The sequence below is a fragment of the Streptomyces hiroshimensis genome (assembly GCF_014650335.1).
Classification (GTDB): Bacteria; Actinomycetota; Actinomycetes; order Streptomycetales; family Streptomycetaceae; genus Streptomyces; species Streptomyces hiroshimensis.
Map to the genome: position 1 here is coordinate 233191 of NZ_BMUT01000008.1, position 114886 is coordinate 348076.

At 72.4% G+C, this 114886-nt stretch carries 99 protein-coding genes, 2 tRNA genes and 1 riboswitch; of the genes, 60 read left to right on the forward strand and 41 right to left on the reverse strand.

What is annotated here, in order from left to right:
- Positions 1-101 precede the first annotated feature (101 nt).
- The 5 genes from IE241_RS19740 (at position 102) to moeZ (ending at position 5852) form a co-directional block, all read left to right on the forward strand.
- Positions 102-1670, forward strand: coding sequence for a DUF3492 domain-containing protein (locus tag IE241_RS19740; protein WP_190023108.1), 1569 nt, complete (start codon positions 102-104; stop codon positions 1668-1670).
- Positions 1667-2770, forward strand: a complete 1104-nt coding sequence (locus IE241_RS19745) for a hypothetical protein (RefSeq protein ID WP_190023109.1) — start codon at positions 1667-1669, stop codon at positions 2768-2770. Before IE241_RS19740 ends, IE241_RS19745 begins: the two co-directional genes overlap by 4 nt.
- A gap of 131 nt (positions 2771-2901) precedes the next feature.
- Positions 2902-3816, forward strand: a complete 915-nt coding sequence (locus IE241_RS19750) for an NAD-dependent epimerase/dehydratase family protein (protein ID WP_190023110.1) — start codon at positions 2902-2904, stop codon at positions 3814-3816.
- Positions 3813-4586, forward strand: a complete 774-nt coding sequence (locus tag IE241_RS19755; RefSeq protein WP_229899548.1) for a spherulation-specific family 4 protein — start codon at positions 3813-3815, stop codon at positions 4584-4586. Before IE241_RS19750 ends, IE241_RS19755 begins: the two co-directional genes overlap by 4 nt.
- A gap of 87 nt (positions 4587-4673) precedes the next feature.
- Positions 4674-5852: an adenylyltransferase/sulfurtransferase MoeZ gene (gene moeZ, locus IE241_RS19760; protein WP_190023112.1), complete on the forward strand. Its 1179-nt coding sequence runs from the start codon at positions 4674-4676 to the stop codon at positions 5850-5852.
- Positions 5853-5909: 57 nt separating this feature from the next.
- On the opposite strand, the gene IE241_RS19765 is transcribed toward moeZ, so the two are convergent.
- The 7 genes from IE241_RS19765 to IE241_RS19795 form a co-directional block, all read right to left on the reverse strand.
- Positions 5910-7490, reverse strand: coding sequence for an alpha/beta hydrolase (locus tag IE241_RS19765; RefSeq protein ID WP_190023113.1), 1581 nt, complete (start codon positions 7488-7490; stop codon positions 5910-5912).
- 52 nt (positions 7491-7542) lie between these two features.
- Complete coding sequence (locus IE241_RS19770; RefSeq protein WP_190023114.1) at positions 7543-8700, reverse strand: hypothetical protein; 1158 nt, start codon at positions 8698-8700, stop codon at positions 7543-7545.
- 137 nt (positions 8701-8837) lie between these two features.
- Positions 8838-10415, reverse strand: coding sequence for an alpha/beta hydrolase (locus tag IE241_RS19775; protein WP_190023224.1), 1578 nt, complete (start codon positions 10413-10415; stop codon positions 8838-8840).
- A 145-nt stretch (positions 10416-10560) separates the two neighbouring features.
- On the reverse strand, positions 10561-12522 hold the full coding sequence (locus IE241_RS19780; protein WP_190023115.1) for an ABC transporter permease: 1962 nt from the start codon (positions 12520-12522) through the stop codon (positions 10561-10563).
- Positions 12519-13277 (reverse strand): molybdate ABC transporter substrate-binding protein, encoded by a 759-nt coding sequence (gene modA, locus IE241_RS19785; RefSeq protein WP_190023116.1) that lies wholly within the window; start codon positions 13275-13277, stop codon positions 12519-12521. Before modA ends, IE241_RS19780 begins: the two co-directional genes overlap by 4 nt.
- Positions 13278-13291: 14 nt before the next feature.
- Complete coding sequence (locus IE241_RS19790; protein ID WP_190023117.1) at positions 13292-13684, reverse strand: TOBE domain-containing protein; 393 nt, start codon at positions 13682-13684, stop codon at positions 13292-13294.
- Between the two features lie 50 nt (positions 13685-13734).
- Positions 13735-16431 carry a lysylphosphatidylglycerol synthase transmembrane domain-containing protein gene (locus IE241_RS19795; RefSeq protein WP_190023118.1) on the reverse strand — a complete coding sequence of 899 codons (2697 nt, stop codon included), beginning with the start codon at positions 16429-16431 and terminating at the stop codon, positions 13735-13737.
- 164 nt (positions 16432-16595) lie between these two features.
- Here IE241_RS19795 and IE241_RS19800 point away from each other — a divergent pair, with 164 nt between their 5' ends.
- The 5 genes from IE241_RS19800 (at position 16596) to nudC (ending at position 26848) form a co-directional block, all read left to right on the forward strand.
- On the forward strand, positions 16596-16964 hold the full coding sequence (locus IE241_RS19800) for an MGMT family protein (RefSeq protein ID WP_229899518.1): 369 nt from the start codon (positions 16596-16598) through the stop codon (positions 16962-16964).
- Between the two features lie 224 nt (positions 16965-17188).
- Positions 17189-20656 (forward strand): ATP-dependent helicase, encoded by a 3468-nt coding sequence (locus tag IE241_RS19805; RefSeq protein ID WP_190023120.1) that lies wholly within the window; start codon positions 17189-17191, stop codon positions 20654-20656.
- A gap of 69 nt (positions 20657-20725) precedes the next feature.
- Complete coding sequence (locus IE241_RS19810) at positions 20726-24340, forward strand: ATP-dependent helicase (RefSeq protein WP_190023121.1); 3615 nt, start codon at positions 20726-20728, stop codon at positions 24338-24340.
- A gap of 82 nt (positions 24341-24422) precedes the next feature.
- Positions 24423-25850, forward strand: a complete 1428-nt coding sequence (locus IE241_RS19815; protein WP_190023122.1) for a dipeptidase — start codon at positions 24423-24425, stop codon at positions 25848-25850.
- Positions 25851-25906: 56 nt separating this feature from the next.
- The gene (gene nudC / locus IE241_RS19820) at positions 25907-26848 is read left to right on the forward strand and encodes an NAD(+) diphosphatase (protein ID WP_190023123.1); all 942 of its coding nucleotides are present in this window, start codon (positions 25907-25909) and stop codon (positions 26846-26848) included.
- A gap of 75 nt (positions 26849-26923) precedes the next feature.
- Here nudC and IE241_RS19825 read toward each other — a convergent pair whose 3' ends face one another.
- A complete protein-coding gene (locus tag IE241_RS19825) occupies positions 26924-27181 on the reverse strand; it encodes a mycoredoxin (protein ID WP_179082537.1) in 258 nt (85 codons plus the stop codon).
- A gap of 191 nt (positions 27182-27372) precedes the next feature.
- Between IE241_RS19825 and IE241_RS19830 the strand changes: the two genes are divergently transcribed.
- The 5 genes from IE241_RS19830 to IE241_RS19850 all read left to right on the forward strand — a co-directional run bounded on the left by IE241_RS19830 (position 27373) and on the right by IE241_RS19850 (position 31207).
- A complete protein-coding gene (locus IE241_RS19830; protein WP_190023124.1) occupies positions 27373-29577 on the forward strand; it encodes an ATP-dependent DNA helicase UvrD2 in 2205 nt (734 codons plus the stop codon).
- A gap of 160 nt (positions 29578-29737) precedes the next feature.
- A complete protein-coding gene (locus IE241_RS19835) occupies positions 29738-30064 on the forward strand; it encodes a hypothetical protein (RefSeq protein WP_190023125.1) in 327 nt (108 codons plus the stop codon).
- Between the two features lie 135 nt (positions 30065-30199).
- Positions 30200-30562, forward strand: a complete 363-nt coding sequence (locus IE241_RS19840; RefSeq protein WP_030366211.1) for a WhiB family transcriptional regulator — start codon at positions 30200-30202, stop codon at positions 30560-30562.
- On the forward strand, positions 30559-30885 hold the full coding sequence (locus IE241_RS19845) for a putative WhiB-interacting protein (RefSeq protein ID WP_190023126.1): 327 nt from the start codon (positions 30559-30561) through the stop codon (positions 30883-30885). The genes IE241_RS19840 and IE241_RS19845 overlap by 4 nt, the downstream gene beginning before the upstream one ends.
- Before the next feature lie 139 nt (positions 30886-31024).
- On the forward strand, positions 31025-31207 hold the full coding sequence (locus IE241_RS19850) for a hypothetical protein (RefSeq protein ID WP_190023234.1): 183 nt from the start codon (positions 31025-31027) through the stop codon (positions 31205-31207).
- An 18-nt stretch (positions 31208-31225) separates the two neighbouring features.
- Here IE241_RS19850 and IE241_RS19855 read toward each other — a convergent pair whose 3' ends face one another.
- Both IE241_RS19855 and IE241_RS19860 read right to left on the reverse strand, forming a co-directional pair.
- Entirely contained in the window at positions 31226-32605 is a 1380-nt protein-coding gene (locus IE241_RS19855; protein WP_190023127.1) for an ABC1 kinase family protein, read from the reverse strand.
- A 42-nt stretch (positions 32606-32647) separates the two neighbouring features.
- Positions 32648-33832 carry a ThiF family adenylyltransferase gene (locus IE241_RS19860; RefSeq protein ID WP_229899520.1) on the reverse strand — a complete coding sequence of 395 codons (1185 nt, stop codon included), beginning with the start codon at positions 33830-33832 and terminating at the stop codon, positions 32648-32650.
- Positions 33833-34061: 229 nt separating this feature from the next.
- Here IE241_RS19860 and IE241_RS19865 point away from each other — a divergent pair, with 229 nt between their 5' ends.
- The 4 genes from IE241_RS19865 (at position 34062) to IE241_RS19880 (ending at position 38038) form a co-directional block, all read left to right on the forward strand.
- Complete coding sequence (locus tag IE241_RS19865) at positions 34062-34658, forward strand: M48 metallopeptidase family protein (protein ID WP_190023129.1); 597 nt, start codon at positions 34062-34064, stop codon at positions 34656-34658.
- 140 nt (positions 34659-34798) lie between these two features.
- Complete coding sequence (locus IE241_RS19870; RefSeq protein ID WP_190023130.1) at positions 34799-36562, forward strand: TerD family protein; 1764 nt, start codon at positions 34799-34801, stop codon at positions 36560-36562.
- A gap of 16 nt (positions 36563-36578) precedes the next feature.
- A complete protein-coding gene (locus tag IE241_RS19875; protein WP_190023131.1) occupies positions 36579-37262 on the forward strand; it encodes an AIM24 family protein in 684 nt (227 codons plus the stop codon).
- A gap of 17 nt (positions 37263-37279) precedes the next feature.
- Positions 37280-38038, forward strand: a complete 759-nt coding sequence (locus tag IE241_RS19880) for an AIM24 family protein (RefSeq protein WP_190023132.1) — start codon at positions 37280-37282, stop codon at positions 38036-38038.
- A 74-nt stretch (positions 38039-38112) separates the two neighbouring features.
- Here IE241_RS19880 and IE241_RS19885 read toward each other — a convergent pair whose 3' ends face one another.
- Together IE241_RS19885 and IE241_RS19890 are read right to left on the reverse strand one after the other, a co-directional pair.
- Positions 38113-38634: an NUDIX hydrolase gene (locus IE241_RS19885; RefSeq protein WP_190023133.1), complete on the reverse strand. Its 522-nt coding sequence runs from the start codon at positions 38632-38634 to the stop codon at positions 38113-38115.
- A complete protein-coding gene (locus IE241_RS19890; protein ID WP_190023134.1) occupies positions 38631-40034 on the reverse strand; it encodes a zinc-dependent metalloprotease in 1404 nt (467 codons plus the stop codon). The genes IE241_RS19885 and IE241_RS19890 overlap by 4 nt, the downstream gene beginning before the upstream one ends.
- Before the next feature lie 191 nt (positions 40035-40225).
- Between IE241_RS19890 and IE241_RS19895 the strand changes: the two genes are divergently transcribed.
- The 4 genes from IE241_RS19895 to IE241_RS19910 all read left to right on the forward strand — a co-directional run bounded on the left by IE241_RS19895 (position 40226) and on the right by IE241_RS19910 (position 43568).
- Positions 40226-41353, forward strand: coding sequence for an SDR family oxidoreductase (locus IE241_RS19895; RefSeq protein WP_030366222.1), 1128 nt, complete (start codon positions 40226-40228; stop codon positions 41351-41353).
- A 99-nt stretch (positions 41354-41452) separates the two neighbouring features.
- Positions 41453-41920 carry a molybdenum cofactor biosynthesis protein MoaE gene (locus IE241_RS19900; protein ID WP_190023135.1) on the forward strand — a complete coding sequence of 156 codons (468 nt, stop codon included), beginning with the start codon at positions 41453-41455 and terminating at the stop codon, positions 41918-41920.
- 221 nt (positions 41921-42141) lie between these two features.
- The gene (locus IE241_RS19905; RefSeq protein ID WP_190023235.1) at positions 42142-42366 is read left to right on the forward strand and encodes a hypothetical protein; all 225 of its coding nucleotides are present in this window, start codon (positions 42142-42144) and stop codon (positions 42364-42366) included.
- Positions 42367-42479: 113 nt separating this feature from the next.
- Positions 42480-43568 carry a YlbL family protein gene (locus IE241_RS19910; RefSeq protein WP_190023136.1) on the forward strand — a complete coding sequence of 363 codons (1089 nt, stop codon included), beginning with the start codon at positions 42480-42482 and terminating at the stop codon, positions 43566-43568.
- Between the two features lie 21 nt (positions 43569-43589).
- Here IE241_RS19910 and IE241_RS19915 read toward each other — a convergent pair whose 3' ends face one another.
- On the reverse strand, positions 43590-44189 hold the full coding sequence (locus IE241_RS19915) for a PPA1309 family protein (protein ID WP_229899522.1): 600 nt from the start codon (positions 44187-44189) through the stop codon (positions 43590-43592).
- Positions 44190-44312: 123 nt separating this feature from the next.
- On the opposite strand from IE241_RS19915, the gene IE241_RS19920 reads away from it, so the two are divergent.
- The 4 genes from IE241_RS19920 to IE241_RS19935 all read left to right on the forward strand — a co-directional run bounded on the left by IE241_RS19920 (position 44313) and on the right by IE241_RS19935 (position 49700).
- On the forward strand, positions 44313-47285 hold the full coding sequence (locus tag IE241_RS19920; RefSeq protein ID WP_229899549.1) for a UPF0182 family membrane protein: 2973 nt from the start codon (positions 44313-44315) through the stop codon (positions 47283-47285).
- Positions 47286-47327: 42 nt separating this feature from the next.
- Positions 47328-47401, forward strand: a tRNA-Met gene (locus IE241_RS19925).
- A gap of 236 nt (positions 47402-47637) precedes the next feature.
- A complete protein-coding gene (locus tag IE241_RS19930; protein ID WP_190023137.1) occupies positions 47638-49515 on the forward strand; it encodes a tetratricopeptide repeat protein in 1878 nt (625 codons plus the stop codon).
- Between the two features lie 111 nt (positions 49516-49626).
- Positions 49627-49700: transfer RNA gene (locus tag IE241_RS19935), tRNA-Met, on the forward strand.
- 122 nt (positions 49701-49822) lie between these two features.
- On the opposite strand, the gene IE241_RS19940 is transcribed toward IE241_RS19935, so the two are convergent.
- A complete protein-coding gene (locus tag IE241_RS19940) occupies positions 49823-50239 on the reverse strand; it encodes a Fur family transcriptional regulator (protein ID WP_190023138.1) in 417 nt (138 codons plus the stop codon).
- 179 nt (positions 50240-50418) lie between these two features.
- Between IE241_RS19940 and IE241_RS19945 the strand changes: the two genes are divergently transcribed.
- Positions 50419-51909 (forward strand): catalase, encoded by a 1491-nt coding sequence (locus tag IE241_RS19945; protein ID WP_190023139.1) that lies wholly within the window; start codon positions 50419-50421, stop codon positions 51907-51909.
- 75 nt (positions 51910-51984) lie between these two features.
- Here the strand turns inward: IE241_RS19945 and IE241_RS19950 are convergent, their stop codons facing one another.
- Both IE241_RS19950 and hisN read right to left on the reverse strand, forming a co-directional pair.
- Entirely contained in the window at positions 51985-52401 is a 417-nt protein-coding gene (locus IE241_RS19950; protein WP_190023140.1) for a CBS domain-containing protein, read from the reverse strand.
- Positions 52402-52559: 158 nt separating this feature from the next.
- A complete protein-coding gene (hisN, locus tag IE241_RS19955) occupies positions 52560-53366 on the reverse strand; it encodes a histidinol-phosphatase (protein WP_190023141.1) in 807 nt (268 codons plus the stop codon).
- Between the two features lie 126 nt (positions 53367-53492).
- On the opposite strand from hisN, the gene IE241_RS19960 reads away from it, so the two are divergent.
- Complete coding sequence (locus IE241_RS19960; RefSeq protein WP_190023142.1) at positions 53493-54161, forward strand: TetR/AcrR family transcriptional regulator; 669 nt, start codon at positions 53493-53495, stop codon at positions 54159-54161.
- A 52-nt stretch (positions 54162-54213) separates the two neighbouring features.
- Here the strand turns inward: IE241_RS19960 and IE241_RS19965 are convergent, their stop codons facing one another.
- Entirely contained in the window at positions 54214-55911 is a 1698-nt protein-coding gene (locus IE241_RS19965; protein WP_190023143.1) for an ABC transporter family substrate-binding protein, read from the reverse strand.
- Positions 55912-56077: 166 nt separating this feature from the next.
- On the opposite strand from IE241_RS19965, the gene IE241_RS19970 reads away from it, so the two are divergent.
- From IE241_RS19970 to IE241_RS19980, 3 genes are read left to right on the forward strand one after another with little or no spacing between them, the layout of a single operon-like run.
- A complete protein-coding gene (locus IE241_RS19970; RefSeq protein ID WP_190023227.1) occupies positions 56078-57061 on the forward strand; it encodes an ABC transporter permease in 984 nt (327 codons plus the stop codon).
- A gap of 15 nt (positions 57062-57076) precedes the next feature.
- Positions 57077-58036 (forward strand): ABC transporter permease, encoded by a 960-nt coding sequence (locus IE241_RS19975; RefSeq protein WP_190023144.1) that lies wholly within the window; start codon positions 57077-57079, stop codon positions 58034-58036.
- On the forward strand, positions 58017-60077 hold the full coding sequence (locus IE241_RS19980) for an ABC transporter ATP-binding protein (RefSeq protein WP_190023145.1): 2061 nt from the start codon (positions 58017-58019) through the stop codon (positions 60075-60077). Before IE241_RS19975 ends, IE241_RS19980 begins: the two co-directional genes overlap by 20 nt.
- Positions 60078-60333: 256 nt before the next feature.
- On the opposite strand, the gene IE241_RS19985 is transcribed toward IE241_RS19980, so the two are convergent.
- The 4 genes from IE241_RS19985 to IE241_RS20000 form a co-directional block, all read right to left on the reverse strand.
- Positions 60334-60657, reverse strand: a complete 324-nt coding sequence (locus tag IE241_RS19985; protein WP_030366234.1) for a DMT family transporter — start codon at positions 60655-60657, stop codon at positions 60334-60336.
- 88 nt (positions 60658-60745) lie between these two features.
- The gene (rsgA, locus tag IE241_RS19990) at positions 60746-61750 is read right to left on the reverse strand and encodes a ribosome small subunit-dependent GTPase A (protein ID WP_190023146.1); all 1005 of its coding nucleotides are present in this window, start codon (positions 61748-61750) and stop codon (positions 60746-60748) included.
- 29 nt (positions 61751-61779) lie between these two features.
- Positions 61780-63150: a 3-phosphoshikimate 1-carboxyvinyltransferase gene (gene aroA / locus IE241_RS19995; RefSeq protein WP_190023147.1), complete on the reverse strand. Its 1371-nt coding sequence runs from the start codon at positions 63148-63150 to the stop codon at positions 61780-61782.
- Positions 63151-63188: 38 nt separating this feature from the next.
- Complete coding sequence (locus tag IE241_RS20000; RefSeq protein WP_190023148.1) at positions 63189-63902, reverse strand: M50 family metallopeptidase; 714 nt, start codon at positions 63900-63902, stop codon at positions 63189-63191.
- A 42-nt stretch (positions 63903-63944) separates the two neighbouring features.
- Here IE241_RS20000 and IE241_RS20005 point away from each other — a divergent pair, with 42 nt between their 5' ends.
- The 8 genes from IE241_RS20005 (at position 63945) to def (ending at position 71879) form a co-directional block, all read left to right on the forward strand.
- Positions 63945-64778 (forward strand): SOS response-associated peptidase, encoded by an 834-nt coding sequence (locus IE241_RS20005; protein WP_190023149.1) that lies wholly within the window; start codon positions 63945-63947, stop codon positions 64776-64778.
- Between the two features lie 84 nt (positions 64779-64862).
- Positions 64863-65489, forward strand: a complete 627-nt coding sequence (locus tag IE241_RS20010) for an alpha/beta hydrolase family protein (RefSeq protein WP_190023150.1) — start codon at positions 64863-64865, stop codon at positions 65487-65489.
- A gap of 367 nt (positions 65490-65856) precedes the next feature.
- On the forward strand, positions 65857-66603 hold the full coding sequence (locus IE241_RS20015) for a sigma-70 family RNA polymerase sigma factor (RefSeq protein ID WP_373300724.1): 747 nt from the start codon (positions 65857-65859) through the stop codon (positions 66601-66603).
- Positions 66600-67013 carry a mycothiol system anti-sigma-R factor gene (gene rsrA, locus IE241_RS20020; protein WP_229899524.1) on the forward strand — a complete coding sequence of 138 codons (414 nt, stop codon included), beginning with the start codon at positions 66600-66602 and terminating at the stop codon, positions 67011-67013. The genes IE241_RS20015 and rsrA overlap by 4 nt, the downstream gene beginning before the upstream one ends.
- 277 nt (positions 67014-67290) lie before the next feature.
- Positions 67291-68655 (forward strand): HD-GYP domain-containing protein, encoded by a 1365-nt coding sequence (locus tag IE241_RS20025; protein ID WP_190023152.1) that lies wholly within the window; start codon positions 67291-67293, stop codon positions 68653-68655.
- Complete coding sequence (locus IE241_RS20030; protein ID WP_229899526.1) at positions 68652-69911, forward strand: HD-GYP domain-containing protein; 1260 nt, start codon at positions 68652-68654, stop codon at positions 69909-69911. The genes IE241_RS20025 and IE241_RS20030 overlap by 4 nt, the downstream gene beginning before the upstream one ends.
- 275 nt (positions 69912-70186) lie before the next feature.
- Positions 70187-71173, forward strand: coding sequence for a tetratricopeptide repeat protein (locus IE241_RS20035; RefSeq protein ID WP_058047142.1), 987 nt, complete (start codon positions 70187-70189; stop codon positions 71171-71173).
- Positions 71174-71240: 67 nt separating this feature from the next.
- Positions 71241-71879, forward strand: a complete 639-nt coding sequence (gene def / locus IE241_RS20040; protein WP_190023153.1) for a peptide deformylase — start codon at positions 71241-71243, stop codon at positions 71877-71879.
- A gap of 63 nt (positions 71880-71942) precedes the next feature.
- Here def and IE241_RS20045 read toward each other — a convergent pair whose 3' ends face one another.
- From IE241_RS20045 to IE241_RS20065, 5 genes are all read right to left on the reverse strand, one after another.
- On the reverse strand, positions 71943-72308 hold the full coding sequence (locus IE241_RS20045) for a YciI family protein (protein ID WP_190023154.1): 366 nt from the start codon (positions 72306-72308) through the stop codon (positions 71943-71945).
- A gap of 86 nt (positions 72309-72394) precedes the next feature.
- Positions 72395-73417, reverse strand: a complete 1023-nt coding sequence (locus IE241_RS20050) for a ribonucleotide-diphosphate reductase subunit beta (protein WP_190023155.1) — start codon at positions 73415-73417, stop codon at positions 72395-72397.
- On the reverse strand, positions 73417-75801 hold the full coding sequence (locus IE241_RS20055) for a ribonucleoside-diphosphate reductase subunit alpha (RefSeq protein WP_190023156.1): 2385 nt from the start codon (positions 75799-75801) through the stop codon (positions 73417-73419). The genes IE241_RS20050 and IE241_RS20055 overlap by 1 nt, the downstream gene beginning before the upstream one ends.
- Before the next feature lie 172 nt (positions 75802-75973).
- A riboswitch (adenosylcobalamin-variant (AdoCbl-variant) riboswitch) is annotated at positions 75974-76074 on the reverse strand.
- A 227-nt stretch (positions 76075-76301) separates the two neighbouring features.
- A complete protein-coding gene (gene mctP / locus IE241_RS20060; protein WP_190023157.1) occupies positions 76302-77927 on the reverse strand; it encodes a monocarboxylate uptake permease MctP in 1626 nt (541 codons plus the stop codon).
- Positions 77924-78181 (reverse strand): DUF3311 domain-containing protein, encoded by a 258-nt coding sequence (locus IE241_RS20065; protein ID WP_190023158.1) that lies wholly within the window; start codon positions 78179-78181, stop codon positions 77924-77926. The genes mctP and IE241_RS20065 overlap by 4 nt, the downstream gene beginning before the upstream one ends.
- Positions 78182-78352: 171 nt before the next feature.
- Here IE241_RS20065 and IE241_RS20070 point away from each other — a divergent pair, with 171 nt between their 5' ends.
- The 4 genes from IE241_RS20070 (at position 78353) to IE241_RS20085 (ending at position 82789) form a co-directional block, all read left to right on the forward strand.
- Complete coding sequence (locus IE241_RS20070; protein ID WP_190023159.1) at positions 78353-79255, forward strand: Gfo/Idh/MocA family protein; 903 nt, start codon at positions 78353-78355, stop codon at positions 79253-79255.
- 202 nt (positions 79256-79457) lie between these two features.
- A complete protein-coding gene (locus tag IE241_RS20075; RefSeq protein ID WP_229899528.1) occupies positions 79458-80216 on the forward strand; it encodes a DJ-1/PfpI family protein in 759 nt (252 codons plus the stop codon).
- A 420-nt stretch (positions 80217-80636) separates the two neighbouring features.
- On the forward strand, positions 80637-81254 hold the full coding sequence (locus IE241_RS20080) for a carbonic anhydrase (protein WP_190023161.1): 618 nt from the start codon (positions 80637-80639) through the stop codon (positions 81252-81254).
- Positions 81255-81301: 47 nt separating this feature from the next.
- Positions 81302-82789, forward strand: coding sequence for a SulP family inorganic anion transporter (locus tag IE241_RS20085; protein ID WP_190023162.1), 1488 nt, complete (start codon positions 81302-81304; stop codon positions 82787-82789).
- 230 nt (positions 82790-83019) lie between these two features.
- On the opposite strand, the gene IE241_RS20090 is transcribed toward IE241_RS20085, so the two are convergent.
- The gene (locus IE241_RS20090) at positions 83020-83790 is read right to left on the reverse strand and encodes a GntR family transcriptional regulator (RefSeq protein ID WP_190023163.1); all 771 of its coding nucleotides are present in this window, start codon (positions 83788-83790) and stop codon (positions 83020-83022) included.
- A gap of 241 nt (positions 83791-84031) precedes the next feature.
- Here IE241_RS20090 and IE241_RS20095 point away from each other — a divergent pair, with 241 nt between their 5' ends.
- The 4 genes from IE241_RS20095 to IE241_RS20110 all read left to right on the forward strand — a co-directional run bounded on the left by IE241_RS20095 (position 84032) and on the right by IE241_RS20110 (position 88712).
- Positions 84032-85300, forward strand: coding sequence for an extracellular solute-binding protein (locus IE241_RS20095; RefSeq protein WP_190023164.1), 1269 nt, complete (start codon positions 84032-84034; stop codon positions 85298-85300).
- Between the two features lie 92 nt (positions 85301-85392).
- Positions 85393-86373, forward strand: coding sequence for a carbohydrate ABC transporter permease (locus tag IE241_RS20100; RefSeq protein ID WP_190023165.1), 981 nt, complete (start codon positions 85393-85395; stop codon positions 86371-86373).
- A complete protein-coding gene (locus IE241_RS20105; protein WP_190023166.1) occupies positions 86370-87200 on the forward strand; it encodes a carbohydrate ABC transporter permease in 831 nt (276 codons plus the stop codon). The genes IE241_RS20100 and IE241_RS20105 overlap by 4 nt, the downstream gene beginning before the upstream one ends.
- A gap of 27 nt (positions 87201-87227) precedes the next feature.
- Positions 87228-88712, forward strand: a complete 1485-nt coding sequence (locus IE241_RS20110; protein WP_190023167.1) for a glycoside hydrolase family 3 protein — start codon at positions 87228-87230, stop codon at positions 88710-88712.
- Between the two features lie 123 nt (positions 88713-88835).
- Here IE241_RS20110 and nagB read toward each other — a convergent pair whose 3' ends face one another.
- On the reverse strand, positions 88836-89621 hold the full coding sequence (gene nagB / locus IE241_RS20115) for a glucosamine-6-phosphate deaminase (RefSeq protein ID WP_190023168.1): 786 nt from the start codon (positions 89619-89621) through the stop codon (positions 88836-88838).
- A 250-nt stretch (positions 89622-89871) separates the two neighbouring features.
- On the opposite strand from nagB, the gene IE241_RS20120 reads away from it, so the two are divergent.
- Complete coding sequence (locus IE241_RS20120; protein WP_190023169.1) at positions 89872-90951, forward strand: SIS domain-containing protein; 1080 nt, start codon at positions 89872-89874, stop codon at positions 90949-90951.
- Between the two features lie 90 nt (positions 90952-91041).
- Here the strand turns inward: IE241_RS20120 and IE241_RS20125 are convergent, their stop codons facing one another.
- A complete protein-coding gene (locus IE241_RS20125) occupies positions 91042-91797 on the reverse strand; it encodes an SDR family oxidoreductase (protein ID WP_190023170.1) in 756 nt (251 codons plus the stop codon).
- Between the two features lie 82 nt (positions 91798-91879).
- Between IE241_RS20125 and IE241_RS20130 the strand changes: the two genes are divergently transcribed.
- The gene (locus tag IE241_RS20130) at positions 91880-92542 is read left to right on the forward strand and encodes a TetR/AcrR family transcriptional regulator (protein WP_190023171.1); all 663 of its coding nucleotides are present in this window, start codon (positions 91880-91882) and stop codon (positions 92540-92542) included.
- Positions 92543-92925: 383 nt separating this feature from the next.
- Positions 92926-94395: a sensor histidine kinase gene (locus IE241_RS20135; protein WP_190023172.1), complete on the forward strand. Its 1470-nt coding sequence runs from the start codon at positions 92926-92928 to the stop codon at positions 94393-94395.
- A gap of 193 nt (positions 94396-94588) precedes the next feature.
- On the opposite strand, the gene IE241_RS20140 is transcribed toward IE241_RS20135, so the two are convergent.
- Both IE241_RS20140 and IE241_RS20145 read right to left on the reverse strand, forming a co-directional pair.
- Entirely contained in the window at positions 94589-94846 is a 258-nt protein-coding gene (locus IE241_RS20140) for a WhiB family transcriptional regulator (RefSeq protein WP_004937597.1), read from the reverse strand.
- Between the two features lie 322 nt (positions 94847-95168).
- Entirely contained in the window at positions 95169-96137 is a 969-nt protein-coding gene (locus IE241_RS20145) for a diacylglycerol/lipid kinase family protein (protein WP_190023173.1), read from the reverse strand.
- Between the two features lie 92 nt (positions 96138-96229).
- Between IE241_RS20145 and IE241_RS20150 the strand changes: the two genes are divergently transcribed.
- A complete protein-coding gene (locus tag IE241_RS20150) occupies positions 96230-96676 on the forward strand; it encodes a hypothetical protein (RefSeq protein ID WP_190023174.1) in 447 nt (148 codons plus the stop codon).
- A gap of 88 nt (positions 96677-96764) precedes the next feature.
- Here IE241_RS20150 and IE241_RS20155 read toward each other — a convergent pair whose 3' ends face one another.
- The 4 genes from IE241_RS20155 to IE241_RS20170 all read right to left on the reverse strand — a co-directional run bounded on the left by IE241_RS20155 (position 96765) and on the right by IE241_RS20170 (position 99147).
- Positions 96765-97655, reverse strand: a complete 891-nt coding sequence (locus IE241_RS20155) for an RNA polymerase sigma factor SigF (protein WP_058046202.1) — start codon at positions 97653-97655, stop codon at positions 96765-96767.
- A 40-nt stretch (positions 97656-97695) separates the two neighbouring features.
- Entirely contained in the window at positions 97696-98109 is a 414-nt protein-coding gene (locus IE241_RS20160) for an ATP-binding protein (protein ID WP_030366270.1), read from the reverse strand.
- 230 nt (positions 98110-98339) lie between these two features.
- Positions 98340-98864, reverse strand: coding sequence for a GNAT family N-acetyltransferase (locus tag IE241_RS20165; protein ID WP_190023175.1), 525 nt, complete (start codon positions 98862-98864; stop codon positions 98340-98342).
- Between the two features lie 22 nt (positions 98865-98886).
- Positions 98887-99147 (reverse strand): UBP-type zinc finger domain-containing protein, encoded by a 261-nt coding sequence (locus tag IE241_RS20170; RefSeq protein WP_190023176.1) that lies wholly within the window; start codon positions 99145-99147, stop codon positions 98887-98889.
- 116 nt (positions 99148-99263) lie between these two features.
- Between IE241_RS20170 and IE241_RS20175 the strand changes: the two genes are divergently transcribed.
- Positions 99264-100865 carry a Na+/H+ antiporter gene (locus tag IE241_RS20175; RefSeq protein WP_190023177.1) on the forward strand — a complete coding sequence of 534 codons (1602 nt, stop codon included), beginning with the start codon at positions 99264-99266 and terminating at the stop codon, positions 100863-100865.
- An 80-nt stretch (positions 100866-100945) separates the two neighbouring features.
- Here IE241_RS20175 and IE241_RS20180 read toward each other — a convergent pair whose 3' ends face one another.
- Positions 100946-101866 carry a 1-aminocyclopropane-1-carboxylate deaminase/D-cysteine desulfhydrase gene (locus IE241_RS20180; RefSeq protein WP_190023178.1) on the reverse strand — a complete coding sequence of 307 codons (921 nt, stop codon included), beginning with the start codon at positions 101864-101866 and terminating at the stop codon, positions 100946-100948.
- Between the two features lie 43 nt (positions 101867-101909).
- Positions 101910-102500: an N-acetylmuramoyl-L-alanine amidase gene (locus IE241_RS20185; RefSeq protein WP_190023179.1), complete on the reverse strand. Its 591-nt coding sequence runs from the start codon at positions 102498-102500 to the stop codon at positions 101910-101912.
- A gap of 186 nt (positions 102501-102686) precedes the next feature.
- Between IE241_RS20185 and IE241_RS20190 the strand changes: the two genes are divergently transcribed.
- Complete coding sequence (locus IE241_RS20190) at positions 102687-103598, forward strand: glutaminase (protein ID WP_190023229.1); 912 nt, start codon at positions 102687-102689, stop codon at positions 103596-103598.
- 108 nt (positions 103599-103706) lie between these two features.
- On the opposite strand, the gene IE241_RS20195 is transcribed toward IE241_RS20190, so the two are convergent.
- From IE241_RS20195 to tatA, 3 genes are all read right to left on the reverse strand, one after another.
- Positions 103707-104645, reverse strand: coding sequence for a beta-ketoacyl-ACP synthase III (locus tag IE241_RS20195; protein WP_190023180.1), 939 nt, complete (start codon positions 104643-104645; stop codon positions 103707-103709).
- A gap of 286 nt (positions 104646-104931) precedes the next feature.
- Entirely contained in the window at positions 104932-106308 is a 1377-nt protein-coding gene (locus IE241_RS20200) for an alkaline phosphatase (RefSeq protein WP_190023181.1), read from the reverse strand.
- A 94-nt stretch (positions 106309-106402) separates the two neighbouring features.
- A complete protein-coding gene (gene tatA, locus IE241_RS20205) occupies positions 106403-106645 on the reverse strand; it encodes a Sec-independent protein translocase subunit TatA (RefSeq protein ID WP_190023182.1) in 243 nt (80 codons plus the stop codon).
- Between the two features lie 158 nt (positions 106646-106803).
- Here tatA and IE241_RS20210 point away from each other — a divergent pair, with 158 nt between their 5' ends.
- The 6 genes from IE241_RS20210 to IE241_RS20235 all read left to right on the forward strand — a co-directional run bounded on the left by IE241_RS20210 (position 106804) and on the right by IE241_RS20235 (position 113692).
- Complete coding sequence (locus IE241_RS20210; protein WP_190023183.1) at positions 106804-108402, forward strand: LCP family protein; 1599 nt, start codon at positions 106804-106806, stop codon at positions 108400-108402.
- A gap of 123 nt (positions 108403-108525) precedes the next feature.
- Positions 108526-109878 (forward strand): hypothetical protein, encoded by a 1353-nt coding sequence (locus IE241_RS20215; RefSeq protein ID WP_190023184.1) that lies wholly within the window; start codon positions 108526-108528, stop codon positions 109876-109878.
- 436 nt (positions 109879-110314) lie between these two features.
- Complete coding sequence (locus IE241_RS20220) at positions 110315-110998, forward strand: response regulator transcription factor (RefSeq protein ID WP_190023185.1); 684 nt, start codon at positions 110315-110317, stop codon at positions 110996-110998.
- The gene (locus IE241_RS20225) at positions 110995-112410 is read left to right on the forward strand and encodes a sensor histidine kinase (protein ID WP_229899532.1); all 1416 of its coding nucleotides are present in this window, start codon (positions 110995-110997) and stop codon (positions 112408-112410) included. The genes IE241_RS20220 and IE241_RS20225 overlap by 4 nt, the downstream gene beginning before the upstream one ends.
- 130 nt (positions 112411-112540) lie before the next feature.
- Positions 112541-113179, forward strand: coding sequence for a DUF3592 domain-containing protein (locus IE241_RS20230; protein WP_190023236.1), 639 nt, complete (start codon positions 112541-112543; stop codon positions 113177-113179).
- A 105-nt stretch (positions 113180-113284) separates the two neighbouring features.
- Complete coding sequence (locus IE241_RS20235) at positions 113285-113692, forward strand: ATP-binding protein (protein ID WP_190023186.1); 408 nt, start codon at positions 113285-113287, stop codon at positions 113690-113692.
- Positions 113693-113797: 105 nt separating this feature from the next.
- Here IE241_RS20235 and IE241_RS20240 read toward each other — a convergent pair whose 3' ends face one another.
- Entirely contained in the window at positions 113798-114670 is an 873-nt protein-coding gene (locus IE241_RS20240) for an RNA polymerase sigma factor SigF (RefSeq protein ID WP_229899550.1), read from the reverse strand.
- Positions 114671-114886 lie beyond the last annotated feature (216 nt).

Sequence of the window (114886 nt, forward strand, 5' to 3'; positions counted from 1 at the left end):
TCCCCCCCGCCACGGGCGAGCCCGCATAGCGTGCTTCCGCTGCCGTTCGGCGGCCACAGGCCACAAGAGGGCGACCACAAGGGACAGACGGGGGTGCGTGCGTGCGCGTGGGACTCCTTACGGAGGGTGGGTATCCGTATGCCTCGGGTGAGGGCGGCCAGTGGTGCGACCGGCTCGTGCGGGGCCTGCCGGGGCACGACTTCGAGATCTGTGCCCTGAGCCGCCGCGCCCGGCAGGACGCCGGCGGCTGGTGCGATCTGCCGGAGCACGTCCGGCGCGTGCGGACGGCTCCCCTGTGGGGGGATCCGGCCGGGGCCGTGGGGCGCGCGCACCGCTCGTACGGGCGCCGGGAGCGGCGTCGTTTCGGCGCCTATTTCGCCGGGCTCGCCGAGGCGCTCACCGCCACCGTCGAGCCGGGCCCCGACGACCGTAAAGATCAGGCGTACCGTTTCGCCGACGCCCTGCACGGCCTCGCCGACCTCGCCCGCGACGCCGGCGGCCTCGGCTCGGCCCTCCGCTCCGAACAAGCCCTGCGCATCCTGGAGACCGCCTGCCGCACCCCCGGGTCCCACCCCGCCGCCTACGGCATCCGCGTCGCCGACCTCCTCGCCGTCACCGCCCTCCTGGAGCGGGCGCTGCGCCCCCTGTCCCTCGACTGGTACGGCACCGACGCCGACCGCGGGCTCGCCGGCGTCGATCTGTGCCACGCCACCACCGCAGGCCCCGCCGCCCTGCCGGGACTGCTGGCCAAACGCTTCTTCGGCACCCCCTTCCTCGTCACCGAGTACGAGGTGCGCCTGCGCGCCTACTACCTCAACAGCGCCGCCAGCGCCGCCGGCCTCTCCCTGCCCGTACGGACCCTGCTGTCCGCCTTCCACCGGCAGCTGACCGCCGAGATCTACGCCTGCGCCGACATCGTCACCCCCGGCGACGCCCAGGTGCGGCGTTGGCAGGAGCGCTGCGGCGCCGACCCCGCCCGGCTGCGCACCGTGCACCCCGGCCTCGACCCCGGCCCGTACGAGGCCGTGGGAGAGCGCTCCGACGCCGGCGACGGCACGGACGACGGCCTGACCGTCCTGTGGACCGGCGGCAACGCCGACCCCTTCCTGTGGGAGGCCCTCGCAGCCCTGCGCCGGACCGAGCCCGAGGCCCGGCTGCGGATCGCCGGCCCCCCGCTGCCCGGCGTCCAGCCCGCCTTCGGCGTCTCCTACGCCCCCGAGGGGCTCCCCGACACCTACGCCTCGGGCACCGTCGTCGTCCTCGCCGGGGGCGTGGAGACCTTCCCGCTGCCCCTCGTCGAGGCCATGCTCTGCGGGCGCGCCACCGTCTCGCCGGACTGCGCCGCCGTGCGCGAAGTCGTCGGCGGTACGGGCCTCGTCGTCCCGCCGCGCGACCCCGGGGCCCTCGCCGAGGGCTGCCTGGAGCTGCTGCACGACCCCGGCCGAAGAGCCAGACTCGGCGCCGCGGCCCGCGCCCGCGCCCTCGAACTCTTCACCACCGAACGGCATGTGACGGACTTCCACGGCATCTACCTCGAACTCATCTCCCGCACCCCCGTGCGCGAGAGCGCCGCCGACCCCTCCGTCCCCTTCTCCCACGCCGCGGAGGCCCGCCCTCCGATCGACCTGACACCCCGCCAGTCCTCTCCGACCTGGGCAGGGCGCCCATGACCACACCCCTGAGGGACGGCAGCGCACCGGCCGCAGCCGGCATAGCCGCCCCGCGCACCGACCCGGTGAAGGCCCTCCTCCACCGCCACCACGGCCTGTGCGCCCGCGCCGTGGACCCCTTGGAGATCGCCGCCGTCCTGGAGGACGGGGGCCTCACGGACCGCGCCGCGGCGGAGTGCCGGCACCGCGACGTCTTCTCCCTCGCCGACGAGCTCTACGCCCGCGCCGAGCGCGAGGAGCCCGCGCGGCCCGCGCCCGGCGCGCCCTGCGACCAGGCGGCGCTCGCGCATTCCGTGCGCGCCCCGTGGCGCCTCGCCGGCCTGCTCGCCGGCGCCTGGCTCGTCGCGTACGCCCTCCTCGGCGGCCCCGCCCTCGCCGCGCTGTTCTCCGGCCACCTCCCCGGACTTCTCTCCGGCGGTGCTTCCGGGGGCGTACCAGGCGCATCAGGTGTATCCGGGGTATCCGGCCACGCGAGCGGCCCGGCCCTGGTGGACGTCCTACGCGCCGCCGTCCCCGTCGCCGCCGCCCTCACCTGCGGCCTCGTCCCGGCGCTGTGGTGCGCGCGGTGGTTCACCGGGCGCGTGCGGCACGCCCTCGTCGCCAGCCGCTCCCGCGCCGAGTTCCGGGCCCGCGCCTGGCCCGTACTCCTCACGGCCGTAGGGCTGTTCACGGCCACCCTGGCCGCGCTCCTGTGGGCCGCGCGGGCAGGCCTGGGAGCCCCCGCCGCCCCGCCCGCCGAGCTCGTCGCCGTCACCGCGCTCGGCGGGCTGCTCTTCCTGGCCCGGCTGCTCACCGCCCGCGGCTTCGGGCGGAGCGCCGCCGTCGCCGTGCTGACCGCCTGCGGCGTGGAAGCGGCCGCACTCGGCGCGGCGGCGCTGGGCGCGGGGCCCCGGGGCGCGCAGCCGTTCGCCGCACCCGCCGTCGCCTGGGCGTCCGGAGCCTACGGCCCCGCCGCCATACCCCTCGTGGCCTGCGCGCTCCCCGCGCTCGCCCTCCTCGCCCACGCCCTGAGCGCGCTCTCCCGGGCCTCCGCCCACCGCTGCGGGGCGCTCGCCCCGGCCCCCGCCGACCCCGGAGAAGCCGCCGTCCGGGCCCGGTGACTGCCCGCGCGCCGCTGCCCGACCGCATCCGTCCCAGCCGCACACTCCCGCCGCACACCCCCCGTCAGAGGAGCAAGGAAGATGACCGTTCACCCCATCCGCACCGCCGGGCGAGAGCGAGGGCGCGACCGATGAGGGTTCTGTTGCTCGGTGCCAACGGATACCTCGGCCGCTACGTGGCCGACCGGCTGCTCGCCGACCCCGCCGTCCAGCTCACCGCCCTCGGCCGCGGCGACGACGCGGACGTCCGCTTCGACCTCGCCACCGGCAGCCCCGGCGCGCTCACCCGCTTCCTGAACGCCGTCCACCCCGGCGTCGTGATCAACTGCGCGGGCGCCACCCGCGGCGGCGCCCGCGACCTCACCCGCCACAACACCGTCGCCGTCGCCACCGTCTGCGAGTCGCTGCGCCGCAGCGGCTGCGGCGCCCGCCTCGTCCAGCTCGGCTGCTCCTCCGAGTACGGGCCCTCCCAGCCCGGCTCGTCCACCGCCGAGGATGCCGTCCCCCGCCCCGGAGGCCCGTACGGGGTGAGCAAGCTCGCCGCCACCGAGCTCGTCCTCGGTTCCGGCCTCGACGCCATCGTCCTGCGCGTCTTCTCGCCCGTCGGCCCCGGCACCCCCGCCGGCTCCCCCCTCGGCAGACTCGCCGACGCCCTGCGGCGCGCCATGCAGAACGGCGACAACGAGCTCAAGCTCAGCGGCCTCGGCGTCCAGCGCGACTTCGTCGACGTCCGCGACGTCGCCCGCGCCGTCCACGCCGCTTCCCTCTCCGCCGCCCAGGGCGCCGTCAACATCGGCACCGGCCGGGCGGTCCGGCTGCGCGAGGCCGCGGCCACCCTCGCCCGCGTCGCCGGCTACGGCGGATCCCTCCACGAGCTGGACGACCCCCACCTGGGCACCCCGCCCGCCTACCCCTACCCCGACGGCTGCGGCAGCTGGCAGCAGGCCGACGTCCGCACCGCCCGCGACCGGCTCGGCTGGCGCCCCCGCATCGGCCTGGAGGAGTCGCTGGCCGACATCTGGATGGAGGCCGCGTGTCGCATCTGAGCCCGCCCGGGCAGCGCCGCTCCCGCGCCGTCCGCGAGGCCCCGCTGCGCTTCGGGGTCCCGGGCTTCGCGCACCCCCTGCTCGCCCCCGCCGAATGGGGCGAACTCCTGCGCACCGACGTCCCCGTGGAGTGGGTCGTGCTCGGCAGCGGCGCCATGGCCGCCCCGGGCGGCGCCACGTCCGGGGGCCCCGGCGACCGCCCGGATCCCTATCGCGTCGCCGCCGCCGCCCGGTTGCGCGAGGCGGGCATCCGGGTCCTCGGCCACCTGGACCTGCGGTTCGGCGAGCGCCCCCTCGGCGAGGTGCTCTCCGAGGCCCAGCGCTATCTGAACTGGTACAAGGCCGACGGGTTCGCCCTCGACGCCACCCCCGCCGACCCCGCCGCCCTGCCCGGCACCCGCCGCACCGTCGCCTCCCTGCGGACGATGCTCGACCGGGCGTACGTGGTGCTCGTCCACGGGACGTACCCCTCGCCCGGCTACGCCGACCTCGCCGACCAGCTCGTCACCTTCTACGGGCCCTGGTCGGCCTACCGCTGGTCGCAGGTCGCCGAGTGGACCGCCGACTTCCCGGCGGCCCGCTTCTGCCACCTCGTGCACGGCGTCCCCCGCGCCCACCTGGACGAGGCGCTGCGCCTCGCCCGCTGGCAGGGCGCCGGCACGATCTACTTCACCGACCGGACGGACCGGGACGAAGCGGACCCCTGGGAGGTGATGCCCGGCTACTGGGACGAGATCGTCTCGCGCATCGGACCGGGTGTCTCGGAATGAGACGGCGCGTGGCAGGGTTACAGGGGAAGAACCGAACGCCGCCTGTATGTTCCCCGCGCGAGCGGGGACGCCTCCCCTGGAGACCCCGTGTCGCTGCCACCCCTGGTCGAGCCGGCTGCCGAGCTCACCGTTGACGAGGTTCGCCGGTACTCCCGCCACCTGATCATCCCCGATGTCGGTATGGACGGGCAGAAGCGCCTGAAGAACGCGAAGGTGCTCTGCGTGGGTGCCGGCGGTCTCGGTTCGCCCGCACTGATGTACCTGGCCGCCGCCGGCGTGGGCACGCTCGGCATCGTGGAGTTCGACGAGGTCGACGAGTCGAACCTGCAGCGCCAGATCATCCACAGCCAGGCGGACATCGGCCGCCCGAAGGCCGAGTCCGCGCGGGATTCGGTGCAGGGCATCAACCCGTACGTGAACGTCGTCCTGCACGAGGGCCGGCTCGAAGCCGACAACGTGATGGAGATCTTCTCCCAGTACGACCTGATCGTCGACGGTACGGACAACTTCGCCACGCGTTACCTCGTCAACGACGCCTGCGTGCTGCTGAACAAGCCGTACGTGTGGGGCTCGATCTACCGCTTCGACGGCCAGGCGTCCGTCTTCTGGAGCGAGCACGGCCCCTGCTACCGCTGCCTGTACCCCGAGCCCCCGCCGCCGGGCATGGTGCCCTCCTGCGCCGAGGGCGGCGTGCTGGGCGTGCTGTGCGCCTCGATCGGCTCCATCCAGGTCAACGAGGCGATCAAGCTGCTCGCGGGCATCGGCGAGCCGCTGGTCGGCCGTCTGATGATCTACGACGCCCTGGAGATGACCTACCGCCAGGTCAAGGTCCGCAAGGACCCCGAGTGCGCGGTCTGCGGCGAGAACCCGACCGTCACGGAGCTCATCGACTACGAGGCGTTCTGCGGCGTCGTCTCGGAGGAGGCCCAGGAGGCCGCGGCCGGCTCCACGATCACTCCCAAGCAGCTCAAGGAGTGGCTCGACGACGGCGAGAACATCGACGTCATCGACGTCCGCGAGCCGAACGAGTACGAGATCGTCTCGATCCCCGGCGCCCGGCTGATCCCGAAGAACGAGTTCCTGATGGGCACGGCCCTGCAGGACCTGCCGCAGGACAAGCGGATCGTCCTGCACTGCAAGACGGGTGTCCGGTCGGCGGAGGTGCTGGCGGTGCTCAAGGCGGCCGGGTTCGCGGACGCGGTGCACGTGGGCGGCGGTGTGATCGGCTGGGTCCACCAGGTCGAGCCGGACAAGCCGGTCTACTGAGCACACCTTCTTGTTTCTTGACAGGGGGCGACCCGCGGCAGCGGGTCGCCCCCTGCTTTACGAACAGGTCGTGCCCTGAGCCGGGGCCTTGCCGTCCAGCAGGTACGCATCGACGGTGCGGACCATGCACGCATTGCCGCTGTTGTACGCCCCGTGCCCCTCACCCTTGTACGTGACCTCCACGGCGACGTCCTTGCCCAGGCCCTCCGCCATGCGGTGCGCGCCCGCGTAAGGCGTCGCGGGGTCGCCCGTGTTGCCGATGACGACGATCGGCGCCGAACCCTGCGCGCTCACGTCGATCGTCTTCCACTTGCCCTCGACGGGCCAGCCCGTGCAGCCGAGGAGCGACCAGGCAGAGGCCTCCCCGAAGACCGGTGAGGCCGCCCGGAACTCCGCCAGGCGGCTCTTCACGTCGTCGGCCGTGTAGCGCTGCCGGGAGTCGGCGCACGAGATCGCCCGGTTGGCGGGCCCGAGGTTGCTGTAGCGGCCGTCGGAGCCGCGGCCGCTGAGGAGGTCGAAGAGCAGCAGCAGAGTGTCGCCGGTGCCCCTGTTCGTGGCCTCCTGCAGCCCCTGCGTCAGGAACTTCCAGGTGTCCTTGGAGTACAGCGCGGACGCGATGCCGTTGACGGCCTCGTCCTGCGTCAGCTTGCGGCCCTGGCGCGTCGGCAGCGGCCGTGCGTCGAGCTTCTTGAGCAGGGAGACGATCCCGTCCCGGGTGGGGCAGCGGGCGGCCTGGGCCGAGGCGGCACAGTCCTTGAGGTAGTCGTCCAGGGCGAGCTGGAAGCCCTTGGCCTGGCCGAGGTTGCCCTGCACGGGATCCTGCGTGGGATCGACCACCGCGTCGAGCACCGCGCGCCCCACGTTCCCGGGGAACGCGTGGGCGTAGACGCCGCCGAGCTCGGTGCCGTAGGAGATGCCGAAGTAGTTGAGCTTGTCGTCGCCCAGGGCGGCCCGCAGCCGGTCCATGTCGCGGGCGGCGCTCAGGGTGTCGACGTAGGGCAGGAGCTTGGCGGAGTTCTTCGCGCAGGCGTCCACGTACGCCTTGTTCGCCGCGAGGGCCGCCCGCTCCTCGTCCGCGTCGTCGGGCGTGCCGTCGATCTGGTTCGCGGCGTCGGTCTCCTTGTCGCTCAGACAGCGCACGCCCGCGCTCTCGCCCACGCCCCGCGGGTCGAAGCTGACCAGGTCGTAGCGGTCGCGCAGCTTGTCGTAGCTGGTGGCCAGGCCGGGCAGGGTGGCCACGCCGGATCCCCCGGGGCCGCCGAAGTTGAAGACGAGCGAGCCGAGGCGCCGGTCCTTGTCGCGGGCCTTGGTACGGATCAGGGCGAGCTCGATCTTCTCGCCGTCGGGCTTGGCGTAGTCCAGCGGGACGGGGAGCTTCGCGCACTCCCACGCCTTGCCGGGTGCCTTGCCGTCGCTGCCCTGCGCGGCGGTGGGTGCGGAGCACGCCGTCCAGCGCAGCGGGGCTGTGGGAGCGCTGCCGGCGCGGTCGCCCCCGGCGGCGCTCTTGGCGTCCCCGGCGGCCTGGGAGCCGCCGCTGCCGCAGCCGGTGGCGGCGAGGGCCGTCACGAGCGCGACGCCGGCGCCGAGGAGGGCGGTGGTGGCCCGAGGGGTGGTGGCCCGAGGCCGTAGGGAACTCATTCCACCGACTGTACGGAGGTGAAGGCCGCGGAGCAGCCGCCGCGTGGAGGCGTCACCCGGCGCGCAGGGGCGCACAGCCCATTTGCGCGGCGACGGCGTCCACATAGCGGGGGAAGGCCTCGCGCGGGTCGTCCAGGCGGGTGTGGGTGCGGCCGGGGCCGCTGCGCATGGTGAAGACCGTGGGCCTGCCATCGCAGTCGGCCCGGACCAGGGCTCCGGATGCGTCGATGCTGCCGTGGGCCCGCCAGCCGGGGGCCGGCGGGCGGTCGCCGGTGAGGCCGTCGAAGAGGGCCACCAGGCGGGGCCTGGCGGTGGTGGCGAAGCGGGCGGCCCAGCCCTTGGCGCCTGCTATGGCGCAGCTGTGGAAGTCGCTGTCCTCGGCGGGCCCGGTGCCGGGCCCGGTGCCGGGCCCGGACCCGGAGGCCGGGGCCGTCTTCTTGCCCAGGCCCGGGATACCGCAGTGGTCCCGTGCTGTGTCTGTGCCCGGGGCCGTGTCCGTGCCCGTTTCCGTGCTCGTGCCTGGGGCCGTGGGGGACGGCGGCTCTTTGTGCAGGCGGATCGGGGGGAGGGTCGTGCAACTCGTCGCTCTGGTCGCCTTGTTTGCTGCCCTGATCAGCAACTCTCCTGTGATGTCGGGGGAGAGGGCCATGACGCTCTTCAGCGTCACCACCGACGGGCGGCCGTCCACGTCACAGCCCTCCGGGAGCACCAGGGCTCCCGTGCCGGAGGCGGCGGCGAAACCCGGCAGGCCGTCGGGCAGGGGGACGTCGCCGCCCCCGAATAACTCGCCCAGCCACGAGCGGCGTTCGGCCGCCTCCCGCGGCCCCGTGCCCAGGCGGAGGTCCACCCGCTGCTCGTACGCGCCGGGGCCTTGGCCGCCGCGCCAGCGGAGCGAGCAGTGGCCGGTGGTCCGCCCGGGCGCGGGCGCGCTCTCGTCCGAGGTGCGGTCGTGGTCGCCGCGGCGGAACGGGGCCTCGTCCTCGGGCCAGGCGCCCCAGCAGTACGAGCGCCCGCCGAGCGGTGCGGACTGCGTCTGCCAGAGCGCGACGAGGGCGGCCACCAGCGCGGCGATGGCCAGGGCGCCGGTGACGGCCCTGGCTCTGCGGTCGGCCTGGCCGTGCCCGTGGCCGTGGTCGCCGGTGGCGTGCGGCGCCCTGAACGGCGCCTTCGGCGTCTCGTACGGCCCCTTGCGCGGCCTCTTGTCCGGCACTGTCGTCCCCCCGAACTGCGTTCGTCGTCCGCGGAACTGCTGTGCGGGCGATCGTAGTGCGAGCCACTGACATTCGACCCCGAATCCGGATCGATCATGCCTTGGGCCCGCGCAACCGGTGATATGTGCTATGTGTGCTATGAGCAGATCTTGTCTGTTTCCGGCACCGTACCGTCCAGCAGGTAGGCGTTGACTGCCCCCTTGACACAGGCATTGCCACTGTCGTAGGCGCCGTGGCCCTCGCCGCGGAAGGTCAGCACGGCGGCCACGCCCGGCCCCAGCTCCTGCGCCATCCGCTTCGCTCCCTCGTAAGGGGTCGCAGGGTCACCGGTATTGCCGACGACGAGGATCGGAGCCGAGCCCTTCGCGCTCACGTCGGGCGTCTGCCACGCGCCCTTCACCGGCCAGCCCGTGCACTGGGTGAGGCTCCAGGCCATGAAGTCCCCGAAGACGGAGGACGCCTTGCGGAACGCGGGCACGTGCTGCTCGATCTCCGCCGCGGTGTAGCGCTGGGCGAAGTCGGCGCAGGTGATGGCGTTGAGGGACGACTGCAGCGTGCTGTAACGGCCGTCCTGGCCACGGCCGTTCATGGCATCGCCGAGGGAGAGCAGGAGCCGTCCGTCGCCGTTCTCGGCGTCCTCGATGCCCTCGGTCAGGTAGTCCCAGAAGTCCTTCGAGTAGAGGGACTGGGCGATGCCGCCCGTGGCCAGGGAACGGGTCAGGTCGCGGCCCGCCGCTCCCGGGATCGGCTTCTCGGCCAGGCGCCGGAGGAGGGAGCCGATCTGGCCCTCGGTCGGGCAGTTGTCCGCCGTCTTCGTGCAGGCCTCCATGTAGTTGGTGAGCGCCAGCTGGAAGCCCTGGGCCTGGGCGAGGGCGCTCTGGACGGGGTCCGCGCCGGGGTCCACCACGCCGTCGAAGAGCGCGCGGCCCACTTTGTCCGGGAACAAGTGGGCGTAGACGCCGCCCAGTTCCGTGCCGTACGACACCCCGAAGTAGTGCAGCTTGGCGTCGCCCAGGACCTGGCGCATCAGGTCCATGTCGCGGGCGGCGTTCTCCGTGCCCACGTGGGGGAGGACCCTGCCGGATCTGCGCTCGCACGCGGCGGCGTAGGCCGTCACCCGGTCCACCAGGGCCTTCTCCTCCTGAGCGGTGGCCGGGGCGGCGTCCGCCGCGTAGTACGCGTCGAGTTGCCGGTCGTCCAGGCAGACGACACCGCTGCTGCGGCCCACGCCCCGCGGGTCGAAGCTGACCAGGTCGTAGCGGGTGCGCAGCTCCTTGTAGTCGTCGGCGAAGGCCGGGAGCGTGGTGATGCCGGAGCCGCCGGGGCCGCCGAAGTTGAAGACCAGCGAACCGATGCGGCGGGCCTGGTCCGTGGCCTTCGCCCTGATCAGGGCGATGTCGATCGTGTTGCTGTTGCTCATGGGCCTGGCGTAGTCGAGGGGTGCGTGGAGGGTCGCGCACTCCCAGTCCGGGCCCGGGGCCCTGCCCGACGACGATCCGCTCTCCGCGGTGGTGGGGGGTGGGCAGGCTTTCCAGGTCAGTTGCTGGCGGGCGGCGGCCTCTGCGTTGCCCTGCGCGTTGGCCTGCGCGCTTGCCGGTGTGGGCGCCTGTGCGTGGGTTGTCTCGCCCGGGTTCGGATTGCTTGCGCTGCCGCTGCCGCCGCTGCTTCCTGTGCAGCCTGCTGTTGTGACCGCCAGGAGTACGGCGGTGAGCATGCGCCTTGCCCGTGCGGATCTGGTCACCTGCTCATCGTCCGGGCGGGGCGGTGGGGGTGCGCGCGGGGTGGGGCGTACGGGTTACGTGGGTGGGCGGGGGTGTGGGGGTGGGCAGGGGGTGCGTGGGTGGGTGGCTACAAACCCTCTACAGGGGGACGAATGTGATCTCTGTGGCCTTGACGCTCACCCACACCGGTGTGCCTTCCGCGAGATTCAGCTCGGCTGCGGCGGCCGGGGTGATCTCCGCTACGACGTCCGGTTCGCCCGTGACGAGGATGCGCAGGCGTCCGCCGTGGGCGGTGATTTCGCGGATCGTGCCTTGCCAGACGTTGCGGGGGCTGCCTGCGGTGGGGGGCGCGGTGTGGAGGGAGACCGCCTCCGGGGCGACTACGGCCAGGCCGGTTGTCGGTTCGTGGGCGTCGGCCGTGACCAGGCTCGCTCCTTCGTCGAGGAGCAGGGTGTTCTCTGCGGTCGATTTGCCCGGCCACGCGTTGCGGCCCAGCATGCGCGCCACCCACGGGGAGCGCGGGTGGCGGGTCAGCTCCGTCGGCGTCGCGTACTGGACGGTTGCGCCGTCCTCCAGGACGAGGACGTGGTCGGCCAGGGACACCGCCTCCACGGGGTCGTGGGTGACGATGAGGCAGACGCCGGGGAAGTCCGCCAGGTGGGTGCGGAGCGTGTGGCGGACGGCGGAGCGGGCCGACTGGTCCAGAGCCGCCAGGGGCTCGTCGAGGAGCAGCAGGCGGGGGCGGGCGGCCAGGGCTCTGGCCAGGGCCACGCGCTGGGCCTGGCCGCCGCTGAGGCTCGCCGGTTTGCGGTGGGCCAGGGCGCCTACGTCCAGGCGGTCCAGCCAGTGCCGGGCCCGGCGGTGGGCCTCGGCCTTGGGGACGCCTTGGGCGCGGAGGCCGTAGGCGGTGTTGGAGAGGGCCGTGAGGTGGGGGAAGAGGGAGGTGTCCTGGGGGACCCAGGAGATGTGCCTCTTGTGCGGGGGGCGTGTGGATACGTCCGTGTTGCCGAGGGTGAGGGGGGTCGCCTCGGCTCGGTTCGTCAGGCCCAGGAGGGATCTGAGGAGCGTGGTTTTTCCCGCGCCGTTCGGGCCCACCACGGCGATGGTCGTGCCCGGGGGTGCGTTGAGGGTTGCGTTGGTCGCACCCACGACCGTGGTGCGCAGCGGGTGCGGCGTGGGGGCGGGGCCGGGGTGGTCCGGGGCCTCCGGGGCTGCATGATTTACGGCCCCCGTCAGACGTGTTGAGTCCCCCGGAACTCGCCGCAAATCACGCGTCACGCCCCTTGCCGGCCCCGGACCACCCCGTCCCCTCCCGTTCGATCGCGTCTGCAGCCAGTGGCCTCTGAGCGCTAGGAGCACTGCGGTGGCGATGAGGAGGAGTAGCAGCGATACCGCTGTCGCTCCCTGTGGGTCGTCCTGGAGGAGGAGATATACCTGCAGGGGGAGTGTTTGGGTTTCGCCTGGGAGGTTGCCCGCGAAGGTGATCGTTGCGCCGAATTCCCCCAGCGCTCTGGCCCAGCTGAGGGCCGCGCCGGCGATCAGGCCCGGGGCCACCATCGGCAGGGTGATCGTGCGGAAGACGCGCAGCGGTGCCGCTCCGAGGGATGTCGCCGTCTCCTCGTAGCGGGGGTGGAGGCCCGCCAGGGCTCCCTCCAGGCTGATCACCAGGAACGGCATCGCCACGAATGCCGATGCCACGACTGCTCCCGCCGTGGAGAAGGGCAGGGTGATGCCCATGGATTCCAGAGCGGGGCCCAGGATGCCGCGGCGGCCGTAGCCCTGCAGGAGGGCAACGCCGGCGACCGTGGGCGGCAGCACCATCGGCAGCATCACCAGGCAGCGCACCAGGGACTTGCCGCGGAACTCCACGCGTGCCAGCAGCCATGCGAGGGGCACGCCCAGGGTCAGGGAGAGCAGGAGCGCCCAGGCCGAGACCAGGAGGGACAGTCCCAGGGCCTCGGTGACCGGCTGAGAGGTGAGGCGGGACGGGAGTGTCTTCCAGGGAGTGCGGGCGAGGATGCCCGCCAGTGGCAGGAACAGGAACGCCACCGCGAGGGCGGCGGGCAGCCCGAGCGCCAGAGGCGTGCGGGCCCTGGTCACGGCTGCTGGAAGCCCGCGGTGCGCAGGAGCTTCTGGGCCTCGTCCGTGCTCAGCCACTTCACGAAGTCACCGGCCTGCTGCGCGTGCTTGGAGCCCTTGAGCGTCGCCGCGGGGTACGACGCCACCGCGTTCTGCTCGTCCGGCACCGCCACGGTGGCGACCTTGTCCTTGGTCGCGTCGGTCACGTAGACGATGCCGGCGTCGGCCTCGCCGAGGGAGACCTTGCTCAGGACGGCGCGCACGTTGGGCTCCTGGGAGACCGGCTTCACCGTGACGTGCTGCTGGTCCAGGACCTTCTTGCTGTAGCGGCCCACCGGCACCTCGGGCGCCGCCAGGACCACCTTGAGGTCGCTGCGGGAGAGGTCCGACAGGGCCTTGATGTTCTTGGGGTTGTCCTTCGCCGTGGCGATCGTCAGACGGTTCTTTGCGATGACCGTCGAGGTGTTCGTCTCGCTCTTCAGGTCCTGCATCGTCTTCGTGTCTGCCGTGACCAGTGCGTCCGCCGGTGCTCCCTGGCGTACCTGCGCTGCGAGTTCCTGCGAGCCGGCGAAGGAGAACTTGACCTTGGTGCCCGGGTGTTCCTTCTCGTAGGCCTGTCCCGCCTGCTTGAAGACGTCCGTCAGGGATGCGGCCGCCAGGACGGTGAGGGTTGTTGGGTTTTTGGCTTCGTCCGGCTTGTCGTTGCTGCCGCAGGCGGCCAGGAACGGGATGAGCAGGGTGCCTGCCAGGAGCGGCAGCGCGCGGCGAGGGTGCATCGGTCTCTCCGTGGTCAGGTGCGGTCGATGTGCACGTTGGTGGCCTTCACCCGGGCCACCGCTTCCATCCCCACCGTCAGGCCGAGCTCCTCGACCGCCTCGCGCGTGAGCAGGGAGACCAGCCGGTGCGGGCCGGCCTGGATCTCCACCTGTGCTGCGACGTCGCCGAGCTTGACGGCCGTGATGATGCCCGGGAAGGCATTGCGGGCGCTGGTGTACGCGTCCTCGCCGTCCGCCGCCTCCGCCGCGAGCGACACCGAGAACGCGGCCAGGTCGGCCCCGTCGATGTGCCGCTTGCCCGCCTCGTCGCGGCGCGTCGGTATCCGGCCCGCGTCGGCCCACCGCCGGACGGTGTCGGCGCTGACACCCAGCAGCTTGGCGGCACGGCCGATCGTGTAGGAACGCATATGCGGCACGTTATGGCTGTAGGGCTCGCATATGCAAGGTGGATGGCGGTTTAGATCGCGCCCTTGCGGGTCAGGTGCGTGAAGCTCAGCCAGCCGGGCAGTACCGGCAGCCACAGCGTCATCAGGCGGAAGAGGAGCACCGCGGGCGTGCCCTGCTCGGCCGGGAGGCCCGCCACCGTCAGCGCCGCGGTCAGTGCGAGCTCCACCGCGCCGACGCCGCCCGGCGTCGGCGCCGCCGAGCCGAGGGCGTTCGCGGTGAGATAGACCACCGCGATGCTCGCGTAGCTCAGCTCGCCGCCGAACGCGCGGATCGCGGCGTCCAGGCACAGGACGTTCGCCGCGGTCAGCAGCAGCATGCCGCCGATGCCCGAGAGCAGCTTCTGCGGGCGCTGCATGACGTCCAGCATGCGCGGGACCACGCCTGCGAACAGCGAGCGGACGCGCGTCGAGACGAACTTCCGCAGGACGGGGATCGCCGCCACGACGAGCACCAGCACCGCGGCCGTCAGCAGGCCGCCGATGACCGTGCGGGAGGGGCCGAGCGACGAGCTGCGCTCGGTGCCGGTGACGTAGCCGAAGGACAGCAGCAGCATGATGTGGCAGGCGAGGCCGAAGAGCTGTGACGCGCCGACGCTGGCCACCGCCAGGCCGGGGCGGACGCCCGAGCGCTGCAGGAAACGGGTGTTCAGCGCCACGCCGCCGACGGCCGCGGGGGCGACCAGCTTGACGAACGAGCCGGCCACCTGGGCCAGCACGGTGCGGGCGAAGCCCACCTTCTCGGGCACGAAGCCCAGCAGGCTCAGCGCCGCGGCGACGTACGTCAGCGCCTGGAAGGCCACCGCGACCGCGACCCACGCCCAGTTCGCCTTGTCGACGAGGTCGCCGAACTGCACGTGCGTGAGCTGTGACAGCAGGAAGTACGCGGCGAAGGCGCCCGCGACGAAGCTGATCAGGGTGCGCGGCTTGATGCGCTCCAGGCGTACGGGCTCTATCGGGGCCTGGGGGCGGATGAGGAGTACCTGGCGGCGGATCTGGGTCAGCAGGTCCTCTTCGCGGGCCTCTTCCAGGGCCTCGTCGATGGCCCGCTTCTCGGCCTGGCGCTCGGCCTTGAGCGCCTTGCGGCCGCTGACCTCCTCCTCGGCCGCGGCCGCCTTGGCCTCCTTGGCGGCGCTCGCCGCCTCCAGGACCTTCTCGCGCTCCCGCTGGGCCCGCTCGCGGGCGATCTGGCGCAGGGTGGCCCGGCTGGTGCGGGTGAGGGCGATGGGCTGCAGGAGCGGGAGGCTGTCGGCGACGGCGTCGGGGCCGAGGACGGCCACGCCGGTGGCCACGGCGCGCTCGGCGCCGACCCGCAGGCCGAGCGTGACGAGCAGCTGGGCGATGTCCATGCGCAGGACGAGGTCGCCGGCCGCGATCTCGCCGCCGCGCAGGTCGGTCAGCACCACGTTGCCGGAACGATCCACCAGCAGGGCGTCGCCGTCGAGCCTGCGGTGCGCGATGCGGCGCGACTGCAGGGCGTGCACCTGGCGCCACGCGCCCGCCATGAGTTCGTCGGTGATCTCCTCGGTGGGGACCTGGCCGAGGGGGCGGCCGCCGATGTGCTCGTAGACGAGCATCACGGCGTCCGGTCCCAGCTCGGAGGTGGCGATCAGCTTGGGTGCGTTGGCGCCGGCGGCGATGGCCGCGTAGGCGAGCAGGGCCTCTTGCTCCAGTGCCTGGCGCAGGGACTGCAGGCTGCGGCGCTGGGTGATGCCGCGCAGGGCCAGGCGCTGCCACACGCGATAGAAGAAGCCCTGTGCCTGTTGTTCGCGGTCGACGACCGTGACGTCCAGGGGCGGGCCGTCCTCCAGGGTGACGATGTAGCGGCGGCCCCGCTCGTGCGGCTCGGTGTCGTCGGCGCCGTCTTCGGCGCGCAGCGCGGTCACCGGCTTGAAGCCGACACGGCGCAGGCCGGACAGCAGGTGGCGGCCGGTGGGGCGAACGTTGGGGGAACCAACGGCGTAGAGCGTGCCGTAGGCGACCGTCCAGCCGATCAGGACCGTGGTGACGATCGAGAACGGTGTGGTGTAGCCGTTGACCAGGACCGCGAAGGCGTCCAGGAGGAGGACGGCCCACATGGCGACGCGCCAGCGGGGGCGGCGGGACATCCCCACGGCCGTCATATAGGCGATGACCGGTGCCAGGTAGCCGTGGACGGGGTCGGTGAAGCCGCCGGTGGGTGCGGGCTGGGTGAGGGCCGCGCGGATCGCCTCGGGGGCCGTACGGGCGACCCACAGGTCGGTGGCCAGGGAGACGCCGTGCGCGAGCACGGCGGCCAGCACGCCGTCGGCGATGCGCAGCCCGTCCCGCTTGATCAGCCGCTCGACGGCGAAGGCCACGGGCACGATGAAGATGGCGATGTTGGCCGCGAGGCCCGCGAAGCTCGCCAGCAGCTGCGGGGCGCGGCCCGTGCTCTCGCTGATGTCCCGCGCGAGACCCGTGGTGGTGCCGTGCGCGAAGGCCGCGAGGGCGAGGACGAGCGCGATGCCGACGATGCCGAGGAGGAGCCGGACCAGGTCGGCCGGGCGGTGCACGCGGGCGGGCAGCAGCGGCTCGTCACCGGCGACCCGGTCGATGTGCACACCGCCGTCCGCACAGTCGTACGCACCCGGGCGCTCCCCGGAAGCGGGCAGCGCTCGGGGGGCGCGGTCCTCCTCAGGAGGCTCCGCGCCCTGCTGCCGGTCCTTCTCGTCTTCTTGGTCTCGTATCACCTGTCACCGCCCGGAAGATGGTGGCATGGCCCCGCCGGGCGAGGGGGCATCAGGGTGCAATTCGGGGGCGCGGACTCCGGATCGTACGCCCTGTAGTGCGGTTCCGCACTCTGCGTGATCGGCGGTGTGATCGCCGGACGGGGCTGTCGGCGGGGTGCGGCACCATGGACCGGGTGAGCGAGGACGAGGAGCTTCCCGAGTACGCGGAACGTGTGCTGGCGGTCGCCGAGCAGATCCCACCCGGGCGGGTGATGACCTACGGGGACGTCGCCGAGTGGCTGGGCGAGGGCGGGCCCCGGCAGGTGGGGCGCGTCATGGCGCTCTACGGCGGCCCCGTTCCGTGGTGGCGCGTCGTCCGTGCGGACGGCGTCCTGCTGCCCGGTCACGAGCTGCGGGCCCTCGCCCGCTACCGCGAGGAGGGCACGCCCTTGCGCGAGGCGGGGCGGTCGGCCGAGGGGCACGTCCCCCGGATCGCCATGGCCCGCGCCCGCTGGGACGGCCGCAGCCCGGGGAGTGTGACTCCGCACACCTGACGGGATCCGTACACCTGACGGCATCCACCGCCCACGGCCGCCCGGCCGGGCCTGACCCGGTCTCATCCGAACGGGTGAGACCGTGGAAGCCGTGCGCCGACTCCCGCGACGCCCTGCGCCCCGGACGCCGCCTGGCGTAGCGTCGGGAACCGCCGTCACTCCCCGGCCTCCCGCCCCGCACGGCCGCACGACTCCCCGCACCCCCACCAGGACCGGCAACCCACGTGAGCTCCTCCCCGCCTTCCGGCTCGACCCGGCCGCAGCACCAGCAGGCACGGCAGCCCTCCCCGGGCGCCTACCGCCTCGTGCGCACCCGGCCGGGCTCCACGGCCCTTCCTGAGCTGGACGCACGCCAGCGCGCCGTGGTTGAGCACGCCGGAGGGCCGCTGCTCGTCCTCGCGGGCCCCGGCACGGGGAAGACGACGACGCTGGTCGAGGCCGTCGCCGAGCGGGCGCGCCGGGGCACCCCGCCGGAGCGGATCCTCGTCCTCACCTTCAGCCGCAAGGCCGCCGTCGAGCTCCGCGACCGGATGGCCGCCCGGCTCGGCGCGGGCGCCGCCGCGCCCCAGGCCACGACCTTCCACTCGTACTGCTACGCCCTCGTCCGCGCCCACCAGGACGCCGACCTGTTCATCGACCCCCTGAGGCTGCTGTCCGGCCCCGAGCAGGACGCCGTCGTGCGCGAGCTGCTGGCCGGCCAGGCCGAGCTGGAGCGGGCCGGCCGCGCGCGGGTGCGCTGGCCCGACGAACTGCGCGCCTGCCTGACCACCCGCGGCTTCGCCGACGAGGTGCGCGCCGTCCTCGCCCGCAGCCGCGAGCTGGGCCTGGGGCCCGGCGCCCTCGGCGACTTCGCCGCCCGCACCGGGCGGCCCGACTGGGCGGCGGCCGCCTCCTTCCTCGCCGAGTACCTGGACCTGCTCGACCTGCGCGGCGTCCTCGACTACGCCGAGCTCGTCCACCGCGCGGTCCTCCTCGCCGAACGGCCCGAGGCCGCCGCCGAGCTAGGCGGCCGCTACGACGCCGTCTTCGTCGACGAGTACCAGGACACCGACGCCGCCCAGGTGCGGCTGCTGCAGGCGCTCGCCGGGAACGGCCGCACCCTCGTCGCCTTCGGCGACCCCGACCAGTCGATCTACGCCTTCCGGGGCGCCGACGTCAACGGCATCCTCGACTTCCCGCACGCCTTCCCCCGCCGGGACGGCGCGCCCGCCCCCGTCGAGGTCCTCACCACCTCGCGGCGCTCCGCCGCGGACCTCCTCGCGGCCACCCGGCTGCTCACCCGCCGGATGCCCCTCACCCGCCTCCCCGCGGACGCCGTCCGCGCCCACCGGGACCTCGCGGCCGTCCGCGAGGGCGGGCGCGTGGAGGCCTTCACCTACCCGACGGCCGGCGCGGAGACCGACAACATCGCCGACATCCTGCGCCGCGCGCACCTGGAGGACGGCATCCCCTGGCACGAGATGTCCGTCCTCGTCCGCGCCGGATCCCGCTCCATACCGGCCCTGCGCCGCGCCCTGACCTCGGCAGGCGTCCCGGTGGAGGTCGACGGCGACGACATCCCCCTGCGGCAGGAGCCGGCGGTCACACCGCTGCTGACGGCGCTGCGGGTGGTTGCGGAGCACATCGCGGAGGACGCCGCGGCGCCCGCGGGGGCGCCTGCCGCTCCCGCCGTCATGGGCGACGGCGGCCCGGCCGGGCCTACGGTTCCGGCTGCCATGGAGGCCCCCGACGACAGCGGGTCCTCTGATGGGGTTCCTGCCACTCCAACCGTCATGGGCGGGCGGGTGGAAGAAGACCCCGCGCCGCAGGCGCGCACCCCCCGTATCGACCCCGAGACGGCCCTCACCCTCCTCACGTCCCCCCTCGGCGGCATGGACGCCGCAGACCTCCGCCGCCTCGGCCGCGCCCTCAGAGACGAAGAGCGCGCCGCAGGCGAAGCCGTACCGCGGTCCTCCGGCACCCTCATCGCCGAAGCCCTCGCCGAGCCCGAGCGCCTGGCCGTCCACGACCCCTCCTACGCCCGCGGCGCCCAGCGCCTCGGCTCCCTCCTGCGTGAGGCACGCCGGCTGCTCGCGGCCGGAGGCACCGCCGAAGAGGCCCTCTGGGCCCTCTGGGACGGCACCCCCTGGCCCGCCCGCCTGCAGCGCGCAGCCCACCGCGGCGGTGCCGCCGGCCGCAACGCCGACCGCGACCTGGACGCCGTGTGCGCCCTGTTCGAGACCGCCGCCCGCGCCGAGGAGCGCACCGGCGGCCGCGGCGCCCTGAACTTCCTCGACGAGCTCGAGGCGCAGGACATCGCGGCCGACACCCTCACCCGCCGGGCCGTCCGCCCCGACGCCGTGCGCCTGATGACCGCCCACCGCTCCAAGGGCCTCGAATGGCGGCTCGTGGTCGTCGCGGGCGTCCAGGAGGGCCTCTGGCCCGACCTGCGGCGCCGCGGCTCGCTCCTGGAGGCCGACCGGATCGGCCGCGACGGCATCGCCGAACCGCTCAGCCCGGGCGCGCTGCTCGCCGAGGAGCGCCGCCTGTTCTACGTAGCGGCCACGCGTGCGCGCGAGCGCGTGGTCGTCACCGCGGTCAAGGCCGCGGCCGAGGACGGCGACCAGCCCTCCCGGTTCCTGGCCGAGCTGGGCGCCGAGCCCGTCGACGTCACCCAGCGCCCGCGCCGCCCCCTGGCCGTCTCCGCGCTCGTGGCGGAGCTGCGCGCCACCACCGTCGACCCCGCCGCCTCGGACGCCCTGCGCGCCGCCGCCGCGCAGCGGCTCGCCCGGCTCGCGGCGCTGCGCGACGAGGAGGGCCAGCCGCTCGTCCCGGCCGCGCACCCGTACCGCTGGTGGGGCCTGTACGAGCCGACGCACAGCGAGGTGCCGCTGCGCGACCGCACCCGGCCGGTCGCCCTGTCCGGTTCGGCGCTCGGCCAGCTGGGCACCTGCTCGCTGCAGTGGTACCTCGGCCGCGAGGTGAAGGCCGACGCCCCCGCCACCGCCGCCCAGGGCTTCGGCAACGTCGTGCACGTCCTCGCCGACGAGGTGGCCTCCGGCCGCACCCCCGCCGACCTCGCCGTGCTCATGGAGCGTCTCGACTCCGTCTGGGACGCGCTCGCCTTCGACGCCCCCTGGAAGTCGGCGCAGGAGAAGGAGAACGCCCGCGCGGCCCTGGAGCGCTTCCTGCGCTGGCACGTCATGGAGCGCGGCGGCCGGGCCCCCGTCGCGACCGAGCACGCCTTCGACGTCACCCTGAAGGCCGACGACTACCTCGTGCGCATCCGCGGCTCCATGGACCGCGTCGAGGCGGACGACCACGGCCACGCCTACGTCGTCGACTTCAAGACCGGCAAGGGCACCGTCTCCGCCAAGGAGGTCGAGCGCCACCCCCAGCTCGCCGTCTACCAGCTCGCCGTCGAGCACGGCGCCGTCGACGAGGTCTTCGACGGCGCCCGGCCCCGGGCCGGCGGCGCCGAGCTCGTCCAGCTGCGCCAGGGCGCGGCGAAGCGGGACGGCGGCGACGCCGTGCCGAAGGTGCAGGCGCAGGAGCCGCTGGGCGAGGGCGAGTGGGTCGGCGGGCTGCTCGCCGAGGCGGCTGGCCGGGTCCTGGAGGAGCGGTTCGCCCCCCGCCCCGGCCAGCACTGCTCGCACTGCTCCTTCCGGGCGTCCTGCACGGCCCGCCCCGAGGGCCGGCAGATCGTCGAATAGGACCCGGGTATCCGGCTCTGACCTGCGGCGATGCCGGTATGTCAGTGGGGGCCGTTAGCGTGGTGTGCCGTGACCCCGCGCCTGACCGACCCCGAGCAGCTCAAGGAGCTCCTCGGCATCCCGTTCACCCCGGAGCAGACGGCCTGCATCACCGCGCCGCCCGCCCCGCAGGTCATCGTGGCCGGCGCCGGGTCCGGCAAGACCACGGTGATGGCGGCGCGCGTGGTCTGGCTGGTCGGCACCGGGCAGGTGGCCCCCGAGCAGGTCCTCGGCCTCACCTTCACCAACAAGGCCGCCGGCGAGCTGTCCGAGCGCGTCCGCAAGGCGCTCGTCGCGGCCGGCGTCACCGACCCCGACCCCGGCCCCGTGGCCGCCGATCCCGACCAGGCCTCCGGCGAGCCGCAGATCTCCACGTACCACGCCTTCGCCGGCCGGCTCCTGAAGGAGCACGGCCTGCGCATCGGCCTGGAGCCCGGCGCCCGCCTCCTCGCCGACGCCACCCGCTTCCAGCTCGCCGCCCGCGTCCTGCGCGGCTCCCCGGGCCCCTTCCCGGCGCTCACCCGCTCCTTCGGCGACCTCGTCGCCGACCTCCTGGCGCTCGACGGCGAGCTCGCCGAGCACCTCGTGCCGGCCGAGCGCCTGCGCGCCCACGACCGCGAGCTGCTGGCCGCCCTGGAAGGCGCCCGGCTCACCAACGCCGACCTGCGCAAGGTTCCCGAGACCGCCCGCGCCCGGCTGGAGCTCCTGGAGCTCGTCGGCGGCTATCGCGAGGAGAAGCGCAAGCGCGATCTCCTCGACTTCGGCGATCAGATCGCCCTCTCCGCCGAGCTCGCCCGCAGCCGCCCCGAAGTCGGCCGGATCCTGCGCGAGCAGTTCGCGGTCGTCCTCCTCGACGAGTACCAGGACACCTCCGTCGCCCAGCGCCTCCTGCTCTCCGGCCTCTTCGGCGGCGGCACCGGCCACGCCGTCACCGCCGTCGGCGACCCCTGCCAGGCCATCTACGGCTGGCGCGGCGCCTCCGTAGCCAACCTGGACGACTTCCCGCAGCACTTCCCCTTCGCCGACGGCAGCCCCGCCCGGCGCTTCGCGCTCAGCGAGAACCGCCGCAGCGGCGGCCGCCTCCTCGACCTCGCCAACGACCTCGCCGCCGAGCTGCGCGAGCGCCACGAGGGCGTCGAGGCCCTGCGCCCCGCCCCCGGCGCCGAGCGGGACGGCGTGGTGCGCTGCGCCCTGCTGTCCACCCACGCCGAGGAGCTGGAGTGGCTCGCCGACTCCCTCTCCCACCTCGTGCGCACCGGCACCCGCCCCGGCGACATCGCCGTCCTGTGCCGCACCGCCGCCGACTTCGCCCAGATCCAGGGCGCGCTCGTCCGGCGGGACCTCCCCGTCGAGGTCGTCGGCCTGTCCGGGCTGCTGCACCTGCCCGAGATCGCCGACCTCGTCGCCGTCTGCGAGGTCCTCCAGGACCCCGCGGCCAACGCCTCCCTGGTCCGGCTGCTGGTCGGCCCCCGCTGGCGCATCGGCCCCCGCGACCTCGCACTCCTCGGCCGCCGCGCCCGCACGCTCGTGCCCTACGGCAGCGCGGGCGAAGACCTCGAGCGCCGCCTCGCCGAAGCCGTCGAGGGCACCGACCCCGCCGAGACGGTCTCCCTCGCCGACGCGCTCGACACCTTCCTCGCCGCCGACGCCCCCGGCACCCCTCAGGACGGACTGCCCTTCTCGGCCGAGGCCCGCGTCCGCTTCGCCCGCCTCGCCGCCGAACTGCGCGACCTGCGCCGCTCCCTGGCCGACCCCCTCATGGACGTCCTCCACCGCGTCCTGGCCGTCACCGGCCTGGAGGTCGAGCTGTCCGCCTCGCCGCACGCCCTGGCCGCCCGCCGCCGCGAGACCCTCTCGCACTTCATGGACATCGCCGCGGGTTTCGCCGCCCTCGACGGCGAGACCACCGTGCTCGCCTTCCTCGGCTTCCTGCGCACCGCCGCGCAGTACGAGAAGGGCCTCGACAGCTCCCTCCCCGGCGGGGAGGACACCGTCAAGGTCCTCACCGCGCACAAGTCCAAGGGCCTGGAGTGGGACGTCGTCGCCGTCCCCGGCCTCGTCGAGCGCACCTTCCCCAGCGAGCAGGCCCGCGACTCCTGGACCGCCCAGGCCAAGGTCCTCCCGCACGCCCTGCGCGGAGACGCCGACACCCTGCCCGACATCGCCGCCTGGGACGGCAAGGGCATGGCCGCCTTCAAGGCCGCCATGAAGGAGCACCAGCGCATCGAGGAACTCCGCCTCGGCTACGTCACCTTCACCCGCCCCCGCTCCCTGCTCCTCGGCTCCGGCCACTGGTGGGGCCCCAGCCAGAAGAAGCCCCGCGGTCCGTCCGCCTTCCTCGAAGCCCTCCGCGCGCACTGCGAGGCCGGCCACGGCGAGATCGAGGCCTGGGCCGCCCCTCCGGAAGAGGACGCCGAGAACCCCGCGCTCCAGGAGAGCGAGACCGACCGCTCCTGGCCGCTGCCCCTGGACCCGGACTCCCTCGCCCGCCGCCGCGCCGCGGCGGACGCGGTGCTCGCGCACCTGGAGCGCTTGGAGAGCGTGCCCGCGGATACCGAGGCGCCGGCGCCCCACGACGGCGCCCGAGCGTCCGCCGAGGACCCCGGCCCCGCCGACGACCCGGAGTGGCCGACACCGCCGCCGGACGACGAGGACTACGACGCGTACGCACCGGAGCCCGTCCCGTACGAGGACGGGTTCCCGGCCGACCCCGACGCCTGGGACGCCCTGCCGACGGACCGCCCGGCTCTTGGGGGCCGGGGCGAAGCCCCGGGAATCGGTGAAGGGGCGGAACCGGGGGATTCCCATCCGCCGCAGCGGCGCGTGGCCCCCACCGAGGAGCCCGGCGGTGCCGGACCTGCCCCCACCTCTTTCCTGCCCCGCCCCCGGCAGGAACCGAGCCCCGAGGCCCGGGGCGACCACGCCCCCGCCGCCGCGCTCGTGCCGGAAGAGGCCCGCCTCGCGGCCTCCTGGGACCGCGATCTCGACGCCCTCGCCGGCGAGCTCCGCCGGGCACGCGCGCGTGAGCGCGACGTGCCCCTGCCCGCCTCGCTCAGCGCCTGGCAGCTGGTCAGGCTCGCCGCCGACCCCGACGGGTTCGCGCGCGAGCTCGCCCGGCCCATGCCGCGTCCCCCGCAACCCGCGGCCCGCCGGGGCACCCGCTTCCACGCCTGGATCGAGTCCCGCTTCGAGCCGCTGCCCCTGCCCCTGCTCGGCCCCGACGAGCTGCCCGGCGGCGCGGACGACGGCTTCGGTCCGGAGATCGCCGACGAGCAGGATCTGGCCGAGCTCAAGGAGGCCTTCGAGCGCACCCCGTACGCCCGCCGCGTGCCTCACAGGATCGAGGTGCCCGTCCAGCTCACCCTCGCGGGCCGGGTCGTCCGCGGCCGCATCGACGCGGTCTACCGCGACCGCGGCCCGGACGGCGACACGTACGAGATCGTCGACTGGAAGACCAGCCGCACCCACGACGCCGACCCCCTGCAGCTCGCGATCTACCGCGTCGCCTGGGCCGAGCAGCACGGGATCCCGCTGTCCTGCGTCACGGCCGCCTTCGTCTACGTGCGCGACGGCGAGACCGTCCGCCCGGACGGCCTCCCCGGCCGCGCCGGGCTGGAGCGGCTCCTGCTGGGGGAGCGGCCGTGAGCAGGGGATATGCCGGCAGGTGTGTCCCGCGGTACGCCGGGCCGGTCATGGTCACGCCGTGTGTCCGGATAGGCTCGACGGCATGAGCGAGACTCCGGACAGCGCCGTCCGCGCGTTTATCGAAGGCCACCGCGCCGCGTTCCTCGACGATCTCGTCGAGTGGCTCCGCATCCCCTCCGTGTCGGCCGATCCCGGCCGTTCCGGGGACGTGCGCCGCAGCGCGGACTGGCTGGCCGCGAAGCTCACGGAGACCGGCTTCCCGACCGCCGAGGTCTGGGAGACCGACGGCGCCCCGGCGGTGTTCGCCGAGTGGCCCTCGGGCGACGAGGGAGCCCCCACCGTCCTGGTCTACGGGCACCACGACGTCCAGCCCGCCGCCCGCGAGGACGGCTGGCACACCGAGCCCTTCGAACCCGTCGTCAAGGACGGTCGGCTGTACGCCCGCGGCGCGGCCGACGACAAGGGCCAGGTCTTCTTCCACACCCTCGGCGTCCGCGCCCACCTGGCGGCCACCGGCCGCACGGCGCCCGCGGTCAACCTCAAGCTGCTCATCGAGGGCGAGGAGGAGTCCGGTTCGGAGCACTTCGCCGATCTCGTCCGGGCCCGCGCCGACCGCCTCGCCTGCGACGCGGTCATCGTCTCCGACACCGGCATGTGGTCCGAGGACACCCCGACCGTCTGCACGGGCATGCGCGGCCTCGCCGACTGCCAGATCGACCTCTACGGCCCGGACCAGGACATCCACTCCGGCTCCTTCGGCGGTGCGGTGCCCAACCCCGCCATGGAGGCCGCCCGGCTCGCCGCCGCGCTGCACGACGAGAACCTCCGCGTGGCGATCCCCGGCTTCTACGACGGCGTCGTCGAGCTCACCGACCGTGAGCGCGAGCTCTTCGCCGAGCTGCCCTTCGACGAGAAGCAGTGGCTGCGCGCCGCCCACTCGCACGCCTCCCTGGGCGAGGCCGGATACAGCACCCTGGAGCGCATCTGGGCCCGCCCCACCGCCGAGGTCAACGGCCTGGGCGGCGGCTACCAGGGCCCCGGCGGGAAGACCATCGTCCCCTCCACCGCCCAGCTGAAGCTGTCCTTCCGGCTCGTGGCGGGCCAGGACACCGACCAGGTCCGGCAGGCCGTGCGCCGCTGGGTGGCCGACACCCTCCCGGACGGCATCCGCCACGAGATCACCTTCTGGGGCGCCACCCGCCCCTGCCTGACCCCGCTGGACCACCCGTACCTCCAGTCGGTCGTACGGGCCATGGAGCGCGCCTTCGGCAAGAAGGTCCGCTTCACCCGCGAGGGCGGCTCCGGCCCCGCCGCGGACCTGCAGGACGTGCTCGGCGTCCCCGTGCTCTTCCTCGGCATCTCGGTGCCCTCGGACGGCTGGCACGCGCCGAACGAGAAGGTCGAGCTGGACCTCCTGATGAAGGGCGTCGAGACCGCCGCCCACCTGTGGTCCGACCTCGCGGCCGCGGGCACGTCCGGGACGGCGCCCGGGGGAGGGCTCGCCGGCTAGCCCGCGCACCACAGACGATCATTCGCAGGGACTCGTAGGGGGAGTTGGAAGCAGCAGTGACCACCTGGACCGATCTCTCGGCCGCCCGGCCGATCACCCTCACCGCCGAGAGCGGCATCGACCGCGCCGCCCACCACCGCCTGGACGAGGCGTGGCTCGCCGCGGCCTGGAGCCACCCCTCCACCAGAGTCTTCGTGGTCTCCGGCGGTCAGGTGCTGATCGACGACACCCCCGACGGCCGCACCGAGCTCGTGATGACGCCCGCCTTCGAGGCGCCCGTCACCGAGACGCACCGCTACTTCCTCGGCCAGGACGCGGACGGCATCGCCTACTTCGCGCTGCAGAAGGACGCCCTGCCGGGCCGGATCGACCAGTCCGCGCGCCCCGCCGGGCTGCGCGAGGCCGGCCTGCTGCTCTCGCCGCGCGACGCCGGCCTGATGGTGCACGCGGTGGCCCTGGAGAACTGGCAGCGGCTGCACCGCTTCTGCTCGCGCTGCGGCGAGCGCACGGTCGTCGCGGCCGCGGGCCACATCCGCCGCTGCCCGGCGTGCGGCGCCGAGCACTACCCGCGCACCGACCCGGCCGTGATCATGCTGGTCACCGACGCGGACGACCGCGCGCTGCTCGGCCGCCAGGTGCACTGGCCCGAGGGCCGCTTCTCCACGCTCGCGGGCTTCGTCGAGCCGGGGGAGTCGCTGGAGCAGGCGGTGCGGCGCGAGGTCGCCGAGGAGGCGGGCGTCGTCGTCGGGGACGTGGAGTACGTCGCGAGCCAGCCGTGGCCGTTCCCGTCCAGCCTGATGCTGGGCTTCATGGCGCGGGCCACGTCCTGCGACATCCAGGTGGACGGCGAGGAGATCCACGAGGCGCGCTGGTTCTCGCGCAAGGAGCTGCGGGCCGCCTTCGCGTCCGGGGAGGTCCTGCCCCCGACCGGCATCTCCATCGCGGCCCGCCTGCTGGAGCTCTGGTACGGCGAGCCGCTGCCGCAGAGCCAGCCCTGACGAGCACGGCGAAGGCCCCGGTCCGAGGACCGGGGCCGTTCATCGTGCGCTTCCCGCGCTTCCCGCCCGCCGGGGTCAGGAGGCGAGGGCCTGCTTCACCTGGGCCAGGGACGGGTTGGTCATGGTCACCGGCGCGGCGCCGCTGAGCGGGTTCACCAGGACCGTCGGGACCGTCTGGTTGCCGTCGTTCGCCTTTTCCACGAAGGCCGCCGACTCGGCGTCGAGCTCGATGTTGATCTCGTTGTAGGCGATTCCCTCGCGGTCCAGCTGGCTCTTCAGCCGGCGGCAGTAGCCGCACCAGGTGGTGCTGTACATCGTCACGGTGCCCGACATTCGACCTCGTGCCCCTTCTCTCGTGGTGGTGTTCCGGTCCGTTCCCGGTCGTGCCGTGGGTACCGATCCGGGTGTTGTTCCGGTGTGAGAACGTGCACCCGTCCACAGCCATTCCCGTATTCGTACGACTGCCGCGTCACCCTTGTGGACGGCATTCCCGGTCGCCCCTGCGGACCTGGCAGCATGGCGGGGTGACAGCAGCAACGCACTCCACCCTCTTCCCGCCGGTTCCGGACACCCCGGATGCGGTGCTCGACGGGCTCGACCCCGAGCAGCGCGAGGTGGCGACGGCCCTCGGGGGCCCGGTGTGCGTGCTGGCCGGCGCCGGCACGGGCAAGACCCGCGCGATCACCCACCGCATCGCCTACGGCGTCCGCTCCGGGGTGCTCCAGCCCTCCAGTGTGCTTGCCGTCACATTCACCAACCGTGCCGCGGGCGAGATGCGCGGCCGGCTCCGCCAGCTCGGCGCCGGCGGCGTCCAGGCGCGCACGTTCCACTCGGCCGCCCTGCGCCAGCTGCAGTATTTCTGGCCCAAGGCCGTCGGCGGGGAGCTGCCGCGCCTGGCCGAGCGGAAGGTCCAGATCGTCGCCGAGGCCGCGGCCCGCTGCCGCATCCGCCTCGACCGCACCGAGCTGCGCGATGTGACCGGCGAGATCGAATGGGCCAAGGTCACCCAGACCGTCCCCGAGGACTATCCGGCCGCGGCCGCCAAGGCCCGCCGCGAGATGCCCCGCGACCCCGCCGAGACCGCCCGGGTCTACGCGGCCTACGAGCAGCTCAAGCGCGACCGCGGCGTGATCGACTTCGAGGACGTCCTGCTGCTGACCGTCGGCGTCCTGCAGGACCGGCACGACATCGCCGAGACCGTCCGCCGCCAGTACCAGCACTTCGTCGTCGACGAGTACCAGGACGTCAGCCCCCTCCAGCAGCGCCTTCTGGAGCTGTGGCTGGGCGACCGGGACAGCCTGTGCGTGGTCGGCGATGCCAGCCAGACCATCTACTCCTTCACCGGCGCCACCCCCGACCACCTGCTGAACTTCCGCACCCGCCACCCGCACGCCACCGTCGTCAAGCTCGTCCGGGACTACCGCTCCACCCCCCAGGTCGTCCACCTGGCCAACGGCCTGCTCTCCCAGGCCCGCGGCCGCGCCGCCGAGCACCGCCTGGAGCTCGTCTCCCAGCGCGAGGCCGGCCCCGAGCCCGTCTACGGCGAGTATGCGGACGAGCCCGCGGAGGCCGAGGGCACCGCCCGCCGCGTCCGCGACCTCATCGACTCCGGCGTGCCCGCGAGCGAGATCGCGATCCTCTACCGCATCAACGCCCAGTCCGAGGTCTACGAGCAGGCCCTCGCCGATGCCGGGGTGCCCTATCAGCTGCGCGGCGCCGAGCGGTTCTTCGAGCGGCCCGAGGTGCGCGAGGCCGGGCTGCTGCTGCGCGGCGCCGCCCGCGCCGGCGGCGCCGACACCCAGCTCGCCGGCGCCGACGACGTCCCGTCCCAGGTGCGGGCCGTCCTGGGCACCCGCGGCTGGACGGCCGAGCCGCCCGCAGGCTCGGGCGCGGTGCGGGACCGCTGGGAGTCCCTCGCGGCCCTCGTGCGCCTCGCGGAGGACTTCGTGCGGGCCAGAGCGGACGCCACCCTCGCCGATCTCGTGGCCGAGCTCGACGAGCGGGCGAGCGCCCAGCACGCCCCCACCGTCGAGGGTGTGACTCTCGCCTCACTTCACGCCGCCAAGGGCCTCGAATGGGACGCCGTGTTCCTCGTCGGCCTCGCGGAGGGCATGATGCCGATCACATACGCCAAGACGGACGAGCAGATCGAGGAGGAGCGCCGGCTCCTCTACGTCGGCGTCACGCGCGCCCGCCGCCACCTCTCCCTGTCCTGGGCCCTCTCCCGGACGCCGGGCGGCCGCCCCTCCCGCCGCCCCACCCGCTTCCTGAACGGCCTGCGGCCGGGCTCCGCGGCCGTCCGGCCCGGCCCCGGCTCCCCCGGCGGCACGGGGGGCGTCGAGCGGGGGCCCGCCCGCCGCCGGAAGCGGGGCTCCGCCCGCTGCCGCGTCTGCGGCCGCACCCTGACCGATGCGGGCGAGATCAAGCTCATGCGCTGCGAGGACTGCCCTTCCGAGCTCGACGAGGCGCTCTACGAGCGGCTGCGCGACTGGCGCGCCGAGGAGGCCGCCCGGCTCGGCCAGCCCGCCTACTGCGTCTTCACCGACAAGACGCTGATGGCGATCGCGGAAGCCGTCCCGGGAACCGAAGCGGAGCTTTCGCGCATCTCAGGGGTGGGAGGACGCAAGCTCGGCTCGTTCGGTGCCGATGTCCTCGCTCTGTGTGCAGGCACCTGTCCGACCTCGGAAGATGCGTCCCACGACGCGTCCGAAGAAACTCGCGAAAAATAGTTTGCGCACGCGGACGGCATACCCATAGCCTTCCGAACACGGAGACACCGGCTCTTCCGGGAGCCGGAGGATCCGTGCTGTACTGAACCGGCTGTACCGAACTTAAAAGCCCGGACCTGTTCCGACAGGTCCCCGAAGACGCCGAGAGGAGGCGAGACCAATGATCAGCTTCAAGACCAGCAACAAAATGACCGATCGCCCGGTCATCGCCGCCCGTCCGCTCGGCTTCTCCATCGACTCGCTCCGGGGCACCGGTCTGTCCGGCGCCGGTTTCGGCCTGGTCAACGGCTCCGTCCTGATCAACGAAACCTTCCTGATCAATGAGCGACCGACCAAGGCGTCCGCGGTAAAGGCAGCAGCAGCGGCACAGGCCCAGGCCTATGCCCTTGCGGCGACGACCAGCGGCGCCGGATCCGTCAGCACGAAGCAGCAGCACCACACGATGTGGGCCTTCCGTGGGCTCGAACCCTGGAGAGATCCAGCCTGATCGGCATGATCAGGTCGGCACCTTCCAGGGCCGCGGAACCCACACCGGGATCCGCGGCCCTTTTGTTTGCCCCCTCGCCCGGCGAGGGGAACCAGCCCGGCCACGAGCCGGAAGACAGACGAGGAAAAAGACACCGTGCAACTCAAGGCGCACACCCCGTCAGTAGCGACCGACCTGATCCCCCCGCCCGTCCCCACGGAGGACACCTTGACCCCCCTCACCGCCCTGACCGACCTCGACGACGCGATCGAGAACCTGGGCACCCCCGTCCCCTGCCGCAGCTACGACCCGGAGGTCTTCTTCGCCGAGTCGCCCGCGGACGTGGAGTACGCCAAGTCGCTCTGCCGGACCTGCCCGCTGCGTGAGGCCTGCCTCGCCGGTGCCATGGACCGCCGCGAGCCGTGGGGCGTCTGGGGAGGCGAGCTCTTCGTGCAGGGCGTCGTGGTGGCCCGCAAGCGCCCCCGTGGCCGTCCGCGCAAGAACCCGGTCGCCGCATGAACATCTTCGGCACCATCGACCGCCCCACCACGCACGACCCCAAGAAGCAGGATCCGACGATGCACCGCCCCTCCGCCGAGCCCTTCGGCCCCGAAGTCCCCACCCGTTACACCTCCAGCGCGACCGCCTCGCGCCAGAACAGGAACCTCGAAATGCAACTCATCCCAGAAGCCCTGGCCCGTGCCCATATGCACGAGCGACTGAGGGAGGCCGAGTCCGAACGCAGGGCCACTCGGCTGGCCGCCGCCCGGCGCATGCAGCGCCGCGCCGAGCGCGCTTCGATGCGCGCCCGCCGGGCCCTGGCCATGGCGGTCATGCACTGACCCGCCCCACCCTCGTACCACCACACCCGCGGGGCCGGATCCGAACGGATCCGGCCCCGCGGGGCGTCGGGTGCGTTGTGCCCTCCCGGCCCCTTCGCGGGGATATCGTCTGGGAGTGGACCGGAAGACGCATGAATCAGTGCAGTTGAACCCTGAGGCCACCGAGACCATTACCTGCGCTCGCTGTGGCACCCCGGCCGACGGCGCGCCGCCGACCTGGACCTGCTCCTTCGAGAACGGCAGACGCCGCTACTTCTGCGACGACTGCGCCCGGGCCAACCTCAGATCGATCGAGGGCCGGCTCGACTCCTCCTGGTGGTGAGGCCGGGGGCCCGGCCCGTCAGGCAGGCGTCTCCCGGCTCTCCTCCGCCGTGCTGCCGCCTGCCGGAGCGAACCCGGGCACCCACGCCTCCATCTCCTCGCGCAGCCGCACCGTCGCGCCCAGCTGGCACAGCACCCCGATGGTGCTCATCGTCACGCGGTGTATCAGCAGATACGCCGGCGGGAGGTTGAGCTGGCGTGCCAGCTGGTACGCGGGGGAGCGGGGGTCGGCGATCCGCGTCGCCTGGGTGCGCATCCAGCCGCGGGTGAAGGTGAACTCCGCCGCCTGCGCCGGCTCGATGATCGGCAGCAGATAGTCGAGCACGGCTCCCGGATCCAGCTCGATCTCCGGCTTGACGAACCCCTCGTCCTGCAGCAGCTCGTGGACCTCCTCGGCCCGGCCGTCCAGCGTCAGCCGCAGCGCGGTGCCGATCTCCGGCGGGAGGCCCTGCGGCAGCCGGTCGACCGTGCCGAAGTCCAGCACGCCCAGCCGCCACTTCTCCGGCGGGCCGTCGGGGTCGTCCCCGGTGAGTAGCCGGAAATTGCCCGGATGGGGGTCGGCGTGCAGCAGCCCCGTGCGCGCCGCGCCGGAGAAGAGGAAACGCGCGAGCAGCTGCCCGGCGCGGTCCCGCTGCTCCTGGGTGCCGTCCGCTATGACCTCGGACAGCGGCAGCCCTTCCAGCCACTCGGTGACCAGCACTTGATCGCTCTGGTGCACAACAGCCGGGACGATCACATCGGGATCGCCCGCGAACTCCTGCGCATGCGCGCTCTGGGCCCGCGCCTCCAGCTCGTAGTCCAGCTCCTCGGAGACCCGGTCGCGCAGCTCGGAGATCAGCGGCTTGATGTCCATGCCCGGCACCAGCGGGCCCAGGAGTCTCGCGAACCGCCCCAGCTGGGTGAGGTCCGACAACAGCGCCTCACCCGCTCCCGGGTACTGCACCTTGACCGCGACCCGCCGGCCGTCGTGCCACACCGCCCGGTGCACCTGCCCGATCGAGGCGGCCGCCGCCGGGCGGTCGTCGAACTCCTCGAACAGATCCCGCCAGTCCTCACCGAGCCGCTCCGCCAGGGCCGCGTGCACCGTCTTCACCGGCATGGGAGGGGCGGCTTCCTGAAGCTTGGTCAGGGCGGCCCGGTAGGGCCCGGCGATCTGCTCGGGAAGCGCCGACTCGAAGACCGACAGCGCCTGACCCAGCTTCATCGCACCCCCCTTGAGCTGCCCGAGTGTTGCGAAGAGCTGCTCGGCGGTGCGCTGCTGCAACTCCGTCGCGATCAGCTCCGCCGGCCTCCCCCCGATGCGCTTGCCGAGCCCGAGGGCGGTGCGCCCCGCGAACCCCAGTGGCAGCGCGGCCAACTTGGCGGTTCGCGTGACCGCCTTGCGGGGTAGATCAGACATTCGCCCCTCCAACTAGCTGAACAGCCACGCCGCGGACGGCGGTTACCTGCTCATTGTCCCGTGCGGTGACCCCGTGGCCGCGGCATACCCGGGATCCGGGGAACGCGCCGCGCCGCAGGGGCACCGCGGATGCGGCTCGACGGGCCGCGGGGACCAGGCCGGACCGGGCAGAGCCAGCTCCAGCCGCACCCCCGCGCTCGCCGGGGACCCACCGTCGAGGAAGGCCAGTGCCCGCGCCACGGTCAGCCCCGCCACAACCGTGGCCAGTGCCATGTCGCACGACGGTACCCCCGAGCCGCGGCCCGACCTCCACTGGGCGAGCATCCGGGGCCAGGCGGGGTCACGGCCGGCCCGCCCCAGCTCGATGCAGCCCGCGCACGCCGTCCCGCCGGGGAGCACCAACGGCCCCACCAGCCCGGTGGCTTCCAGGACCCCTGCGTACAGATGCGGGGTGCCCGAGGCGACGAGCTCCTGCGCGGCCTTGGGATCGGGCGCATAGGCCGCGAGCCCGTCCCGCGGGGCGAAGACCACCAGCCCCAGCGGCGGCTCCGGCTCGCCGCCTCGCCGGGGCCTGCGCCGCACCCCCGGCGCCGCCGCCCGCACGGCCCGCCGCGCGGCGGCCTCCCGCCGCTCCCCGGCCCGTGAGACCTCCAGCCCGCCGGGCGCCGCATCCCACGGCTCCACGCAGCCGCCGTCCATCACATCGACCTGGCCCACCCCCGATGCCGACAGCAGCGCCGCGACGGCCGCGCCCACCCGCCCTGCTCCCCGCACCTGCACCCGCATGGCCTGACGCGCCGCCATCAGCCGCATCGCCTCACCCGGCCCCGGGTGCAGCACGGACAGCGAGGCCAGATCGGGCCGCAGCCGGTCCAGCGCCGGCCCCGTCTCCCGCAGGGCGGCCGCGCCCTCCCCGCCGCCGCGCGCATCATCGAGCAGCCCGGCCGCGGACAGCCGCTCCACCAAGGCGTCCGCCCGTCCTTCGGGCAGCCCCACGGCTCTCGCCTCCTCGCGCAGCAGCGGCATGCCGCGCGTGCCGTCGAGCAGGGTCAGGAAGCTGCCCGTGGCCGTGTCCACCGGCCCCACCGTCACGGCGTGGGCCGGGGCCACCCCGAACTGGACGGTGTCGCGATTGCGCCAGCTGCGCCGCAGCGCGGGCTTGAGAACGGGATGCGCGGCCGCCCCCGGACCGGCGCTCTCCTCGGCGGCCCTCACGCTCGTCCTCACGCTCGTCCTCACGCTCGTCCTCACGGTGGTCCTCTGCACGGTTTCCCCCTCGGTCGGCACGATCCCCCTCGATCGGGCCTTCAGCATGGACCGTTCGCGCGGTCACCGTGAGAAGTTGTCCACAAGCACGGTGTGATGGTCGTACAAACCCGGTCCCCGTGGGGTCTTTGCCCCCGACAAGGAGTGATGGGCGGGACTTCACGCGCCGCCAGCCGGTAACGTCGGGGCCGTGCCCGTCGACCCTCTGCACAGTGCCGCACGACCGCCGCGCAGCGTTCCCAGCCCGCTCACCGGCGGTGCCGAGCCCGGAGCGGTGGAGATCCGACGGAGCGCGCGCCGCCGCAGGACGGTCTCCGCGTACCGGGAGGGGGACCGCACCGTGGTCCTCATCCCCGCCCGCATGACGGAGGCCGAGGAGCAGCGCTGGGTGACGGTGATGCTCGACAAGCTCGCCGCGCAGGAGAGCAAGCGGATGCTCGGCGACAGCGAGCTCGCCGAGCGCGCCGCGCGCCTGTCCGCGCAGTACCTCGGAGGCCGGGCCCGCCCCGCGACCGTCCGGTGGGTCACCAACCAGAACACCCGCTGGGGCTCGTGCACCCCCACCGAAGGCAGCATCCGCCTCTCGCACCGGCTGCAGGGCATGCCCGAATACGTCCTCGACTACGTCCTCCTGCACGAGCTGGCGCACCTGCTCGTCCCCGGCCACGGCCCCGGCTTCTGGCGCCTCCTCGACGCCTACCCGCGTACCGAACGCGCCCGCGGCTACCTCGAAGGTGTGGTGGCCGCCGACAGGTTGCCGCATCTCCCCGCAGCGCGCGGCGAATGAACCGGACCCGGCGCCGCCGCGTCCCTTAAGGGGACGCGGCCGGTCCTGAGTCGGATGATCCAGCCCTCAGCCGTTAGCCTGACGCAACGCATTCATCACACGTTTTCATCGCACGTTCGGATGGGGGACGGTCGTTACGCATGGCCAGGGAATTCCAGCGCGGCCACAAGGCCAAGATCAGTGACCTGACGGCGGGGACCGATCTGTACGTGGGAGTGCAGATCGCGGGTCCCGGCCTGACCTTCGACATCAGCTGTTTCGGCCTCGACGCCGCGGAGCGGCTCTCGGACGACCGGTATTTCGTCTTCTTCAACCAGCCCAAGTCGCCCGAGGGCGCCATTCAGCAGCTCGGGACGCAGGCCGGGGACACGGAATCCTTCCGCGTCACCCTCGACCAGATCCCCGCGCACGTCCAGCGGCTCTCTTTCACGGCCACCCTCGACGGCGCGGGCCAGGTGTCGCAGATCGCACCCGGCTATCTCCGTATCGTCGCCGGCGGCCAGGAAGTCGCGCGCTACTCCTTCACCGGGACCGAATTCAGCACCGAACGCGCGGTGATGCTCGGCGACATCTACCTGAAGGACGTCTGGCGCTTCGCCGCCGTCGGGCAGGGCTTCGACGGCGGACTGGAGGCACTGCTCCAGCACTTCGGCGGTGAGGTGCTCGAAGAGGAGCCCCAGGCGCAGGCCCCGGCCGCACCGTCACCCGCACCCGCCGCAGCACCCGCCTTCGCCCCTCCGCAGCAGGCGGGCCCGCCCCCGGCCTTCGCCGCGCCCGGGGCGCAGCCCCCCGCGCCCGTACCGCCCCAGGCCCCCGCTCCGGCCCCGGCAGCTCACCAGGCCCCGCCGCCCCACCAGGGCTTCCCGCCGCCGCCCGGCAGCACCCCGCCGCCCGCGCCGCCCGCCGCGCAGATGCACGCCGCGGCGACCCTGGCCGCGCCGATCGCCCCTCCGGGCTTCTTCAACGACCCGGGAGCCTCCTCCGGCGGCCAGTCCACCCCGCCGCCGCCCGGCCCGCCCGGCGTCCCCGGCCAGCCGGGCCCGTACGGCCAGCAGCAGCCCGCCCCTTACGGTCAGCCCGCCCAGCAGCCTTACGGTCAGCCGGGACAGCAGCCGTACGGTCAGCCGCCCCAGCAGAACGCGCCCTACCCCGGCCAGCCGTACCCCGCGCCCCAGCACGGCCAGCCCTTCCCGGGCCAGCCCGGCCAGCAGCCGTACGGCCAGCCCGCCGGCGCGGCAGGCGCGGCAGGCGTCCAGGCGGCGCTGCAGAAGTACCGCGAGGTGCCCACCGGGCAGCGCTGGACCCTGCAGAACCCCAAGCTCGTCCGCGTCGACCTCGGCGTCGACGGCCAGCCCGTGCTCGCCCGCCAGGGCAGCATGGTGCTCTACCAGGGCAAGGTCGAGTTCGGCTACAAGGGCGCCGGCTTCGCCGGCCGCATCGTGGGCAACGCCACCGGCCAGGAGCTGCAGCTGATGCGCTGCACCGGCCGCGGCCAGGTCTTCCTCGCGGAGAACGCCGCCCACGTGCACCCCATCGAGCTCCAGGGCGACGCCATCTGCGTCTCCTCCGAGTCGGTGCTCGCCTTCGACGAGTCGCTGCAGCACGAGGTCCGCCGGATCGAGGGCCACGGCATTCCCGGCGGCGCCCTGTTCACCATGCAGTTCCAGGGCCACGGCACCGTCGTCGTCAAGACCCACGGCACGCCCGTCGTTCTGCCGGTCACCCCCTCGACCTACGTGGACAGCAACGCGATCGTCGCCTGGTCCGCAGGCGCCCAGGTGATCATCTCCAGCCAGGTGCGGCTGCGCCGCAGCTCCTTCCCGGGCCACAGCGGAGAAGCCGTGAACCTCCAATTCCGGGGCGCTCCCGGCAATTTCGTCGTCGTCCAGCCCTACGAGGTCTGAGGGACCCGCGAAGACCATGAACCAGACACCGATCCAGGGCTACGCCCCCACCCCCGTCACCGCCCGCATGGAGAACCACGGCAGCAGCATGCTGAAGGTCGCCATGCAGACCGGCCAGGACCTCTTCGCCCGCACCGGCTCGATGGTCGCCTACGAGGGCTTCGTCCAGTACGACCCGAACCCGCCCGCGGTCCGCCAGATGGCCTCCCAGTGGCTCACCGGCGAGGGCATGCCCCTCATGCGCTGCCACGGCGACGGCCTGCTCTACCTCGCCGACTACGGCGCCGACGTCGTCTGCCTCCAGCTCAACGGCGACTCCCTTTCCGTCAACGGCACCAACGTCCTCGCCTTCGACGCCCACCTCCAGTGGGGCGTCGAGCGCGTCAAGGGCATGGCCAAGTTCGCCGGACAGGGCCTGTTCAACGTCGGCATCAGCGGCACCGGCTGGGTCGCTCTCACCTCCCGTGGCACCCCGATCGTCGTGGACTGCGGCCGCGGCGACGACGAGACCTACGTCGACCCCGACGCGCTCGTCGCCTGGTCCAGCAACCTCAGGATGAAGGGCAAGCGCAGCTTCAAGGCCTCCTCCCTGATCGGCCGGGGCAGCGGCGAGGCCTACCAACTGGGCTTCTCCGGAGAGGGCTTCGTGGTGGTACAGCCCAGCGAGGACAGCACCGACCGGCTCCGGGCCCGGGGCTGAGGGGGAACGAGGACACCATGCAGAGCCCGCTTTTCGGCTACACCGAGGCCCAGACGCAGGACCGCTACGCCCTGCAGAACCCGCAGATGCTGCGCGTCTCCCTCACCGGCCACGACGACATCCTCGCCCGCAAGGGCTCGATGGTCTCTTATCAGGGCCTGATCGAGTTCGACGGCGAATACCAGACCCGCGGCCAGCAGCACTCCCGCGCCCACACGGGCGAGGGTCTGGATCTGATGCGCTGCTCGGGCCAGGGCACCGTCTACTTCGCCAACCTGGCCCAGCACGTCCACATCGTCGACGTCGACCGCGACGGCCTGACCGTGGACGGCGCCTACGTCCTCGCCCTGGACTCCACGCTGCACTGGGAGACCATCGCCGTCGACAGCCAGTACGGGATCTCCGGCACCGGCGCGTACCAGCTCAACATCAGCGGTCAGGGCAAGGTCGCCCTGATGACCTCCGGGCAGCCCCTCATGCTGCAGGTCACCCCCGACCGGTACGTCAGCGCCGACGCGGACGCCGTGATCGCCTGGTCGACGTCCCTGCGCGTGCAGATGCAGGCCCAGACGTCGTCCTCCGGCGTATGGCGGCGCCGCGGCAACACGGGGGAGGGCTGGGAGCTGAACTTCGCCGGCAACGGCTACGCCCTCGTCCAGCCCAGCGAGCTGCTGCCGCCCCAGGGCGCCGAGATCGGCCAGGGGCTCATGGCCCAGTACGGCCTCGGCCAGCAGGGCGCGCACGGGCAGAACCAGGGCAACATCTGGTCCAACTGAGCCCGACGGGTACGCCGCAGGGGCACAGGTAAGGGGCGGTCACCATGGGTGACCGCCCCTTACACATCAGGCTCTTACAGCCGCTCCAGCGTCCTGTTCACGAGCTGCACGACCGAGTCGTCGGCGACCTCGCCCACCTCGGCGTACGGGAACCAGCGCAGGTCCAGCGACTCGTCGCTGATGGCCTCCGCCGCACCCGCGGGCACCAGGGCCGCGTACTGGACGTCCAGGTGCCAGTTGCAGGGCGACGGGATCGGGTGCCGGTCGAGCCGGACGGGGCCGCCCGGCAGCAGCGTCAGGCCGGCGATCCCGGACTCCTCCGTGGCCTCCCGCAGGGCCGCCGCCTCGACCGTCGTGTCACCGGGCTCGCAGTGGCCGCCCATCTGCAGCCACATCCGCAGCTTGCGGTGGAGCGTGAGCAGCACCTGCCCGCGCGACGGATCGATCACCAGGGCGCTCGCCGTGACGTGACCGGCCTCACAGGGCTTCCACATGCCGTCCGGGTGGGACGCCAGGTGGTCCAGATAGAGCCCGCGCAGCTCCTCCTGGTCCGCATACTCCTTCAGTACGCGGACCGCATCCTCGTGCAGGCTCACTTCTCGCCGTCACCCTCGCCGGATTCGTCCGGCTTCTTCTCGGAGCCCTTCGCGGCCTCGCCGAGCATCTTGTCGATCTCGGAGAAGTCCAGGTGCTCGCGGTGGACGAAACCGTCGGGGTCGTCCAGGTCGGCCGCCGTGGGCAGCATGTCCGGGTGCTCCCAGAGGGCGTCACGGCCCTCCGGGCCGCGCGCGTCCGCCAGGGAGGCCCACAGCCGGGAGGCGTCCCGCAGGCGGCGCGGGCGCAGCTCCAGGCCGATCAGCGTGGCGAAGGTCTGCTCGGCCGGGCCGCCGGAGGCACGCCGCCTGCGCAGCGTCTCGCGCAGGGCACCGGCCGACGGCAGGTGCGGGGCGGCGGCCGCGTGCACGACGGCGTCCACCCAGCCCTCGACGAGCGCCAGGGCGGTCTCCAGGCGGGCCAGGGCCGCCTTCTGCTCCGGGGAGTCCTCCGGCTGGAACATGCCCTGCTGGAGGGCGTCCTGCAGCTGCTCGGGGTGGGTGGGGTCGAGCTGGCCGACCACGTCCTCCAGCTTGGAGGTGTCGACCTTGATGCCACGCGCGTAGCCCTCGACGGCACCGAAGAGGTGCGAGCGCAGCCACGGCACGTGCGCGAAGAGGCGCTGGTGGGCGGCCTCGCGCAGGGCCAGGTAGAGCCTGACCTCGTCCTGCGGGACGCCGAGGCCCTCGCCCAGCGCCGCGACGTTCAGCGGGAGCAGCGCGGCCTTGCCCGCGGGGCCCAGCGGCAGGCCGACGTCGGTGGAGCCGACCACCTCGCCCGCCAGCACGCCCACGGCCTGGCCGATCTGGGTGCCGAACATGGCGCCGCCCATGGAGCGCATCATGCCGAGCAGCGGGCCCGCCATGGCCTGCATCTCCTCGGGCAGGACGTCGCCCATGGCCGCGCCCACGCGCTCGGCGACGGGATCCACGAGCTCCTTCCACACCGGAAGGGTCGCCTCGACCCACTCGGCGCGGCTCCAGGCCACCGCCGAGCCCGAGCCCGACGGCAGCGACGTCGCGCCGTCCAGCCACAGGTCGGCCAGGCGCACGGCCTCCTCGACCGCGGCCCGCTCGCCGGCCGTGACGCTGGCGTCCTTGGTGCCGTCGGCGGTGCCCTGCGCGACGGTCTGGCGCGCGATGTCCTTGGCCATGTCCCAGTTCACCGGGCCGCCCTCGTAGGAGAGCATCTGCCCGAGCTGCTGGAAGGCCGCCCCGAGATCGCCGGGGTTCATGCCGCCGCCGAACATCGCGGCGAAGGGGTTGTCCCCGCCGCCGGGCCCGCCGAACCCGAACGGATTCGCAGGCCCCTGGCCGCCCTGGCCCTCGCCCTTCTTCTTGCCGTCGCCGCCGTTCTCAGGCTCCTCCGGCGGAAGATTGAATCCGAATGGGGTGTCACTCACGGGTTTCCTCGGCTCGTAGGGCCGCCGGCACAGGACCGGCGGCGAATGCCCGACATCACCACCAGCCTAGACACCTCACCGGTATCCGGGCTTGGTGCTTCGCCGACCCGGGGCCTGCGGCAGGATGGACGTCACCTGGTCCGTACGCGTCATCTCTCGTACGTACTGAAGACAACCGCTGGAGACGCCCGGTGAGTTCCCCCGACCCAGAAGTTCGCGCAGCGCGAAACGGTTCCGCGCGAGACAGTACGAGCCCGCACGGCGGCCGACGGCCCGTCGTGGCGGTCACCGGTGCCGCCCGCGGCGTCGGCGCCCTGCTCACGCAGCGGCTCGCCGTGTCCGAGCACATCAAGCAGGTCGTGGCCATCGACGAGCGCCGTGGCGACGTGACCGAGGCGCAGTGGCACGTGCTCGACGTCCGCGACCCGGCGATCGCCGAGAAGCTGCGCGGGGCCGACGTCGTCGTGCACCTCGCACTCGACCTCGACCTGGAGACCGACCCCGCCGCCCGCACCGCCTACAACGTGCGCGGCACCCAGACCGTCCTGACGGCCGCCGCGGCCGCCGGGGTGCACCGCGTGGTGCTGTGCACCTCCGCGATGGTCTACGGGGCCCTGCCCGACAACGACGTGCCGCTCGCCGAGGACGCCGAGCTGCGCGCCACCGCCGAGGCCACCGGCGTCGGCGACCTGCTGGAGATCGAGCGGCTCGCCCGCCGGGCGCCGCGCGCCCACCCCGGCCTGAACGTCACGGTGCTGCGGCCCGCCGTCCTCGTCGGCGGCACCGACACCGCCCTGACCCGCTACTTCGAGTCGCCCCGTCTCCTGGTCGTCGCCGGATCCCGGCCGACCTGGCAGTTCTGCCACGTGGAGGACCTGGTCAGCGCCCTGGAGTTCGCCGCCCTGGAGAAGGCCGAGGGCGAGCTCGCGGTGGGCTGCGACGGCTGGCTGGAGCAGGAGGAGGTCGAGGAGCTCTCCGGCATCCGCCGCATGGAGCTGCCCTCGGCGGTCGCCCTCGGGGCGGCCTCCCGGCTGCACCGCCTCGGCCTGACGCCGTCGCCCGCGGGCGATCTCGAGTACACGATGCACCCGTGGGTGGTCAGCGGGAGCAGGCTGCACGAGGCCGGCTGGCGGCCGCGCTGGACGAACGAAGAGGTGCTCGCCGAGCTGCTGGAGGAGGTCTCCGGCCGGCACACGGTCGCGGGCCGCCGCCTGGGCCGCAAGGACGCCACCGCCGCGGGCGCCGCGGGGGCGACCGTCGCACTGCTGGGCACCGCCGCGCTCGTCCGTCGCGCCCGCAAGGCGCGCCGCCGGCTCTAGGGCCCGCGCCGGGGCCCCGGGCCCTGGAGGACCGTCCACAGGCCGTCTCGTACGGCTGTTTGAAAGGCCGGTCCTCGCCCACGTCCTCCGTACGGCACGATGGGGGACATGGCCCGTACGTACGATCACCCCGGCGAGCTCGCCGCGACGGATCCGGTCCGTCTCCTGGCGGTCCGCGACACCCCCCTGTCCGTGGACGAGGTCTTCACGGCGGTCGGCGACCACGCCGCGGGGGGCACGGCGCTCTTCGTGGGCACCGTGCGTGACCACGACGGCGGCGCCGGCGTCAGCGGGCTCGGCTACTCCGCGCACCCCACCGCCGAGGCGGAGCTGCGCCGCGTCGCCGAGAAGGTCGCGGCGGACTTCCCGGTGCGGGCGCTGGCGGCCGTACACCGGGTGGGCGACCTGGAGATCGGTGACCTGGCCGTCGTGGTGGCGGTCTCGTGCCCGCACCGGGCGGAGGCGTTCGAGGCGTGCCGGCGGCTGATCGACGACCTCAAGCGCGAGGTGCCGATCTGGAAGCACCAGGTCTTTTCGGACGGTACCGAGGAGTGGGTGGGTGCTTAGCGATGGGGGCACCTCTGGGGGCACCTCTGGGGGCACCTCCCAGCGGTAGCTGGGGGAGGTAGCTGGGGGGTGGGCGCTTAGCCCCGTCCGCTCGGGATCCGGACTCCTGAAGGATCACTTCCGGTTGCGTAACCGGCCCCCTGACGCGAGCGTTGACTGTACGAAAGACTAATCTGCTCATCGGTCTTTTCAGTGGTGGTGTCCGGGGGTCGGAGGTCGGTATGGCGGCACTCGTGTGGTTGCTGATTCCGGTTGCCGCGGCCGTCGTTGCCCTGCTCTGGGGCACCTGGGCCGCTCGTAACCGCAAGAGCGGGGACATCTCCGAGCTCGCGGGGTATGCCCGGTTCCGTGAGGCGATGGAGCGGCGTGAGGCGATGGAACGCCGCGAGGTGACGGAACACCGTGAGGCGATGGAACCGCAGGATTCCGGTACCGGAGTCTCCTGAAGCGCCCCCGGGCTCGCGCCGGGGCGCCGGTGCACTTCTGCGAGCCCCGGGTGGCCTCCCCGGACGGACCGCCCCGCGGGTGGACTGTCGGACCCGTCCCGTACTGTCGTTCCATGCCCCGCCGCACCGCGACGATGCTCGCCTCCCTCTTGATGCTGATCGCGCTCCTCTGCGCGGGCGTGCTGATCCCCGTGCCCTACGCGGAGATGTCGCCCGGTCCGACGGTCAACACGCTCGGTGAGCATGACGGGGAGCCGGTGCTGCAGATCTCCGGGCACCAGACGTATCCGACGACCGGCAACCTCAACATGACGACGGTCCGCGTCACCGGCTCGCGGTACCGGATGAATCTGGTGGAGGCGGTCTACGGCTGGATCGCGCACGACAACCTCGTCGTCCCGCACAGCACGCTCTACCCGGACGACAAGACGCCCGACGAGCTCAACCAGGAGACGGCGGAGGAGTTCAGCCAGTCCCAGGAGAGCGCCAAGGTGGCGGCGCTCAAGCAGCTGGGCATCCCGGTCGGCACCCGCACGGTGGTGGCGTCGGTCGTCAAGAACAGCCCGGCCGAGGGCCGGCTGCACGCCGGCGACGTGATCAAGTCCGTCGACGGTACGGAGATCAAGCAGCCCGGTGACGTCGCCAAACTGGTCACCAAGCACCAGCCCGGCGAGAAGGTCACCTTCCGGATCGTTCCGGCCAAGGAGGCCGCCGCGGCCGAGAAGGAGAAGCGGCAGCCCGCCGTCGAGCAGGACGTGACCCTCACCACGAGCAAGGCCCCCGACGACAAGCGGGCCCTGGTCGGCATCCAGGCCGGGACGGACCACACCTTCCCGTTCACGATCAACATCAAGCTGGCGGACGTCGGCGGGCCGAGCGCCGGGCTGATGTTCGCCCTCGGGATAGTCGACAAGCTGACCCCCGGGGACCTGACCGGCGGCAAGTTCATCGCCGGCACGGGGACCATAGACGACGACGGCAAGGTCGGCCCGATCGGCGGCGTCGAGATGAAGACGGTGGGCGCGCGCAACAAGGGCGCCCGCTACTTCCTCACGCCGAAGGACAACTGCGCGGCCGCCGCGAAGGACAAGCCGTCCGGGCTCACGCTGGTCAAGGTCGACACCATAGGTGACGCGGTCGGCGCCCTGGAGAAGATCCGCAAGGGGGACTCGGCCGGCCTGCCTCTCTGCAAGGCCGGCTGAGCCCCCGCTGCGGGCGCGGCATCAGTCCTCGAACGTCGCCGTCAGCGCCTCGGCCAGGCCCGGCACCAGGTCCGGGCCCGTGAGGACCTCGGTCGGCGAGTCCTTCTCGCGCAGCCGCACCGCGGTCTCGCGCGCGCCGTCCCGCAGTACGGCGACGGTCATCCGCACCTCCTGCCGGTCGGGGTGGGAGGCGACCCACTTGGCGAGCTGCTTCTCGTTCAGGCCGTTGGGCACGGTGCCCTCGGCGGACGGCGGCAGCATCAGCCGCTCCACGGTCAGGGCGCACCCGGTGACGGCGTCGGGCCAGGCGATGGTGCCCAGGAACTTGTCCAGGGCGGTGCCCGCCGGGACCTCGTCCTGCTCGATCGGGGTGAGGGAGCCGGCCTGGGCGCTCTCGTCGAGGCCGAGCTGGTCGGCGAGGCCGGGCTCCTGGGCGCGCAGCTTCGCGGTGTCGACCAGGGCGAACAACCGCGCGGGCTGATCCCAGCCGAGGCCGGAGGCGTACTGGTCGATTTCGAGAACGGCGCGGGTCAGCGGGCTGGCCGCCATGGGGACGTCGCCGCCCGGGCCGCCGGCGCCGGACGGGAGGGAGGGGTCGGGGGTGCTGGAAGTGCTGGACATGAGCAATATCGTGCCCTGAGAGTGACCGAAAACGGGAACTGAGTAAAGCCTCGGTAAGTTGCCACCTTGGGCCCTAGTATCGCTGGGCCCTGATCGACAGCTTCATTGACAGCGAACTTCGAGGTGCGCACCTTGGCTTTCCAGATGCCGGACCGCGGCGGAGGCCCGACAGGGCCACGGATCAGAGTCGGCCGACCGTCCCGGCGGATCCGGACCCTGCTCACCACGCTGGGCGTGCTGGCCGCACTGGCCATGCTCTTCGTGATGTTCGCAGGGTTCTGGACGGACTGGCTCTGGTACCGCTCGGTGAACTACTCCTCGGTCTTCACCACCACCCTCGGCACCAAGATCGGGTTGTTCGCGGTCTTCGGCCTGCTGATGGCGCTGGCGGTGGGGATCAACATCTGGCTGGCGCACCGGCTGCGGCCGCCGCTCAGCGCGATGTCGATGGAGCAGCAGAGCCTCGACCGCTACCGGATGAGCATCGCGCCGTACAAGAAGTGGGTGCTCCTCGCGGTCACCGCCCTGGTGGGCCTGGTCGCGGGCGCCTCGGCCGCCGGGCAGTGGCGCACCTGGCTGCAGTGGATCAACGGCGTCTCCTTCCACCAGAAGGACCCGCAGTTCCACAAGGACATCTCGTTCTACACCTTCGATCTGCCCTGGTACCGCTTCCTGCTGAGCTTCGGCTTCGCGGCCGCGGTGCTGTCGCTGATCGCCGCGGCGCTCGTGCACTACCTCTACGGCGGCCTGCGGCTGACCAGCCCGGGCCACCGGGCGACGGCCGCGGCCACGGGGCACCTGTCGGTGCTGCTCGGCCTCTTCGTGGGCCTGAAGGCCATCGCCTACTGGCTGGACCGCTACGGCCTGGCGGTGAAGTCCAGCGGCCTGAAGTCCACCGACGGCTGGACGGGCCTGCGTTACGTCGACGCCAATGCGTATCTGCCGGCCAAGACGATCCTGTTCATCATCGCGCTGATCTGTGCGGTGCTGTTCTTCGCCACGCTGTGGCGGCGCACCTGGCAGCTGCCGGTGATCGGCTTCGGTCTGATGGTGCTCTCGGCCGTGCTGATCGGCGGGCTCTACCCGGCGATCGTGCAGAAGTTCCAGGTCCAGCCGAACGAGCAGGCCAAGGAAGCGCCGTACATCAAGAAGAACATCACGGCGACGCGCGAGGCGTACGGGATCGACGACGCGGACGTCAAGGATTACCCGGGCCGGAACGACGTATCGGACAAGGACAAGGAGAAGCTGCGCGCGGACGCGAACACCACGGCCAGCCTCCGGCTCCTGGACCCGAACATCGTCTCGCCCACCTTCCAGCAGAAGCAGCAGGTCAAGGGTTACTACCAGTTCCCGTCCACGCTCGATGTCGACCGCTACAAGAAGGACGGCAAGGAGCAGGACACGGTCATCGGTCTGCGCGAGCTGAACATCAAGGGAATTCCCGAGCGCAACTGGATCAACGACCACTTCAAGTACACCCACGGCTACGGCGCGATCACCGCCAAGGGCACCTCGGTCACGAGCGAGGGCGAGCCCGACTTCACGGAGAACAGCCTGCCGACCACCGGTGACCTCGGCTCGTACGAGCAGCGGGTGTACTTCGGCGAGAAGACCACGCAGTACTCGATCGTGGGCGGCCCGCAGAAGGAGCTGGACTACTCCAGCGACAAGGGCGAGAAGAGCTACAGCTATCAGGCCAAGAGCGGTGTGAGCCTGGCCAATCCGGTCAACCGCGCCGCGTACGCCGTCGCCTTCGGCGAGCCGCAGATCCTTTACTCCGGTGCCATCGGCGAGGGTTCGCGGATTCTGTACAACCGCACCCCCAAGGAGCGCGTCGAGGCCGTCGCCCCGTGGCTGACCATCGACGGCGACGCCTATCCGGCCGTGGTCGGCGGCCGTATCCAGTGGATCGTCGACGCCTACACCACGACCAACGGATATCCGTACGCCTCCCGTACGACCCTCGGTGACACCACCGCCGACTCGCTGACGACCGGCCAGCGCGCGGTGGTCGCCCAGCAGAATCAGGTCAACTACATCCGCAATTCCGTCAAGGCGACCGTGGACGCCTACGACGGCACGGTCAAGCTGTACCAGTGGGACGAGAAGGACCCGGTGCTCAAGACCTGGATGAAGGCGTTCCCGGGCACGGTGAAGGCGAAGAGCGCGATCAGCTCCGACCTGATGGATCACCTTCGCTACCCGCAGGATCTCTTCAAGGTCCAGCGCGAGCTGCTGACCCGCTACCACGTCACCAACCCCGGGACGTTCTACACGGGCAGCGAGCGCTGGGAGGTGCCGGACGACCCCACCACCAAGAAGGGCAATGCGGTACCGCCGTATTACCTGAGCATGAAGATGCCCGACCAGACGGCGCAGACCTTCTCGCTGACGACGACCCTCACCCCGAAGGCCCGGGAGAACCTGGGTGCCTTCATGGCGGTGGACGCGGATGCGAAGAGCCCCGGCTACGGCAAGATCAGAATTCTGAAGATGCCGTCGGACAATCCCGTGTCGGGCCCCCAGCAGGTGCAGAGCAACTTCAACAGCGACACGAAGATCGCCGAGAAGATCAACCTCCTGAAGCGCATGGGCGGCGACTCCGAGGTCGAATACGGCAACCTGCTGACCGTTCCGCTGGACGGCGGACTGCTGTATGTGGAACCGGTGTATGTGCGGGGCGCGGGGACGAATTACCCCCTGCTGAGGAAGGTGCTGGTCACCTACGGCAAGCGCACGGCCTTCGAGGACACCCTGCAGGCGGCTCTCGACGAGGTGTTCGGAGGAAAGGCGGCCGACACCGGCACCAAGCCCCCGGCCGAGGGTACCCAGAAGCCCTCCCCCGTCCAGGACCCCACCGTCAAGCAGGCCCTGAAGGACGCCCAGGACGCCTTCGCGGCGAGCCAGAAGGCCCTGGAGGACAAGAACTGGGCGGAGTACGGCAAGGCGCAGAACGCCCTGAAGGACGCCCTGGACCGGGCCGCCAAGGCCGAGGCCAAGGCCGCCGAGAAGAGTGGCGACAAGAGCGGGGACAAGAGCAGCGACAAGGGCGGCGACAAGGGCGCCGACCAGAACGCCAAGCCCGCAAGTTGATCAAGGTCCGCCCCGCGCCGTGGTACGGTTGTTCCACAACAGCGCGGGGTGGAGCAGCTCGGTAGCTCGCTGGGCTCATAACCCAGAGGTCGCAGGTTCAAATCCTGTCCCCGCTACTTCATGACAAGGCCCGGAGTCCAGCCTCGGACTCCGGGCCTTGTCGTTCCCGGACCCCGCCGGCCACCCCGGTCGTGCGGTGTCCGGGTGACGCGGACTGTGCGGGTTGTGTGCGGGGCTTCTGTGGAGAGTTTGGAGCCCCGTCGTGTCGGGAAGTCGGGAAGTCGACAAAACGCTGAAGTGACCTCACTGGCTGCGGTATACCAGGTGTACGCGGGTTGCGGGTGGTGCGACGATGGGGCTTATGGGGGACAGGACGACGCTGTGGGAGACAGGCCGGCTTGTAGAGGCTCCCGGTGACGGGAGCGACCAGGAAATGCCGGGGTTCCGTCCCGGCACGGCGGACTCCGCCGACGCCGGCGACGCCGCCGACCTCGAGCTGGAGACCGCCCGCCGCCGCGCCGCGGAGAGCGGCGACCCCGCCGCTCTGAGCATGCTCGGCGCCCTGCTGCTGCGCCGTGGGGACCTCGACGGGGCGGAGCGCCACCTGCGCGCCGCCACCGCCGACGGCGACCGCTCCGCCGCCAACAACCTCGGCGTCCTGCTGCACCAGCGGGGCTACGCCGACGAGGCCGCCGGGTGGTGGCGCATCGCCGCCGTCGCCGGGTCCGCCGCCGCCGCGCACGCCCTCGGCCGCTACCACCGCGAGCGCGGGGACGAGCCCGCCGCCGAGTACTGGCTGCGCCAGTCGGCCGAAACCGGGCACGCCCTCGGCGCCTACGCCCTCGCCGACCTGCTGGAGCACCGCAGCGACGTCGGTGCCGAGCGCTGGTTCCGGGCGGCGGCCGAGCGCGGGCACCGCGAGGCCGCCTACCGCCTGGCCCGCATCCTGGACGGCCGGGCGCCGCGCACGCGCGCCGAGACCCTCGGCCCCGGCGGCGTCGAGACCTCCGTGCGCGAGCTGCGCGCCGCCGCCGCGGGCGGCCGTGACGGCGGCGGCCCGGCCCGCGAGGCCGAGCAGTGGTACCGCCAGGCCGCCGCCCGCGGCCACCGCCGCGCCGCCCTGCACCTCGGCACCCTGCTGGAGGGCCGCGGCGAGACCCAGGAGGCCGCCCGCTGGTACCTGACCTCGGCCAAGGACGGCGAGCCCCGGGCCGCCTGCGCGCTCGGCTTCCTGCTGCGCGACGCCGGGGACGCCGACAGCGCCGCCGTGTGGTGGCGCCGCGCCGCCCAGGACGGCGACGGCAACGCCGCCAACGCCCTGGGCGCCCTGCACGCCGACCGCGGCGAAGCGCAGGAGGCCGAGCGCTGGTACCGCTCGGCGCTCGACCACGGCGACGTCAACGGCGCCTACAACCTGGGCCTGCTCTGCGCCGAGCAGGGCCGCACGGCCCAGGCCGAGCAGTGGTACCGCCGCGCGGCCTACGCAGGCCACAAGGAGGCGGCCAACGCCCTCGCCGTGCTGCTCCTCCAGGCCGGTGACACGGCCGGCGCGGAGCCGTGGTTCTCCAAGGCCGCCGAGGCGGGCAGCGTCGACGCCGCCTTCAACCTCGGCATCCTCTACGCCGGGCGCGACGAGGACCGCACGGCCTTCCAGTGGTACGAGCGCGCCGCGACCGCCGGGCACACCGACGCCGCCCTCCAGGTCGCCATGGCCCTGCTGCGGGACGGCGACGAGGAGGCCGCCGAGCGCCACCTGCGGGTGGCCGTGCGCGGCGGCAGCGCGGAGGCCGCCTTCCGGCTGGGCACGCTGCTCGACCGGGACGAGGAGGCCCGCGAGGAGTGCGAGGAGTGGTACGAGCGGGCGGCCCGGCAGGGCCACCGGCGGGCGCAGGTACGGCTCGGGATGCTCGTCGCCGAGCGGGGTGACGTCGTCGAGGCCGCGCACTGGTACCGCGAGGCGGCCGAGGCCGGCAGCCGCAACGGCGCCTTCAACCTGGGCCTGCTGCTGGCGCGCGAGGGCAGCGAGCCGGAAGCGGCCCTGTGGTGGGCCCGCGCGGCCGAGGCCGGGCACGGGCGCGCCGCACTGCGGCTCGCCCTGCTGGCGGCCCGGCGCGGCGATCTCACCGAAGGGCGGCACTGGTGCGACCGGGCGGTCGCGCTCGGGCCGCCGGAGGTCGCCGAGCGCGCGGCCCGCCTGCGCGATGCGCTGCAGCAGGAGCTGACGGCGTAGGGGCGGGGCGGCGTAGGGGCGCTAGGGACGGGGGAGTGGGCGTGGCGTAGCGGCGGGCCGGGGTGACCATTTGCTTCTACTGCGCCGAACGGGTTAGGGTAAAGCTAACGACGCGGGGTGGAGCAGCTCGGTAGCTCGCTGGGCTCATAACCCAGAGGTCGCAGGTTCAAATCCTGTCCCCGCTACTGTAGGCAAGGCCCGGATCCTCAGGATCCGGGCCTTCGTCGTTTCCGGACCCGGCGCGATCGCGCACGCCCCCGCCCCGCCCCCCCGCCGGCGCCCCCCCGGCGCCCGTCGGCGGAGCGGCTCAGGCCGCGGAGCAGTTGGGGCACATGCCCCGGTACGTCACCTCGACGGCCGCCACCTGGAAGCCGAAGCGCTCCTCGGCCGGCAGGACGGCCAGCAGATCGCCCGTGGGGTGGACGTCCCGGATGGTGCCGCACTGGGAGCACACCAGGTGCTGGTGCGCGTGGTGGGCATTGGGGTCGTAGCGCTTGGCGCGCCCGTCCGTGCTCACTTCCATGATCTCGCCCAGGGAGACCAGCTCCCCGAGGGTGTTGTACACGGTCGCGCGCGAGATCTCCGGCAGCAGTTCCGCGGCCTTGGCGTGCACTTCGTCCGCGGTGTAGTGCACGTGGTCCCCGTTGAGGACCTCGGCCACGACGCGTCGCTGTGCGGTCAGCCGCCAGCCGCGTCCCCGGAGTCGTTCCAGCAGGTCACTCATGCCATTCACCTATCAGTCAGATAGGACCAGCGTAGCAGCGGCCCTCGTCCACGATTGGATCTCGTTTTTATGTTAGGTCCATCTTGACTTAGACATTGTCTAATGTAAGATCGAGCTCGGCTCAGGCCAAGCGATCAGGCCAAGGCCGGAGAGATCAGGCCGGAGCGATCAGGGACGAGATGACGGAGGCACACGTGTCGGTTCAGGGCGAGACCATTCCCACGACGGGCCCGCTGACCACGGAGTCCGGAGCTCCGGTCGCGGACAACCAGAACAGCGAGACCGCGGGCGTCGGCGGTCCCGTTCTGATCCAGGACCAGTCGCTGCTGGAGAAGCTCGCGCACTTCAACCGCGAGCGGATCCCGGAGCGCGTGGTGCACGCCCGCGGCGCCGGTGCGTACGGCACGTTCACCGTGACCGCCGACGTCTCCCGGTACACCCGGGCGAAGTTCCTGTCCCAGGTGGGCAAGCAGACCGAGACGTTCCTGCGGTTCTCCACCGTCGCCGGCAACCTCGGCTCGGCCGACACGGTGCGCGACCCCCGCGGCTTCGCCCTGAAGTTCTACACCGAGGAGGGCAATTACGACCTCGTCGGCAACAACACCCCGGTGTTCTTCATCAAGGACGCCATCAAGTTCCCCGACTTCATCCACACCCAGAAGCGCGACCCGTACACCGGCTCGCAGGAGGCGGACAACGTCTGGGACTTCTGGGGGCTTTCGCCCGAGGCCACCCACCAGGTGACCTGGCTCTTCGGCGACCGCGGCATCCCCGCCTCGTACCGCCACATGAACGGCTACGGCTCGCACACCTTCCAGTGGCAGAACGCGGCCGGCGAGGTCTTCTGGGTCAAGTACCACTTCAAGACCGACCAGGGCATCAAGAACTTCACCCAGGCCGAGGGCAACCGCCTCGCCGGCGAGGACCCCGACTTCCACCAGCGCGACCTGCGCGAGGCCATCGAGCGCGGCGAGTTCCCCACCTGGACCGTGCAGGTGCAGATCATGCCCGCGGACGAGGCGGCCCACTACCGCTTCAACCCCTTCGACCTCACCCGTGTGTGGCCGCACGAGGACTACCCGCCGATCGAGATCGGCAAGCTGGAGCTCAACCGCAACCCCGACAACGTCTTCGCCGAGGTCGAGCAGTCCGCCTTCTCGCCGGCGCACTTCGTGCCGGGCATCGGCCCCTCCCCGGACAAGATGCTGCAGGGCCGGCTCTTCGCCTACGGCGACGCCCACCGCTACCGCGTCGGCATCAACGCCGACCACCTGCCGGTGAACCGCCCGCGCGCCACCGTGGCCAACACCTACGGCCGCGACGGCTACGCCTACGACGGCCGTCACGGCCGCTCCAAGAACTACGAGCCCAACAGCTTCGGCGGCCCGAAGGAGACCGGCCGGCCGCTGTGGGGGGCCACCTCCGTCGCCGGTGACACCGGCAACCACGCGGCGCCCCTGCACGCCGAGGACGACGACTTCGTCCAGGCGGGCAACCTCTACCGGCTGATGTCGGAGGAGGAGAAGGAGCGCCTGATCGCCAACCTCGCCGGCTTTATCGCCAAGGTGTCGCGCGACGACATAGCCGAGCGCGCGATCAACAACTTCCGCCAGGCGGACTCCGACTACGGCAAGCGACTGGAGGCCGCGGTCCAGGCCCTGCGCGGCTAGAACCGGGCGCTCGCCGTACAAACCGGGGAGGCCGGACGCCAATGGGCTCCGGCCTTCCCGGCTGCCCGGCTGCTTTCAGCCCGCCAGCACCCCGGCGTCCTCCCGGGCCCCGCGGGCACCCGTCCGCACCCAGCAGCGGATGATGTCGCGCACGGACACCACGCCGACCGGCCCCTGGCCGTCGAGGACGATCAGATGGCGGAAGCCGCCGCGCGACATGGCGGCCGCGGCCTCGTCCAGCGTCCACTCGGGCGCCGCGAAGACGACGTCCGTCGTGGTGTGCGCGTGGGCCGCCTCCCGGTCCGGGTCCTGCCCGGCGCCGACGGAGTTGAGGATGTCCCGCTCGGTGAGGATGCCGAGCCCGCTGGTGTCGGGGTCGAGGACGACCGCCGCGCCTATCCTGCGCGCGGACATCAGCCTGGCTGCCTGTCGGAGGGTGTGGGCGGGGCCGATGGTGAGGACCACCGTGCTCATGGCGTCGCGGACGAGCATGGCTGGAGCCACCTCCTTGGTGGACCGCGAACCCCCTGCCGGGATTCACAAGTTCACAAGCGTGGGGCTTTCATCGTCACACGGCACGGCCTGCCCAACAAGGGGCGCGCAGAGCCGTAACCGCGCTCGGCGGCGCCACCGGATCCGCCCCGAGGGCGCTACGTGCGCAGGTAGCCCAGCAGCTCGTCGTGGAGCAGGCCGTTGGACGCGGCGGCGTTGCCGCTGTGCGGGCCCGGGCGGCCGTCCAGCCCCGTGAAGCGGCCGCCGGCCTCCTCCACGATGACCACGTTCGCCGCCATGTCCCACAGCGACAGCTCCGGCTCGGCGCAGATGTCCACCGAACCCTCGGCGACCATCATGTACGGCCAGAAGTCGCCGTAGCCGCGGGTGCGCCAGCAGTCGCGCGTGAGGTCGAGGAAGCCCGGCAGCAGGCCGCGCTCCTCCCAGCCGCCGAGCGAGGAGTAGGCGAACGAGGCGTCCTCGATACGGCCCACGCGGGAGGCCTGCAGACGCGTCGCCGACGTCAGGCTGCGGCCGGTGTACGCGCCGGAGCCCTTGGCCGCCCACCACCGGCGGCCCAGCGCGGGCGCCGACACCACGCCCACGACGGGCTCGTAACCGATCGAGCCCGCGTACTCGACCTGCACCATCAGCGAGATCAGCGTGGCCCAGACCGGCACCCCGCGCACATAGTTCTTGGTGCCGTCGATGGGGTCGATGACCCAGCGTCGGGGGCCCGTGCCCTCGCTGCCGAACTCCTCGCCCAGCACCGCATCGCGCGGCCGTGCACGCTGCAGATGGCCGCGGATCAGCTCCTCGGCGGCCTTGTCCGCCTCGCTCACCGGGGTCATGTCCGGTTTGGTCTCGACCTTCAGGTCGAGGGCCTTGAACCGGTCCATGGTGGCCGCATCGGCGGCATCCGCGAGGACATGGGCCAGACGCAGATCATCGTGGTAGTCGGACATGGCTGAACAGTACCCGTGGCCGCAGCTCAGGCACTCGCGGCCCGCCCACGGCTCTTGACACCGTATGGCGGCACGTCAATTCTGTGGCCACAGCCGTCGTGCGGCCGGACGGCCGGGGAGGCGACGATGCCCGCGGCACGAGAGCTCTTGCTGGACGCGGCCTTCGCGGCGCTGCGCACCAGGCCCTGGAACGGGGTCCGGATGGTGGACGTCGCGGCCGCGGCCGGGGTCTCCCGGCAGACGCTCTACAACGAGTTCGGCAGCAAGGACGGCCTCGCCCGCGCCCTGGTCCGCCGGGAGGCCGAGGCCTTCCTCACCGGCGTCGAGCGGGCCCTGGCGGCCGCGCCCGCCACCGCCGCCCCGCCCGCCGGCGCCGCCGCGGACGCCGGGGACCGCTGCGCGGCCGCCGCCTGCTGGATCCTGCGCACGGCCCGGGCCAACCCCCTCGTCCGGGCCGCGCTCACGGGGTGCCGCGGGGAGCGGCTCCCGGCCGCCGCGGCACCCGCGCCGCCCGCCCCGCGCGGCCCGTTCGCCCCTTCCCGGACGCGCTCCGCGCCCGGTGCCGCGGCGCTCGCCGAGGCCGTCCGCGACCGCGCCGTCCGGGCGGTCTGCGGCACCTCCGCCGACCGGGCGCCGGAGGCCACGCGGTGGGCCTGCGAGGCGGCCGTACGGCTGACGTTGTCCTATGTCGTCGCCCCGGGCGCGTCGGACGAGGAGGCCGCCGCGCACGTCGCCCGTCTGGTCCGCACCCTTGTGGGCGAGTACGCCGCGGAAGGCCCGCGTCCGGAGCAGTGAACGGTCAAGGCGCCCGTCACTGCTCCGCTCACTGCTCGATTCGGGACAGCCGCTACTTCAGCCACCCGATCCGGACGCTGTTCTCGTCGCCCAGCCCCGGTGCACCGGTGTTGGCCAGGCCCTTGCGGATCGCGATGATCTGGGGGCGCTGGTAGAGCGGCACCGAGTGACCGAGCTCCCAGACCTTGGCGTCCGCCTCGTTGTAGAGCGCGATCTGCTTCTGGACGTCGGCGGTCCGGGACGCCTCCACCAGCAGCTTGTCCACCTCGGGCGACGAGACCCGGCCGTGGTTGTTGAAGGAGTTGTCGCCGTCCGGCTGCCGGTAGTCCTGGTAGGAGTCGGAGCGGTAGATCCGGTCGACCTGGCGGAACTGCGTGAGGTCGTAGTTGCCCCGGTGGACGTACCGGTCGAAGTAGTCGTCGGCCGGGACCTTGCGCAGATCGACCTTGATGCCGATCTCGCCCAGCATCTGCTGGGTGATCTTGGCCTGGTCCTCGGCGAGCGAGATGGCGTCGGCGGGCATCACGTACTCCAGGGCCAGCGGCTTGCCGTCCTTCGTCCGCGGCTTCCCCGCGCCCTCGTCCTTCCAGCCCGCCTCGTCCAGCAGCTTCTTCGCCCGCTCGACGTCCCGCTTGCCGAAGGCGCCGGCGTTGTCCCGGTAGCCCTCCTGGTTCGGCATGAAGAAGTGGTTGCCGACGACCTTGGGCTGGAAGGGGAGGTCCTTGCCCGCCACCTTCGCCAGCGCCTCGCGGTCCACGCCGAGGGTCACGGCCTGGCGTGCCCTGACGTCCTGGAGCGGGCCCCGGGCGCCGTTCATGCTGAGCGTCACCTGGTCCCAGCGTGCGCCGATGCGGAAGTCGGTGTTCTTGTCGCCCTTGAGCCGCTGGTACGCCTCCGGGGCGGAGGCCGGGGTCTCGTCGATCTCCTTGTTGAGGTAGGCGTCGGTGCGGGCCTTGCTGTCCATGGCCCAGAAGATGTACTTGTCCAGCCTGGGCTTCTCGCCCCACCAGGCGGGGTCCGGGACCAGGGTGATGGTCTTCGCGGTCTTGTCGTACTGGCCGACCTTCCAGGCGTTGCCCGTGACCGGGATCCGCCCCGTCCAGCTCTTGTTGAAGCTGTCGGGGGTGGCGTTGAGGGAGGCCGGGAGCAGCGGGTCGAAGAGCATCTGCCAGTCGGCGAACGGGGTCGCGAAGGTGACCCGCACCTCGTGCTCGTCCTTGCCCTGCTCGACCTTGGCGATCTGGTCGTAGCCGCTGGTCGAGACGACCTGGAAGCCCTTGTCCTTGCCGCTGAGGGCCTTCCACTGGGCCTCGAAGTCGGCCACGCCCAGCGGCTTTCCGTCCGACCACTTGGCCTTCGGGTTGAGTTCGTACGACACCACCTGCGGGTCGGTGGAGACGACCTTCGCGGAGACCAGGAAGTCCGGGTTGGAGTGCGCGACGCCCTTCGCGTCGAAGGTGAACAGGTCGGGCTCCACCAGGGCGGTGATCGAGGCGGCGTCGCCCTGACTGCCGTCCGTCTGGTAGCGGTTGAACTGGTTGATCCACTGCTGGGTCGAGACCTTGAAGACGCCGCCCTGCTTCAGGTCCCCCACCGGGTGCGGGTTGAGGTCCTGGGCGCCCGCCGCCGGTGCCGCCTTGCCCTGCCCGCCGTCGTCCGGGGATTTCTCCGAGCCGCCGCAGGCGGTGACCACCAGCGCGGCGGACACGGCCGCGGCCGCGAGGGCGGTGGCTCTGACGGGCCTGATCATGGCGGATTTCCTCTCCTGGGGGACGGACGGCCCGGTCACCGTAAGCACGTCACTGCCGTCTCAACAGGCCTCTACGGTCAAGCGTTTACATGATTTATCACGCACGAAACACATCCGAAACAGAAAGAAACCGAACGGTAGGTTCCGCCGGATAGTGTCACCCACCGTGCTCGCCTATCTGACGAAACGACTCGGCTACTACGCGCTACTTCTGGCCGTTGCCGTCTTCCTGTCGTACGTGCTGTCGTCGCTGGCGCTCTCCCCGCGCGGATACTTCGAAGGCCGCCAACCGCCGCCCCCGGCCGCCTCGGTGGAGGCGCAGCTGACCGAGCTCGGGATCAACGACCACACCCCGCTGATGGAGCGCTTCGGCACCTGGGTCTCGCACGCCGTGCGCGGGGACTTCGGGCGGACCATCGACAGCAGCAGCGTGGGCGAGGAGTTCGGCCGCCGCATCGGCGTCAGCCTGCGGCTGCTGTTCGCGGGCACGCTGCTCGGCACCGTGGCCGGCATCCTCGCGGGCGCCTGGGGCGCGCTCCGGCAGTATCGTTTCTCCGATCGCGCGGTCACCGTCTTCGCCTTCCTGCTGCTGTCCACGCCCACCTTCCTCCTCGCCGTCCTGCTCAAGCTCGGGGCGATGAAGGTCAATCAGGCCGCGGGCACCGAACTGATCTCCTTCACCGGCGAGAAGACCCCCGGACTCAGCGGATCCGCCGGCACGCTCCTCGGCGACCGCGCCGCCCACCTGCTGCTGCCGACCCTCTCCATCGCGCTCGGCACCGCCGCCGCCTACAGCCGCTACCAGCGCGGCACCATGCTCGACGTCCTCGGCTCGGACTTCCTGCGCACCGCGCGCGCCAAGGGGCTCACGCACCGCAGGGCCGTCCTCACCCACGGACTGCGCACCGCGCTCGTGCCCATGTCCACGTTCTTCGCCTACGGATTCCTCGCCCTGTTCACCGGCGCCGCCTTCACCGAGAAGATCTTCGGCTGGCACGGCATGGGCTCGTGGTTCATCGACGCCATCGGCAAGAGCGACGTCAACTCCGTCGTCGCGGTCAACGTGTTCGCCGCCGTCATGGTGCTGCTCTCCGGCTTCCTGGCCGACGTCCTCCACGCCGCGCTCGACCCGCGCGTCCGCACCAGCTGAGCGAGGCACACCGCCATGACCACCACCGCCACCGTCCCCACCGCCGACCCCGCGGCGAGCGCCCCTCCCGCGGCCCGCGGCCGGGGCCGCGTCGCCCTGCGCCGCTTCGCCGCCAACCGCAACGCCCTCACCGGCGCCGTCGTCCTCCTGCTGCTCTTCCTGCTCGCCTTCGCCGGCCCCTACCTCACCCCCTGGAGCCATACGGACATCGACTACAGCGCACTGCGCGAGGCGCCCTCCGCCGATCACTGGTGGGGCACCAACCGCATCGGCCAGGACGTGTACGCCCAAGTCCTCCACGGGCTGCAGAAATCGCTGCTGATCGGCCTGCTCACGGCCCTCACCGCGACCGTCCTGGCCTCCGTCGTCGGCGCCTGCGCGGGCTACTTCGGCGGCTGGACCGACCGGATCATGACCTTCTTCATCGACCTCCTCCTGGTCTTCCCCGCCTTCCTGATCATCGCCATCGTCTCGCCCCGGCTGCGCGAGCGCGGCTGGATCGTCTTCGTCGGACTCCTCGCCGTCTTCGGCTGGATGATCACCGCGCGGGTGGTGCGCTCCATGACCCGTTCCCTCAAGGAACGCGAATTCGTGCGGGCCGCCCAGCTCATGGGGGTGCACCCGCTGCGCATCATCGCGCGCCACATCCTCCCCAACGTCTCCTCCTTCCTCATCGTCGACGCCACCATCGCCGTCGGCGGCGCCGTCATGAGCGAGACCGGCCTGTCCTACTTCGGCTTCGGCGTGCAGCCCCCCGACGTCTCCCTCGGCACCCTCATCGCCGACGGCTCCGACGCCGCCCTCACCTACCCCTGGATGTTCTTCTTCGCCGCCGGACTGCTCGTCGTCTTCGTCCTCGCGGTCAACTTCCTCGGCGACGGCCTGCGCGACGCCCTCGACCCCACCTCGGGCCACCACCGCACCAGGCGCCGCCCGCGCCGGAAGGGAACCACCCATGACCGCGCCGCCCGCTGACGCGGTGACCCCGGCCCGCACGGCCGCCCTGGCCGTACGCGACCTGCACGTCGACTTCGACGGACCCGAAGGCCCGGTGCCCGCCGTCCGCGGCGTCGACCTGACCCTGAACCCCGGCGAAGTCCTCGGCCTCGTCGGCGAATCGGGCTCCGGCAAGTCCACCGTCGCCCTCGCCGCCATGGGGCTGCTGCCCCGCACCGCGCGCGTCCGCGGCTCCGTCCTGGCCGGCGGCACCGAACTGCTCGGCGCGGGGGAGAAGGCGCTGTCCCGGCTGCGCGGCAGCCGCGTCGCCATGGTCTTCCAGGACCCGCTCTCCGCCCTCACCCCCGTCCACCGCATCGGCGACCAGATCGCCGAAGCCGTCCGCGTCCACCAGGACGTCACGCGCGAGCAGGCCCGGCGCCGCGCCGTCGAACTCCTCGACCTCGTCGGCATCCCCGACCCCGCCCGGCGCGCCCGCGCCTACCCGCACGAGTTCTCCGGCGGCATGCGCCAGCGCGCGGTGATCGCCATGGCCGTCGCCAACGACCCCGACGTCATCCTCGCCGACGAACCCACCACCGCCCTCGACGTCACCGTCCAGGCCCAGATCCTCGACGTCCTGCGCACCGCCCGGCGCGAGACCGGCGCCGCGCTGCTCCTCGTCAGCCACGACCTCGGCGTCATCGCCGGCATGGCCGACCGCGTCGCCGTGATGTACGCGGGCCGCGTCGTGGAGAGCGCGCCCGTGGATGCGCTGTTCGCCGCGCCGCGCATGCCGTACACCATCGGACTGCTCGGCGCCGTGCCCCGCCCCGACACCGGCGGGCGCCCGCTCACCCCCGTCCCCGGATCACCGCCCGACCTGCGCAAGCTGTCCGGCGGCTGCCCCTTCGCGCCCCGCTGCCCGCTCGCCGACGACGCCTGCGGTGACGAGCCCGCGCTCACGGGGACCGGCGACGACCACGACCACCTCGCGGCCTGCGTCAAGACACCCGGCCCCGGCCTCTACCCGGTGCCCGAGATCCCGCCCGCGACCGCCGGCGCCGAGGCGCCTCGCAGCGAACGGCCCGCCGTCCTGCGCGTCCAGGGGCTGGCCAAGACCTTCCCCGTGTTCAAGGGCACCGCCTTCCGGCGCCGCGTCGGCAGCGTGTACGCCGTCGACGGCATCGACCTCGACATCCGGCGGGGAGAGACCCTCGGCCTCGTCGGTGAGTCCGGCTCCGGCAAGTCCACCGCCCTGATGGAGATCCTGCGACTGGCCGCCCCCGAGGCCGGGGAGGTCGAGATCCTCGGCCGCTCCGCCGCCGGGCTGACGAAGCGCCAGGCACACGCCCTGCGCGGCTCCGTACAGATCGTCTTCCAGGACCCCATGGCCAGCCTCGACCCCCGCATGCCGGTCGGTGAGATCGTCGCCGAGCCGCTGCGCGCCCAGGGGCACGGGCGGGCGGACGCCGCCGGCCGGATCCCCCGGCTGCTGGAGCTCGTCGGCCTGGAGGCCGCCCACGCGGACCGCTTCCCCCACGAGTTCTCCGGCGGACAGCGGCAGCGGATCGGTATCGCGCGGGCGCTCGCCGTCGAACCCGAGCTGCTCGTCCTCGACGAACCGGTGTCCGCACTGGACGTGTCCGTGCAGGCCGGTGTGCTCAACCTGCTGCAGCGCCTCAAGCGCGAACTGGGCCTCGCCTACCTCTTCGTCTCGCACGACCTGGCCGTCGTGCGGCACATCGCGGACCGCGTCAGCGTCATGTACCTCGGCCGCACCGTGGAATCCGGGCCCGTCGAGGAGGTCTTCGCCCGGCCGCGGCACCCGTATACGCAGGCGCTGCTGTCGGCCGTGCCGGTGCCGGACCCCTCGCGGGAGCGCGCCCGCGAACGGATCCTGCTGGCGGGGGACCCGCCCAGTCCTGCGGTACGGGACGAGGGGTGCCGGTTTCGCGGGCGGTGCCCGCTGTACGCGGCCCTGGGGGACGCGGAGAGGTCACGGTGCGAGGGGGTGCGGCCTGCGCCGCGGTCTCTTGGCGGCGACCAGGTCGCGGCTTGCCACTTCGCCGCGGGCTAGCGGATGACGGCCGGCGGGGGGTTGGGCACCGCCGGCATGCGCCGCGGGGGTTGCGCGCCGTCGCGGCGGAGAGAAGGGGCGCGGGCTCGCTTCTTCACGCAGCCGGAAGGGTCGCGAGGGGCCGGGCCCTCTGCCCCTTGGCCTTCGGCGCGGAGAAAATCTTCCCGCCGCAACGGTGTTGTGCCACCACGGCGAGAGTCCGGCGGAATGCGCGGTCACCGGAACCGGTACGTACGTGATGGGCCGCCGGCCGGGCTCAGTGCGCCGAACCCGACAGCTGCAGGCCCATCACTCCCAGGATCACCAGGCCGATCGACACCAGCTTCAGCGTCGAGACCAGGTCGCCGAGGAAGACCATGCCGTAGATCGCCGTGCCGGCCGCGCCGATGCCCGTCCACACGGCGTAGGCCGGGCCCACGTCCAGCTTCTTCAGGGAGAGCGTCAGCAGGCCGAAGCTGCCGAGCGCGAAGCACGCGAACGCGATCGTCGGCCACAGCCGGGTGAAACCGTGGGAGAGCTTGAGACAGACCGCGAAGCCGGTTTCCAGCAGTCCGGCGACCACGACCAGCAGCCACGCCATCAGTTTGCCTCCCGCGTCTCGGTGACCGCCGTCCGTCCCGCTGTGCTTGATGCCCTTGCCGCTGGCGGTCACTCGCAAACGTAGGCGATCAATCGCCTTCGCGCCGCTCCCGCGTGGAAAGCAGCCGGCGCAGCGAGTAGAGCCGCTGCGGATCGGCGTGGCCGTCGGTCACCCATGCGTCCAGGGCGCAGTCCGGCTCGTCGTGGCTGCAGGCCCGCGGGCAGCCTTCCGTGCCCGGTTCGAGGTCGGGGAAGGCGTGGATGACGCGGGAGGGATCGATGTGGTTGAGGCCGAACGACCGGACGCCCGGGGTGTCGATGACCCAGCCCGAACCGGTCGGCAGCGGCAGCGCCAGCGCGGAGGTGGTGGTGTGCCGTCCGCGGCCGGTGACCGCGTTGACGTGGCCGGTGGCCCGCTGCCGCTCCACGAGCGCGTTGACCAGCGTGGTCTTGCCGACGCCGGAGTGCCCGACGAACGCGGTGATCCGGCCCTCCAGCTTCTCCCGGACCCGGTCGGCGGCGTCGCCCTCGGTCAGCTCCTCGCGGCTGGTGACCACGTAGCGGATGCCGAAGGAGCCGTAGGACTCCATCAGCTTCTCCGCCGGGGCCAGGTCGGACTTGGTCAGCACGAGCAGCGGCTCCAGGCCCGCGTCGAACGCCGCGACCAGGCAGCGGTCGATCAGGCGCGGGCGCGGCTCGGGGTCGGCGAGGGCGGTGACGATCGCCAGCTGGTCGGCGTTGGCGACGACGACCCGCTCGTACGGATCGTCGTCGTCGGCCGTACGACGCAGCACGGAGCTGCGCTCCTCGACCCGGACGATGCGGGCGAGGGTGTCCTTGGCGCCGCTGAGGTCACCGACGACCGCGACCCGGTCACCGACCACGGCGCTCTTGCGGCCCAGCTCGCGGGCCTTCATCGCCACGACGGTGCGGTCCTCGATGAGGACGTGCAGCCGGCCGCGGTCCACGGTCAGGACGAAGCCTTCGGCGGCATCCTCGTGCTTGGGCCTGATCGTCGTGCGCGGGCGGTTGCCCTTGCGGTTGGGGCGGACGCGGACGTCGTCCTCGTCGGGGTTCTTGCCGTAGCGGCGCATTGCTGACTTACCTGGCTTTCCCGGATCTCTCAGACTCTCGGAGCCGTCGTCGCCCCCGCGACGGTCCCCAGCATCCCGGTCCACAGCTCCGGGAAGTCGGGCAGGGTCTTGGCGGTGGTGGCGACGTTCTCCACCTGGACGCCGTCGACCGCGAGGCCGATGACGGCGGCCGCGGTGGCGAGCCGGTGGTCCTCGTAGGTGTGGAAGACCCCCCCGTGCAGCGGGCGCGGGCGGATGTGCAGCCCGTCCGCGGTCTCGGTGACGTCACCGCCGAGCTCGTTGATCTCCTTGGCCAGCGCGGCCAGCCGGTCCGTCTCGTGCAGCCGCAGGTGGGCGATGCCGCGCAGGGTGGACTCGGAGTCGGCGAGCGCCGCGACGGCGGCGATCACCGGGGTCAGCTCGCCGACCTCGTGCAGGTCGGCGTCGATGCCCGTGATGCGGCCGGTGCCGCTGAAGACCAGGCCGGCCTCGGTCAGCTCGCAGGAGCCGCCCATCGCGGTGAAGATCTCCCGCAGGGCGTCGCCGGGCTGGGTGGTGCGCTCGGGCCAGTCGGGGATGGTGACCCGGCCGCCGGTGATCAGGGCGGCGGCCAGGAACGGCGCCGCGTTGGACAGGTCCGGCTCGATCACGACGTCGCGGCCGAGCAGGGCGCTGGGGGAGACCCGCCACACGTTCGGCTCGCCGCCGGACTCGGGGGTGTCCACCTGCGCACCGGCCTGGCGCAGCATGTCGACCGTCATCCGGATGTGCGGCATCGACGGCAGGACGGAGCCGGTGTGCCGGACCTCCACGCCCTGGTTGAAGCGCGGGCCGGACAGCAGCAGCGCGCTCACGAACTGCGACGAGGACGAGGCGTCGATCTCGACGGTGCCGCCCTCCAGGGCGCCGCCGCCGTGCACGGTCAGCGGCAGTGCGCCGCGCTCGTTGTCGTCTATGCGGGCGCCCAGGGCGCGCAGTGCGTCGATCACGCCGTGCAGGGGGCGCTCGTAGCTGCGCGGATCGCCGTCGAAGCGAATCGGGCCGTCGGCCAGGCTCGCCACGGGCGGCAGGAAGCGCATCACCGTGCCGGCGTTGCCGACGTCCACGGTGGCCGGGCCGCGCAGCCGCGCCGGGATGACCCGCCACGCCTCGCCGGAGCCGGCCGGGCTGTCCGCGTCGCCGGAGCTGGAGGAGACGGTCTCCTCGATGCCGACGCCCATGGCGCGCAGCGCCTCGGCCATCAGCAGGGTGTCGCGGGAGCGCAGGGGGCGGCGCAGCCAGCCGGGCTCGGAGGCGAGCGCGGCCAGCACCAACGCGCGGTTGGTGACCGACTTCGAACCGGGCACGGTGACGGTCGCGTCGACCGCTCCCGTGGCGAGGGGGGCGGGCCAGAGGTCTGTGTGCGCAGGGTTCTCGGTCATGCCTTTACCTTACCGAGCTCTGTACGCGCCCCCGCCGGTCACAGCCCCAGCAGCCAGCGCCCTCCGCCGGTCAGCGCGCTCAGCGAGATCACATGGAAAAAAACCAGCCACACCGTCGCGGGCAGGTGGGTGAGCCGGGCGAGCTGGTCGGCATCCGAGTCCGGGGCCCCGCGGTAGCGGCGCTTGCGCTGCAGCTCGAAGGCCGGGCGGACGCCGCCGAGCAGCAGGAACCACACGACCCCGTACGCGAACAGCGCCTGCACGGCGGGCCCCGCCAGCCAGGAGACCAGCACGAACAGGGAGCCCGAGAGCACCACCGTCAGCACCCCGTAGGCATTACGGATCATCAGCAGCATCGCGGCGAGCAGCGCCGTGGCGAGCCACAGCAGCGCCGTGATGTGACCGGCGGAAAGCAGCCATGCTCCGCCGAGCCCCAGCAGCGAGGCGGCGGGGTAGCCCGCGGCGGCGGTGAGGATCATGCCGAGGCCGGTGGGCTTGCCGCGCGAGACGGTCAGACCGGAGGTGTCCGAGTGCAGCCGGATGCCCTCCAGCCGCCGCCCGGCCAGCAGGGCCACCAGCCCGTGGCCGCCCTCGTGGGCGATGGTGACGGCGTTGCGGGTCACCAGCCATATGCCGCGCGGGGCCACCGCCGTGAGGGCGACGAGCCCCGTGGCGGCCGCCAGCCATACGGAGGGCGCGGGCTGGGTCCCCACCACGCGGTCCCACAGGGCGGTGGCTTCGGTGCTGTCCATTTGTGCGCGGCTCCTCGTGGGTCCGTGGCAGGGTTGGCGAACATGTGTGGTCGATATGCGGCGAGCCGGGAGCCCGGGGATCTCGTGGGGCTCTTCGGCGTCGAGAAGTGGGAGCCGACCGAGGCCCTCGCTCCGGACTGGAACGTGGCCCCGACGAAGAGCGTCCACGCGGTGCTCGAACGTCCTCTGAAAGACGCAGCCGACCGGCGTCCGGTTCGCCAGCTGCGCCCGCTGCGCTGGGGCCTCGTCCCGTCGTGGGCCAAGTCGCCCGAGGGCGCCGCGAAGATGATCAACGCCCGGGCCGAGACCGTCCACGAGAAGCCGTCCTACCGGCGCGCCTTCGAGACGCGCCGCTGTCTGATACCTGCCGACGGATACTACGAGTGGGTCACCGGCGCGGCCGAGCGGGAGCTGGAGGAGAAGGGCCGTAAGAAGAGGACCCGGAAGCAGCCCTATTTCGTCACCCCGGCCGACGGCTCGGTCATGGCGATGGCCGGGCTGTACGAGTTCTGGCGCGATCCCGCGCTGCCGCCCGACCACCCCCACGCCTGGTGGGCCACCTGCACGGTGATCACCACGGAGGCGGAGCCCGCGCCGTTCGCCTCCCCGGAGGGGGACGCGGCCCCGGACGGCGGCGGGCCGCGCTCCCTGGCCGAGATCCACCCCCGGATGCCGCTGGTGCTGCCGCCGGACCGGTGGGCCGCCTGGCTGGACCCGGCGTGCACGTCCGTGGACGAGCTGCGGGCCCTGCTGGCCCCGCCGCCCGCGGGAACCGTCCGCGCCTACCCGGTCGCGACCGCGGTCAGCGACGTCCGCAACAACGGCCCCGAGCTCCTGAAGGAGCTGGAGGCGCCGGAGGAAGCGACGCTGTTCTGAGGGCATGAGCGCCGTTCCGGGGGCTTGAGCGCCGTTTCGGTTCCTGTGAAGGGGTTCCGGGGCGCGGTGGACGATGATGGACGGGTGATCGAGACCGTTCCCACCCCCGCGGGCGACGCCCGTATCCACTGGCACCCCGCCCCGCAGGCGCGTCTCGTGCTCGCCCTCGGGCACGGGGCCGGCGGCGGCATCGAGGCCCGCGACCTGCAGGCCCTCGCCGCCGCGCTGCCCGCGCACGGCGTCACCGTCGCCCTGGTGGAGCAGCCCTGGCGGGTCGTCGGCAAGAAGGTAGCCCCGGCGCCGAAGACGCTGGACGCCGCCTGGACGGCTCTGTGGCCCGGGCTGCAGAAGCCCGGGCTGCCGGTCGTGGCCGGCGGCCGCAGTGCGGGCGCCCGCGTCGCCTGCCGCACCGCGGCCGGCCTCGGCGCCGTCGCCGTGCTCGCCCTGAGCTTTCCGCTCCACCCGCCGGGCAAGCCGGAGAAGTCCCGCGCGGAGGAGCTGACCGGCGCCGGCCTGCCCACCCTCGTGGTCCAGGGCGCCAAGGACCCGTTCGGCCGCCCCGAGGAGTTCCCGTCCGGCACCCGCCTGATCCCCGTGCCGCACGGTGACCACGGCTTCGCCGTGCCGAAGAAGGCCGCCATCGGGCAGGAGGAGGCCCTGTCCGGCCTCACCGGGGCCGTCGCGGACTGGCTGGACGGGATCGGCCGCTGAAGTCACCGGCCGCTGAAGTCACCGGCCCCTGAAGTCACCGGGCCGGCCGAATTCACCGAAGACCCGGAATTCCGGATTCCGAAAGAGCCGTTGAATTCCGGAGGATTCCGGGAATGCCCCGTGCCCCGGCGATGTTGTGCCAGTCGTCATCAGCTACTGGACCGGTGGCTACTGGCCCGACCGAGGAATGGGAGCTCGCCGCATGGGTTCGATCGCATGCCTGTCCCGCCCGCAGACCGCTGACCTGGGATGGTCGGCACTGCATGTGGCGCAGCCCGCCCCGGCTGGAGCGGCGGACGGGCGGGATCGTCGTCTATTCTCCGATTCGAGCGGGTCCGCATCCGGTCCTGCCGTCGTGTTGGAGGAGGTGGGTCCGGTCACTGGGACCGACGAGGGGACCGAAGACACCGGGGCCACGGGCATGAAGAGCGCCACCGAGAACGCCGCCGCCACCGAGAATGCCGCCGGCGGGGACACCGTCGCCGCGGAGTCCGCCGCCGAGCGCAACGCCCGGTTCGAGCGCGACGCCCTCACCTTCCTCGACCAGATGTACTCGGCCGCCCTGCGCATGACGCGCAACCCGGCCGACGCCGAGGATCTGGTGCAGGAGACCTACGCCAAGGCGTACGCGTCCTTCCACCAGTTCCGCGACGGCACGAACCTCAAGGCGTGGCTGTACCGCATCCTGACCAACACCTTCATCAACTCCTACCGCAAGAAGCAGCGCGAGCCGCTGCGCAGCGCGTCGGAGGAGATCGAGGACTGGCAGCTGGCCCGCGCCGAGTCGCACATGTCGACCGGCCTGCGCTCCGCCGAGTCCCAGGCGCTGGACCACCTTCCGGACTCCGATGTCAAGGAGGCCCTCCAGGCCATCCCCGAGGAATTCCGGATAGCGGTCTACCTCGCGGACGTCGAGGGCTTTGCCTACAAGGAGATCGCGGACATCATGGGTACGCCCATCGGCACGGTCATGTCCCGGCTCCACCGGGGCCGCCGCCAGCTGCGCGGAATGCTGGAGGACTACGCCCGTGAGCGGGGTCTCGTCCCGGCCGGGGCGGCCCCCGCGCCGAACGGCTCCGACGAGTCGCACAACCGGAAAGGCTCGGACTCATGAGCTGCGGAGACCCGCACGAGACGGACTGCTCCGAGGTCCTCGACCACCTCTACGAGTTCCTCGACCACGAGATGCCCGACGGGGACTGCGCCAAGTTCGAGGTGCACATCGACGAGTGCTCCCCGTGCCTGGAGAAATACGGCCTGGAACAGGCGGTGAAGAAGCTGGTCAAGCGCTGCTGCGGCCATGACGACGTGCCCGCCGACCTGCGCTCGAAGGTGATGGGCCGGATCGAGCTGATCCGTGCCGGGCAGTCCGTGCCCGACCAGGACGTCGTGGCCGAGGCCAGGGCGGCGGAGGCCGCGGCCCGTGCGCAGGGCACCCGCAGCGCCCCGGGCGAGCACGGCATCCGCAGCGCGTCGGGCGGCTCCGCAGGCGCCGGCCCCCTGGGCGCCACGGCCCAGGAGTAGACGCGGGCGCGGCGCCCGCGCCGCGCGGTCCGCGTAGATCCGCCCGCCGGGGCCTGCCTGCATCGGCGTAGTCGGCATCTGCCTGCGGGTCTCCCCGTGAGGGCCTGATGTGGCCCGGGCCCGGCATGCCGCCCGCCGGGGATTATCACCCGAAGGTGTGCATCTGGTCGGTTCGCGCGGGGCAATCCCCGAATGCGCCGTTCCCCGGCCTTTCCGGACCCTATTCTCCCCTTCCTGACGGCAAGCATGTCGGCACCTCAGGGACGGGAGGACGCACATGGGGGCTCTTCCGGCGGCAGCACGCGCCTGTGTTCTGGGTGCCGTCCTCGCCGCCGCCCTGTGCGCCGCCCCCGCCCTGCAGGCCGGTCACGGCGTCCCCTGGGGCGCGGTGGCCCTCCTCGCCACGGTCTGCGCCGTCTGCGAGCGCCTGCCGCGCCGCACCCTGACCCTGCCCGTCCTGCTCGCCGGGGCGTTCCTGCTGCCACCCGCCGCCGCGGGCCTCGTGGCCGTGCCGGGCGCGCTCGTCGGCCGCGTCGAGCAGCGCCCGGCGTGGGTCCGGCGGCTGTGGCACGCCGCCCAGCTGTCTTTGGCCGCCTGCGCCGCCTCCCACGTCTTCGCCCTCGCCGCCCCGGCTCCGGCCCCGGCCGCCCCGGACACCGGGTCCTCCCCGCTCGCCCCCGCGGACTTCCCCTCCGCCCTGCTGCCCGCCCTCGCCGCCGCCCTCGTCCTCTCGCTCGTCGCCGCCGCCCTCGACGGCGCCGTCCGCGTGGCCGCCGAGCGCCGCCGCCCGCGGGCCGCCTGGAGCGGGCTCCTGCTGCCCGGCCCGCTGCTGCCCGCCCTCGTGCACGGGCCCATCGGCCTGCTGACCGCGGCCCTGTGGCACAGCGCCTACGGCCCGGCCACGGCGCTGCTCGTCCTGCTGCCGATGTCCGTCTCGTCCTGGTTCCTGGACCGCTGTGAGCGCGAGCGGGCCGCCCATCAGGCCACCATCCGGGCGCTCGTCCAGGCCGTCGACCTCAAGGACCAGTACACCCGCGGCCACAGCGAGCGCGTGGGGCGCGCCTCGGTGCTCATCGGTCGCGAGCTCGGCATGGCCGGCGAGCGGCTGGAGGCGCTGCGCTTCGCGGGCATCCTGCACGACGTCGGCAAACTCGGCGTCCCCACCCGCCTGTTGCGCAAGGACGGGCCGCTCACCCCGCAGGAGCGGCGCGTCATCGAGCTGCACCCGGAGTACGGGCACGAGATGGTGCGCGGCATCGGCTTCCTGGACGAGGCGCGGGCCGCGATCCTCCACCACCACGAGTGCCTGGACGGCAGCGGATATCCGTACGGGCTGACGGGCCCTCAGATTCCGCTGTTCGCCAGGATCGTGGCGGTGGCGGATGCGTTCGACGCCATGACCTCCACGCGCAGTTACAGCCGGGCCCGTCCCGTACCGGCGGCCCTCGCCGAACTCCACCGCTGTGCGGGAAGCCAGTTCGACCCTCGCATGGTTGCGGCCCTGGCCGCGGCCCTCGACCGTCACGGATGGCATTCGACAGTGACCTCGGAAGCTACGGAGAGTGCAACTCCGCCCAGCGGAAACGTCCCTTCTTCCCGCCGACCGGTCACCGGGGCCGGCCACCCGGGAGGTGAGGGGTGACGGGGCGCAACGACGGACTGCTGATACGGAGCGTGCACGCGGCGGCCGCCGCGCTCGCCCTGGCCGCCCTGGCCCGCACCGCCTGGCACGGCGTGGCCCAGCCCCAAGTCGCCCTCACCTACGGCCTCCTGATCGCCGTCGGCGAGGCCGCCCGGCGCCGCCGCCCCACAGCCGGGCCCGGCGACCGCCAGACCGCCCCCGTCGGCGCCGCCGGAGCCCTCTCCTACGCCCTGCTCGGCGAGATCGCCGGCCGGCCCACCGCGCACTGCGCCCCGCAGGTCGTCGCCGTCGTGCTCGCCGCGACCCTCGCCGGGGCGATCGGCCGCCCGCCCGCCCGCGACCACCTCGCCCGCCGCCTGCTCACCACCGGCTTCGCCGCCGTCTGCTTCCAGCCCCTGCACCACTCCGGCGCCCTCGACCGCTGGCCCGGCCACGGCCCCGCCTACGCCTTCGTCCTGCTCCTCGTCCTCGCGCTCACCACGCTCTTCGACGCCGTCCTGGCCGCCGTCCTCACCCGCGCCCGCACCGGCGGCCCCTACGGCCCCGTCCTCCGCGACGAGCTGCGGGCCCTCGCCGGCATCGGCACCGCGATCTGCGCCACCGGCGCCGTCATGGCCCTGGCCGTGGGCGTCGCCGGCCTGTGGGCCCTCCCCGTCTTCTGCCTGCCCCTGCTGCTCACCCAGCTCTCCTTCCACCGCTACACCGCGGTGCGGGCCACGTACCACCAGACCATCGCCTCCCTCGCCCGCTCCACGGAGATCGCGGGCCACACCCCGGCCGGGCACGCCCGCCGCGTCGCCGCCCTCAGCCGGGCCACCGGACGCGAGCTCGGCCTGTCCGAGACGGGCCTCACCGTTCTGGAGTACGCGGCGCTCATGCACGACATCGGCCAGCTCTCCCTCCTCGACCCCGTCCCGGCCGGGGCCACCGAGCAGCTGCCGCCCGAGCAGCGCCGCCGCATCGCCCTCCTGGGCGGGGCCGTGGTCCGCCAGACCGGGGTGCCGTCCGACGTCGCCGTCGTCGTGGAGCGGCAGGCGGACCCCTACCGAGAGCAGCCGCTCGCCGCCCGCGTGATCCGCACGGTCAACGCCTACGAGGACCTCGTCGGCGAGACCGGCTGCGGCCCCCTGTGCGCCCTGGAGCGGCTGCGCCTCGACACCGCCCGCGAACACGACCCGCAGGTCGTGGCCGCCCTGGGCAGGGTGCTCGCGCGCGGGGGCCGCGCCGGGGGTGGACCGGGGCCGGACCAGGGGTAAGAGTCCGGCAAAGCGGGAGTACCGCGGTGAACCCACGGGTAATGAGCGGGCGTCCAAAGGGGCATGGTTGGATGCGAAGAGGAGAAGACGACAGAGAAAGACGAGAAACCCACGGAGACGACGGGGGGCGTCGGGCGCGCTGCCTCCGGCACGGAGGCGCAGCGGGCGCGACTTCCCGGAGCGAGTGAGATGTGGCAGGTTGTCGTCAGGGAGGACGGCGGCCTTCACCTGGGTCATCCGGCGTGGTCGCACGCAGAAACCGGCAGGCGGGAATCGTGAGGATCTTCGGCAAGGTACGGCACCGGCCTTCCGCCTCGTGGCGGCAGGCCACCGACCGTGCCTTCACACTCATCGGCGACGGCCGGTACGAGGACGCGGGCGCACTGCTGACGCGCGCGGCCGACATGGAGCCGTGGCTGTCCGAGTCGTGGTTCAACCTGGCGCTGCTGCACAAGTTCCGCCACGACTGGGAGCAGGCCCGCGCCGCCGGGCTGCGGGCCGTGGCGCTGCTGGACCGCGAGGCCGGCGCCCCGGACTGGTGGAACGTGGGCATCGCCGCCACCGCCCTGCAGGACTGGCCCCTGGCCCGCCGCGCCTGGCAGGCGTACGGCCTGCGGGTGCCCGGCGAGGGCACCCCGGCCGGGGAGCCCGTCGGCATGGAGCTGGGCAGCGCGGCCGTGAGACTCTCGCCCGAGGGCGAGGCGGAGGTCGTGTGGGGCCGCAGGCTCGACCCGGCGCGCATGGAGGTCCTCTCCATCCCGCTGCCCTCCTCGGGGCGCCGCTGGGGCGAGGTCGTGCTGCACGACGGCGTCCCGCACGGCGAGCGGGTCACCGCCGCCGGGCCCTCCTACCCCGTCTTCGACGAGATCGAGCTGTGGGCCCCCTCGCCCGTGCCCACGTGGGTCGTGCTGCTGGAGGCCGCCACCGAGGCCGACCGGGACGCCCTGGAGCGCCTCGCGGCCGATGCGGGCTTCGCCGCCGAGGACTGGTCCTCGTCCGTGCGCCTGCTGTGCCGCACGTGCTCCGAGAGCCGCATGCCCAGCGACGAGGGCAACGGCGAGCACCTCGACCCCCACGACCACAGCGAGCCCGGCCACCCCGGCCCGCTCGGCCACCGCACGGCCGGCTCCGGCTCCCTGTGGGTGCCCGAGCGCGAGTGCGGCATCGCGGCCCCGGCCGGGCTGGTGCGGGGCCTGCTGGACGGCTGGGTCGCGGACAGCCCCGACACACGCGAGTGGCGCGATCTGGAAGAGGTCTGCTGACGCTCCGAGGGGCCCCTTACCCTGTATAGGCATCCTTTTGGGTTTTGAGAGAGGCATAACGGCGGACATGTCGCAGCAGTCGCAGCAAGAGACCGACCAGCCGGTGGACGGCGAATTCATCGTGGACACCGAGGACTGCGAGGAGCGCGAGCTCGCGCACCGCGAGCGCGGCACGTCCCGTCCGATCACCGTGGTGGGCAACCCCGTCCTGCACCGCGAGTGCAAGGACGTCACTTCTTTCGACGATGAGCTCGCACAGCTGATCGACGACATGTTCGCGAGCCAGCGCACCGCGGAGGGCGTCGGCCTCGCCGCCAACCAGATCGGCGTCGACCTCAAGGTCTTCGTCTACGACTGCATGGACGACGAGGGCGTCCGCCACGTGGGCACCGTGTGCAACCCCGTCCTGGAGGATCTCCCGGCCGACCGCCGGATCCTGGACGACTCCAACGAGGGCTGCCTCTCCGTCCCCACCGCCTACGCCTCCCTCGCCCGCCCCGACTACGCGGTCGTCCGCGGCCAGGATGCCGAGGGCAACCCCATCCGCGTCCAGGGCACCGGCTACTTCGCCCGCTGCCTGCAGCACGAGACCGACCACCTCTACGGCCGGCTCTACATCGACCGCCTCTCCAAGCGCGACCGCAAGGACGCCCTGCGGCAGATGGACGAGGGCACCCCGCGCTACCCGGTCGTCGCCAACGACTGACCTCGCGTACGACGCAGCACGTGTGGCGGGCGCCCCCGCGGGGGCGCCCGCCACACGTGTGTCCTAGGAGCTGCCCGGGAAGTCGGAGGCCTCGAAGATCCGGCGCACTTCGACCTCGCCCTCCCGGAAGGGAATGCTCCGGGCCCACTCCAGGGCCTCGTCCATGGAACCGGCCCGGATGACCCAGAAGCCGGCGATGAGATTCTTCGCCTCGCCCCCGAAGGGCCCCTCCGTGACGACGGGCGGGCCGTGCGAGTACGTCACGCGCGCGCCCTCGGAACTGGCGCGCAGCCCCTCGCCCGCGAGCATCACTCCGGCCTTCTGCAACCGGTCGTTGTAAGCGCCCATCTCGGCGAGCGCCTCCGCGGTCGGCAGCACGCCGGCCTCGGAGTCCTCGCTCGCCTTGACGATCATCATGAAACGCGGCATCGCGTGCCTCCCGTCCGTCCGGAACCACTGGGTTCCCGGACCGGAGACACGCGATGCCGCGTACGCGCGGATTTAACCCGCGAGGATCAGAACTCCTCGTCGAAGCCGACCGAACCCTCGACCGCCATCTGGTACGCGGACGCGCGGCGCTCGAAGAAGTTGGTCAGCTCCTGGACGTTCTGCAGCTCCATGAAGGAGAACGGGTTCTCCGAGCCGAAGACCGGCTTGAAGCCCAGGCGCTGCAGGCGCTGGTCGGCGACGCACTGGAGGTACTCGCGCATGGACTCGGTGTTCATGCCCGGCAGGCCCTCGCCGCACAGGTCGCGGCCGAACTGCAGCTCGGCCTCGACGGCCTCCTTCAGCATGTCGGTGACCTGCTGCTGGAGCTCGTCGTCGAAGAGCTCGGGCTCCTCCTGGCGGACGGTGTCCACGACCTCGAACGCGAAGTTCATGTGCATGGTCTCGTCGCGGAAGACCCAGTTGGTGCCGGTCGCCAGGCCGTGCAGCAGGCCGCGGCTGCGGAACCAGTACACGTAGGCGAAGGCGCCGTAGAAGAACAGGCCCTCGATGCAGGCGGCGAAGCAGATCAGGTTGAGCAGGAAGCGGCGGCGGTCGGCCTTCGTCTCCAGCCGGTCCAGCTTCTCGACCTCGTTGATCCACTTGAAGCAGAACTGCGCCTTGTCGCGGATGGAGGGGATGTTCTCCACCGCGTCGAACGCCGCGGCGCGCTCCTCCGGGTCGGGCAGGTAGGTGTCGAGCAGCGTCAGATAGAACTGGACGTGCACGGCCTCCTCGAACAGCTGCCGCGACAGGTACAGGCGCGCCTCGGGCGAGTTGATGTGCTTGTACAGCGTCAGCACGAGGTTGTTCGCCACGATCGAGTCACCGGTCGCGAAGAACGCGACCAGGCGGCCGATCATGTGCTGCTCACCCGGGGAGAGCTTGGCGAGGTCGGCGACGTCCGAGTGGAGGTCGACCTCCTCGACGGTCCAGGTGTTCTTGATCGCGTCGCGGTAGCGGTCGTAGAAGTCCGGGTACCGCATGGGGCGCAGGGTCAGCTCGAAGCCCGGGTCGAGCAGGTTCTTCTGACGGTCGGGTGCCGTGGTCATTACTGGCATGCCTCGCAGGACTCGGGGTTCTCAAGGGAGCAGGCGATGGCGTCCTCGTCGGGCGTGACCTGCTGTACGGGGATGGTGGCGGCGGCCGTCGAGGACGAGGCCGCGCGGGCGATCCGGGTCGCCGGGCGCGAGCGCAGGTAGTACGTCGTCTTGATGCCCTGCTTCCAGGCGTACGCGTACATCGAGCTGAGCTTGCCGATGGTGGGTGAGGCCATGAAGAGGTTGAGCGACTGGCTCTGGTCCAGGTACGGCGTACGGGACGCGGCCATGTCGATCAGGGCGCGCTGCGGGATCTCCCAGGCGGTGCGGTAGAGGTCGCGCACCTCCTGCGGGATCCACTTCATGTCCTGGATCGAGCCGTTGGCGTCCGTCATGGCGTCGCGGGTGGTGCGGTCCCACACGCCGATCTTCTTGAGGTCCTCCACCAGGTAGGTGTTGACCTGCAGGAACTCACCCGACAGCGTCTCGCGCTTGAAGAGGTTGGAGACCTGCGGCTCGATGCACTCGTAGACGCCCGCGATGGAGGCGATGGTCGCCGTCGGGGCGATGGCGAGCAGCAGCGAGTTGCGCATGCCGACCTGGCCGATGCGGGCGCGCAGCGCCTCCCAGCGGTCCTCCCAGGCGGCGACGGCGTTGGGGTAGTGGTCCGGGTGCAGCACGCCGCGGGCGGTGCGGGTCGCGGACCAGGCCGGGTGCGGGCCGTGCCGCTCGGCGAGGTCGGCGGAGGCCTCGTACGCCGCGAGCATGATGCGCTCGGAGATACGGGTGGACAGCTCCTTGGCCTCGGGCGAGTCGAAGGGCATGCGCAGGCGGAAGAAGACGTCCTGCAGACCCATCAGGCCCAGGCCCACCGGGCGCCAGCGGCTGTTGGAGCTGCCGGCCTGCTCGGTCGGGTAGAAGTTGATGTCCACGACGCGGTCGAGGAACGTGACGGCCGTGCGGACCGTGCGGTCGAGCTTCTCCCAGTCCATCTCGCCGTCGGCGCCGAGGTGCTGGGCCAGGTTGACGGAACCCAGGTTGCAGACCGCGGTCTCGCCGTCGTTCGTGACCTCGAGGATCTCGGTGCAGAGGTTCGAGGAGTGGACGACCGCGCCCTTCTCGGCCGTCTGGTTGGCGGTGCGGTTGGCGGCGTCCTTGAACGTCATCCAGCCGTTGCCGGTCTGCGCGAGGGTGCGCATCATGCGGGCGTAGAGCACGCGGGCCGGGATCTGCTTGACGGCCTTGCCCTCGGCCTCGTACCTGCGGTACGCGGCGTCGAACTCGTCGCCGTAGAGGTCGACCAGGTCGGGCGTGTCGGCCGGGGAGAACAGCGACCACTCGGCGTCGGCCTCGACGCGGCGCATGAACTCGTCCGGGATCCAGTGCGCGATGTTGAGGTTGTGGGTGCGGCGGGCCTCCTCACCGGTGTTGTCGCGGAGCTCCAGGAACTCCTCGATGTCCGCGTGCCAGGTCTCCAGGTAGACGCAGGCCGCGCCCTTGCGGCGGCCGCCCTGGTTGACGGCGGCGACGGAGGCGTCGAGGGTGCGCAGGAACGGCACGATGCCGTTGGAGTGGCCGTTGGTGCCGCGGATCAGCGAGCCGCGCGAGCGGATGCGGCTGTACGACAGGCCGATGCCGCCGGCGTGCTTCGACAGGCGCGCCACCTGGTGGTAGCGGTCGTAGATCGAGTCCAGCTCGTCCAGCGGGGAGTCCAGCAGGTAGCAGGACGACATCTGCGGGTGGCGGGTGCCGGAGTTGAAGAGCGTCGGGGAGGACGGCAGGTACGAGAGGGAGCTCGTCAGGCCGTACAGCTCGGCGACGTCGGCGACGGCGCGCTCGGAGTGGTCCTCGGCCAGGCCGCAGGCCACGCGCAGCAGGAAGTGCTGCGGGGTCTCGACGACCTGCCGGGTGATCGGGTGGCGCAGCAGGTAGCGGCTGTGCAGGGTGCGCAGGCCGAAGTAGCCGAAGCGGTCGTCGGCGCCGTCGAGGAGGGCCGTCTCGACCAGCTCGTCCAGGCGTGCGGCGTGGGTGGCCACGAAGGCGGCGGTGTCGTCCGCGATCAGGCCCTCGCGGTGGCCGACGGCGACGGAGGCGGAGAAGGACGTGGCGCCCTGGCCGGCGGCCTCGTCGGCGATCGCGCGGGTGAGCAGCCGGGCGGCGAGCTTGGAGTACTCGGGCTCCTCGGCGATCAGCCCGGCGGCGGCCTCGGTGGCGAGGGAGCGCAGCTCGGCCTCGTCCGAGTTCGCGCTCCGGCCCCGCAGTGCGGCGGCGGCGACCTTGCCGGGGTCGGTGGCAGGAAGGTCGGCGGTGAGGTCGGTCAGGGTGCGCAGCAGCGCGGTCCCGGGGCCGCCGGTCGCTTCTTCCGCTGAGACCGGATCGGCGGGCGCGATGGTCACTGAGGCTCTCCCTCGCTCGGCTGGGTGGGCCGGCGGGAGAGCGCGACGGTCGCGTACGGGCGCGCCTGATGGACCAGGGCATGCCTCGTAGGCGTCCGCCGGCCCAACCCGCGAGGCCCGGACGAATTCAACGCCCATAGCCGAGCCCAGGGCAGGCTCGGTGGAGGGCGTGCTGCCGGCAGGTACTCGGACTCCTGCATGCGCGGCTTAACGGCATACATGCACCGTTGCGGGACAGTTCCGGATTTCCACCGGATTCCCCTGCGACGACAGCGAGGACGAGCATACATCTAGTGCCGCCCCTCGTACGCGCCCCCACATGTTGTGTCGCGCGGTAAGCGCATAGGTCGGAATGTGTTATCAGGCCGCGGTGTTGAGGGTGGGTTCGCAGGTGGGAGGGGGGTCGGATGCGGGGTACGGCGAAGGGCCGTCACGCCCCTTCCAGAGGGTCGTGACGGCCCGGTCGGCTCCGCGGGGCGCGGGCCCCGCCGAGCGTCGCTCTAGTGGCCCGCAGGGGCCCCTGCGGTGGCCGGCGGAAGCTCCCGCTGGACCCCGGGGTCGCCGGCGTCCGCCGTGTAGTCCGCCGCGGTGGTCTCGTCCACGCCGTCCGGCGCGCGGAGCGCCTTCAGGGCGAAGGTCAGGACGATGACGACGATCACATTGAGCGCGAAGGCGGTGAGCCCGATATAGCCCTTTTCCCCGATAAGGGGGATGAGGTTGGTATTCCCGAAATGATCCTGGGTGGCGCTCGGCGTGTCGTACGCCTTCCAGGTGCCGTACCCCATGCCCGCGGCCCAGCCGGCCAGCAGGGCCCAGCGGTGGAACCAGCGGGTGAAGAGCCCGCCCACCAGCGCGGGGACCGTCTGCAGGATCCAGATGCCACCGAGCAGCTGGAAGTTGATGGCGACGGTCTTGTCCATGGTGAGGACGAAGACGAGCGCGCCGACCTTCACCAGCAGCGAGGCGAGCTTGGAGACCTTCGCCTCGTGCGAGGGCGAGGCGTCCGGCCGGATGAAGTCCTTGTAGATGTTGCGGGTGAAAAGGTTCGCCGCGGCGATCGACATGATCGCGGCCGGGACCAGCGCCCCGATGCCGATCGCGGCGAAAGCCACGCCCGTGAACCAGTCCGGGAACATGTCCTCGAACAGCTGCGGGATCGCGAGCTGCCCGTTCTTCACCTTGATCCCCGCGGCGATGGCCATGAAGCCGAGCATCGCGAGCAGGCCCAGCATCAGGGAGTACAGCGGCAGGATCGTCGTATTGCGGCGGATGACGTTGCGGCCTTTGCTGGAGAGAACCGCGGTCACCGAGTGGGGATAGAGGAAGAGCGCCATCGCGGAGCCGAGCGCGAGCGTCGCGTACGACCACTGCGCGTCCGGGCCGCTCACCAGCGCGCCGCGCGGCTTGCCGGTCTCCGGGTTCTTGACCGCGAACGCTTCGCCCGCCTTGCTGAAGATGTGGTCGAAACCGCCCAGCTTGATGGGGATGTAGATGATCGCCACGATGATCACGATGTAGATCAGTGCGTCCTTGACGAAGGCGATCAGCGCGGGCGCCCGCAGCCCGGAGGAGTAGGTGTAGGCCGCGAGCACGCCGAAGGCGATCAGCAGCGGCAGGTCCTTCATAAACCAGTTCGAGCCGCCACCCACGCCCAGCACGTCCAGGACCGCCTGGATGCCGACGAGCTGCAGCGCGATGTACGGCATCGTCGCGAGGATGCCGGTGAGCGCGAGGGCGAGCGAGAGCCCCTTGGAGCCGAAGCGGCCGCGGACGAAGTCCGACGACGTCACGTAGCCGTGCTTGTGCGAGACCGACCACAGGCGGGGCAGGAAGGTGAAGACCAGGGGGTAGCACAGGATCGTGTACGGCACGGCGAAGAAGCCGGCCGCGCCGCCCGCGTAGATCGCCGCCGGGACGGCCACGAAGGTGTACGCGGTATAGAGGTCGCCGCCGAGCAGGAACCAGGTGACCCAGGTGCCGAAGGAGCGGCCGCCCAGCCCCCACTCGTCGAGGTTGTCCGCATTCTCCGCGCGCCGCCACTTCGAGGCCAGGAAGCCCATGACCGTCACGGCGAGGAAGAAGAAGATGAAGACGGCGAGTGCCACGCCGTTCACGCCGTCCTTCATCGCTGCTCACCCGCCTTGCGGGCCCGCTCCTGGCGCCGCACGAGCACGTAGGCGACGGTGGTGAGGAGAGTCGATATGGGCACCCACAGCATCTGGTACCAGTAGAAGAACGGGATGCCGATGAAGGCGGGCCCGGTCCGGGCGTAGGAGTCCACCCACAGCATCGCGACGAACGGTACGGCGAGACACAGCCCCGCCACGGCCAGAGGCGCGGTGACGACCGCCCTCCTGCCGCCCTCCGGTGGTTCCGTCATGGTGGTGACTCCCCCCTGTGTGATCACTGCGTGATGCGCAGGAAATCTAGGCGAGGGTCCTGCCGGGCGTCACCCCCTGTCCGTATATCGGTATGACAACGTCATCATGCGGGGAAAGGGGCTGTTGAAATGGTGTTCCGCTTATGGTGAGTTGATGGCCATGGAGGGTCCTTGAGGTGGGCGGTCGCCGGCTGCGGCGACGTCGTGCGGCGCCGCGTACTGCCGGCCCTGCGCGAGGCGGGCGAGGAGACGGCGTACGTCTGGGGCCGGGACGCCGCGCGCGCCGCCCGCACGGCCGAGGAGTACGGAGTGCCCGCGGGCGGCGACGACCCCGGCCGGCTCACGGCCGCCGACGCGGTGTACGTGGCCACGCCCGTGGCCTTGCACGTACCGCTCGCGCTCCGTGCGCTGCGCGCCGGCTGCCACGTGCTGGTCGAGAAGCCGCTGGCGGGCGGGCTCGGCGGCGGGGGAGTCCTGGCGGCGGAGGCGGCGGGGGCGGGGCTGTGCGTAGGGGTGGCGTACCACCGCAGGCTGGGCCCGGCCGCACAGCAGCTGCGCGAGGCGCTGACGGCGTGCGCGCCCGCGCGCGTGCAGATCACCTTCTGCGCCCCCTTCGACCCGGCGCCGGAGCACCCGGATTTCTGGCGCACCGACCCGGCCGTGGCGGGCGGCGGCGTTCTCGCCGACGCGGGCAGCCACCGCCTCGACCTGCTGCTGTCGGTGCTGGGCCCGCCCGTGCGCGTGGGCGCGCGCTTCGGCCGCAGATTCGCCGCCGGGGCCGAGCGGCGCGCGCACCTCTCCCTGGGCTGGGCGTCGGGGACGTCGGCGGAGTGCCGCTTCGCCTGGGTCGGCGGCACCGAGCGCGACCGCGTCGACGTCGCCGCCGGGGGACGCTTCCTGACGCTGGATCCGCTGGACGCGGGGCTCGCGCCCAACCCGCACGTGCCGCTGATCGCCGACTTCGTCGCGGCGGTACGGGAGGGGCGGGCGCCCGCCTGCCCGGTGACGGACGCCGTCCTCGTGGACGACGTCATCACGGCGGCGTCCTGGGCGGCGCGTTTCCGCAACGAGTGAGGCGGGGGAGGGGCGCGGGAGAAGGGGCGCAGGAGGGGGCGATGGCAGGAAAGGTGGGACATATGACCTTGTGAGGGGACGAGTGACCCCGCATCATGATCATTGAGCCCGCGCGCCCGCGCGGGCTCCGACCATGACCTGTGGGGGGTTTCATATGCGTTCGGGAACGGGTCCCAGCCGACGGGGACTTCTGGGAACGGCGGTGGCCGGAGCGGTGGGGGCGGGCCTTGTCGCGGCGGGGACCGCGGCACCGGCCTTCGCCAGGGAGGCCGGGCAGCCGGCCGCGGGCGGTGCTCCGAAGCCCGGCGAGCGCACCGTAGCGCTCCTGCTCTTCGACGGGTTCACCGCGCTGGACGCCGTCGGTCCGTACGAGGTGCTGTGCCGGCTGCCCGGCGTCCGCGTCGTGACGGTCGGCACCCGGCAGAGCGGCCCGGTGCGTACCGACACCGGCGAGCTGAGCATCGTCGCCGAGCGGACCATGGCGGACGTGACCTCCGCCGACGTCCTGCTGGTGCCCGGCGGCGGGATGCGCGGCGTGGGCGCCGCGGCCGCCGACCCGGCCGTCCAGAACTGGATCCGCCGCATCGACCGCGGCACCACGTGGACCACGTCGGTGTGCACCGGCGCCCTGATCCTCGGCGCGGCCGGCGTGCTGCGCGGCGTGCGGGCCACGACCCACTGGGGCCCGGCCGCGCGCACGGCCCTGGAGGGATACGGGGCCGTCGTCACGCAGCAGCGCTTCGTCGAGCACGGGAAGATCATCACGGGTGCGGGCGTCTCCGCCGGCATCGACATGGGCCTTCACCTGGCCTCCCGCCTGTCGGGCGAGGAGGTGGCCCGCGCCATGCAGCTCGGGGTGGAGTACGACCCGGCGCCGCCGTTCGACAGCGGGAACGCGGCGAAGGCGGACGAGCGCACGAAGCAACTGGCGCTGAAGCTGCTGAACGACGCGGCCGTCTGACGGGAGCCACGTCCCCCCTCATCTCACCGCCCACCCGCGCAGGCCGCGCGGGTGGGCGGTCTGCTGTGCGCACGCCGGATAACGCGATAAAGACGCAGCGGATGGGGCCTATGGTTGCGGCCGAGGCGGAATTAATTACTCCAAAATCCCGCGCGGAATCGAATAGTTCCGGACTGCACCCATCCCACGTCAAGTGGCCTTCAACGTCCGGTTTTTAACGAAAAATTTGTCTTTCACGAGGAGGTAATACGGAGGTAAAGTGTTGGTCGCAGCGGTCGTGCAGATTTGTCTGCAGCCGGCCGGTGCCCGTTGCCCCGAGGCCGTGGCACCGGCATGCCGTTCGCATGCTCGTCATGCTTGATCCGACCCGACCACACCGCGCCCCGGCGTCCTGCCGCGGAGCGCAGGAGGCAGGCCATCATGAAATCCCTCATCGACAACGCGCGATCCTTCGCGGCCACGCATGTGGCGGATCCCGGGCGCGCCGAGAGTTTCCGTGCGCTCGAAGCGGGCCAGTCGCCCGAGACGCTGTTCATCACGTGCTCCGACTCCCGTGTCGTTCCCGCGCTGTTCACCGGCGCATCCCCCGGAGAGCTCTTCGAGCTCCGCACCGCCGGGAACATCGTCCCGGAATACCGCAGCGACAGCCCCTCCGGCGAGACGGCCACGATCGAATACGCGGTGCGCGTGCTGGGCGTCCGCGACATCGTCGTCTGCGGGCACTCCCACTGCGGTGCCGTCACCGCCGTCGTCCGGGGTGACGACCTCTCCGCCGTCCCCGCCGTCCAGGGCTGGCTCGAACGCTCCGTCCCCGCCGACGCGCCCGCCCGGGCCGTCGCATCCTTCACCGACGACATGGCGGAGGCCGTACAGCGGCACGCCGTCGCCCAGCTGGAGACGCTGCGCTCCTACCCGTGCATCCAAGAGCGGCTCGACCAGGGCGCATTGGGGCTGCACGCCTGGTACTACGAGGTGCACACGGGCGCGGTCGAAGTCCACCGCCCCGAGAGCGGCCCGGTGTCGTTCGGGCCTCTGTGACCCGCCCTCACGTGACATCCGACGTGACATCCAAGGGACCCTCACCCATGTTCTCCGCCCTCAAGCGTCCTGCCGTCCTGCGCCAGGACGCACTCGCTTCGCTCGTCGTCTTCCTCGTGGCCCTGCCGTTGTGCGTCGGCGTGGCCGTGGCCTCCGGGGTGCCGGCCGAACTCGGCCTGATCACCGGCATCGTCGGCGGTCTCGTCGTCGGCGCCCTCCCCGGCAGTACGTTCCAGGTCAGCGGCCCCGCGGCCGGGCTGACCGTCCTCGTCTTCGAGGCCGTCCGCGAGTTCGGCCTGGGCATGCTCGGTGCCGTCGTGCTGGCCACCGGGGTGCTGCAACTCCTGCTGGGCGCCCTGAAGTTCGGTCGCTGGTTCCGTGCGATCTCCGTTTCGGTCGTGCACGGCATGCTCGCCGGCATCGGGCTCGTCCTCGTCTTCGGGCAGCTGTACACGATGGCCGGCGTCAAACAGCCGCGCTCCGGCCTCGACAAGATCACCGGCGTTCCCGGGCTGGCCGCCGACGTCGTCACGCACGGCCCCGCCCTGACCTCCTTCGCGGTCGGCGCCGGGACCATCGCCGTGCTCGTCGTATGGAAGAAGCTGCCCGCCAGAGCCCGGCTGGTGCCGGCGCCGCTGGTGGCGGTCGCCCTGGCCACGGGCGTGACGGCGCTGTGCGGTCTCGGCATCGCCAACGTCGAGGTGCGCGGCCTCTTCGATGCCGTCCAGCCGCCCGGGCTGAACGACCTGACGTCGCTGGGCAGCGTCGCGGCGCTGGGCACCGTCCTCGCCTTCACCCTGATCGCGTCGGCGGAATCCCTGTTCAGCGCGGCCGCGGTCGACCGCATGCACGACGGGCCGCGCACGCACTACGACAAGGAGCTGCTGGCCCAGGGCGTGGGCAACACCGTGTGCGGCGTGCTCGGCGCCCTGCCCATGACCGCGGTGATCGTCCGCAGCGCCGCCAACGTCCAGGCCGGTGCGAGGACTTCGCTCTCCCGCCTGCTGCACGGGGCGTGGCTGCTGCTGTTCGCCGTGCTGCTGCCGGCGGCGATCGGCGTCATACCGCTGGCCGCGCTGGCGGGCGTGCTGGTCCACGCCGGCTGCAAGCTGGTGCCGGTGAAGGAGTTCGGCCCGCTGTGGCGCGAGCACCGCGGCGAGCTCGTCATCCTCGGCGCGACGGCCGTCGCCATCGTGACGACCAGCATGTTCGAGGGCGTGGTGCTCGGCATCCTGCTGGCCGTGGTGAAGACGGCGTGGGAGACCTCGAAGGTCCAGGTCGACGTCCGTGAACTCACCGACGGCCGGCTGATCGCGACGGTGGCCGGGAACGCGACGTTCCTGCGGCTGCCCCGGATCCTGGAGACCCTGGAGGCGCTCCCGCAGGACCGGCCCATCGAGATCGACCTCTCCGGCGTGCGCCATCTGGACCACGCGTGCCGTACGGCCCTGGAGGGCTGGGCGTCCCGGCACCACGGCGCCGGGACCGAGCCGGTGCGGATGCGGCACCCGGAGCCGGAGAAGGCCTCGGTGTAACGAGGCGGCTGGGTCGCCGCCAACTCGGCGCAGGCCGCGAAGGACGGCTGCATCAGCGCCGCCCCCAAGGCGGGATGCATCAGCGCGGCGCCCAAGACGGGCTGTATCTCCTGACCGCCGGAGGCTGACGAAGCGAGCGGAGTGGACCGCGACCACCGTGTGCGCGGTCCACTCCGTGCGTACCGGCCCACGTGGCGAGGGCTTTCAGGGCCCCGGGCCCGGCCGGGTCTCTACCCCTCCGCCGGCCTCTGCAGCCGCGCCACGAACTTGTACCGGTCCCCGCGGTAGACCGACCTCACCCACTCCACCGGCTCCCCCTGCGCATCCAGGGAGTGGCGGGACAGCATCAGCATCGGCAGGCCCACGTCCGTGCCCAGCAGGCCCGCCTCGCGCGGCGTGGCCAGGGACGTCTCGATCGTCTCCTCCGCCTCGGCGAGCCGGACGTCGTAGACCTCGGCGAGCGCCGTGTAGAGCGACGTGTACTTCACGAGGCTGCGCCGCAGCGCCGGGAAGCGCTTGGCCGACAGATGGGTCGTCTCGATCGCCATCGGCTCGCCGCTGGCGAGCCGCAGCCGCTCGATGCGCAGGACGCGGCCGCCCGTCGCGATGTCCAGCAGCTTGGAGAGCCGGTCGTCGGCCGTGACGTAACCGATGTCCAGGAGCTGGGAGGCCGGCTCCAGGCCCTGGGCGCGCATGTCCTCCGTATAAGAGGTCAGTTGCAGCGCCTGGGAGACCTTGGGCTTCGCGACGAACGTCCCCTTGCCCTGGATGCGCTCCAGCCGGCCCTCCACGACCAGCTCCTGGAGCGCCTGGCGGACGGTCGTGCGCGAGGTGTCGAACTCCGCGGCCAGCGTCCGCTCCGGCGGCACGGGGGTGCCGGGGGGCATGGTTTCGGTCATGTCCAGCAGATGTCGTTTGAGGCGGTAGTACTTGGGAACGCGCGCGGTCCGCGCGCCGCCCGACGCGCTGCCGCCCTCGGCCGTACCACCGTCGGTCGCCATCGTCCGCCTTCCCGACTCCGATCCTGCTGCTGTCACCGGCTCCTCCGTCTGTCGCGGTCACATGGTGGCACGGGCAGAGCCCGAGGGGCCCGGAGACGCCCAGGTCGACCTCGAGGTGTCGGTCCGGTAACGGAGCCGACAGCGACTCTTATACACCCTTGACACCCCAAAAGGTCTAGGCCAAGCTGCGGGCACTGGTCTAAACCATTAAAGACCACATTCGGTCCTTGAGGAGAGTGCTGTGAAGCGAGGGCTCATAGCGGCGACGGGTGTCGCGGCCATGCTGGTGAGTGTTGCTGCCTGTGGGTCCAGCGACGGTGACAAGGGATCGGGCGACGGGGACAAGGCCAAGAGCCTGACCGTCTGGTTCATGGACGGCTCGAACCCGCAGGGCTGGACCAAGTCCGTCCAGGCCGAGTTCGAACAGAAGACCGGCGCCAAGCTGAATGTCCAGATCCAGAAGTGGGACGGCATCCAGCAGAAGCTGACCACGGCCCTCTCCGAGTCCAGCCCGCCGGACGTGGTCGAGGTCGGCAACACCCAGACCCCCTCCTACGCGCAGACCGGCGGCCTCGCCGACCTCGGCGACCTGAAGAAGGAGATCGGCGCCGACTGGTCGGAGTCGCTCAACAAGCCCGCGGTCTTCGAGGGCAAGCAGTACGCCGCGCCGTGGTACGCCGCGAACCGCGTCGTCATCTACAACAAGAAGGTGTGGGCCGACGCGGGCGTCACCGAGGTCCCCAAGACCCGCGCCGACTTCTTCAAGGCCCTTGAGGCCATCCAGAAGAAGGGCGAGGCCGAGCCGCTCTACCTGCCCGGCCAGAACTGGTACTTCTTCGACGGCCTGACCATCGGCACCGGCGCGGACCTGGTGAAGAAGGACGGCAAGAAGTGGGTGTCCAACCTCGCCGACCCCAAGGTCGCCAAGGCCATGGACGTCTACAAGCAGTACCAGGCCTTCAGCAAGGCCCCCAAGGACAAGGACGAGGCCACCCCGCAGCAGGCCGACGTCTTCGCCAAGGGCAAGACCGGCGCCTTCATCGGCATGGGCTGGGAGGCGGCCACCGCCATCAAGGCCAACCCGGCCATCGAGAAGGACCTCGGCTACTTCACCATCCCCGGTGAGAGCGCGGACAAGCCCGAGGGCGTCTTCCTCGGCGGCTCCAACCTCGCCGTGACCGCGGGCAGCAAGAAGCAGGAGCTCGCCAAGGAGTTCCTGAAGATCGCGCTGTCCGACAAGAACGAGGGCGCGCTGGCCAAGGAGGTCGGCTCGATCCCCAACAAGGAGTCCCTGCTGGCGCAGGTGAAGGGCAACGCCGCCGCCGAGGCCGCGGCCCCGGCCGCCAAGGGCGGCGGCACCACCCCGCTGATCCCCGAGTGGGCCGCGGTGGAGAACGCCCCGAACCCGATCAAGGCGTACATGACGGCCGTCCTCAACGGCAAGTCCCCCGAGGAGGCCGCCAAGCAGGTCGAGGCGGACGTCAACAAGCGCCTCAGCCAGAAGCAGTGACCTGACGGCCGGGTAGGGGGCCGTGCACGACGGCCCCCTACCCGGCCGCGCACCAAAGCAATACCGTTCGACACGGGAGAAGGCGGACGACGATGTCAGCGCAGATCGAAGAGGTGGCGGCCACCGGGCCCGCCTCCCGGACGGGCAAAGGCGCTGCTCCGCCGCCCCGCCGCGGACCCGGACGGCTCGCCCTGAGCGCGCCGTATCTGCTGATCCTCCCCGCCGCCGCCGTCACGGTGCTGCTGCTCGGCTGGACGCTGCTGAAGAACGGCCTGCTGTCGTTCCAGAACCTCGGCCCGCGCCAGCTGATCCGGCACCTCACCGAGTGGACCGGCACGGACAACTACGCCGATCAGCTCGGAAGTTCCGAGTTCTGGGGCGTCACCGGGCGCTCGGTGGTCTTCACCCTCGCCAACGTCGTCCTCATCATGGCACTGGGCTGCTTCATCGGCCTGCTCCTCGCCCGCCTCGGCACCGCCCTGCGCCTGCTGCTCTCGCTCGGCCTCGTCCTCGCCTGGGCCATGCCCGTCGTGGCGGCGACCACCGTCTTCCAGTGGCTGTTCGACCAGCGCTTCGGCGTCGTCAACCACGTGCTGGACAAGCTCGGCTGGCACTCCATGGCCGGCTACAGCTGGACCAGCGGGCAGTTCTCCACCTTCTTCGTGATCACCGTACTGCTGGTCTGGCAGTCGGTGCCCTTCGTGGCGATCAACCTCTACGCGGCGACGACCACGATCCCCAAGGAGCTCTACGAGGCCGCCTCGCTCGACGGCGCCGGCACCTGGAAGCAGTTCACCTCGGTGACCTTCCCCTTCCTCAAGCCCTTCTTCCTCGCCACGACCTTCCTCGAAGTCATCTGGATCTTCAAGTCGTTCACCCAGGTGTTCGCGATCAACGAGGGCGGGCCGGACCGGCTCACGGAGACCCTGCCCGTCTACGCCTTCCAGGAAGGCTTCGGCAGCCAGCACTTCGGGATGGGCGCCGCCGTCTCCATCCTGACCATCGTGATCCTGCTGGCCCTGACGGCGTACTACCTGCGCCTGGTGCTCAAGCAAGAGGAGGACGAGCTGTGAGGCGATCGACCCTGGGCCGGATCTGGCCGGGAGCGACCGCGGTCGTTCTCTTCCTGGCGTTCGTGTTCCCCGTCTACTGGATGTTCAGCACGGCCTTCAAGGCCAACAAGGACATCGTCAGCGAGGACCCCGTCTGGTTCCCCACCAGCCCCACCTTCGAGCACTTCGAGCGGGCGGTGCAGGCGGACGGCTTCTGGACGCTGGTGCGCAACTCCTTCACCGTCACCCTCGTCGCCGTCGCCCTGTCGCTGGTGATCGCCCTCTTCGCCTCGTTCGCCGTCGCGCGGATGCGGTTCAAGGGGCGCAAGAGCTTCATCCTGGTGATGATGATGGCCCAGATGGCCCCCTGGGAGGTCATGGCCCTCGCGTACTACATCATCGTGCGCGACGCGGAGATGCTGAACAGCCTCGTGCCGCTGATCGCCATCTACACCGTCATGGTGCTCCCCTTCACCGTCCTGACGCTGCGCGGTTACGTCGCCGCCGTGCCCAAGGAGCTGGAGGAGTCCGCGATGGTCGACGGCTGCACCCGCACCCAGGCGTTCGTCAAGGTCATCTTCCCGCTGCTGGCGCCCGGCCTGATGGCCACCTCGCTCTTCGGCTTCATCACCGTCTGGAACGAATTCCCCTACGTCCTGATCCTCAACAAGGACGCCTCCGCCCAGACCCTCCCCGTGTGGCTCACCGGATTCCGCACGGCCTTCGGCGACGACTGGGGCGCCACCATGGCCGCCTCCTCGCTCTTCGCCGTGCCCATCCTGATCCTCTTCGTCATCCTCCAGCGCAAGGCCGTCGGCGGCCTCACCTCCGGCGCAGTGAAGGGTTAGGGGCCCACTTTCTTCATGGACACAGACATGGACACGCTCACGCGCAACGCCCTCACCGTCCTGCAGCCCGGCTTCACCGGCACCACCGCCCCGGCGTGGCTGCTGCGCCGGCTCGGCGAAGGGCTCGCCTCCGTCGGCCTCTTCGGCCGCAACATCGCCTCGCCCGAGCAGCTCTCCGCGCTCACCGCACAGCTGCGCGCCGAGTGCGGCGACGTGCTCGTCGCGATCGACGAGGAAGGCGGCGACGTCACCCGGCTGGAGGTGCGCACCGGCTCCTCCTTCCCCGGCAACCTCGCCCTCGGTGCCGTCGACGACACCAAGCTGACCCGGGCCGTGGCCCGGGAGCTCGGCCGCCGGCTCGCCGAATGCGGAGTCAACCTCAACTGGGCGCCGTCCGCCGACGTCAACTCCGACCCGGACAACCCGGTCATCGGCGTGCGGTCCTTCGGCGCCGACCCGCAGCTCGTCGCCCGGCACACCGCCGCCTACGTCGAGGGCCTGCAGGCCGCGGGCGTCGCCGCGTGCACCAAGCACTTCCCCGGGCACGGCGACACGGCCGTCGACTCCCACCACGACATGCCGCGCATCGACGCGGACCTCGCCACGCTGCGATCGCGCGAACTGGTGCCCTTCCACGCCGCGGTCGCCGCCGGCACCAAGGCCGTCATGAGCGCGCACATCCTGCTGCCCGCGCTCGACGCGGACCTGCCGGCGACGCTCAGCCCCGCCGCCCTGCACGGGCTGCTGCGCGCGCCCGTCGCCGACGGCGGCCTCGGCTTCGACGGGCTCATCGTCACCGACGGCATGGAGATGCGGGCCATCGCCGGCACCCACGGGATCGAGCGGGGCAGTGTGCTGGCCATCGCCGCCGGCGCCGACGCCATCTGCGTGGGCGGCGGGCTGGCCGACGAGGACACCGTGCTGCGGCTGCGCGACGCGCTGGTCGCAGCCGTACGCGCCGGCGAGCTGCAGGAGGAGCGGCTCGCCGACGCCGCGGCACGGGTGCGCGCCCTGGCGCGCTGGACCTCGGGGGCGGGTGCGGCCGAGGAGGGGAACGCGCCTGCCCCCGAGGTGGGGCTGACCGCGGCGCGGCGCGCCCTGCGGGTGACGGCCTCGCCGTCGTTCAAGCCCCTCGCCGGGCCCGCCTACGTGGCCGCGTTCACCCCGCTGGCGAACATCGCCGTCGGCGACGAGACCCCCTGGGGCGTCGGCGCCGAACTGGCCCGGCTGCTGCCCGGCACGGAAACCGGCACATACGGCCGCGAAGAGGCCCGGGCCTCCGACGTGCTCGCGGCCGCGGGCGGGCGGCGGATCGTCGCCGTCGTACGGGACGCGCACCGGCACGGGTGGATGGCGGAGGCGCTGGACGCGCTGCTCGTGGCGCGGCCGGACACGGTCGTCGTGGAGATGGGCCTGAACGAGGCTCCCGCGCGGGGTGCGTTGCACGTGGCGACGCATGGGGCGGCCCGGGTCTGCGGGGCCGCTGCCGCGGAGGTCATCGCGGGGGCGTAGGCCCTCCGGGCGGGTCCGGCACCGCCGGGCTCCCGGTGGGGGGTTGATCGCCGCAACGGCGCGCAACCACTGCGGCGGAGCCCGGCGGTGCCGGACCCCGCCGCAGTGAGGGGACGCGTGGGGCTACAGGCCCTGCCAGGCCGGCTTCGCCGCGTACGTGGCGCGGAAGTAGTCCGCCAGCTTCAGCTTGGAGGCCGCCGCCTCGTCGACGACGACCGTCGCGTGCGGGTGCAGCTGCAGCGCCGAGGCGGGGACCAGCGCCGAGACCGGGCCCTCGACGGACGCCGCCACGGCGTCCGCCTTGCCCTCGCCGGTGGCCAGCAGCACCAGGTGGCGGGCCTCCAGGATGGTGCCGATGCCCTGGGTGATGACGTGGTGGGGCACCTGGTCGATGTCGCCGTCGAAGAAGCGCGCGTTGTCGACGCGGGTCTGCTCGGTCAGCGTCTTGATCCGGGTGCGGGAGGCCAGGGAGGAGCACGGCTCGTTGAAGCCGATGTGCCCGTCGGTGCCGATGCCCAGCAGCTGGAGGTCCACCCCGCCGGCCGCGGGCAGCGCGCGGTCGTACTCCTCGCACGCGGCCTGGACGTCCTCGGCGGTGCCGTCGGGGCCCATGAAGGACTCCTCGGTCAGGCCGAGCGGTTCGACGACCTCGCGCAGCACCACCGAGCGGTAGGACTCGGGGTGGTCGGCGGGCAGGCCGACGTACTCGTCGAGCTGGCAGACGCGGGCGCGCGAGGCGTCCACCGCGCCCGAGCGGACCTTGGCGGACAGGGCCTCGTAGACGGGCAGCGGCGTCGAGCCGGTGGCCACGCCGAGCAGGGCGTCGGGCTTGCGGCGCAGGAGGGCGGCCATGGCCTCCGCGATGAGTTCGCCGCCTGCCTTGGCGTCCGGGACGATGACAACTTCCACGCTGGGGCCTGCCGATCTTAAAGAGTGGAGCGGATCGTGTGGTATAGACCAATCTAACAGAGGGATCCGCGAGGGGGAGCCTCCACGAGCCGCCCCCCGGCTCGTCCCCGGCCCGCTTCCGGCTGGCGGGCGCGGCCCACCCCGTGGTCGACTGAGACGGCCGGCCGGAGCCGGCCGAGAGGGCCCCGGCGCCGCGCGGCGGGCCGCCGGACCGCGACCCCCGCAGCCCCCGCCCGGGAGGTAACCGGACATGAGCGCCACGCCCTCCGCCCACCACGCCGAGCAGCCGGGCGGGATCATGTCCGCCGAGATGGCGGAGCAGCCGGCCGTCCTGCGCCGCATCCTCGACGACGGCGCCCCCGTGATCGCCGAGACCGCCCGGCTCATCGCCGCCCGCAAGCCGCGCTTCGTGCTCCTCACCGCCCGGGGCACCTCCGACAACGCCGCCCTCTACGCCAAATACCTCCTCGAAGTGCAGCTCGGGAAGCCCTGCGGCCTGACGTCCATGTCGACCGTCACGACCTACGGCGCCCGGCCCGACCTGACGGACGTGCTCGCCGTGACCGTCAGCCAGTCCGGCGGATCCCCGGACCTCGTCGCCTCCACCAAGGCCGCCCGCGAGGCCGGGGCGACCACCCTCGCGGTGACCAACAACGCCGACTCCCCGCTCGCCGCCGTCTCCGAGCACCACATCGACATCCTGGCCGGACCCGAGCGGGCCCTGCCCGCCACCAAGACCTACACCGCCTCCCTGCTGACGCTCTATCTCTTCGTCCAGGGCCTGCGCCCCGGCGGGGGAGACGGCCCGGCCGCGGCCGAGGCTCTGCCCGGCCTCGCCCGGAGCATCCTCGACCGCGGCGCCGAGGTCGGACAGCTGGCCGCCCGCTACCGCTTCGCCGAGCGGATGGTCCTCACCTCCCGCGGCTACGGCTACCCGACCGCCAAGGAGGCCGCGCTGAAGCTGATGGAGACGAGCTACATCCCCGCTCTCTCCTATTCGGGCGCCGATCTGCTGCACGGCCCGCTCGCCATGGTCGACAACATCTCACCCGTCATCGCCATCGTCACCGAGGGCCGCGGCGGCGCGGCCCTGCAGCCGGTGCTCGAACGGCTGCGCGGCCGGGGAGCGGACCTCATGATCGTCGGCACCGGGGAGGAGGTGGCCCGGGCGACGACCGGATTCGTCCTCCCCACGGCCGGCGTCCCCGAGGAGCTGCAGCCCGTCCTGGAGATCCTGCCGCTGCAGATGCTGGCCTACGAGATCACCATCGCCCGCGGCCAGGACCCGGACGCCCCCCGGGCCCTCGCCAAGGTCACCGAGACGCGCTGACGTCCCACCGGCTCCGGCTCCGGCTCCGGCACCGGTCCATGCCCCGGCGGCCGCGGCCCCCCGTCCCGCGGCCGCCGGAAACCCCGGGTGTCAGAGCAGCGCGCCGCCCGTCGCGTCTATCCACTGCCCCGTCACCCACCGGCTGTCGTCCGAGGCGAGGAAGGCCACGATGTCGGCGACATCGCGCGCCTCGCCCATCCGGTTGAAGGGGGACTGGGCGGCGACACCCTTCCGTACCTCCGCACCGCTGTTCAGCCACGCGGCGTTCATATCGGTGTCGATCACGCCCGGCGCCACGGCGTTGACCGTGATGCCGCGCTCGCCCAGCTGCTTGGCCAGCACCGAGGTGAAGGAGTCGAGCGCGCCCTTCGTCATGGTGTAGGCGATCAGCTGGGGCATCGCCGCGCCGTGGGTCAGCCCCGTGGAGACGTTGACGATGCGCCCGCCGTCGCGCAGGCGGTCCAGGCCGAGGCGCGTGACGAAGAACGGCGCCTTCGTATTGACCGCGAAGACCCGGTCGAAGTCCTCCTCGCTCACCTCGCCGATCGGCACCCGCGGGCCGACGGTGCCCGCGTTGTTCACCAGGATGTCCAGGCCGTCCGCCTGCTCGTCGAAGGCGGCCCAGAGCGCCTCGGCGTCCCCCGCGGCCCCCAGCTCCGCCCGGATCGCGAAGGCCTCCCCGCCCGCGGCCTCGATCGCCTTCACCGTCTGCTCGGCGGAGGCGGCATCCCGGCCGTAGTGCACGGCGACGCGGGCCCCCTCCCCGGCCAGGCGCTCCGAGATGCCCCGCCCGATGCCCCGGCTGCCGCCCGTGACCAGCGCCGTCCTGCCCGTGAGCGTGCCCATGGCCGCGCCCCCCTCTTTCTTTAGTGAGTGCTACAGAAAGAACGTAGCACAGATTTTTTAGCGAGCGCTATAGAATGGGGTCATGGCGACCAAACAGCGGGGCAGGCCCCGGTCCTTCGACCGCGAGACGGCCCTGGAGCAGGCGATGAAGGCCTTCTGGGAGCACGGTTACGAAGCCGTCTCCATCTCCGACCTCACCCGCGCCATGGACATCAAGGCGCCCAGCCTCTACGCGGCGTTCGGCGACAAGCGCACCTTGTTCGAGGAGGCGATCGAGGCGTACGTGCGCGACTACGGCGTCTTCACGATGAAGGCCCTGGTCGAAGCGCCGACCGCCCGCAGTGCGGCGGATCGCCTCCTGCACCGGGCCGCGGTGTCCCACACCCTTCCGGGCATGCCGCGCGGCTGCATGATCATCAGCGCGGCCACGAACTGCACCGAGCAGTCCGCCGAAGTGGTCGCGGCGCTTAAGGAGCGGCGCAACCAGGTGGTCGCATTCATCGAGAGCCGCATCGCCGCCGACGTCGCCGCGGGCGTGCTGCCGGCGGACACCGACGCCCACGCGCTCGCCGTCTATACGGGCGCCGTTCTGCAGGGCATGTCGCAGCAGGCGCGGGACGGCGCGGACCGCGCGACCCTGGAGGCGGTCGCCGGTGTCGCGATGCAGGCGTGGCCGCGGGAGAGTGCCGGGGAGGGCGCGGGGGAGGCGGGCCCCGAAGAGGTCACTTCGGGCCGCGGCGCCTGACCGGGACCCTCGACCCGGCCGGCACCGCAGCCCGGAGCCGGATCGGCCCGCCGGCGACGCGGGGCGTGCGGACCCCGCGGCCGGAGTGGGCCGACTGGAGGCCGTGGCGCGATCAGGGCAGAGAGCGCCGGGCCTCGCTCCGCCCTCCTGTGCGGGGAAGGCGGAAACTTTGCTCGCCCATTGTGGACTAGACCATTCTCCTCTGTCCATGGTTTCTCCCGCCCGGGTTTCCGCGGGTATCCCCGGCGGGCCGCGCGGCTCCCGGAGGCTCCCGACGGCCCCGGCCGGGGCGCGGGCAGGGGCGCATGCGGGGGCGGGCGCAGGGGCGCGGGCGGCCCGGGGTGAGTGCACCGGCCCCGGGTAGGCTCACCACTGTGCCCTCCATGAACGACCTCGTACGTCAGCACACGGCCCTCGGCGACTCCGACCTGGAGTGGCTGCACCTGCTGGTCTCGGAGTGGCAGCTGCTCTCCGACCTGTCCTTCGCCGACCTCGTCCTGTGGGTGCCCACGCTCGAGGGCACCCGCTATGTGTCGGTGGCGCAGATGCGGCCCAACACCGGCCCCACCTCCTACCAGAACGACATGGTCGGCCACCTCGTACCGCGCGGCCGGCGCCCCATGCTGGACGCCGCCCTGGACGAGGGCCGGATCGTCCGCGAGGGCGACCCCGAGTGGCGCGAGGAGGTCCCCGTCCGTGTCGAGTCCATCCCGGTCCGCCGCGACGGCCGGGTGCTCGGCGTCATCGCCCGCAATACGAACCTGCTGACGGTGCGCACACCGAGCCGGCTGGAGCTCACCTACCTCCAGAGCGCCTCGGACCTCGCCCAGATGATCGCCAACGGGACCTTCCCCTTCCCCGGTCAACAGGTCGACATGGACGCCTCTCCGCGCGCCGGCGACGGACTCATCAGGCTGGACGCCGACGGCATCGTGCAGTACGCGAGCCCCAACGCCCTCTCCGCCTACCACCGCCTCGGCCTCGCCGCCGACCTCGTGGGGCATCATCTGGGCGAGACCACTGCTCAGTTGGCGCCCTCGCGCGGCCCGGTCGACGAGTCGCTCGCCAAGCTGGCCAGCGGCTGGGCGCCGCGCGAGTTCGAGGTCGAGGGCAACGACGGGGTCATCCAGCTCCGGGCGATTCCCCTCAAACCCAAGGGAAATCACATCGGTTCGCTCGTACTGCTGCGCGACGTCACCGAACTGCGACGCCGCGAGCGAGAGTTGATCACCAAGGATGCGACCATCCGGGAGATTCACCACCGGGTGAAGAACAATCTGCAGACCGTAGCGGCCCTGCTGCGGCTCCAGGCCCGCAGGATCGGTTCGGCGGAGGGCCGCGAGGCGCTGGAGGAGGCCGTCCGCCGGGTCGGCTCGATCGCCATCGTCCACGAGACGCTCTCGCAGAACCTGGACGAGCGGGTCGAATTCGACGAGATCGCCGACCGGGTGCTGGCGATGGTCGCCGAGATCTCCCCGGGCCGGGTCGCCGGGCGGCGCACGGGCCGCTTCGGGATCCTCGACGCCGAGGTGGCGACCCCGCTGTCGATGGTGCTGACCGAGCTGCTGCAGAACGCCATGGAGCACGGGTTCGGGCCGGGGGAGCGGGGCACGGTGGAGATCACCGCCGTGCGCAGCGGCACCCGGCGCGACGCCCGCCTGCTGATCTCGGTGCAGGACGACGGCCGCGGCCTGCCCGAGGGCTTCGACCCGCAGCGCGCCGGCAACCTGGGCCTGCAGATCGTCCGGACCCTGGTCGAGGGCGAGATGGGCGGGACGTTCGACATGGTGCCCGCTTCCGGGCAGGGGACGAGGGTCGTCCTCGACATTCCCGTACGGGCCGAGAAGGGCTGACCCGCCCCGGACCCCGCCCGAAGAACGACCGCACCGCACCGCACCCGGAACAGCACGCACCCGGAACAGCACTGAGCCCCGGACCATCAGGTCCGGGGCTCAAAGCTCACGTGATGCGGGGCGCCCCCAGGCGAAGCTCGGGGGGAGCGTCAGGGGGTACTGCGCGCTGCGGCTCGGGGGCCGAGGGGCGTCGTCAGGCGGTGGCGTTGCGCGCCCGGTTGCGAGCGGCACGGCGCTTCATGGCGCGGCGCTCGTCCTCGCTGAGGCCACCCCAGACGCCGGAGTCCTGGCCGGACTCGAGCGCCCACTGCAGGCACTGCTCCATCACGGGGCAGCGGCGGCAGACGGCCTTGGCTTCCTCGATCTGCAGCAGCGCAGGACCGGTGTTGCCGATGGGGAAGAAGAGCTCGGGGTCTTCCTCGCGGCAAACGGCGTTGTGACGCCAGTCCATGGCTGCTCCATCTCCTCGTTATTGCGGCTACGTTGCTTGTGAATGTGAACGCTTTCACGAATCCCTCCGCAGGGGAAGGGCCGACGCCCAGTCGTGAAACTGGTGTGGTCCATCAAGGAAAGGGAGGGGTTCGGGCTGTATCGGAAGGCCGGAAGAGCGGACGTCCCGATCGCCATGAAGAGATTCGCAAACCTCGGCGGCGGATACAACCCCTTCTGGAAAGTTTTTTTTGATTCCTCGGTGTCGGCTAGGTCACAGCCGTACTTCCAGGGGGTGGAACCCAGTCTAAACGTTCGAGTGGAAGGACTTTAGGCCCTAGCACTCACACAATCACACGCAGTGCACGGCGAACGCCTGTGAACGTCACGCTGCTCCGCACTCCCAGGTGGTCACCGTCCATCTGGAACGGCAGCGGAACCTGCGAATGCAAGGTGAACTGCGTCTGGTCGTGCAAGGACACGGTGTGCTTGCCCCGGGGACCGCGCTCGGGCGTGGACGTGAGCAGCTGGGTGACGTAACGGCCGGCCGCCGGCGTCGACAGCTTGGTGAATCCGAGCACGTCAAGGGCGGTGTCGAAGGACGCCTGCGGCGACGCGTAGACCGGGCGGTTGTTGAGGTACGTCCACGGCGCCGTGTTGCAGATTATCGACATGACGAGATTCTCGAGTGGCTCCTCGCCCGGCCGTTCGAGGGTGATCGTGCCCCGCCTGCGGTGGGTCTCCCCGACGAATTGACGCATCACCTGTCGCACATACAGCGCAGGTGTCGACCGCTTGCCGCGCTCGCGCTGCTGCTCCACCCGGCCGATGACCCCCGCGTCGAAGCCGAAGCCGGCGCAGAAGGTGAACCAGCGGGGCGGGACCCCCTCGTCCTCCGTGCCGGGCGTGCCGGCCGCGAGACCGAGGCCGACCGTGCGCTCGGTGCCGTCGCGCAGGGCGTCCAGCAGGGCACCGGTCGCCTCCACGACGTCGTTGGGCAGCCCCAGGGCGCGCGCGAAGACGTTGGTGGAGCCCCCGGGCACCACGGCGAGCCGGGGCAGTCCCTCGGGGTCGGGGCCGGCGTGCAGGAGGCCGTTGACGACCTCGTTGACCGTGCCGTCGCCGCCGAGTGCCACCACCAGACCGGTGTTCCCGCTCTCGGCCGCCTGCCGGGCCAGATCGCGGGCATGGCCCCGGTACTCCGTGGTGGCGACCTCCAGCTTGAGATCGCTGGCGAGCGCATGGACCAGGACATCACGGGTACGGGCACTGGTGGTGGTGGCCGAGGGGTTGACCACGAGGAGCGCACGCATGCGCGCCAGCCTACCTACCTGTCGGTACACGAACGGCCCCGGCCCGCCTTCGGCCCCCCTCGGATCGTCGGCGCTACGGCTACCCTGCTGGGGTGAGCAGCAAGCAGTCCGCGCCGAAAAACGCCCGTACGAGCGCCCCCGCCCCCGTCGGCCCCCGGCCGACCCGGTTGACGGCGGCCGCCGTGCTGACCGGCCTGGAGGGCGCGGCGCTCGCCGCCGCCGGCATCTACCTGCTGGTCATGGGCCTGCTCGGCAAGCCGGACAGCCCGCAGCAGGCGGAGACGGGCGGTCTGACCGTGCTCGCGCTCGCCGCGCTGCCGCTGCTGGCCGCGCGAGGGCTGTGGCTGCGCCGCCGGTGGAGCCGGGGGCCCGCCATGATCACGCAGATCATGGCGCTGCCGGTGGCCTGGACGCTGTACGTCGGGGGCGGGGCGATGATCGCTGCGGCGGGCGCGCTGGTCGTTGTGGCCTTGGGCACGCTGGCGCTGCTGGTCAACCCGACGGCGACGGAGGCGCTGGGGATCGGCCCGCGGGGCTGAGCCCACGGGGCTCCGCCCCGGACCCCGGTCCTCAGACTCCCCCAGCTACCGCTGGGGGCACCCCCACGGGCTTACTTATTTTGTGCGTCTACTCCTCGATCAGCAGCCTGTCCCGCAGCTGCGCCAGCGTCCTCGCCAGCAGCCGTGACACGTGCATCTGTGAGATCCCGACCTCCTGGGCGATCTGCGACTGGGTCATATTGCCGAAGAACCGCAGCAGGAGGATCTTCTTCTCGCGCGGCGGCAGGTCCTCCAGCAGGGGCTTGAGGGACTCGCGGTACTCGACGCCCTCCAGCGCCTCGTCCTCCGCGCCGAGGGTGTCCGCGACCGCCGGGGACTCGTCGTCCGTGTCGGGCACGTCCAGGGAGAGGGTGCTGTAGGCGTTGGCGGACTCCAGCCCCTCCAGCACCTCCTCCTCGGAGATGCCCAGGTGCTCGGCCAGCTCGTGGACCGTGGGCGCGCGGCCGTGCCGCTGGGAGAGCTCGGCGGTGGCCGTGGTCAGGGCCAGCCGAAGCTCCTGCAGCCGGCGCGGGACCCGGACCGCCCAGCCCTTGTCGCGGAAGTGCCGCTTGATCTCCCCGACGACCGTGGGGGTCGCGTACGTGGAGAACTCGACGCCGCGATCGGGGTCGAAACGGTCCACCGACTTGATCAGGCCGATGGTGGCGACCTGGGTGAGGTCGTCGAGCGGCTCGCCCCGATTGCGGAAGCGCCGGGCCAGGTGCTCCACCAGCGGCAGGTGCATCCGCACGAGGTGATTGCGCAGCTCGGCCCGCTCGGGCGAACCGTCCGGCAGCGCCCGCAGCTCGATGAACAGGGCCCGGGCACCACTGCGGTCCTGCGCGGTGGAGTGCCGGTGCTGGTGCTGGTCCATGTGGTCCGCCCGCTCTGGTGGATCGCTCGCCTCGTCCGGCGCGGGATTCGCAGGATCGCCCGGCAGCTGTCGGGCAGGCTGCTGCGGGATGGCCGGGGTACGCACCCCCCGCGACGATGCAGTACTCACGGAGCCCCCTCTTCCGTCACGGCTGTCCGGGGCCGGCGCCGCGCTTCTTGTGCAGGCTGATGCTGACCGTACGGTCGTCGGCGACCGTCGAGTCGACCTCACCGGCCAGGGCGGAGAGCACCGTCCAGGCGAAGGTGTCGCGCTCGGGTGCGCGGCCGTCCGTGGTGGGCGCCGAGACGGTCACCCGCAGCGCATCGCCCACCAGGCGGAAGACGCAGCTGAGAACGGAGCCGGGCACGGCTTGTTGCAGAAGGATCGCGCACGCCTCGTCCACCGCGATGCGCAAGTCCTCGATCTCGTCGAGGGTGAAGTCCAAGCGGGCCGCGAGACCGGCTGTCGCCGTCCGCAGCACCGACAGGTAGGCACCCGCAGCGGGCAGCCGGACTTCCACGAAGTCCTGGGTCCCGGGCTCGCCTGCGATTGGGGACACCCTCACCTCCAAGGTGGCACAAGCTTCTTGAGCTGTTACGAGCGCCGGCCCCCGCCCTCGGCCGCCCTTCGGTCGAAGGTCGCTCGCGGGCCGGTGCGGCACATGGTTCGGCTGCGACGCTATCGCGATCTGCGGTTCCGTGGAGCGGCCCCGCGACTGTCACTCATGGTAAACCCATGAGCACGGACAGTGGCTAGGGGCTTGCGGTCCCAAATCGAAAGAGCTGTCGCCTAGTTGGGATTTTCGTCACTCTGCGCGAGCGCCGCAAGGGTGCGGAGAGGTTCTCCGGACAACCGGTACGTGGTCCATTCGTCCATGGGTTCGGCGCCCAGGGATTTGTAGAACCCGATCGAGGGCGTGTTCCAGTCCAGCACTGACCATTCGAAACGCCGGTAGCCGCGGTCCGTGCAGATCCGGGCGAGGGTCGCGAGGAGCGCCTTGCCGTACCCGCCGCCGCGCGCCTCGGGGCGCACGTAGAGATCCTCCAGCCAGACACCGTGCGTACCCGTCCAGGTGGAGAAGTTGCGGAACCAGATCGCGAAGCCGACCGGTTCCGCCGCCCCGGGCGCCTCACCGACCACAGCCTCGTCACTCTCCGCTATCAGGGCGAACGCCGCCGGGTGCTCCCCGAAGAAGGCCTCGTGCAGCTGTTCCTCGGTCGCCCGGGCGTCCTCCACCGACCGTTCGTACGCCGCGAGTTCGCGGATCATCACACAGAGGGCGGGAACGTCTGCGGGCGTGGCGGCTCGGATCATGCGTGCATGCTAGCGGGCGCCGTCAGACCAGCCGCTGGTCCACGTAGCACCACCGCCAGCTCTGGCCCGGCTCGTAGCTGCGCATCACCGCGTGCCCCGTCTCCCGGAAGTGGCCCGTGGCGTGCCGGTACGGCGAGGAGTCGCAGCATCCGACGTGGCCGCAGACCAGGCACAGCCGCAGCTGCACGGGGTGGCTGCCGGCCGCCTCGCACTCCGGGCACGTCGGGTGTGCGGCGACGGGCTCGGGGCGCGGCAGCCCGGGAAGATGCTGGCACTCGCTCATGATTGCCAGATTAGATCGCACCGCCGACAAGCGATCGCCCGCACCGGCCGGCACGCACGACCGCACCACTGCACCACACGCACCACGCGCACCTACGAGGAGACAGGCCCGCCCCGATGGACGTCATGCCACTGCTGATTCTGGTCGCGGGTGCCGCCGCCATCGCCGGAGCGGCGCGGCGCACCCCCGTGCCCGCGCCCCTGATGCTCGTCGCCGCGGGCCTCGTCGCCTCCCAGATCCCCGGTGTACCCGACTACACGCTCGACCCGGGCGTCGTGCTGCCCCTCCTGCTGCCGCCCCTGCTGCACACGGCCGCGCTCGACAGCTCCTACCTCGACCTGCGGGCCAACATCCGCCCCGTCGCGCTCCTGTCCGTCGGCTACGTCCTCTTCGCGACGCTCGCCGTCGGTTACGCGGCCCACCTCATCGTCCCCGGGCTGCCGCCGACGGCCGCCCTCGTGCTCGCCGCCGTGGTCGCCCCGCCCGACGCCGTCGCGGCCACCGCCATCGCCCGCCGCCTCGGGCTGCCCTCGCGCATCACCACGATCCTGCAGGGCGAGTCCCTCGTGAACGACGCGACCGCCATCACCGCCTACAAGGTGGCCCTCGCCGCCGCCGTCGGCGCGGGCGCGACCTGGGGCGAGGGCATCGGCGAGTTCGCCGTCGCCTCCCTCGGCGGCATCGGCGTCGGCCTGGCCCTCATGGTGCCGCTGCACTGGCTGCGCAAGCACCTGCGCGAACCGCTGCTGCAGAACACCCTCTCCCTGCTGATCCCCTTCGCCGCCTACGCCGCCGCCGAAGCGGCCCACGCCTCCGGGGTGCTCGCCGTCGTGGTCGTCGCCCTCTGGCTCGGACACCACTCCTGGCAGGTCGACTTCGCCACCCGGCTGCAGGAGGCCGCCGTGTGGAAGATGGTCTCCTTCATCCTCGAATCCGCCGTCTTCGCCCTCATCGGACTGCAGCTGCCCGTCGTGCTGCGCGGCCTCGACACCTACGGAGCGGGGGCGGCCGCCTGGTACGCGGTCGCCGTCTTCCTCGCCGTCGTGGCGGCCCGCTTCGTCTGGGTCTACCCCGCCACGTTCCTGCCGCGCGCCCTGTCCGCGCGGATCCGCGAGCGGGAGCCCGACACCACCTGGAAGAGCCCGCTCGTCGTCGGCTGGGCCGGCATGCGGGGCGTCGTCTCCCTCGCCATCGCCTTCTCCATCCCCGTCACCACGCACGCCGGGGACCCCTTCCCCCACCGCAACCTCGTCCTCTTCCTCACCTTCACCACCGTCATCGGCACCCTCGTCGTCCAAGGGCTGACCCTGCCCCCGCTGATCCGCCTGCTGCGGCTGCCCGCCCGCGACAGCGCCGCGGAGACCCTCGCGGAGGCCCAGGCGCAGAACGAGGCCTCACTCGTCGCCGAGCGCCGCCTGGACGAGCTCCTCGCCGACGAGCGGAACGCCTTGCCGGCGCCTCTCGCCGACCGGCTCCGGGTCGTCATGGAACGGCGCCGCAATGCGGTGTGGGAGCGGCTCGGGACGGTCGACGCGACCACGGGGGAGTCCGCGGACGATCTCTACCGGCGGCTCGCCCGCGAGATGATCGGCGCCGAGCGGGAGGTCTTCGTGCGGTTGCGGGACGAGCGGCGCATCGACGACGAGATGCTGCGTACGCTTCTGCGGCGGCTTGACCTGGAGGAGGCCGCCGCGTACCGCGAGGAGGGCGGTGCCTGAGGTTTGCGTGCCCAGGTGCGGGTCGGCCGTGGGTTTGTGCCCACCCCTTCCGCCCTGCGGAACGCCTGCCCACAAACCGGTCAGGGTGATCCAGTGATCACCGCTACCGCTGTCGTTCCCCTCGGGAACGCGCCCTCCTCCGTCAGTGTCGTCAGGCCGTACAGCATCTTCGCCACGTACAGCCGTTCCAGTGGCAGGGCGTGGCGGGCCGTGAAGTCGTCGGCGAAGGCCTCCAGTGCCGGTGACGTCCTGGCGTAGCCGCCGCAGTGGAAGCGCTCGTCCAGCCGCCACGCCCCGCGCCGCCCGCCGTACGCCTCGTCCTGCAGGCGCTCGACCTCCGCGCCCAGGAAGCCGCCCTTGAGCACGGGGAAGCCGATGGCCCGCTGCCCCTCGCCCAGCCCGGCGGCCAGGCCGGCGAGCGTGCCGCCCGTGCCGCACGCGACCCCGACGACGTCCGCCATCCCGCGCAGCTCGCGCCCGAGCTCCGCGCAGCCGAGCACGGCGGCGGCGTTGGACCCGCCTTCGGGCACGACGAAGCAGTCGCCACCCGCGCGCTCGGTCAGCCGGGCCAGCACCTCCGGCTCCGCCTTGTGCCGGTACGTGGCCCGGTCGATGAACATCAGCCGCATGCCGGACGCGACGCAGTAGCGCAGCGACGGGTTCAGCGGGCGGTCGGCGAGCTCCTCGCCGCGGACGACGCCGACGGTGGTGAAGCCGAGCAGACGGCCCGCCGCGGCGGTGGCCCGCAGGTGGTTGGAGTAGGCGCCGCCGAAGGTCAGCAGGGTGTGCCGGCCCTCCTCCGCCGCGGCCTGCAGGTTGGGCGCGAGCTTGCGCCACTTGTTGCCGGGCAGCTCGGGGTGTATCAGGTCGTCCCGCTTGAGCAGCAGCCGTACGCCGTGCCGGGCGAACCTCTCGTCGGGGAGCTCCACGAGCGGGGACGGCAGCCGCGGCCGCAGGCCGGCGAGCCCGGCACTGCCGGCGGCGGGGGGATGGCTGGTCACGCCCCCATTGTCACGCGAGCGGGCGGGCGGGCCACGGGGAGCCTCACTTCAGCCGCTCACGGACCCGCTCGCGCAGCCACTCCATGGAGAAGCCGACGGGGTCGGACTTGCCGGGGCGCCACTCCAGGTGGCCGATGACGGACCGCTCGGTCCAGCCGTGGTGCCGGCAGATCGCGGCCGCCACCTGTTCGATGGCCAGGAGCTGGTCCTGCGGCCAGGGGTCCTCGCCGTCGCCGCGGTTGACGCACTCGAAGCCGTAGAAGTGGACGTTCCCGTCGGTGTCCGCCCACCGGACGGGCGGCAGCCGCTTCTCGGCGATCACCGCCTTGAGGACGTCGCCGTCGCCGCCCCCGGCGTGGTTGGCGCGCCCGCAGCCGACGAGGTGGATCGCGCCGTCCTTGGCGATGACGCCGTGGCACAGGGGGCCCGGCAGCTCGTCGTAGCCGTTCCAGCACAGCCGCACGGTGCTGTCGGTGCCCGAGGTGGCGGAGTGGTGGATCATCACGCCGTTGACGGGCCCCCAGGGGCCGTGCCCGGCCCGGTTGTGGTGGCGCCAGCCGTCCACCTCGACAACGGTGGCGCCCTCGCGTCTGAGCGCGGCCAGGAACTCGTTCGCGGACATGGGTGGGGCCATGCCGCCCTCCCTAGGTTCGGCAGGTGGCGTACGCCGGTCGCGTAGGCCGAATGACCCCCTTGTACCCAAAAGTTCGCAGGTGGGCCGGGCGTTCGGATATCGTGCGAGCCGATCCGGCCGTTGGCCGAATATCCCACCGATCGCATCGTCGACAGCGTCGTCGACCGGAAGTACGGACCAAGGACTGTGGACTACCAGGCCGTCCTCGAAGAGGTCACCGCCTTCGCCCGCCCCCTCGTCGGCCGCGGCCAGGTCGCCGACTACATCCCCGCCCTCGCCGAAGTGGACGTCAATCAGTTCGGCATGGCCGTCGCGGACGTCGACGGCGGTGTCTACGGCACCGGGGACTGGGAGAAGCCCTTCTCCGTGCAGTCCATCTCCAAGGCCTTCAGCCTGGCGCTCGTGCTGGCCGAGGGCGGCGGGAAGATCTGGGACCGGGTCGGAACGGAACCGTCCGGAAATCCCTTCAACTCGCTGGTCCAACTCGAATACGAGAACGGCATCCCGCGCAATCCGTTCATCAACGCGGGCGCGCTCGTCGTCACCGACCGGCTGCAGACCCTCACCGGCGACGCCAGCACCACCATGCTGGAGTTCCTGCGCGCCGAGAGCGGCAACCCCGACCTGGCCTTCGACCCCGCCGTCGCCGCCTCCGAGACCGAGCACGGCGACCGCAACGCCGCCCTGGCCCACTTCATGGCCAGCTACGGCAACCTCGACAACCCCGTCCCCACCGTCCTGGAGCACTACTTCTGGCAGTGCTCCATCGAGATGAGCTGCGGCGACCTCGCCCGTGCGGGCAGCTTCCTCGCCCGCCACGGCCTGCGGGCCGACGGCTCGCGGCTGCTGCCGCGGCGCGAGGCCAAGCAGGTCAACGCCGTCATGCTGACGTGCGGGACGTACGACGCGGCCGGGGACTTCGCCTACCGGGTGGGGCTGCCGGGCAAGAGCGGTGTGGGGGGCGGCATCGTCGCCGTCATACCGGGGCGGTGCACGTTGTGCGTGTGGAGTCCTGGGCTCGACACGCGGGGCAACTCCGTTGCGGGGGTCGCTGCGCTGGACGCGTTCACCACGTTGACCGGGTGGTCGGTGTTCTGAGGCGGTGCGCCGTCGTCGGCTGCGGGCCGGTGGGGGCTTGTCGCGCAGTTCCCGCGCCCCTTACGGGGGCGTGCCGTGTAAGGGGCGCACCGCCATGGAGCACGACCCTTACGGGCAGCGGATGACCTGGCCCGCGTACGACAGGTTTCCGCCGAAGCCGAACAGCAGGACCGGCGCGCCCGAGGGGATCTCCCCGCGCTCGACCAGCTTGGAGAGCGCGAGCGGGATGCTCGCGGCGGAGGTGTTGCCGGACTCGGTGACGTCCGTCGCGACGACCGCGTTGACCGCCCCGAGCTTGCGCGCGACCGGCTCGATGATCCGCAGGTTGGCCTGGTGCAGGACGACCGCGGCCAGCTCCTCCGGCGCGACCCCGGCCCGCTCGCAGACCCGGCGGGCGATCGGCGGCAGCTGCGTGGTGGCCCAGCGGTAGACCGACTGGCCCTCCTGGGAGAAGCGCGACGGCGTGCCCTCGATCCGCACGGCGTGCCCCATGCCGGGCACCGAGCCCCACACCACCGGGCCGATCTCCGGCTCGGCCGAGGCCGTGACCACGGCGGCGCCCGCGCCGTCACCGGTCAGCACGCAGGTCGTACGGTCGGTCCAGTCGGTCACCGAGGTGAACTTCTCCACGCCGACGACCAGGGCGTTCGTCGCCGCGCCGGCCCGTATGGCGTGGTCGGCGCTCGCCAGTGCGTGGGTGAAGCCCGAGCAGACGACGTTGACGTCCATCGTGGCGGGCGTGGCGAGGCCCAGCGCGGCCGCGACCCGGGCGGCGGTGTTCGGGCTGCGGTCGTCGGCCGTGCAGGTGGCGACGAGGACGAGGTCGATCTCCTCCGCCGCGAGCCCGCTGTTCGCCAGCGCCTTCCCGGCGGCCTCGGCGGCCATGTCGGCGACCGTCTCGTCGGGCGCGGCGACCCGGCGGGTGCGGATGCCGACGCGGGAGCGGATCCACTCGTCGCTGGTGTCGACCATGGTCGCCAGCTCGTCGTTGGTCAGCACGCGGGCGGGCTGGTAGTGGCCGAGGGCGAGGACGCGGGACCCGGTCATCGGCGGTTCCTCCTGCGAGGGCTGGCGGGGTGGTACGGAGGGGACGTACGAGATGGGACGTACAAGATCGGTGTAAGAGATCGTCGGGCGTACGGAAATCAGGTACGGAATTCACAGTCTTGACGCTGCGGGCCCGCAACCGGCTATGTGATCCGCCCAATGTTCTGCCGGGATAACTGGCACAACCCGCAGGGCCCGGCCGCTGGAGCGGCCGGGCCCTGTCCCCCCTGTGGTGATCTGTGACGTTGCCGACGCCGCACGGTGCGGCGCCGGCCACGCTCCGGCGTCAGCGCAGCGAGAGCGCCGTGCGGATCGTCGTGAACAGCTGCGTCTGGTCGGTGACGCCGAGGACGCGCTCCGCCTGCGGGCCCTGGGCCGCGATGCGCACCTCGGTGCCGGTGTGCTCCTGCGGCTTGCCCGGCGTGTTGGTGGAGTAGTTCACCTTCAGCTTCTGGCCCTCGTTGGTGACCAGGGTCGAGGACAGGCCGGGCGGGGTGGCCTCCAGCGGCACGATCTGGCTGGTGTGGCCGTGATCGGCGGTGGTGACGACCAGGGTGTCCGGGTGCTGCGCGGCGTAGGCGCGGGCGACCTTGACGGCGCGGTCGAGGGCCGCGGTCTCGCCGATCTGGCCGCACGGGTCGGCGGCGTGGTCGCGCTTGTCGATCGAGGCGCCCTCGACCTGCAGGAAGAAGCCCTTCTTGGAGCCCGCGGCCTTCTGCTTGGCCTCCAGGAGCTGCAGCGCCTTGCGGGTCTGGTCGTCCAGGCCCGGCGTGCCGGCCTTGCGCTCGGGGTTGTTCGTCACGCAGCGCTGCGGCTCGGTGCCGCCCTGGGCCGCCGCCTTGCCGGTCCACTCGACCGGCACGTTGCCGTCGGCGAAGAGGCCGAGCACGGGCTTGCCGGGCCGCGCGTTCTTCAGGCCCTTGTCGTCGGTGACGACCTGGTAGCCGAGCTGCTCGGCCTGCTGGGTCACGGTCCGGCCCGCGAAACGGCCCTCGGTGACCTTCTGGTCGAAGCGGGCCTTGCCGCCGCCGAGGAGGACGTCCACCTTGTGGTTCACGCTCTGCTCGGCGATCGAGCCGGGGCCGCCCTTGGCGAGGGTGTCGTTCGGGCAGGCCTTCATGTCGGCCGGGCCCATGCAGCTGCGGTCGGTGGCGTGCGAGGCGAGGACGGCCGGGGTGGCGTCGGTCAGCTCGGCGGTGGTGACGCTGCCGGTGGCCAGGCCGTTCTTCTGGGCCAGCTCCAGGATGGTGGGCATGGCCTTGTCCGTGCCGGGGGTCTTGGATATCCGGCCGTTGACCGTCTTCTGCCCGGTGGCCCAGCCGGTGCCGCTGGCCGCGGAGTCGGTGACGTAGTCCGGCTTGCCGTCCTTGTCGACGGAGTACGTCGTGTAGGCGCCGGTGAGCGGGAACTTGTCCATGTTCAGCCGGCCGGCCGCGCCCACGGTGTAGTCACGGGCCAGGGTGATCTCCGAGTCGCCCATGCCGTCACCGATGAGCAGGATGACGTTCTTGGCCTTCTTGGCGCCGTGGCCCGCGCTGAGCGCGGGGACGTCCGAGCTGCCGCCCGCCTCGGAAGCGGAGGCCACGGCCGGTACCGCGACCCCGGCGGCGAGCAGTGCGGCGGCGCCCCAGGCGAGACGACGCCGGTACGGACGAGAACCCATGGTTTTTCCTCCTCGTAGGCCGGGCGGGATGTCCGGCCGGGGGAAGCTCACCAGGGGCGGGTGTACCGGAAGAGTCGTACAGGTGTCCTGTGGTTCACCGGGGGTTGTCGACCGGTTGATCGCCGGCCTTCACGGCCTGGCCGTCGGTCTGCACGGCCGGACCGTCGGCCTTCGCAGCCTGGCCGTCGGCCTTCATGGCCTTGGCCTCGCTCTTGAGGATGCGCATCGACTTGCCGAGCGCGCGGGCCGTATCCGGCAGCTTCTTCGATCCGAACAGGACGACCAGCACGAGCACCACCACCAGGATGTGCCAGGGCTCAAGGGCGTTGCGCAGCATGGTCGGCGCACCTCTCTCTTCCGCTCACTTCCGTAACCGTTGTGTTCACCATACTTGCCAGATTGCGCAACTGGACAACCAAAGTGGCTGCCCGGCCGTCTATCGGGGTGAGGTGGCAAGAAACCGGGGACGCCGGGGGAATGGATGAGGGCTCGCGGATGAGTGGCAGCCGAGGGAGCGGAACGCATCACCGGATGCGGACGGCGACGCTCGTCGTGATGGCGTTCGTGGTGCTGCTGGCCGCCGGTGCGGGCTGGCTCTGGCTCCGGCTCAACGGCAACATCAGCACCTTCGACGCGGACGGGCTGTCCAAGAACCGCCCGGGCGCGGGGGTCGCCGGCCAGAACGTCCTGGTCATCGGCTCGGACTCGCGCGCAGGCGGCAACAGCGGCCTGGGCGGCGGCGAGGGCGACGTCGGTCGCTCGGACACCGCCTTCCTGCTGCACGTCTACCGCGACCGCGAGCACGCCATCGCCGTCTCGATCCCGCGGGACACGCTCGTGGACATCCCTCCGTGCAAGCTGCCCGACGGCAGCTGGACGTCCGGGCGGACGCGGGCGATGTTCAACTCGGCCTTCTCGGTGGGGGAGTCGGCGAAGGGCAACCCGGCCTGCACGCAGAACACCGTGGAGAAACTCACCGGGCTGCGCGTCGACCACACCGTCGTCGTCGACTTCGAGGGCTTCTCCTCGATGACCTCCGCCGTCGGCGGGGTGCAGGTGTGCCTGCCCAAGGACGTCTACCAGGGCGATCTCAACCCGCACCGCGGCTCGCGCGGCGACCTGCTGTTCGCCAAGGGACAGCAGACCGTCTCCGGGCGGAAGGCCCTGGACTACGTGCGCGTGCGGCACGGCATCGGCGACGGCTCCGACATAGGCCGCATCCAGCGTCAGCAGGCCTTCGTCGCCGGTCTGATCAAGAAGGTGCGGGCGCAGGGCTTCAACCCCACCACGCTGCTGCCGCTGGCCGACGCCGCCACCCGTTCCATGACCGTCGACCCGGGGCTGGGCTCGGCCGACAAGCTGCTGTCCTTCGCGATGTCGCTCAAGGACATCGGCCTGCACGACATCAAGTTCATCACCGTCCCCTGGCGCTACGAGGGGGACCGCGTCGACATCGTCCGGCCCGAGGCCGATGCGCTGTGGGCCTCCCTGAAGGCGGACCGCACCCTCGACGGCAAGGACGCGGGCGGCGACCGCTCCAAGGCCCGGCAGACGGAGCCGGTGCCGGGCAACGAGGCCGGGGCCCCGCAGGCCTCCCGGTCCCCGGGCCCGGCCCCGGCCTCACAGGCTCCGGTCTCCGGCGAGGGCGTGAGCGTCTCCGTCGCCAACGGCACCAGGGTGAGGGGGCTCGCGGCACGGGCCGCGGCCGCCCTCGCACAGCACGGGTTCACGGTCGGCGACACCGGGAACGCCGAGGTCCGCAACGCGGGCACCACCGTGATCGAGTTCGGACCGGGGAAGGCGGCGGACGCGCGGACGGTCGCGCGGCTCTTCCCCGGCGCGTACATCCGGGGTGTGGCGGCGGACGGGATCACGGTGACGGTGGGCCGCGACTACGCGTCCGGGAGCGCTTCCGGCGATACGCCCGGAGGGGCTTCCGTGGGTGCTTCCGCGGGTGCCTCCGGCAACGTGGCCATGGACGCGGGGCCGTCCGAGGCGCCCTCCACGGCGCCCCCCGGAACGCTCTCCACCGACATCGCCGCCAAGGCCAGGTCGGCGGACGACGACCCCTGCGCGAACCTCTCGTACGGATGAGGCGGGGAAGCGGGCGAACCCGATGCCCGATTAATCCATGCTGGGGGTAAATTTCACTAGGTAGAAACCGGTAGAAAGCAGTAGGAATAAGTAGAAACCCGACCTCGATCGAGGAGCAACGCCATGCCCGCCACCCCCCGGGCGCTTCCCAGGCCGCTGCTGGCCCTGATCGCCGCCCTGTTCGCCCTGGCCGGCACGGCGCTGTACGCCCCCGCCCCCGCCGCGCACGCGGCGACGGGCCTGGACACCGTGGCCGAGGCGCTGCGCAAGAGCCCGGTCTACGTGGACCCGCGGGCCGCCGGCCAGCTCCCCGCGGCCGAAGCCGACGCCCTGGCCAAGAAGATCGAGGACGCCGGGAAGCCGGTCTTCGTGGCCGTCCTGCCCGAGAGCCCGGAGTTCCCCAAGGCCACCGTCTTCCGGGACCTGCGCACCAAGGTCGGCATCGCCGGCGTCTACGCCATCCGGCTCGGCGACGCCTTCAACGCCCACGCCGACTCCAAGGTCATGTCCCGCAGCGCCACCGGCAACCTCGTCGGCTCCGTCCGGCGCTCCGGCGGCGACGCCGCGACCATGCTCAACAGCTTCGTCGACCAGGCCGACCGGCAGGCCCGGGGCCGGGCCCCGAGCTCCTGGGGCGGCTCGGAGTCCGGCGTGGGCGCCACCGGCCTGATCACCGGCGGCGCGATCGTCGTCGCGGGCGGCGCGGGTGCGTACGCCCTCTACCGGCGCAACAAGCGCAAGCGCGAGGAGCGCGAGCGGGCCGAGCTCGACGCCCTGCGCGTCGTCGTCGACGAGGACATCACCGCCTTCGGCGAGGAGCTCGACCGGCTCGACTTCCACCCCTCCGAACCCGGCGCCGACGACGCCATGCGGCGCGACTACGAAGAGGCCCTCGACGCCTACGAGGAGGCCAAGTCGAAGATGGCCGCCGCGGCACGCCCCGAGGACGTCACGGCCGTCACCGCCACCCTCGACAAGGGCCGCTTCGCCCTCGCCACCCTCGCCGCCCGCCGCAGCGGCGCCCCCCTGCCCGAACGCCGCGTGCCCTGCTTCTTCGACCCGCGCCACGGGCCGTCCGTCCAGGACGTCGAATGGGCGCCCCCGGGCGGCGCGCTGCGCACCGTGCCCGCGTGCGCGGCCGACGCCGCCAGGCTGGCCGACGGCCAGGAGCCGATGTCCCGCACGGTCCGGACCGCCGACGGCGGCCAGCAGCCGTACTGGAACGCGGGCCCCGCCTACGCCCCTTGGGCCGGCGGCTACTTCGGCGGCGGCCTCCTGCCCGGCCTCCTCGTCGGCACCATGCTCGGCGGCATGCTCTCCGGCCCCGCCTACGCGGCCCCGGCGGACAGCGGCCCCGACGGCGGCGACTACACCGGCAGCGACTTCAACCCCGACGACTTCGGAGGCGGCTGGGGCGACGGGGGCGGCGGTTTCGGCGGCGGTGACGGCGGAGGCTTCGGGGGAGGGGATTGGTGACGGCGGCCCCCGGAAGCCGGCAGGACCGTACGGACGGCGGGAGGTGACGGGGGCGCAGGGGTGGGGGTCCGGGGCGCTGACGTGTATTTGCGGGCCCGATGCGGACGACGGCGCCGCTGCGTCGCGGGGCACGGGCCCGTAAATATACGGCCCCGGACCCCCACCCCGGAGCCCCCGGCACCGGCCCCAGCGGGCCGCGGCCGACCGCCCCCGGAGCCGGGCGGCCGGCCGCGGTCCCGAGAGGGCGCGGACCGGCGGTCGGGCCCGGCCGGCGAGCGTACGGGCCCCACCCCCGTGTGCCGCCGGTACGCGCCCGGTGGGCCGGAGTGCCGGGGAGACACACCGAGGATGCTCGCACCCCGCAGCTGAAGGCACGCTGAGGATTCCTGAAGGGAACTTCAGGGCAGGGGCCCGCACTCCGGGCCATGCTGAAGGCATGCGAATACTGGTGGTTGAGGACGACCGTCGGCTCGCGGAACTGCTGCGCCGCGGCCTGGTCGCCGAGGGCTTCGCGGTCGAGGTCGCCTACGACGGGCACACGGGCCTGCACCTCGCGGCCGAGGACGCGTACGACGTGGTCGTGCTCGACGTCATGCTGCCGGGCCTCAACGGCTACCGCGTGTGCGCCCGCCTGCGCGAGGCCGGCGTCTGGACGCCGGTGCTCATGCTCACCGCGAAGGACGGCGAGTACGACGAGGCCGAGGGCCTGGACACGGGCGCCGACGACTACGTGACCAAGCCCTTCTCCTACGTGGCCCTCGTCGCCCGGCTGCGCGCGCTGGTGCGCCGCGGCCGGCCCGAGCGGCCCGTGATGATCCGGATCGGCGATCTGCAGATCGACCCCGCGACCCGCTGCTGCCGCCGCGGCACCGTCGACCTGACGCTCACCGCACGGGAGTTCGCGGTCCTGGAGTACCTCGCCCGGCGCGACGGCGAGGTCGTGGCCAAGGCCGAGATCCTCGCCCACGTGTGGGACGAGGCGTTCCAGGGCGATGTGAACATCGTGGAGGTGCACGTCAGCGCGTTGCGCCGGAAGATCGACGCCCCGTTCGGGCGGCACACCATCCAGACCGTCCGCGGCGTGGGCTACCGGCTGGCGGCCGACGCCCCCGCAGCGTGAAGCGGCGGTCCGGCCGGGCGCTCGAACTGCTGCGGCCCACCTCGATCCGGGGCCGGCTGACCTGCCTAGTCGCCGTCTCGGCCCTGCTCCCGCTGATCGTCGGCGCGGGGCTGGCCGCGGGCTCGCTGCGCGACTACCTGGCGCGGGAGGCCGTCGACTACACGTCCCGGAAGACCGCCGCCGTCCCCCGGCTCATCGACGGCGATCCGGACGCCCAGCTCTTCTACACGGCCGAGAAGCTGCGCGACGACCCCCGGCTGCGGGTGGAAACGGGCATCGAACCCCGTAAGGAGCGCTGGGAACCGGGCCCTCAGCCGACGGATCGCGAGCCCCCGCACGGCGGCGAGACGCTGTCGCTGTGGCCGTGGACCGACCCCGGCAGCCGGACCCCGAGCCTCAACTACGAACTGGTCGGCACCGACGGCCGCTACCTGCACGTCTTCAACAGGCTCCAGGACGAGCAGCGCCGCCTCAACCACATGGGGTGGCTGCTCATCGGCGCCGTCCTGCTGGTGACGGCCGCCGTCGCGGGCGCGACGTGGTTCGTGGCCGGGCGGGTGCTGCGCCCGGTCGAGGCGATCCGCACCCAGTTCGCCGAGCTGACCGCCCACCACCTGGAACGCCGGGTGCCGGTGCCGCAGACCCGCGACGAGGTGGCCCGGCTCGCCGGGACGATGAACAGCACGCTCGACCGGCTGCAGGCGGCGGTCGACCAGCAGCGCCGGTTCGTCGGGGACGCCTCGCACGAACTGCGCAGCCCGCTCGCCGCCCTGCGGGCCGAGCTGGAGATCGCCCTCGCCCACCCCGAGCACGCCGAGTGGACGGCGGTGGCCGAGGCGGCGCTCGGCGACACGCGGCGGCTGCAGAGCATCACCTCGGACCTGCTGCTCCTCGCCCGGCTGGACGCGACCGGCGCGGAGGGGCTGCCGGGGGCTCAGCCCGTCGACCTGACCGCCCTGGTCCGTGAGGAGGTCCGGCGCCGTCCGGAGGGCCGGCGGGCCCTGGAGGTCCGTATCGAGGCCCCGGATCCCGTCATCGTGCACGGCCGCCACACGCTCATCGCCCGCCTCCTGGGCAACCTCCTCGACAACGCCGACCGGCACGCCGCCCACGCCGTCACCGTCATCGTCGCCGTCACCGGCGCCGTCAGCCTCGGCTGCGACCCCGGCCGGCGGGTCGCGGTCCTGCACGTCGAGGACGACGGCCCGGGCATCCACCCGGACGACCGGCAGCGCGTGTTCGAACGCTTCACCCGGCTCGACGACGCCCGTACGCGCGCGACGGGCGGTACGGGACTCGGCCTCGCCATCGCCCACCACATCGCGACCGTGCACCGCGGAACCCTGGAGATCACCGACAGCCCGCGGGGCGCCCGGTTCACCACGACGCTGCCGAGCGCGGACCCGGGGTAGTGCGGACCCGGGATAGTGCGGACCCGGGATAGTGCGGACCCGGGATAGTGCGGACCCAAGATCTAAGTCATGGCATCAGAACCCCCGACACAGTTGAATATCCGCACACACATCCGACATCGGGGGGTTCATGTTCGACATCGTCATCCTGGCGCTGCCCACGCTCATGGCGGCGGGCGGGATCGCCGGAATGGTGTGGGCGGTCGTGCGGCTGCGGCGGCTGCGGGCCGCGTGGCACAGCGGCATCGAGGTGCAGGGGCGCTGCCTGCGCCTGTACGCGACGACGGTCACCCGCCGGCAGGGTGCGCACAGGTCGTCCTCGACCACGCTGCACCACGTCTACGAGTTCACGTCGCAGGACGGGGAGCGGCGGCGGTTCGAGGAGGCGGGCGGGTCGGCGACGGTCATCGAGGGGGACAGCGTCGTCATCCGCTACCCGCAGGGCCGCCCGGACCGGGCCACGGCCATCCCGCCCGGGGACGCGAGGACGCGGGTGGGAACGGGGATCCTGCTGGCCTTCCTGACGCTGTTCGTGGCCGGATGCGTGGGCTTCGGGGTCTTCTACCTGAGCGTGTTCAAGCCCGCGAAGGAGAAGGTCACGGAGCGGATCGAGCAGCCGTGGCCGTCGGCTCCCCCGGCAGCCCCTGCGCCTGCTCCGCCGAAGGGTTTCCCCACGGGTGTCCCGAGCGGCTTTCCCACGGACTTCCCCACCGGCTTCCCCACCGGCTTCCCGAGCGGGTTCCCCTCCGGTCCCGGGGACCTTCCGTGACGAACCCCTCCGCAACGGAGGTCATGACCCGGCGATCGCTGGGTATACGCCGGTCGACAGAGGTGAAGAAGCAGGTCAGCGCAGCAGCGACGAGGGAGCCGCCGGATGGTTGTGATCGAAGCCCCGTACGGGGACGCCGCCCGGGCGCGTCACGCGACGGCGGAGTTCCTGGCCCGCCACTGCCCGTGGGCGGATCCCGACGCCGTCGTCCTGGTGGTCTCGGAGCTGGTCACCAATGCGATACGGCACGCGGGCGGCTGGTGGAGGCTGTGCGTGCGGGCCGTGCAGGGCCGCCTGGTGGTGGAGATCGCGGACGCGAGCCCGCGCCCGCCGCAGCCGCGTCCGCCGGACTTCGGCGGGGGCGGCGGGCTGGGCTGGCACATGGTCGAACGGCTGGCCGGCCTGCTGGAGGTGGACCGGCGCCCGGACGGCAAGACCGTCCGGGCCACGTGGCTGGGACCGGCGGCGTCGGCGGCGGTGGCGGCGCCGGGGGCAGTGGCGCCTGCGGCGTAGAGCCTCCGCAGGAAAAGGGGCTCGGCCCGGCGAGGCCGAGCCCCTTCGCCTCTTCGGCTTCTTCGCCGACGCCGCCCGGGCCGGCCCGGGGCGCCCCGCCAGCGACTACTTGTGTCCCAGCATCCCCGCCCGCAGCCGCGTCAGGATCCTCGTCAGCAGCCGCGACACGTGCATCTGCGAGATGCCCAGCACCGCGCCGATCTCGGACTGCGTCATCTCCCCGCCGAACCGCATCCGCAGGATCTGCCGGTCGCGTTCGTCGAGCTCGGCGACGAGCGGTTTGAGCGCGTGCAGGTTCTCGACGCCTTCGATGGCGGGGTCGAGCCCGCCCAGACGGTCGGCGTAGGTGGTGCCGGACTGCTCGGGGCCGTCGTCCACGGGGACGTCGATGGAGCCGGCCGTGTAGCCGTTGCCGGCGACGATGCCCTCGACGACCTCCTCGCGGCTGAGCCCGAGGTGCTCGGCCAGCTCGGCGGGCGTCGGCGAGTGGTCCAGCTCCTGCGAGAGCTCACCGGTGGCCTTGGCCAGCTCGACGCGCAGCTCCTGCAGCCGCCGCGGAACGTGCACCGACCAGCCGGTGTCGCGGAAGTGCCGCTTGATCTCACCCACGATGTAGGGCACGGCGAAGGTGGTGAACTCCACCTCGCGCGAGAGGTCGAACCGGTCGATCGCCTTGATCAGGCCGATCGTGCCGACCTGGATGATGTCCTCCATCTGGTCGCCGCGGCTGCGGAACCGGGAGGCGGCGAAGCGGACGAGCGAGAGGTTGATCTCGATGAGGGTGTTCCGCGCGTACTGGTACGCGTGCGTGCCCTCCTCCAGTTCCCGCAGGCGTGCGAAGAACAGCCCGGACAGTGCGCGGGCGTCGCGAGGCGCCACTGTGGACGCGTCCTCGATGTACGGCAGCCCCCCGACCGCTTCTTCGAGGTGCTGCGGAGCAGTCCCCGAATGCCCTGTCGTAACCGTGGATGCCGTGATGGTCACATCGTCCTCCCCAGATCCGTAGGTGACCCCCGAGCGCCTACCCGGAGACCCGTGGCCCATGCATGCCGGTTCGCGGAAGTGCACACAAGCGGAAGGGGAGCGGAGGGAGAGCGGGAGGGAGGGGGGCGGAATGAGAGGGAGGGGGGGAGGGAGAACTGACGAAGCGACGGCGACGGGAACCGGACGCACGTGGTGGGCGGCCCGGTGACG

What these genes read in the sequence shown, in the direction of transcription:
- IE241_RS19915 (WP_229899522.1), bottom strand. Translation starts at nt 44,189, where the DNA reads ATGTCCAGCACTTCCAGCACCCCCGACCCCTCCCTCCCGTCCGGCGCC.
- IE241_RS19910 (WP_190023136.1), top strand. Translation starts at nt 42,480, where the DNA reads ATGCCCCGCCGCACCGCGACGATGCTCGCCTCCCTCTTGATGCTGATC.
- IE241_RS19845 (WP_190023126.1), top strand. Translation starts at nt 30,559, where the DNA reads ATGAACATCTTCGGCACCATCGACCGCCCCACCACGCACGACCCCAAG.
- IE241_RS19765 (WP_190023113.1), bottom strand. Translation starts at nt 7,490, where the DNA reads ATGAGTTCCCTACGGCCTCGGGCCACCACCCCTCGGGCCACCACCGCC.
- IE241_RS19960 (WP_190023142.1), top strand. Translation starts at nt 53,493, where the DNA reads ATGCCCGCGGCACGAGAGCTCTTGCTGGACGCGGCCTTCGCGGCGCTG.
- IE241_RS19815 (WP_190023122.1), top strand. Translation starts at nt 24,423, where the DNA reads ATGAGCGAGACTCCGGACAGCGCCGTCCGCGCGTTTATCGAAGGCCAC.
- IE241_RS19775 (WP_190023224.1), bottom strand. Translation starts at nt 10,415, where the DNA reads ATGCTCACCGCCGTACTCCTGGCGGTCACAACAGCAGGCTGCACAGGA.
- IE241_RS20220 (WP_190023185.1), top strand. Translation starts at nt 110,315, where the DNA reads ATGCGAATACTGGTGGTTGAGGACGACCGTCGGCTCGCGGAACTGCTG.
- IE241_RS19875 (WP_190023131.1), top strand. Translation starts at nt 36,579, where the DNA reads ATGAACCAGACACCGATCCAGGGCTACGCCCCCACCCCCGTCACCGCC.
- aroA (WP_190023147.1), bottom strand. Translation starts at nt 63,150, where the DNA reads ATGACCGAGAACCCTGCGCACACAGACCTCTGGCCCGCCCCCCTCGCC.
- IE241_RS20120 (WP_190023169.1), top strand. Translation starts at nt 89,872, where the DNA reads ATGAGCGCCACGCCCTCCGCCCACCACGCCGAGCAGCCGGGCGGGATC.
- IE241_RS20000 (WP_190023148.1), bottom strand. Translation starts at nt 63,902, where the DNA reads ATGGACAGCACCGAAGCCACCGCCCTGTGGGACCGCGTGGTGGGGACC.
- tatA (WP_190023182.1), bottom strand. Translation starts at nt 106,645, where the DNA reads ATGCTGCGCAACGCCCTTGAGCCCTGGCACATCCTGGTGGTGGTGCTC.
- rsgA (WP_190023146.1), bottom strand. Translation starts at nt 61,750, where the DNA reads ATGCGCCGCTACGGCAAGAACCCCGACGAGGACGACGTCCGCGTCCGC.
- IE241_RS20215 (WP_190023184.1), top strand. Translation starts at nt 108,526, where the DNA reads ATGCCCGCCACCCCCCGGGCGCTTCCCAGGCCGCTGCTGGCCCTGATC.
- IE241_RS20140 (WP_004937597.1), bottom strand. Translation starts at nt 94,846, where the DNA reads ATGGACTGGCGTCACAACGCCGTTTGCCGCGAGGAAGACCCCGAGCTC.
- IE241_RS19940 (WP_190023138.1), bottom strand. Translation starts at nt 50,239, where the DNA reads ATGAGTGACCTGCTGGAACGACTCCGGGGACGCGGCTGGCGGCTGACC.
- IE241_RS19950 (WP_190023140.1), bottom strand. Translation starts at nt 52,401, where the DNA reads ATGCTCGTCCGCGACGCCATGAGCACGGTGGTCCTCACCATCGGCCCC.
- IE241_RS20065 (WP_190023158.1), bottom strand. Translation starts at nt 78,181, where the DNA reads ATGACGGAACCACCGGAGGGCGGCAGGAGGGCGGTCGTCACCGCGCCT.
- modA (WP_190023116.1), bottom strand. Translation starts at nt 13,277, where the DNA reads ATGCACCCTCGCCGCGCGCTGCCGCTCCTGGCAGGCACCCTGCTCATC.
- IE241_RS20050 (WP_190023155.1), bottom strand. Translation starts at nt 73,417, where the DNA reads ATGACCACGGCACCCGACCGTCAGAAGAACCTGCTCGACCCGGGCTTC.
- rsrA (WP_229899524.1), top strand. Translation starts at nt 66,600, where the DNA reads ATGAGCTGCGGAGACCCGCACGAGACGGACTGCTCCGAGGTCCTCGAC.
- IE241_RS20005 (WP_190023149.1), top strand. Translation starts at nt 63,945, where the DNA reads ATGTGTGGTCGATATGCGGCGAGCCGGGAGCCCGGGGATCTCGTGGGG.
- IE241_RS19930 (WP_190023137.1), top strand. Translation starts at nt 47,638, where the DNA reads ATGGGGCTTATGGGGGACAGGACGACGCTGTGGGAGACAGGCCGGCTT.
- mctP (WP_190023157.1), bottom strand. Translation starts at nt 77,927, where the DNA reads ATGAAGGACGGCGTGAACGGCGTGGCACTCGCCGTCTTCATCTTCTTC.
- IE241_RS20230 (WP_190023236.1), top strand. Translation starts at nt 112,541, where the DNA reads ATGTTCGACATCGTCATCCTGGCGCTGCCCACGCTCATGGCGGCGGGC.
- IE241_RS19905 (WP_190023235.1), top strand. Translation starts at nt 42,142, where the DNA reads ATGGCGGCACTCGTGTGGTTGCTGATTCCGGTTGCCGCGGCCGTCGTT.
- IE241_RS20080 (WP_190023161.1), top strand. Translation starts at nt 80,637, where the DNA reads ATGAAATCCCTCATCGACAACGCGCGATCCTTCGCGGCCACGCATGTG.
- IE241_RS19750 (WP_190023110.1), top strand. Translation starts at nt 2,902, where the DNA reads ATGAGGGTTCTGTTGCTCGGTGCCAACGGATACCTCGGCCGCTACGTG.
- IE241_RS19790 (WP_190023117.1), bottom strand. Translation starts at nt 13,684, where the DNA reads ATGCGTTCCTACACGATCGGCCGTGCCGCCAAGCTGCTGGGTGTCAGC.
- IE241_RS20175 (WP_190023177.1), top strand. Translation starts at nt 99,264, where the DNA reads ATGGACGTCATGCCACTGCTGATTCTGGTCGCGGGTGCCGCCGCCATC.
- IE241_RS19980 (WP_190023145.1), top strand. Translation starts at nt 58,017, where the DNA reads ATGACCGCGCCGCCCGCTGACGCGGTGACCCCGGCCCGCACGGCCGCC.
- IE241_RS19975 (WP_190023144.1), top strand. Translation starts at nt 57,077, where the DNA reads ATGACCACCACCGCCACCGTCCCCACCGCCGACCCCGCGGCGAGCGCC.
- IE241_RS19985 (WP_030366234.1), bottom strand. Translation starts at nt 60,657, where the DNA reads ATGGCGTGGCTGCTGGTCGTGGTCGCCGGACTGCTGGAAACCGGCTTC.
- IE241_RS20210 (WP_190023183.1), top strand. Translation starts at nt 106,804, where the DNA reads ATGAGTGGCAGCCGAGGGAGCGGAACGCATCACCGGATGCGGACGGCG.
- IE241_RS20165 (WP_190023175.1), bottom strand. Translation starts at nt 98,864, where the DNA reads ATGATCCGAGCCGCCACGCCCGCAGACGTTCCCGCCCTCTGTGTGATG.
- IE241_RS20170 (WP_190023176.1), bottom strand. Translation starts at nt 99,147, where the DNA reads ATGAGCGAGTGCCAGCATCTTCCCGGGCTGCCGCGCCCCGAGCCCGTC.
- IE241_RS19945 (WP_190023139.1), top strand. Translation starts at nt 50,419, where the DNA reads ATGACGGAGGCACACGTGTCGGTTCAGGGCGAGACCATTCCCACGACG.
- IE241_RS19880 (WP_190023132.1), top strand. Translation starts at nt 37,280, where the DNA reads ATGCAGAGCCCGCTTTTCGGCTACACCGAGGCCCAGACGCAGGACCGC.
- IE241_RS20090 (WP_190023163.1), bottom strand. Translation starts at nt 83,790, where the DNA reads ATGGCGACCGACGGTGGTACGGCCGAGGGCGGCAGCGCGTCGGGCGGC.
- IE241_RS19855 (WP_190023127.1), bottom strand. Translation starts at nt 32,605, where the DNA reads ATGTCTGATCTACCCCGCAAGGCGGTCACGCGAACCGCCAAGTTGGCC.
- IE241_RS19900 (WP_190023135.1), top strand. Translation starts at nt 41,453, where the DNA reads ATGGGGGACATGGCCCGTACGTACGATCACCCCGGCGAGCTCGCCGCG.
- IE241_RS19825 (WP_179082537.1), bottom strand. Translation starts at nt 27,181, where the DNA reads ATGTCGGGCACCGTGACGATGTACAGCACCACCTGGTGCGGCTACTGC.
- IE241_RS19800 (WP_229899518.1), top strand. Translation starts at nt 16,596, where the DNA reads ATGGACCGGGTGAGCGAGGACGAGGAGCTTCCCGAGTACGCGGAACGT.
- IE241_RS19870 (WP_190023130.1), top strand. Translation starts at nt 34,799, where the DNA reads ATGGCCAGGGAATTCCAGCGCGGCCACAAGGCCAAGATCAGTGACCTG.
- IE241_RS20110 (WP_190023167.1), top strand. Translation starts at nt 87,228, where the DNA reads ATGGACACGCTCACGCGCAACGCCCTCACCGTCCTGCAGCCCGGCTTC.
- IE241_RS20100 (WP_190023165.1), top strand. Translation starts at nt 85,393, where the DNA reads ATGTCAGCGCAGATCGAAGAGGTGGCGGCCACCGGGCCCGCCTCCCGG.
- IE241_RS20135 (WP_190023172.1), top strand. Translation starts at nt 92,926, where the DNA reads ATGAACGACCTCGTACGTCAGCACACGGCCCTCGGCGACTCCGACCTG.
- IE241_RS20235 (WP_190023186.1), top strand. Translation starts at nt 113,285, where the DNA reads ATGGTTGTGATCGAAGCCCCGTACGGGGACGCCGCCCGGGCGCGTCAC.
- IE241_RS20185 (WP_190023179.1), bottom strand. Translation starts at nt 102,500, where the DNA reads ATGGCCCCACCCATGTCCGCGAACGAGTTCCTGGCCGCGCTCAGACGC.
- IE241_RS20045 (WP_190023154.1), bottom strand. Translation starts at nt 72,308, where the DNA reads ATGCCGCGTTTCATGATGATCGTCAAGGCGAGCGAGGACTCCGAGGCC.
- hisN (WP_190023141.1), bottom strand. Translation starts at nt 53,366, where the DNA reads ATGTCCGACTACCACGATGATCTGCGTCTGGCCCATGTCCTCGCGGAT.
- IE241_RS20125 (WP_190023170.1), bottom strand. Translation starts at nt 91,797, where the DNA reads ATGGGCACGCTCACGGGCAGGACGGCGCTGGTCACGGGCGGCAGCCGG.
- IE241_RS20130 (WP_190023171.1), top strand. Translation starts at nt 91,880, where the DNA reads ATGGCGACCAAACAGCGGGGCAGGCCCCGGTCCTTCGACCGCGAGACG.
- IE241_RS20025 (WP_190023152.1), top strand. Translation starts at nt 67,291, where the DNA reads ATGGGGGCTCTTCCGGCGGCAGCACGCGCCTGTGTTCTGGGTGCCGTC.
- def (WP_190023153.1), top strand. Translation starts at nt 71,241, where the DNA reads ATGTCGCAGCAGTCGCAGCAAGAGACCGACCAGCCGGTGGACGGCGAA.
- IE241_RS20195 (WP_190023180.1), bottom strand. Translation starts at nt 104,645, where the DNA reads ATGACCGGGTCCCGCGTCCTCGCCCTCGGCCACTACCAGCCCGCCCGC.
- IE241_RS20145 (WP_190023173.1), bottom strand. Translation starts at nt 96,137, where the DNA reads ATGCGTGCGCTCCTCGTGGTCAACCCCTCGGCCACCACCACCAGTGCC.
- IE241_RS20200 (WP_190023181.1), bottom strand. Translation starts at nt 106,308, where the DNA reads ATGGGTTCTCGTCCGTACCGGCGTCGTCTCGCCTGGGGCGCCGCCGCA.
- IE241_RS19745 (WP_190023109.1), top strand. Translation starts at nt 1,667, where the DNA reads ATGACCACACCCCTGAGGGACGGCAGCGCACCGGCCGCAGCCGGCATA.
- IE241_RS19965 (WP_190023143.1), bottom strand. Translation starts at nt 55,911, where the DNA reads ATGATCAGGCCCGTCAGAGCCACCGCCCTCGCGGCCGCGGCCGTGTCC.
- IE241_RS20085 (WP_190023162.1), top strand. Translation starts at nt 81,302, where the DNA reads ATGTTCTCCGCCCTCAAGCGTCCTGCCGTCCTGCGCCAGGACGCACTC.
- IE241_RS19835 (WP_190023125.1), top strand. Translation starts at nt 29,738, where the DNA reads ATGATCAGCTTCAAGACCAGCAACAAAATGACCGATCGCCCGGTCATC.